The following is a 114236-nucleotide window of genomic DNA, read 5'->3' as shown; positions in this document are numbered from 1 at the left end:
GTACCCCGCCCGGTAGCTGTACTTCGTCGGGCTGGCGGCGTACCGCTGGTACTGCCTGGCCGCGTTGTACAGCTGCTTCTGCAGCCCCGCGTAGTCGGGGTGGCACCACCCGGTCCCGATGTCCGGGCAGTAGTAGCCGGCTGCCCGGTCGTACATCTTGGCCGTCGGGTTGCTGCTGGTGATGAAGCCCATCTCCTTCTGGAGCAGCACCAGGATGACCCGGGGGCTGACCCGGCAGGAGACCGCGACCTTGGCGATGATCTGCGCGGCGCTCTCCCGCGCCGCCCCCTGGTAGCCGGCGCACAGGCTGTCCGCGGGCTTCGCGGCCGTGTCCATCCGGAAGTCCTCGAGGCACGGGCTGGTGTCCAGCGCCGGGTCCGGGCAGGAGCTGGGGCTCTTGCTGATGAGGAAGCTCTGGATCTCGGCGGCGGTCATCGCCCGCCCGTCGAAGAAGACGGCGTCGGAGATGATGTTGCCCGGGTCGAACAGCCGGGTGTCGGCCGCGTCCGCCTGCTGGGCCGGGGTGCTGGTCGCGACCGGGCTCAGCAGCGACGCGGCGACGACGGTGAGGACGGCGAGGACGCGCAGGACGGGGCGCATCACGGGACCTCGACCGCCACTGCGTCCGCGACGCCCTGCGACGTCCCGGACTCGTAGGACAGGGTGGCCTGCCAGGTGCCCGGCGCCAGTCGCGCTCCGGGGACCGTCATCGCCGGGCACGAGGTGGAGGTCACGTTGTCGACGGCCGTCGCCGTGACCTCGACCGCGGTCCCGCCCTGGCTCAGGGTCAGCGTGCAGGTGCCGCCGGACTCGACGAGGCCCAGGACGATCCCGCCGGCCTCGACCGCCTTCAGGTCGGCGCTCCAGCCGTAGTAGGTGAGCTGGGGGGTCACCTCGGCGCTGCTGTCCTGCGTCGGCACCGGCGAGTCGGTGGCGACCTCGGTCGCCGGCTCGGTCGGCACGGGGGCCCCGCCGGTGCGATCCGGGCCCAGGCTGGCCAGTTCCTCGCTGTCCGTGACGGGTGGCGAGGTCGTGGCTGCTGCCGTGGGCGAGGCGTTCCCCGCGGTCGTGTCGCGGTCGTCGTCCGCGCGGGTCGTCAGCCAGAAGCCGGCCGCGACGGCGACGGCGACCGCGAACAGGAGGAACACGAGTGTGCGGCGGCGGCCGGACGGGCGTGAGCGGGAAGGCACAGCGACACCTCAGTGGTGTGGAGCGCAGCGCACCGGAAGACGGAGGACGGCTGAGCCGTCGCATCCGATGGCGGCTGAGCAGCGGGTCGGAACAGGTGGAGCGCGGATGCAGGAGACCAAGAACCGCCCGCCCGCGTCCAGTAACCGCCCGATCACGGCGCGTCGCGAACGACGCCACCTCCTCCGCGGTGCTCAGGCCGGGGCGCCCAGCAGGCGGATCCCCTCGATCCGGACGCCCAGGGTGGCCGTCACGCGCTCGGTGTCCGCCCGTCGCGGCAGTTCCTCCGGCGCCGGGGAGCTGACCAGCACCGTCGAGGCGCCGGCGGCCAGGGGGGCGAGCAGCCAGACCACCGGCCCGGCCTCGGCCGCGGTCGCGGCGTCGACGAGCACGCGGTCGTCGGGCCGGATGTCCAGCCGGGTGGCGAGCTCGCCGGCGGCGGCGACCAGGCCGCCGAGGTCCAGCGTCAGCCCGCCGGTCACCAGGCCGGGTGTCGAGGGGTCCGGCGACTGCCAGGGGGAGAAGAAGTCGCCCTGGGCGCGGACCTCCAGGGCGAAGTCGCGGGCTGCTCCCGCATAGCCGGTCATGCCCAGGCCCAGGGGGTGCAGGGACAGCCCGAGCAGCTCCGGTCCGCCCGTCGCCAGCGCTTCCTCCAGCGCAGGCAGCCTGCCCCGGTCCGCGAGGACCACGTCGGCGTCGGCGAGGCGGTCGTCGTCCTCCGCGGCGGTGTCCAGGACCGCCGCTCCGCAGCTCCACGCCGCCAGCAGCACCGCCGCGGTCTGCCAGTGGACGGGCAGCGCCACGGCCACGGTGCTGCCCGGCCCGATGTCGAACTCGTCCTGGAGCAGGTTCGCGGTCTTGGCCACCCAGTTGGCGAGGGTGGCGGCGGACAGCTCCACGCGGTCGCCGGTCGCGTCGTCGTAGGAGGTGAGCAGCGGGGCGGCGGCGTTGCGGCGGGCGACGGCGGCGAGCAGGTCGCCCGGCAGGGCCGCCTCCGGCCGCCCGGCGCCGGGCGGGATGGGTCGGGTGGTGGACACGGGACAAGAGTGGCAGGGAGAGTTGCGACGGATCGGTCCGCCCCGCGTGCTCCGGGCGACGGCGGGGCCGCGCGTCTACAGTCGTCACTCGATGACCGCCGCACCGAGCGCTGCCCTGATCCGGATCGACCACGCGGTGCTCCGCTCCACGCGCCGCGCGCTCGGGGGCACCCCGGCCGTCCCCGTCGCCCGGGGCATGTCGCACTTCGGGGAGCACGCGCTCGGCTGGCTGGCCCTCGGCGCGGCCGGCTGGGCCTCGGGCCGCCGGCGCGAGGAGTGGGCGGCCGGGATCGCCGGCGTCGTCGCCGCGCACGCGGCCGGTGTGGCGGTCAAGCGCGTGGTGCGCCGCGTGCGGCCCGCCCTGGAGGACGTCCCGGCGCTGGTGGGGACGCCGAGCCGGCTGTCCTTCCCGAGCGCGCACAGCTGCTCGACGGCCGCGGCGGCCGTCGGATTCGGCCCCTTGGTCGGCCGTCCCCCCATGGTGGTGGCGACCGGCGCGATGCTGGTCTCCCGGGTGCTCTTGGGGGTCCACTACCCCTCGGACGTGGTGTCCGGCGCCGTGCTCGGCGCGGGCGTGGCCACGGCCGTGCGGCGCCGCATGACCCGAGACCCAGGCAGGAAGGCGTGACCGTGCATCCCCAGTCGAGCCCCGCGCTGGCACCGGAGGCCACGACGGCACCGGGCCACGGCGAGTCCTCGTCCGCTCCGGAGCCGCCCCCCCGCCTCCCCGGCTTCCGGGGCAGCTTCGCCTGGGGCCTGGTGCGGGCACTGCGGCCCCGCCAGTGGGTCAAGAACGTGCTGGTGCTGGCCGCCCCGCTGGCCGCGGGGGAGATCTTCAACGCCGACGTCATGCGGCCGACCGCCGCCGCGTTCGTGCTCTTCTGCCTCGCCGCCTCCGCCGTCTACCTCGTCAACGACACCATCGACGTGGAGGAGGACCGCCGGCACCCGCGCAAGCGGTTCCGGCCGATCGCCGCCGGCATCGTGCCGCGCTGGCTGGCCCTCGCCCTGGCCGCCGTGCTGTTCACCGTCGCGCTGGTGGCCGCCGTGCTGCTCACCCGGCCCGAGCTGGCGTGGGTGCTGGCCAGCTACGTGGTCATCCAGCTGGCCTACTGCGTGTTCCTCAAGAACCAGCCGGTGATCGACCTCGCCGTCGTCGCCTCGGGCTTCCTGCTCCGTGGGATCGCCGGGGGTGTGGCGGCCGGGCTGATGCTCTCGCAGTGGTTTCTGCTCGTGGCCGCGTTCGGCTCGCTGTTCATGGTCGCCGGCAAGCGCTACTCCGAGCTCGTCCTGGTCGGCGACGCCGCCGCGACGCGCAAGACGCTCAAGGAGTACTCCGCCAGCTACCTGCGGTTCGTGTGGAGCCTCTCGGCCGGTGTGGCGGTCACCGCCTACAGCCTCTGGGCCTTCGAGATGGGGGAGACGCAGGACGGCATCCCGTGGTCGACCATCTCCATCGCCCCGTTCGTCATGGCCATCCTCAGGTACGCCGTGGACGTCGACAAGGGCTCCGCCGGCGCACCCGAGGAGATCGTCCTGCACGACCGCGTCCTGCTCTGCCTCGGTGTGCTGTGGGTGGTCACCATGGCGTTGGGAGTCTTCGATGTCTGACCAGACCCTGCTGAACGGCTGGGGGCGCACGGCCCCCACGCCGGCCGTGCTCACCCCCGTCCACGACGACGCCGAGGTGCGCGCGGTGCTCGCCGCGGCCGGCGGTCGTGGTGTCGTGGCCCGCGGGCTGGCCCGCAGCTACGGCGACGCGGCGCAGAACGCCGGTGGCCACGTGCTCGACATGACCGCGGCCTCCCGCGTGCTGTCCTTCGACCCGGAGACCGGTCTGGTCGACGTGGAGGCCGGCATCTCGCTGGACGAGCTGATGAACCGCTTCGTCCCGCAGGGCTTCTTCGTGCCCGTCACGCCCGGCACCCGCCTGGTCACCGTCGGCGGGGCGATCGGCGCGGACATCCACGGCAAGAACCACCACGTCGCCGGCAGCTTCTCCCAGCACGTCCGCTGGCTGGACCTGCTCACCGCCGACGGTCAGGTCCGCCGGGTCAGCCCCGAGGAGGACCCCGACCTGTTCTGGGCCACCGCCGGCGGCATGGGCCTGACCGGGGTCATCCTGCGCGCGCAGGTGCAGATGAAGCGGATCGAGACCTCCCGCTGCCTGGTCGACACCGACCGCACGCCCGACCTCGACTCGCTCATGACGCTGCTGAGCGAGACCGACCACCTCTACGAGTACTCGGTCGCCTGGATCGACACCCTCGCCAAGGGCAGGCGCATGGGGCGTTCGGTGGTCACCCGCGGGCGCTTCGCGACGCTCGACGAGCTGCCCGCCAAGCGCCGGGCCGACCCGCTGAAGTACCACGGGTCGATCAAGGTGTCGGTCCCCGACGTCTTCCCGCCCGGCCTGCTCAACCTGGCCACGGTCGCGGCGTTCAACGAGCTCTGGTACCGGAAGTCGCCGAAGCGCAAGCGCGACCAGCTGCAGAGCATCCCGACCTTCTTCCACCCGCTCGACGCCGTCGGTGGCTGGAACCGCATCTACGGACCGCGCGGGTTCGTCCAGTACCAGGTCACCGTGCCCTTCGGGCAGGAGGAGGCCATGCGCGAGGTGCTGGACCGGCTCAGCTCGTTCGGGACAGCGTCCTTCCTCGCCGTCCTCAAGCGGTTCGGCCCCGGCAATCCCGGCATGCTGTCCTACCCGTCGCCGGGCTGGACGCTGGCGCTGGACATCCCCGTGATGAAGGGGCTGGCCGGCCTGCTCGACTCCCTGGACGAGGTGGTCGTCGCCGCCGAGGGGCGGACCTACCTGGCCAAGGACTCCCGGGTGCGCCCGGAGACCTTCGCGCGGATGTACCCCCGGCTGGAGGAGTTCCGCGCCGTGCGCAAGCGGGTGGACCCCGACGGCGTGTTCACGTCCGACCTGGCCAGGAGGCTCTCGCTGTGATCGACGCCCTCGGATCCCCGGGCTCGCTGCTGCTCGTCGGCGGCACCTCCGACATCGCCGTGGCCACGGCCCGCCGGTACCTGGACGAGCGGCCGCTGCGCGTCGTCGTCGCGGCCCGGGACACCCCGCGCCGGGCCGCCGTCGCCGAGGAGCTGCGCGCCGCCGGCGCGGAGGTCGACGTCGTCGACTTCGACGCCGACGACGCGGACTCGCCCGGGCGCATGGTCGAGTCCGCCGCGGCCGGTGGCGACATCGACGTCGCGGTGGTCGCCTTCGGCCAGCTCGGCGACCAGGAGCAGCTCGCCACCGACCCGGACGCGGCCGGTGCGCTCGGCCGGGTCAACTACGTGGCCCCGGTCGTCGTCGGCACGGTCCTGGCCAACCGGATGCGGAGCCAGGGGCACGGGGCGATCGTCGTGCTGTCCTCGGTGGCCGGCGAACGGGCCCGGCGGTCCAACTACGTCTACGGCTCCACGAAGGCCGGCGTCGACGCGTTCTACTCGGGCCTGGCCGACTCGCTCGTGGGCACCGGGGTCTCCGTGCTCGTCGTCCGGCCGGGGTTCGTGCGGTCGAAGATGACCGAGGGGATGGCGGAGGCGCCGCTGTCGACCACGCCCGAGGCGGTGGCCGAGGCGATCGTCACCGGCGTCCGCAAGGGCCGGCACACCGTGTGGGTCCCCGGCGCGATGCGCTGGGTCATGAGCGGGCTGCGGCACACGCCGCGCGCGGTCTTCCGCCGGCTGCCCTTCTAGGAGACCCCTTTCCCCCCACACCTCGCACGCTCGGCGCGGGTCCCTGAAGGGGCGGCCGCCCGTCGGGGATGCCTCAGAGCGTGTCGGGCGCCAGCCGCTGCAGCTGCTGCGGGTCGATGTCGCGGTCGTGCAGGGGCAGCACGATCTCGGTCACGAGGTCGGTCAGCTCGGCGATGCGCAGGTTCAGCCGCCGCTCCTCCAGCAGGCCCTCGGCCAGCCGGGGCAGCGCCTCGTCCAGACGTCCGTGGGCCTCGTCCAGCCGCAGGTGCGCCTCGTCCAGGCGGGACCGCAGCGCGGCGTTCTCCACCTGCAGGTCGGCGATGCCCCGGTGCGCGGCCTCGAGGGACTCGAAGGCCAGCCGGATGTCGCGCAGCACCACCTCGTAGTCCGGGAAGAGGGCCTTCCGGAACGCCTTCGCCGGCGCCCGCACCAGCCGCTTCACCGCACCGGTCGCTGCCATGTCACCACCATCCTCGTCGTCGGGAGCGGGTCGGTGCCCGTCTCCCAGGGCGTGTGCTCGACCACCTCGTCGGCGTCGTGCAGCTCGTCGATCCGCAGCCCGTAGGGAGCCATCTCCGCGCGCAGGGTGTCCACCGGCACCGCCCGGTGCATCGGGACGCCGGTGCCCGGCTGCGGCAGCAGGCTGGAGCGGGGCACGTCCAGGTGCGCCTGCCCGCCGCTGCGCAGCAGCATCGACAGCCCGCGCAGCAGGATCGGGCGCCCGATGTCCCAGTAGTTGCCCAGCAGCCCCCGGGCGTAGACGACCAGCGGTTCCCGGCGGGCGCCCATCTCGGCCCCCAGTGCGATCACCCGGCGCAGGTCGTAGAGGTTGAGCACCCGGAACCGGGCGCCCGCACCCTGCTCCTCGGCCGCCTCGGCGGCCGCGCGCATCGGCCAGCGCACGTAGTCCAGCGCCTCCACGTCGAACCCCTGCCGGGCCAGCCACAGCGCGTCGTGACCGCGCCCGGTGCCGAGCTCCAGCACCCGGGCGCCGGCGGGTATCCGGGCGGCCAGCCACCGGGCGTAGTCCGACGGTGCGCTGCCGAGCGGCACGCGGGCGCCCTCGATGTCGTAGCGGTAGAAGTCCTCCCACATGGTCCGGTCCATGCCGTAGTCGGAGAACCAGCCCCAGAACCGGTCCTGCACGGAGCGGGGGATGTCGAACCGGTACGAGGGGTCGGGCACCTTCCAGCCCGGGCCGTAGTTGGCCTCGAGCATGAGCTCCGGGTCCCGGGGCGCGGGCTCGGGGCGGCCCTCCACGTCGATCGTGATCGTCGGGACGACCTGGTCGCGTCGCGCCTGCAGCCGGATCGCGAAGGTGTGCTGCCACCAGCCCTGCTCGTCGATGAACCCGGTGAACAGGTCGACGTAGGCGTCGGGCCGGCCCTCGTGGCTGAAGTGGACCTGCACGTGGCCGGCCGAGGCGCGGATCGCCTCGAACCCGGCGGCGCGCAGGATGCGACCCAGCTGGAAGGCTTCCCGGACCACGTCCGCCGGGTGGCTGTGCGGGCTCAGGTACCCGAGGTCGGCGTCGTCGTCGTGCGGCATGATCCGGCCGTCCCGGTAGGGGCCGAGCAGGGTGCCGCTCATGACGTAGACGGGCAGGTCGGGCCGGTGCTCGGCGAGCGCGGCCCGGATCCGGTCGAGGTTGTCCAGCAGGCGCTGCACCATGCCGGGGTCGTAGTCGGCCAGCGCGTGGCCGATCCGCCCGAACTTGTTGATGACCAGCCCGATGCCGTGGCGGTCGTCGAACCGGAGCGGCTGGTCGCTGTCGCCGAACCGCGCGTCGGCGGTCAGCACGTCGGGTCCGCCGTCGACCGGGCGCAGGCCGATGGTGCCGGTCCCGGTCAGGTACGGCCGCAGCGGCCGCGGCCACGGCAGCCGGCGGCGAGGCGGGTCCGCCGCGGGTTCGGGGTCGGTGGCCGAGACGCGGAACGACCAGATCCGCCGACCGCCGAGCAGCAGGTCGACGACGCGGTCCTCGTCCTGGCGCGAGGCGCGGAAGGAGAGACCGTCGTCGTCCAGGACCAGGTGGGACAGCAGGGGCCTGTCTCCTCTGTGGGGTGAGCGCCCGCGCACGGGGACCGCAACCATCGACGCCGGAAAAGGTCCGCCGAGGTTAACAGCCGGCGAACGGGCGGCGACCCCCCGCCGTCAGTTGATGCAGGAGGAGTCGGCGGCGGTCCGGGCCGGGGCGGCCTCCGGCTTCTCGGCGGCCGGCTGGGCGGTCACCGCCTGGCCGATGCCGTTGAAGTCCGAGCCGATCACCAGGTGGGTGGTGCCGGCCGGCACGTCCTCGTCGGCGGTGAGCTTCGCGCCCGGGACCGCGGTCGCCAGCTTCGTCGCCAGCGCCTTGCTGGCGGCGGCGTAGCGGATCTCGGTCCGGGTGTAGTCCATCGAGTCGGCGTTGCCGGTGCTGCCGACGACGTACCCGGCCCCGGTGAGCGAGTCGGCGGCGGTGCCCGCCAGCCCGGGGGTGCCCGAGCCGTTGAAGACCTCCACGGTGACCTCCGACGGCTCCGGCGCGGGAGGAGCCTCGCTGGTCGGGGCGGGCGTCGTCGCGGGCTTCGCCGGCTCCGCCGAGAGGTCGGCGAAGAAGGCGTGCAGGGTCTCCTCGTCCTCGAGCTGGACGATCGAGCGGCCCTGCTCGTCGCGCCCGTCGGGGGTGACGATGGGGATGGTCTGGAACTTGATGCTGCCGGCGGTGACCGACTGCATCTGCTGGGCGAGCTCGAGCAGCTCGAGGTCCCGGTCGACGGTGAGCGCCTTGGAGGCGGCCTCGGCGAGCTCGCGCTGCCGGCCGAGGTCCAGCATGACGTCCTCGGAGAGCATCTTGCGGAGCACCCCGCCGATGAACACCTGCTGGCGCACGATGCGGTCGAGGTCGACGCGGGGGAGCCCGTGGCGCTGGCGGACGAACTTGACGGCGTCGGCGCCCGAGATGACCTGTGGCCCGGCCGGGAAGACGGCGCCGGAGTACTTGCGGTCGTCGACCGGCGCGCACAGGTTGACCTCGACGCCGCCCACGACCTCGGTGAGGTTGAAGAAGCCGAGCAGGTCGACCTCGGCGTAGTGGTCGATCCGCAGGCCGGTCAGGCCGCTGATGGTCTGCACCAGCAGCTGCGCGCCCTGGCCCGACTTCTCCTCCTCCGAGGCGTCGTCGGGGGCGTTCTGCCGGCCGTAGGCGTAGGCCGCGTTGAGCTTGTCCTTCCCGTAGCCGGGGATCTCCACGTAGGAGTCGCGGGGGAAGGAGACGAACGAGGCGCGGGACCCGTCGGCCGGCACGTGGACCAGGATCATCGTGTCGGTGTTGAAGCCCTGGTCGCCGCCGGTGTGCAGCTCGGACTTGAGCTCGTCGGACAGGGTGGTGCGGCTGTCGTTGCCGACCAGCAGGAGGTTCATCGCCGAGCCGCCCCTGCCGTCGTTGCCGTTGCTCGGGATGGCGTCGGTGCGGTTGACCGCGGCGTCCGCGACCTGACCGAGGTACCAGCCCCAGCCGCTGGCGACCAGCAGGACGAGTGACAGCACGGTGGCCACCGCGCGTGCGCCGACGGCGGCGCGACGGGCGCCGGCACCCGTCCGCCCGGAGGTCTCGGCGCGCGAGGGGTCGCGATCGGCGCTACGGCGGGGCGGCCGGCCGGCGCGCGGGTCGAGGCTCGGCGGGAGCGGACGACCGTGACGGTCGTCGGGCTCGTTCCGGTCTCGGCTCACGGAGTTCCTCACTGCTGGCGGCTGCTCGTCGGTACGGGGGATGGTAGATCGGGCAGGCGCACCGATCGGTCGTCCGACACAGGAGTCGTCGCCCCAGCGGGCAGGTTCCGCCCACCTGGTCACGGGAGCCCTCGTTGGTCGCAGTGGTCACATCCGGGGTGGGAGGATCGGGCGCGCCAGCAATGGGTGAGCCCGCCGGTCCGGCCGGTGCCGGAGCGTCGTGGGGGAGACCGGGTGGCACGCGCAGCGTCGGGCGGGGACGACGGCCGGGCGCTCGTGGTGCCCTGGCGGCACGTGCCGCTGCTGGCGGTGGTCGCGGTGGCGGTGACCGGCGCGGTCCAGGCGGCGATCGCGGCCACGGACCTGCCGGCGAGCTCGAACGTCCCGGTGGCGGCGACCACGTGGGCGGTCGTGCTCGGCAGCGCCGTCGTCCTGGCCGGGGCGCTGTCCGGGCGGCTGCCGTCCTGGGTGCGCTCGGTACTCGTCGCGGCCGGCCTGACGGGGACGGCGACGGCCGTCCTCGCCCTGCCCCTGCACGGGACGGCGTACTACTTCGGCGGGCTGGTCAGCGACCAGCAGTTCCGCGTGCAGTACCTCACCCGGCTGACCGACAGCCCGGCGCTGAGCGACATGAACTACGCCGACCTCCCGCCCTTCTACCCGGCCGGCTGGTTCTGGCCGGCCGGACGGGTCGCCGCGGCAGCCGGGGTGGAGCCGTGGGTCGCCTACAAGCCGATCGCCGTCGCCACGGTGGCGCTGATGCCGGTCGTGGTGTGGTGCGTCTGGTCGCGGCTGGTCGGCGGGCGGACCGCGGTGGCGATCGGGGCGGTCACGCTGGTGGCCGGGGTGGGGCTGTCGGCGACCGAGCCGTACTCGTGGCCGGCCGCCGCACTGCTCCCGGCCGCCGCCGTGGCGTTCGCCCAGGTCGTGGGCGAGCCCCGGGCGGCGACCGGTCGGCTGCTGGCGGTCGGGGTGTTCGTCGGGGCGGCCGGCAGCTCGTACACGCTGTACGGCTTCTTCGCCGCGCTGCTGGTCGTCGTCCTCGCGGTTCTCGCGGTCGCGGCCGCCCGGGAGGACCGGGGGGCCGTGGGCCGCCGGGCGCTGCGGGACGCCGGCATCGTGGCGGCGATCGGACTGGTGGTGGCCCTGCCCGCCTGGGCGCCCTTCCTGCTGGAGGCCCTCCGCTCCGGCGTCGGGCCCAACGCCGCCGCCCGCTTCCTGCCCGCGGACTCCGCGCGGCTGCCCGATGTCCTGGGCGCCGACCCGTGGCGGCTGCTGCTCACGCTGGGCGTGCTCGGGCTGGTGGCCCGGGTCTGCGCGTCCTGGGGACGGCGCCCCGACGTCCTCGCCGCGCTGGGGGTCACGGTGGCGTGCGCGTACGCCTGGTACGCCGCCAGCACTCTCGCGCTCGCCGGGGGGACGACGCTGCTGGCCTTCCGCATGGAGAGCGTGCTGGTGCTCGGCCTGGCCACCGCCGGGGTCCTGGTCCTCGCCGAGCTGGCTCCCTCGGCCGCCGGGCAGGCCGCGCGCCGGAGATGGCCGGCCCGCCGGGTGGCCGTCGCCGGCGGTCTGCTCACCGCGCTGGCCGCCACCCAGGTGCTCACCGACCGCATCGGGGACCTCGACGAGCGGGTGGAGGCGGCCTGGACGACGCCCTACCCGAGCGGGGCGGACGCGCGGGGAGAGGCCGACCGGGAGCGGGAGGAGGGCTGGAGCGACGCGCTCGCCGCCGCGATCGGCCGGCAGACCGGCGGGCGGCCGCGCGACACGGTGGTGCTGACCACGAACTACTCGCTGCTGTCCTTCCACCCCTACCGCGGTTTCCAGCAGATCACCCGGCACTACGCCAATCCGCTGGCCGACTACGAGGAGCGGGCGGAGTTCGTGGCTGAGCTGGCCCGCAGCGGCAGCACGGCGGAGCTGCTCGCCCGGCTCGACGACGCCCCGTGGGCGCCGCCCACCGCCTTCGTGTTCCGGATCGAGGACGACGGCCTGCACCTGCGGATGAGCCGGGACACCTTCCCGGCCGCCCCCAACGTCGAGTTCTACGACGTCGTGTTCCCCGCCGAGCTCTTCGACGGACCGGAGTTCGACTCGGAGGTCGTCGGGGAGTACCTCGTCGCCGTCCGCCGGGCCTGAACCCGGCTGGATCCGCCGGCGCCGGCGGTCAGCCCACCCAGCCGGCGACCGTCTCGGTCGTGATGCGGCGCACGGGTTCCGCCAGCTCGGTCCGGGGCTCCCACGCGTAGAGGGAGACGGGGCGCTCGAGTGGCCGTCCGGTCAGGTAGACCGGCACCTGCTCCTGGTCCACGAGGGAGCGGGCCGGCGCGTAGGGGCCGCCGAGGTCCTCCTGGACGACGATGTCCCCGGCCTCGTCGGGGGCGGCGGGGGAGATCCGCCAGTCCGGCACGTCGGTGAGGCCGTCGCGCTGCACGGCCAGCGACTGGCAGGGGAAGACGAAGGCGACCGGCCAGTCGACCAGTGCGGGGGAGTCGGGGTCGACGACGTCCTGGAACGGGAGCGTCACCGGCACCCTCGGGACCGACACCGCCAGCGGGAGGTCGCCCTCGACGGCACCGTCCTGGGCGACGAGCCGGACCAGCTCCGCCTCCGGTGGCACCGCACCCGGGTCCAGCCGGCCGTCGCGCGCGGCCGGGGCGCCACCGATGTCGGGCACCCGGACGCTGCCGAGGACCTCCACGTCACCGCCGCGGGCGCGGCCGTACTCGGCCACCACGCTCGTGCCCGCCCGGCGGTGCCCGCTGGTGGTCACGACCAGCGGCCGGCGCTCCTCCCGGAGTGCGTCCGGGAGCTCGAACCACCCGGTGACCAGCCGGGCCGGCTCGTCGGTGTCCCGGGTGGCGGCCCAGCCCGGCAGGGCGACTCCGGCCATCGTGAGGTCCGGCCCGGCCGGGTTCCGGCCGTCGGCCACCGCGGCGAACCCGTCGAGCACCGGTTCGCCGCCGCTGCCGGCCACGGTCGCCGGGGGGAGCAGGCCCGCGGCCGGGTCGGGCTCGACCTGCAGCTCCTCGGCCAGCCCGCACGGTTCGCCGCCGAGGGTGGCGGCCGCGTCGGACGCCAGCGTGTAGGTGTCCTGCCGCGTACGGGTCGACTGGACGAAGCTGCCCAGCTGCAGCGCGACGGTGAGCACGATCAGTCCCACCGCCACGAGGCCGGGGGACGGCAGGTACCGGGCCAGCGGTACGCGCACGTCCTCGACGTCGCGCGCCCGCGCCCAGATCACGGCCGCGGCCGTCCCCGCGCTGACCAGCACGGCCAGGATGAGGAACATCGAGGAGATGCTCAGGCCGAGCACCTCGGGCGGGGTGTCGTTCCACGGCACGCCGAGGTCGGACAGGTAGGCGTACCGGTTCAGCCCGGCCCACGACTGCGCGCCGACGAGCAGCACGAGCGCGAGGGGCACCGCGGTCCGGGTGAGGGCGGCGGTGGGTATCCGCCCGCCGGCCGAGCCGGCGCGCAGCCGAGGGCCGAACAGGTGCACCGCCACCACGACGAGGGCGGTGCCGACCGGGACCAGCGCGCTGAAGTGCATCGTCCACTTCGTCGGCGTCGCCAGGAGGACCAGCAGGGAGAGGCCGAACGTGGCGGCGAGCCGCCCGGCCACGGAGCTGTCCGCGGTGTGCGGCCAGCGCGCCGAGACCCGCTGCCACAGGACGCCGAGGGCCGCGAGCACGGCCAGCAGCACCGGGACCCGCCGGCCGAGGGATCCCTGCAGGTCGCCGTTGGACAGCAGCAGGTACCAGCGCTCGGGCTCGTCCGACCACGGCACTGCGCCGGGCAGGGCGCCGCGGATCCGGTTGGCCTCGGCGAGGGCGGCCAGGTTCTGGTCGCCGAACACCAGCAGCAGGGCCGTCGCGGCCGACGCCGCGGCCGCGACGGTCAGGGCCGGCAGTCCGAGGGGCGAGGTGCGGGCGAGCCGGAGGATCGGCACCGCCGCGGCCAGGAAGGGCAGGAAGGCGACCGCGCCGGTGGGGGTGACCGCGAGCGTCGCCCCGGCCACCACCAGCCCGAGCAGCAGCTCGGCCGACCGGCCGCGCCGCACCCCGCGCTCGACCAGGACCATGACCGCGGCCAGCCCGGCGGCCACCCACGGCTCCGGTCGCAGTCCCAGGTTGGTGGGCAGCCACCACAGGGCGAAGGTGGCCGCGGCGATGGCGTAGGTCCACCGGTTCGCCGCGAAGCGCCCCAGCCGCGGCAGGAGTCCCCGGGCGATCAGCAGCCAGGTGGCGATCCCGAGCAGCGACGACGGCACCCGCAGCCAGAGGGTGCTCTGGCTGATCCCGGACCACAGGTCCAGGAGCTCGTAGTGCCAGCCGAACGGCGCCTCGGGGGCGTTGAACCAGCGGTACACGTTGCCGACGAAGCCGTTCTCGTCCCGGCTGCGGATGATGCCGGCGATGTAGCCGTCGTCCACGGTCATCGGCCCGATGACCGTCCACACCGCCAGGCCCAGCACGACGACGGCGTCGACTCCCCGCCGCACGACGCCGGCACCCGGGCGGCCCGTGGGAGCCGGTGGGTCCGTACCGGCGGGGGCGGTCCGCCGCTCCCGCCGGACGACGAGGACGACGGCGCCGGCCAGCGCGAGCACGGCCAGCACGCCGAGCACGTACTTCAGCGGGGTCGGGGAGGTCTGGAAGACCGTGTCGGCGGTGACCTCGACCGACAGCCCCGCGGGGTCCGCGACGTCGCTGAACACACCGGCGACCGCCGGACGCAGGTCGCCCGACTCGTCGGCCACGACCTCGCCGTCCAGGCGCAGCGTCGTCGCCTCCGCCGAGGAGGTGAGCTCCCACGTGCAGTCGCCGGACCCGGGGATCGGCTGCGCGACGAGGTCGGCGCCGGAGCGCACGACCAGGTCGTCCCCGTCGACCGCGACCCGCAGCCCCCCGGCGAGTCCGGCGTCGCCGGGAGGCCGGTCCAGGGGAGTGGTGGACAGCAGGACGGTGCCGTCGTCGGCCGCCCGTGCCGCGGCGCAGTCCCACTCGGCGCGCACCTCGACGGGGCGCTCCAGCATCAGGGGGATCGCGACCGCCGTCGCGTCCCCCGGGGCCGACGGCCAGCCGTAGACGGCCTCCGGCCGCTCCACCGGCGCGAGCACGAACGCGACGGAGGACAGCAGGGAGAGCGCCGCGAGCAGGATCAGGGGCAGACGGAGGTGCGCTGCCCGCCCCTGCGCCGGCCGGGCCGAGGACATGCGGCGAGGGTAGTCGCGGGCGATGTGCGCCCCGGGCGCCTCCGCCGGCCGGCCGGCGCGTCCCTGCGGAACCGCCAGCCCCGACTGCCCCTGGCATCACCGAGTGCGCCGGGGGCCTCGCCCTGGACGGTAGCCTCGACCAACGTGGCTGTCACCGCGTCGTCGAACGCCGCCTGGGCGGGTGCCAGGAAGGACCTCGTCGCCGGCTGGCGCTCCCGCGAGCTGTGGGCCCACCTGGGCTGGCAGGACATCCGCCAGCGGTACCGGCGCTCGGTCCTCGGCCCGATCTGGATCACGATCAGCATGGCGGTCACCGCCGTCGCGCTGGGCATCCTCTACGCCGGTCTGTTCGGCAACCCGCTCGAGGAGCAGCTGCCCTACATCCTGGTCGGCTTCATCGTCTGGGCGTTCATCTCCGGCTGCATCCTCGAGGGCGCCGACGTCTTCATCAAGAACGAGGGGCTGATCAAGCACCTGCCGGCCCCGATCTCGGTGCACGTCTACCGGCTGGTGTGGCGCCAGACGCTGCTGTTCGCGCACAACCTGATCGTCTACGCCGTCATGCTGATGATCTGGCCGCAGCCGCTGGACTGGTCGAGCCTGCTGGCGTTCCCCGCGTTCGCCCTGCTCGCCGTCAACGGGGCATGGATCGCGCTGCTCTTCGGCATGGCCAGCAGCCGGTTCCGCGACCTCAACCCCATCGTCGGCAGCGTCGTCCAGCTGACGTTCTTCCTCACGCCCATCGTGTGGATCTACGAGGACTTCCTCAACAGCCCCAACCCGGCCATCGCCGAACGGGCGCGCATCGCCGAGATCAACCCCGTCCTGCACTACATCGAGATCATCCGGCGGCCGATGCTCGGGCAGGAGACGGTCTGGCACCACTGGGCCGTCGTCGTGGGCATCACGCTCGTCGGCTGGGCGGTGACCCTGTGGGCGATGCGCCGCTACCGCACGCGCGTCCCCTACTGGGTCTGAGCCGCCCGCAGAGAGGAACAACCCACGTGGTCCGCATCGAGACCCGGCAGGCGAGCGTCGACTTCCCCATCTTCGACGCCAAGACCCGGTCGCTGAAGAAGGCCGTCCTGGGCATGGTCGGCGGCAACATCAGCTCCGACGACCGCAAGGTGCCCGTCATCCAGGCCCTGCACGACATCGACATCACGATCGAGGAGGGCGACCGCGTCGCCCTGGTCGGGCACAACGGGGCGGGCAAGTCGACGCTGCTGCGGCTGCTGTCGGGCATCTACGCACCGACCAGTGGGACGGCGCACATCGAGGGGCGGGTTGCGCCGGTCTTCGACCTCGGCGTCGGGATGGACCCGGAGATCTCCGGCTACGAGAACATCATGATCCGCGGCCTCTTCCTGGGCATGAGCCGGAAGCAGATGGAGTCGCGGATCGACGAGATCGCCGACTTCACCGAGCTGGGCGACTTCCTGGCGATGCCGCTGCGCACGTACTCCACGGGGATGCGGGTGCGGCTGGCGCTCGGCGTCGTGACCAGCATCGATCCGGAGATCCTGCTCTTCGACGAGGGCATCGGCGCCGTCGACGCCGCCTTCCTCGAGAAGGCGCGCGACCGCCTGGAGGAACTGGTCAAGCGGGCCGGTCTGCTGGTCTTCGCCTCCCACTCCGACGAGTTCCTCCGCCGGCTGTGCACCTCGGCCATCTGGATGGAGCACGGCCGGGTCAAGCAGCGCGGCAGCCTGCGCGAGGTCCTCACGGCCTACAAGGGCCGGGACCCCTGGCTCGACGACGCGGCGAGCCGCACGTGAGCGCCCCGGTCCCCGCCCCGGCCGCCGGCGCGGAGCAGACCGGACCGGTCGTCGCCGTCGTCGTCACCCACCGGCGCCCGGCGCTGCTGGCCGAGAGCCTGGCCGCCCTGGCCGGGCAGGACCGGCCGGTCGACTGCGTCGTGGTCGTGGACAACGGGGCGGACGAGGAGACCGCTGCCGTGGTCGCGGCGGCCGACGTCGCCACCGTCTACCTGCCCTCGCACCGCAACCTCGGGGGCGCCGGGGGCTTCGCGCTGGGCATCCTCACCGCCCTCGCGCAGGGGGCCGCGTGGGTCTGGTGCGCCGACGACGACGGACGTCCGGCCGACGAGACCGTCCTGGCCACGCTGCTCGAGTGCGCGCGCACCCACGACCTGGCCGAGGTCTCCCCGGCCGTCGTCGACAAGGCCGACCCGGACCGGCTGGCCTTCCCGCTGCGCCGGGGGCTGCGCTGGCGCCGCACGCGCGCCGACTTCGCGGGCATGGACCTGCTGCCCGGGTACGCCTCGCTGTTCAACGGCGCCCTGTTCCGGGCCGACGCGCTCGACGCCGTGGGGGTGCCGGACTACCGGCTCTTCCTGCGCGGGGACGAGACCGAGGTGCACCGCCGCCTGGTCCGGTCCGGTCTGCGGTTCGGCACCTGCCTGCGCGCCGCCTACCTGCACCCCGAGGGCACCGAGGAGTTCCGCCCCATCCTGGGCGGGCGGCTGTCGGCGCAGTACCCGGCCGACGAGACCAAGCGCTTCTTCACCTACCGCAACCGCGGGTACCTGATGGCGCAGCCGGGCATGCGCTGGCTGTTCCCGCTGGAGCTGGTGCGGTTCTCCTGGTTCTTCCTCGCCCGCGGCGACCTCGCGGGCCTGCGCACCTGGCTGGGCCTGGTCCGGCAGGGGCGCCGGGAGCGGTTCACCCGCCCCTGAGGGCGCCCCTCAGCCGTCGGGCAGCCCGAACGCGGTGCGCCACGCCTCCTGGGAGGTCAGCTCGTCGAAGGCCGCGCGGTACTGCTGCGAGAGCTCGGGGAAGCGGCGGCGGATCTCCCGGTTGAGCTCCAGTGAGCGCTTCCCGAGCCGCTTTGCCGTGGCCGGATCGCGGTGCCGGAACGTGACACCGCGGCCGTCGGCCGTGCCCACGGTGACGCTGTCCAGCCGGGAGAGCACGAACCACTGGGCGTCCTGGGCCGGCACCTGCAGCTGCGGCCGGTCGTCCGCCGGCCGGGCCGGCCGGACCGCCTGGCGGGCCGCACGCACCAGCGCCTTCGCGATGGCGACCTTGCCCACGGGCGGCTCGGCCATGCCCTCGACGACGACCGCGTCCATCTCCGGGTCCGGGACGTCGGTGGTCACCACCCGGCTGTCGGGGTACTGCTGCTGCAGCGCCCGCACGTCGGCCAGGGCCGTGGGCAGGGACGCGAACACCGTCGAGGGCCCGGCGAGGAAGTCCTCGTAGGCCTTGATGTGCAGCGCGACCGCCGAGTACTCGAGCTTCAGCAGGTGCTTGAGGTCGGCCTTGACCGCGCTGGCCGGGATGCCGCCGCCGTCGGTGTGCGGGCTGTGCAGCGCCGCCGCGATCAGCCGGTTCCGGGCGAAGAAGTAGGCCTGCCAGTCGCTGACGTCGTCCTTGTCGGTCCAGGCCAGGTGCCAGATCGCCGCGCCGGGGAGGGTGACCGTCCGGTAGCCGGCGGCCTTGGCGCGCAGCCCGTACTCGGCGTCGTCCCACTTGATGAACAGCGGGAGCGGCAGCCCGATCTTCTCCGGCACCTCGCGGGGGATCAGGCACATCCACCAGGCGTTGTAGTCGACGTCGACCCGGCGGTGCAGCTCCGGGGTCTCCCGCAACGACTCCTCGGCGAAGTCGTGCTGCATCTGCGCGTGCGCCGCCGGGCGGTACAGGAAGGCGTGCCGGTCGACGACCTCGCCCATCGTGTGCAACACGGAACGGTTCTGCAGGTGCAGCATCTGGCCACCGACGAGCATCGGGGCGGACGTGTACCGGCTGAACGTGAGCGCGCGGTGCAGGCTGTCGGCCTCGAGCTGCACGTCGTCGTCGAGGAACAGCAGGTGCGTGGCGTCGGTGTGCTCGAGCGTCTCGTGCATGGCGCGGGCGAAGCCGCCGCTGCCGCCGAGGTTGCCCTGCTCGACCAGGTGCAGCCGGTCACCCAGCGCGGCCGCCGTCTCGGCGAAGCCGGCGTCGTCGCGCACCTTCTTGTTGCCCTGGTCGGCGACGACGACGGCGGTCAACTCTCCGGAGACGACGGGGTCCGACGCGATGGTCGACATCGCCGCCACGCAGTCGGCCGGGCGGTTGAAGGTGCAGATGCCGACCGCCAGGCGGCCCTCGCGCTCGGGCGCCCGGCTGGCGTACCAGCCGGCCTGCACCAGGCCGAGGTCCTCGTCGGCGACGAGGTCGAACCAGTACCAGCCGCCGTCGACGAACGGCGTGAGGTCGAGCTCGAGCTCGACGGTGCCGTCCCCGGTGACCGGGACCGACCGCTCGTGCACGGCGGTGCCGTCGGCCTTGGAGCGGTGCACGTCCACCCGGCCCGTGCCGCGCAGCTCCAGCCGCAGCAGCACGCTGGGCAGCGTCGTCCAGCGCCGCCAGTAGCCCGCCGGGAAGGCGTTGAAGTACGTCGCGAACGAGACCTCCGAGCCGGCGCCCAGTGACCCACCGGCGCGGTCGGCCACCTGCAGCCGGTGCGCGGTCTCCTCGACGTAGAGCGTGCGCACCTTCGCCGGGTCCTCGGGGCGCGGCAGGAGGACCCGCTGCAGGAGGGTGCCGGCCGGGCCGGCGGCGTCGGTGGGTCCGGCGACGTCGGGTCGCGCGGTGGTCGTCGTCATCAGGGAGTCAGTCCTCCAGCCGGCCGTCGAGCGACCCGCCCTGGTCGAAGAAGGGCCGGATGCGGTTGTCGAACATGGTGAGGGCCGACCCGATCGCCATGTGCATGTCGAGGTACTTGTACGTGCCCAGCCGGCCGCCGAAGAGAACCCGCTTCTCCGCGGCCTCCTTCGCGGCCAGCTCCCGGTAGCGCTCCAGCTTGGCGCGGTCCTCGGGGGTGTTGATCGGGTAGTACGGCTCGTCGCCGCTCGTGGCGAACCGCGAGTACTCCCGCACCACGACGGTCTTGTCCGTGGGGTAGTCCCGCTCCGGGTGGAAGTGCCGGAACTCGTGGATCCGGGTCCAGGGCACGTCCTCGTCGGCGTAGTTCATCACCGACGTGCCCTGGAAGTCACCGATCGGCAGGACCTCGGTCTCGAAGTCCAGGGTGCGCCAGCCCAGCTCGCCGGCCTCGTAGTCGAAGTACTTGTCGATCGGGCCGGTGAACACCGTGGGCACGTCCGTGGGCAGCTGGTCCCGCACGTCGAAGTAGTCCGTGGAGAGCCGGACCTCGATGTTCGGGTGATCGGCCATCCGGGTCAGCCAGGCGGTGTACCCGTCCTTGGGCAGACCCTCGTAGGTGTCGTTGAAGTAGCGGTTGTCGAAGGTGTAGCGGACCGGGAGCCGGGCGATGATCGCGGCCGGCAGCTCGGTGGGATCGGTCTGCCACTGCTTCTTCGTGTAGCCGCGGATGAAGGCCTCGTAGAGCGGGCGCCCGATGAGGGAGATCGCCTTCTCCTCGAGGTTGGCGGCCTCGGCGGTGTCGATCTCGCCGGCCTGCTCGGCGACCAGCGCGCGGGCCTCGCCGGGGGAGAAGCTCCGGCCGAAGTACTGGCCGATGGTGGCCAGGTTCATCGGCAGCGAGTACGTCTGGCCCTGGTAGATGCTGAAGACGCGGTGCTGGTACTTCGTGAACTCGGTGAACTGGTTCACGTAGTTCCACACCCGCTCGTTCGAGGTGTGGAAGAGGTGGGCGCCGTAGACGTGCACCTCGATGCCGGTCTCCGGTTCGGGCGCGGAGTAGGCGTTGCCCCCGATGTGGTCGCGCCGGTCGATGACCAGCACCTTCCTGTCCAGCTGGGTGGCGACGCGCTCGGCCACGGTCAGGCCGAAGAACCCGGAGCCGACGACGACGAGTTCAGGTCCGGTGGAGGTCACGGGTGGTGACGATACCGGCCGGACGCGATTCGGCCGGGCGCGCCGGGGGGCGCCTCACCCCTTCCGGAGGGCCGCCACGAGCCAGTCGCCGACGCGCGTGGTCTCGAAATCGGGCCCCTCGAACAGCTCCACGGGGAAGCCGACCGACCAGGCGCTCCCGCGGTCGCCGCCCGCGTCGCGGTCGGTCGAGTCGAAGGTCACCTCCTCGTCCTCCACCTCGAGGGCGAAGACCGACGGCGCCCGCTCGTCGGCGCGCAGTCGCTCGACGACGTCGTCGGCCGGCAGCCCCTCGAGCGACTCGAGGAAGGACCGGCGCTCCGCGTACTCGCCCAGCGGGTTGGCGTAGAGCCCCCACCACTGCTGGTAGGCGTGGAAGGGCTGGGTCGCCAGCAGCGAGATGCGGTCGGTGAGGACGACGCCGGTCTCCTCCTGCCCCGCTGCGCGCGCCGAGTCGCGGATGGCGTCGGCCAGCTGGTTCACGGGCACGTCGCCGCCCTCCTCGTCCTCGGCGACCTCCCGCCCCTCGGTCGAGGCCAGTGCGGGGAGGCTGCCGTCGGGATACGGGTGGTTGTGGGCCAGCCGGCTCAGGTCGACGTCCCGGTTCATCCATTCGCGTGCGTGCGCCGAGAGGTTGAGGAACAGCAGCACGGTGAGCGCGGCGAAGGCGAGCCGGCGCAGCGGCAGCCTCGGCCAGGCGCCGACGGCGCGGGTGCGCAGGTCCGGGCCGACCGCCGCGAGCGTCAGCGTGGCCCCGGCGAGGAGGCAGAGCCCGAGCACCAGCAGGACCCGGTGGAACAGGACGCCGTTCGATGCCTGACCGGCCACCAGTTGCACGACGCCCAGCAGCAGCACGGCGACGCCGAGGGCCTGGAGGCCGCGGACCCGCGGGTGCCGCTCCCCGTCGAGCACCAGCAGCCCGACGGCCCCCACCAGCGCCACCCACAGCCAGGGGGAGGCGCTGATGGTCACCAGGTTGACGTAGGAGTCCTCCTCGACCCAGGTGGTCGCGGCCGCGGGCGGGAGCCCGGCGGCCACGTACTCGACCAGGAACCGGCCCAGCCACGGGGACACCAGCACGACGGAGGTGAGCCCGGCGACCGCGACCTCGCGCAGCCGGGAGGAGTCGCGCCGCCGCCACGCGACCAGGACGAGCACGCTGACGACGGCGACGAGCGCGTACAGGAGGTACAGCCACGCGGCCGCTGCCAGCGCCACCCCGAGCGCCAGGCCGCGGCGCCAGGAGAACGGGCCCCGGGCGCTCGCGAACCAGGTCAGCAGCGCGGGCAGCGGCAGGGCGACGAGCCACGCGTAGGGCTCGTACGCCCCGGAGAACATCAGCGTCTGGGCGCCCAGCCAGCCCGCCCCGACGGCCGGGAGCCCGACCACCGTCACCGCGACGAGCAGGGCCGTCAGCCGGGTGCCGCAGGTCAGCCGCCACAGTGCGAAGGCGACGACGACCACCAGGTACAGCGTGACGATCGAGGCCCACTTGTAGAGCCGCCACGCCTCGACGTCGGTGAGCTGCGCGACCAGGCCCTGGATCCAGAACCAGCCGGGGGAGTAGAACGCCGGGACGTCCCGGTAGGTGTAGTCCTGCAGCGCCAGGGAGTCGGCGAACCGGGTGACGTACTCCATGCGGAACGACTGGTCCCCACGCGGACCGGAGAAGAACCAGTCGGTCCCGTTCAGCGAGACGAGGGTCAGCGCGGGCAGCAGCGCGGCCACGACCGCTCCCGCCCAGTGGTGGGCGACCGGCGTGCGGCGGGTCAGCAACCAGGCGAGCAGCGGGGTGGACACCAGGACGAGGGCCGATGCCTGGTACTGGCTGCGCAGCTCGGCCGCCGGGGGCAGCAGCAGGTAGCCCACCAGGACGGCGAGCGGGACGAGGACCCACGGGAGGAGCACCTGCGGCCCGCCGGCCCGGCCGGCGGGCCGCGACGGGGAGGCGGCCGGCCCGGTCGGGGTCGTCCTCGGGGACACCTGCGTGTTCATCTCCGCCCTCGGTGGTCGTCGTGCGGGGGCGGGTCCGGGAGCCCCGCGGCTACGGTCCACTGCATACACGACCACCCACCCTCCCGAGGGGGAGAGCGGGCGGTCGCACCTGTCCGGTTCCCCCGCCCGTTACGTTCTTGTCATGCCATCCGTCCCTGCCGACCTCCCGCTGAGGGTGGTGGCGGTCACCTACTCGCCCGGCGCGGTCCTGCGCGGCTTCGTCGAGTCGATCGCGGGCGCCACCAGCCGCCCGGTGGAGATCGTCCTGGCGGACAACGGCTCGACCGACGGCGAACCGGAGCGCGCGGCTGCCGAGCACGGGAACGTCCGGGTGCTCAGCACCGGGGGCAACATCGGCTACGGCGCCGCGGCCAACGCCGGCCTGGCCGGGCGGACGAGCGGCTACGCGATCGTCGCCAACCCCGACCTGCACTTCGAGCCCGGCTCCATCGACGCGCTCCTCGAGGCGGCGGAGCGCTGGCCCCGGGCGGCGACCATCGGCCCGGCCATCAAGACGCCGGACGGCGACCTCTACCCCTCGGCCCGGGACCTGCCGCGGCTGTCCACCGGTGCCGGGCACGCGCTGCTCGGCTGGGCGTGGCCGGCCAACCCGTGGACGGCGCGCTACCGCCGCGAGCGGGAGGCGCCGCGCGAGCGGCCGGCCGGCTGGCTGTCGGGGTCCTGCCTGCTGATCAACCTCGAGGCGTTCTGGTCGGTGGGCGGCTTCGACCCGGGGTACTTCATGTACTTCGAGGACGTCGACCTCGCCGAACGGCTGGGCCGGCGCGGCTGGCTGCACGTCTACGTGCCCTCCGCCGTCGTCGTGCACGAGGGCGGGCACGCGACCCAGCGCGACCCGTACCGCATGCGCCGGGTGCACCACGCCAGCGCGCTGCGCTACATGTCCGGTCAGTACCCCGGCCGCTCGCACCTGCCGCTGCGCGGCGCGCTCCGGGCCGGGCTCGGTGCCCGGATGCTGCTCTCCTACGTCAGCGGCCGGGTGGCCGCCGGCGCCCGGTTCCAGCGCCGCGCCGCCGACCTCGACGTCCTCGGCGCGGGCCAGGGACGCCCGGCGACCGCGCCGGCCGACGGCCCCGGGGAGCGCTGAGGTGCGGCACGCGGTGATCATGGCCGGCGGTTCCGGCACCCGGCTGTGGCCGCTGTCCCGCGCCCAGCGCCCCAAGCAGCTGCTCGACGTCGTGGCCGATGACGACGGCGGTGCGCACAGCCTGCTGGCCGAGGCCTTCGCCCGGCTCGAGGCGGTGCTGCCGGCCGACCGGATCTGGGTGTGCACCGCGGCCCGCTATGCCGACATGGTGCGCGCGGCGCTGCCCCGGCTGCGCCCCGACCGGCTGGTGCTGGAGCCGACGGCCCGGGACACCGCCAACGCCGTCGGGCTCACCGCCGCGCTGGTCGCCGACGTCGACCCGGACGCGGAGCTCGCCGTCGTCAGCGCCGACCACGTCATCCGGCCGGTCGAGCGGTTCGTGACGGCGCTGACGACCGCCTACGACGTCCTCGGTGTGCGGCCGACGGCGCTGGTGACCCTCGGGGTCACCCCGACCTCGCCCGCGACCGGGTTCGGCTACGTGCAGAAGGGCGCGCCGACGGAGGTGCCCGGCGCGGCCGAGGCGGCCTCCTTCCGCGAGAAGCCCGACCGCGCGACCGCCGAGGCGTACCTGGCGTCCGGTGAGTACGTCTGGAACTCCGGCATGTTCGTCTGGCGGGCGCAGACCGTGCTCGACGCGCTCGCCGACCACCTCCCGGAGTCGGCGGAGGGCCTGGCCCGCATCGTGGCCGCGCCGGCCGGACCGGAGCGGGACGCGGTCCTGGCCGAGGTCTTCCCGACGCTGCCGAAGATCAGCGTCGACTACGCCGTCCTGGAGCCCGCGGCCGCCGAGCCGGGGCGGGTCGCCGTCGTCGACCTCGACGTCGAGTGGCTCGACATCGGGTCGTGGCCGGCGCTGGCCCACACCCTGGAGACCGACGACGACGGGAACGCCGGGCGGGGCCTGCGGGTGCTGCTGGACAGCTCCGGCAACGTCGTCCTCTCCGACGACCCGGACCACCTGGTGGTGCTGTTCGGCATCCGCGACTGCGTCGTGGTGCACACGGCGGACGTGACCATGGTCTGCCCGGTGGGCGACGCCGAGCGGGTCAAGCAGCTGCTCGCCGAGGTGGAGTCCCGGCACGGCGACCGGTTCAGCTGAGCCGGAGCCCGCTGGCGCCCCGCTGATCCCGGGTACCGTCGTGCCCCGCTGACCCACCCCGAGGCGAGCAGAGCCACCTCGTACCCCGGAGCGCGCCCTGAGCACCACCACGCCGGCCCGTACGCCGGGAACCGCCCCTGCCGTCGAGTCGGCCTTCCGGCCGGACTGGCCGCTCGACGTCCGGCGCACGCTGGCGGTGCACCTACGCGGGGCGGGTGACCCCACGCTGCGGTTCGAGGCCGACGGGACGTGGCGGGTGACCACCACGCCGGAGGGCGCGGCCACCGTCCGGATCACCGTGGTGGCCGGCGAGGTGCGCATCGCCGCCTGGGGGCCGGGCGCGGAGTGGGCCGGCCGGCGGGTACCCGCCTGGCTCGGCGCGGAGGACGACGCGGCCGCGCTGGACTGCGGCGGTCACCCCCTGCTCTCCCGGCTGCAGCGCACGACGCCGTGGCTGCGGCTGGGGCGCACCGAGCGGACGTGGGACTCCCTGGTGCCCGCCGTCCTGGAGCAGAAGGTCACCACGATCGAGGCGCACCGCGTGTGGCGGGCGCTGCTGCGGCTGGCGGGGGAGGCGGCGCCCGGACCCGCGCCGGAGGGCATGCGGGTGCCGCCGTCGCCCCGCCGGCTGCTCGACGTGACCGACTGGGAGTGGCACCGCTGCGGTCTGGACGGTGCCCGCCGCCGGGCGCTGCGGGCCGTCACGACGGTCGCCGCCCGCATGGAGCCGCCCGAGGCGGTCGACCCGGCGGACCTGCGGCGCCGGCTGACGACGGTCCCCGGCATCGGCCGGTGGACCGCGGCCGAGGTGGTGCAGCGGGTCTTCGGTTGCCCGGACACCGTCAGCTACGGGGACTTCCACCTGAAGAACCAGGTCGGTTTCGCGCTGACCGGCGCCGCCCGCACCGACGACGACACGATGATGGCGCTGCTCGCGCCCTGGACGGGGCAGCGGCACCGGGTGGTGCGGCTGCTGCTGGTCAACGGGGTGGCGCGGGCGCCGCGGTTCGGGCCCCGGAACGCGCCCTCCGACCACCGCCGGATCTGAGCACCGCTCAGCAGAACCGCCGCTCCGCGGCGAACGGGTCGATCGGGATGCGCAGCGAGGTGCGATCCGGCGCACCGACCACGTTCTCCCCGAAGCGTTGCCAGGTCAGCGGCTCGGTCGTCGCCTCCACCAGCTCGGCCAGGTCCCCGCACGCGAGCGCGGTACGCGAGGCCGCCACCAGCTCGACGGCGGGCAGGTCCTCGACCTGGCGCTCGGCCAGCTCGGGCGAGCCGTAGCGGGCCAGCAGGTACCAGGCCGGGTAGATCTTCTCGTGCCCCGGCCGCCCGGGCGGCCCGGCCTCGATGTGGCTGTTGACCGTGTCGGTGAGGCCCAGGCCGTCGAGGACGAACACGTCGAGGTCGGAGGCGTACCCGTAGAACCCGGCGTTCCCGACGGAGAAGACGACGCCACCCGACGAGGGCGCGAGCACCTCGAGCTCGGTGTCGGGTCGCACGGGCGTCACCTGGAGCACCACCAGGTCCTCGCCGTCGGCGGCGAGCTGGTTGACCCGGTCGACGTAGTCGGCCAGTCCGGTACCGCCGTGGTCCTCGAGCGTGACCGGATTCGCGACCCCCGCCAGGCCCGCGTAGAAGCCGCGTTCGTCGGCGATCATGCCGTCGGCGGAGACGCTCCCCGCGTAGTCGGTGCGCAGGATCGCCGCCGAGGCCAGCGCCCAGACCGCGGTCACGGTGAGGACGGCGGCGCCGGTCCAGGCGCGAGCCCGCACGAACGGCACTGCGGCGAACGGGCAGAGGAGGAGGAACAGGCTCGGCATCAGCAGCCGGGCGTGCATGAAGTCCCCGCCGACCCGCACCACGTAGAGCGCGTGCGCCACGGCCGCCAGGAGCACGGCGCCGACGAGCGACCACTCGCGGGCCCGCCACGCGAGCGAGGGCAGCAGGGCGACGAGCATCGCGACGAGGAGCAGGCCGGGGACCCAGAGCAGGTGCGGCGCCACGAGGTCCACCAGGTAGTCCGTGCCGCGTCCCCAGAGCGGGCGGCCGGACTCCTTCGCGACGGCGGTGTTGGGGACGAGCAGCCCGTAGAAGCCCATCCGGAAGACCTGGTAGGCGATCGGCAGCAGCCCGGCGGCGGCCAGTCCCAGCAGCCGCCGCCACCAGGGGCCGACGGCGGACACGGTGGTCCACAGCAGCAGGACCCCGGCGATGAGGGCGAAGTCGGGCCGGACGAGCGGGCCCACGCCGAGTAGCACGTAGAGCCACACCGGCCGGCCGGCGCACCGCCGCTCGCTCTGCATCCAGCGCACGAGCCCCCAGAAGGACGCGCCCAGCCAGGCGAAGGACATGCCCGTCTCCAGCCCCGAGGTGGTGAAGTCCCACGTCGGCGGCAGAGCCAGGAGGACGACAGCCCCGAAGGGGACGGACAGCGGTGCCGCCGTCCCGCCGAACAGGGCGCGTGCGCCGAGCATGGCGAGCAGGACCCCGGCCGCCGTCCCGACCAGGCCGAGCACCACGGAGATCCAGGCGACGCCGTCCCCCGGCACCAGCCACTCCGCCACGGTCAGGAGCGCGAGCCAGGCAGGACTCGTGGCCACCTCGGTCCGTTCACCGGCGGAGAAGACCGGGCCGTTGCCGGCGAGAAGGTTCTCGACCACGCGGAAGTTGATGAACGCGTCGTCCGACGTCCAGCGACGGGCCCAGCCGGCGCCCAGGATGCCCAGCAGGACCGCCGCGTAGAGGGCCTTCTCGAGGTTGCGCATGCGGCCCCGGGGCGTCGCGGTGGCCGGGACCTGCCCCGGTGGTCTCTCCGTGGGCTCGGGAGGGCGGTCCTGGGCGGTGCGGGGCACTGTGGCTCGTCCGTCCTGCGCTGGCTGCACGGTCGTCCCGGCGGCCACCGCCGGCGGCAACGGCCGGCTCGGGCGGTTCGCCTCCCAGCCTAGGCGCGGTCCGGCTCCGGGGCAGGGCGCCCGTCGGCTGCCGGCATGCCCACTGCCGGCCTCAGTGCGGCTCGGCGAGCAGGCCCAGCAGGTAGTCGCCGTAGCCGCTCTTGCCCAGCGGCCCGGCCGCGCGCTCCAGACCCTCGTCGTCCAGCCAGCCGTTGCGCCAGGCGACCTCCTCGATGCAGCCGATCTTGAGGCCCTGTCGTTCCTCGACCACCGAGACGAACTCCGTGGCCTGGCGCAGCGAGGCGAACGTGCCGGTGTCCAGCCAGGCGGTGCCGCGGTCGAGCACGGTGACGGTGAGCCGGTCCTCGCGCAGGTAGTGCTCGTTCACCGCGGTGATCTCCAGCTCGCCGCGGGCGCTCGGCGTGATGCCCCGGGCCACCTCGACGACGTCGCCGGCGTAGAAGTACAGCCCCGGGACGGCGTAGGAACTCTTGGGCGCGGCCGGCTTCTCCTCGATCGACAGCACCCGGCCGTCGGGGTCGAACTCCACGACGCCGTACTCCTGCGGGCTGGCGACGTGATAGGCGAACACGTGGCCACCGGCGGGCTCCGGCAGCCGCGCCAGGGCGGTCCCCAGGCCGGCGCCGTAGAAGATGTTGTCGCCCAGCACCAGCGCGGCGGCCTCGCCGTCGAGGAACTCCGCGCCGATCAGGAAGGCCTGCGCCAGGCCCTCGGGCCGCGGCTGGACCGCGTACTCGATGCGCATGCCCAGGCGGCTGCCGTCCCCCAGCAGCGAGCGGAACGCGTCGGAGTCACCGGGGGTGGTGATGATCAGCACCTCGCGGACGCCGGCCATCATCAGCGTCGACAGCGGGTAGTAGATCATCGGCTTGTCGTAGACCGGCATGAGCTGCTTGCTCACTGCCTGGGTGATGGGGAAGAGCCGGCTCCCCGTGCCCCCGGCCAGGATGATCCCGCGCATGAGCAGGCACGCTACCGACCGGAGCCGCCCCCGGTGGGCCGGAGGCCCAGCCACAGCCTCCCGACGAGTGAGGTGCCACCGGCCGTGGCGGCCGGCTCCCAGCGGGTGGCCCAGCCCTCCGCGTGCAGCTGCACGATCGCGGCCCCGAGCAGCGCCCCGAGGTTGACCGCGGTCGTGGTGGTCACCGCGTCGCTCAGGTGGACGTCGACGACGCCGTCGTCCTCCCCGCCGTAGCGCAGCACCACCGGGAACTCCGGCAGCGCCGCGCTGGCGGTCCGGAACGCGGCCGCCACCGCGTCGAGCTCACCGGCGCGCGGCACCAGGTCGCGGGCGGGGGCACGGGTGCCGACCACGTCCCGGGAGCCGTAGGGGAACAGGTCGTCGGCGGGCAGCCGCACCAGCGGCCGGGTGCCCTCGTCGGGGTCGGCCGGGGCCGGCGGCAGACCGCGGACCACCGCGACCGGCACGCCGTCGAGCTTGCCCTTGACCAGGTCGGCGGCCGAGGCGAGCTCGTCCACCAGGGCGATCCGGGTCGTCTCCAGCCGGTTGCCGTGGGCGTCGACGGCACCCCGGTGGTCCACGAGCGCCGCGATCCCGGCCGACCCGACGGCAACGTCGGTCAGCCCCTCGCGCCAGGTGCGGCCGAAGGTGTCGCTCACCACCACGGCGACGTCGACGCCGAGCAGGTCCGCGAGCCGGGACCGCAGGGCGCGTGCCGAGGCGTCGGAGTCCTCCGGGAGCAGGACCAGCGAGCCCTGGTCGACGTTGGACGCGTCGATGCCCGCCGCGGCGACCACCCAGCCGTGCGGGGTCTGCACGATCTTCAGCGGCCCGCGCCGGGCCACGACCCGCACGGTCTGGCCGTCGATCGCGGACTGCCGCGCGGCCTCGCGGTCGGCGCCGGGCTCCACCCGGACCAGCGCCCCCTCGACCTTGGAGACCACCTTCGAGGTCACGACCACGACGTCGCCGTCGGCCAGCCACGGGGCGCTCCCGGCGATCGCGGCGGCGAGGTCGTCGCCGGGTGCGAACTCCGGCAGCCCGCGCACCGGGAGGACCGCGATCCCCGCCGGCGGCTCAGACACCGGCGGCCTCCAGGGCAGCGCGGGCCAGCGCCGTCGTCGCCTCGGGGGAGGACATGAGCAGCGGGACCTGCCGGACGTCCACGCCGGGGACGTCGGCCCCGTCGCCGGGCTGCACCAGCCACGCGTCGACCAGCCCGCCGTCCGGGCGGGCGCCGTAGTGCCGGCCCACCCCCTCGGCGCTGACCTCGATGTCGAGGACGGGTAGGCAGCGGTCGGCCATCCCGCGCACGACCGCACCGCCCACGATCGGTGAGACGCCGGCGATGCGCCCCGGCGTGGCCAGGAGCGCCTCGCGCATGCCGGGGACGCCCAGGATCGTCCCGATCGAGACGACGGGGTTCGACGGCGCGAACAGGACGGCGTCGGCGCCGGCGAACGCCTCGGCGACCCCCGGGCCGGGGCGCGCCGCGTCCACACCGACCTGCACGAAGGCCGATGCCGCCAGCTCCGCCCGGTGCCGCACCCACCACTCCTGGAAGTGGATGGCGCGCGGACGCCCGTTCTCCGGGTCGGTCACGACGACGTGGGTCTCGACCCGCTGGTCGCTCATCGGCAGCACCGTGACGCCGGGCTGCCAGCGGTCGGCCAGCGCCGCGGTGACGGCCGACAGGGGGTAGCCGGCGTCGAGCATCCGGGTGCGGATGAGGTGCGTGGCCAGGTCGCGGTCACCGAGGCCGAACCAGTCGGGGTCCGCGCCGTAGGCGGCCAGTTCCTCCTTGACCGTCCAGCTCTCGCCCGTCCGGCCCCACCCGCGGTCCTCGTCGATGCCCCCGCCGAGGGTGTAGACGACGGTGTCGAGGTCCGGGCAGATGCGCAGCCCGTGCAGGGTCACGTCGTCGCCGGTGTTCACCACCGCGGTGATGTCCGCCTCGGGCGCGGCCGCCCGCACCCCCCTCAGGAATCGAGCCCCTCCGGTCCCACCAGCCAGCACCACGATCTGCACGAAACACATCGTGCCCGATAGGCAGTTGTGCACTGTTCCACGGGCGTGTCGGGGGAGCAGACGAGATGTGACGAAGGGGGCGTGACGGATGGGGCTCGTGTGGCGTGTCGCTTACACCGAGCAAAGTTGACGGCCGGGCAACGACACGCGTGTAATTCCGTCGACGTCATCGAGTGCTGAGCGGTTCGGGAACGTCTCGACAGCCGCGCACCGGGACGAGAGCGAGAGGGGAGCATCGTCATGGCCGAGGTCTCGTGGTTGAGCGATTACGTCAACGGGAGCGACCGGACGACCGACCGGTTCGGCGCGGGCGCCGGGCAGGGCCTGGCTGCCCCCTCGGGTACCGGGATCAGCGGGCTGCTGGGCATCGGCCTGGAGTCCGAGGCGCAGTCCTGGCAGGAGCGCGCCCTGTGCGCCGAGACGGACCCGGAGGCGTTCTTCCCCGAGAAGGGCGGCTCCACCCGTGAGGCCAAGAAGATCTGCACCGGCTGCGAGGTCAAGGCCGAGTGCCTCGAGTACGCGCTCTCCAACGACGAGCGCTTCGGCATCTGGGGCGGTCTCTCCGAGCGCGAGCGCCGTCGGCTGCGCCGCCGCGCCGTCTGAGGTCGCCCACCCCCTCCGCCGCAGCTCGATCCGCAGCCGCCGACGATCCCCGTCGGCGGCTGCGCTGTGTTCGGGGCAGCGCGCCCTGGTCGCCGTCGGTCGTGAGCCGGTGGTCCTGGCCCGCGGCTCAGGCGTCCGCCCGCAGCACGCTCGGCGTCCCGTCCGTCCGCGTGGTGGTGCGCTGGTCCTCCCAGCGCAGCTCGCCCTCGGCGGTCCGCCATCCGGCCCGCTCCTCGCCGGTGGCGACGACGGTGGCCGACACGTCGTAGCTCCGGCCGGTCCACCGCACGGGAGCTCCCGGGGAGCGCAGGAAGGTCGGGAACCGGCCGGACACGGAGAGCTGGTCGCCGTCGCGGACCACCTGCACGTCGGGTGCGGCCAGCTCGGCGTACTCGGTGCGCCCGGTCCGGCAGCCCGGACCGCCGGCCTCGGGCGGCGCGGACGTGGCCAGGCAGTTGGCGGTGGGCAGTCGCAGCCGCGCGACGGCGCGTCCCGCGTCGTCGACGGACAGCTCCAGCTCCGGGTAGGCGGCGGTGATGCCGACGGCGTGCTCCTCGAGGACGACACCGCCGAAGGCCAGCCGGGCGGCGATCCCGTCCGGCTCGCCGGAGGGCGGGGCGGGCGTGGCGGCGGGGGTGGCGCCGGTCGTGGCGTCGGCCGCCGGCTCCGGGGACCGGGCGGACGCCGCGAGGGCGGCCGCGAGTCCGACGAGCAGCAGGGCGACGACCGCGAGACCGGCGAGCACCGTGCCGGGGCGGGAGCCCGGCGGCGGGGGAGGGCTGCCCCCGGGGCCTGCGGGGACCACGGGCGGCGGCCCGAGCGGGGCCCAGACGTCGTCGCGCTCCTCGACGGCGTGGTCCCCGGTGCCCGGCGGGGAGGTCAGGAACTCGGCGAGGTCGTCCCGTGGCGGAGCGGCCGGCCGGGGCGGCGCCGCCGGGGCGGACGGCGTCCGGAGCCGGAGCACGGCCGCGCCGGTCGCGAGGACGAGCAGGATCCCCAGCACCGCGCCGAGCGCGATCCAGGGCGCGGCGGGAACGTCCATCGTGCCCAGCATCGCAGGACGGCCCTGGTGAGGTGCGGGTGCGGCGTCCTGCAGGGGCCCGCCGCGAGCGTGCGAGCGGCGGGGGGCAGGAGGTCCTTACGCGGTGGGGTCGATCTCCTCGGGGTCGCGGCCCAGCAGCACGGCCACCTGGTCGACCACCACGTCACGCACCAGGTCGGCGAGGTCCTCCCGGTCACCGGCCCGCAGCTCCAGCGGTCGCCGGTAGACGATGATCCGCGGCGGTACCTCGCGGCCGTCCTCCCGGTGGGCGGGCAGGACGCGGGCGAGCGGCACGCTGGCGTCGTCCAGGACGTCGGCGTCGAGCACCACGTCGTCGGGGCTGGTGTGGTCCACCCACGGCACGTCCTCGACGGCGAACTCCACGCCGGCGAGCTCGCGCTCCCACCGGCGCTCGAGCTCCTCGACCGCGTCGAGCACCAGGTCGTCGAACTGCTCGGCGCGGCTGCGCGCCAGCGGCACCTCGGCCGGCACCAGGCGGCCGCGCAGGCCCCGGCCGTGGCGGTCGCGGCGGGAGCGGGCGGGACGGCGCGAGGGACCGGTCATGACGGGGCGAAGCCTACGGCGCCCCGCGGGTGCGGCGACGCGATCACCGCGGCATCCGCCGCCAGACGGCGCGAGGGAGCAGCCGGAGGAGGAAGAAGACCGGCCGCAGCACGGCCGGGACCCACACCTCGCCCCGGCGCCCCCGCAGCCCCGCGACGACGGCGTCGGCCACCTGGTCCGGCGTGCTGGAGAACGGGGCCGGTGACATGCCCTCGGTCATCCGGCCGATCACGAAGCCGGGGCGGACGAGCAGCAGCCGCACGCCGGAGCCCGCCAGCGCGTCGGCCAGCCCGCTGGCGAACCCGTCCAGCCCCGCCTTCGCCGAGCCGTACACGTAGTTGGCCCGCCGCACCCGCACCCCGGCCACCGAGGAGAAGACGACGAGCGTGCCGCGGCCGGCGGCCCGCAGGCGGTCGGCCAGCAGGGTGAGCACGTGCACCTGGGCGGTGTAGTCGGTGTGCACGACGGCGACCGCGGCGGCCGGGTCGCGTTCGGCGAGGGCCTGGTCGCCCAGCACGCCGAAGGCCACCACCACCGTGCCCGGCACGCCGAAGCGCTCCTCGACCTCGGCGAGGACGGTCGCGTGACCTGCGAGGTCGTCGGCGTCGAAGGCGACCCGGCCGACGGTCGTGGCGCCCGCCCGGCGCAGCTCGTCCTCCTGCGCGTCCAGGTCGGCGGGCCGCCGTGCGGCCAGCACGAACGTGTCGCAGCCGAGTGCTGCGAGCCGGACGGCGACGGCCACGCCGATCTCGCTCCGGCCGCCCAGCACGAGGACCGGACCTGTGTCGATGCCCACGGGGTCATCGTGCAGGATGGGGTCACCGCGCCCGACATCCCGGTGTGCCTGCTGCGGCGGGCCCGCAGGCGGGTTTACTGTGCCTTGCGTGAGGAACCGGTGGTGAGGCAGTCCCGTCGCTGCTCGCGCAGCGGCTGCGCGCAACCGGCAGCGGCGACTCTGACCTACGTGTACGCGGAGTCGATGGCCGTTGTCGGGCCGTTGGCGACCTTCTCGGAGCCGCACAGCTACGACCTCTGCGAGTTCCACGCCGAGCGGCTGACCGTGCCCCGCGGCTGGGAGGTCGTCCGGCACGAGATCGATCTCGAGGACGTCGGGCCGACCGGTGACGACCTGCTCGCGCTGGCCGACGCCGTCCGCGAGGCCGCCCGGCCCGAGCCGGCGCGCGACCCGCTGGACGACGGCCGCGGCACCCGGCGCGGGCACCTGCGCGTCCTCCCCGACCTCAGCTAGCGCCTCGGCCCGGAGACGTGGCTGCCCCGTCCGGGGACTCGTCCCGAGCCTGCGAGGGGTGAGAAGGACGGGGTCCTTATAGGGTCGCGGTCGTGGACGACCTCTCATCGATCATCAAGGCCTACGACGTCCGCGGCGTGGTCCCCGACGAGTGGGACGAGGTCGTGGCACGCGCCATCGGCGCGGCCTTCGCCGAGTTCGTCCACGCCGACAGCGGCGCCACGTCGGTGGTCACCGCCCACGACATGCGGGACTCCTCGGTGCCTCTCTCGCGGGCCTTCGCCGAAGGTGTGATCAGCCGAGGGCTCGACGTCGTCGAGGCCGGGCTCGGCTCGACGGACATGCTGTACTTCGCCTCCGGGTCGCTGGGCATCCCGGGCGCGATGTTCACGGCCAGCCACAACCCGGCCAAGTACAACGGCATCAAGATGTGCCGCGCGGGCGCGGCGCCGATCGGGCAGGACTCCGGTCTGGCCGACATCCGCGCGTCCGCCGAGCGGGACGGCTACGACCGCGAGCCCGACCGGGTGGGCACGGTGAGCCAGCGCGACGTGCTGGCCGAGTACGCCGCCCACCTGCGCGGGCTGGTCGACCTCTCGGCGGTCCGGCCGCTGAAGGTCGTGGTGGACGCCGGCAACGGCATGGGCGGGCACACCGTGCCGGTGGTCCTGGCCGGCCTGCCCCTGGACGTCGTGCCGATGTACTTCGAGCTGGACGGCTCCTTCCCGAACCACGAGGCAAACCCGCTGGACCCGGCGAACCTCGTCGACCTGCAGGCCGCGGTCCGCGAGCACGGCGCCGACATCGGCCTGGCCTTCGACGGCGACGCCGACCGGGTCTTCGTCATCGACGAGCGCGGCGAGCCGGTGAGCCCCTCGGCGGTCACCGCGCTGGTCGCCGTCCGCGAGCTGGCCAAGGGTCGCGGGACGACGATCATCCACAACCTGATCACCTCGAAGGCCGTGCCCGAGATCGTGCGCGAGCACGGGGGCGAGCCGGTGCGCACGCGGGTCGGCCACTCGTTCATCAAGGCCGAGATGGCCCGCACCGACGCCGTGTTCGGCGGCGAGCACTCGGCGCACTACTACTTCCGCGACTTCTGGCGGGCCGACACCGGGATGCTGGCGGCCATGCACGTGCTCGCCGCGCTCGGCGAGCAGTCCGGCACGCTGTCCGAGCTGACCGCGGCCTACTCGCGCTACGCGGCCTCCGGGGAGATCAACTCCACGGTCGACGACGCGGCGGCGCGGATGGCCGACGTGCGCGCGGCGTTCGCCGACCAGGAGGGGGCGCGGATCGACGAGCTGGACGGTCTCACCGTCGAGCTGCCCGACGGCGCCTGGTTCAACCTGCGGGCGAGCAACACCGAGCCGCTGCTGCGGCTGAACGTGGAGGCGCCGGACGAGGCGCGGATGACCGAACTGCGGGATCAGGTACTGGGGATGGTGCGGGCATGACGAGCGACACGACGACCGGTGGACCGCTGGGGCTGGACCCCGAGCTGCTGTCCATCCTGGCCTGCCCCGACACCCACCACAGCCCGCTGACCGTCGACGAGGCGGCCGGCGAGCTGCTGTGCACCACCTGCGACCGGGCCTTCCCCGTGCGCGACGGCATCCCCGTCCTGCTCCTGGACGAGGCGCGTCGCCGGGGCGGTGGGGCGCGCGAGGGTGGCGGGGCGGGCCGAGAACACGGCGCATGATCCCGCCCGAGCTCGCCGAGGAGGTCCTCGACGACCTCGACGTCATGCGGGCCCGTGATCCGCGGAGCCTGCTGCCGGCGGTCGCGGGTGCCGGGGCGCAGGTGCGGGAGACCGCGCGCCTGACCCGGGAGACCGGGCTGGAGCGGATCACCGACGGCGGGCGGCCCCGCGGGCTGGTCATCGTCGCCCGCCGCGAGGGCGCCGTCGCCGCCTCGGTGCTGCGGGCGCTCCTCGGCCCGGCCAGTCCGGTGACCGTCGACGTCCTGCCGGGGCCGGCGCTGCCGGCGTGGACCGGGCCCAGCGACGTCGTCGTGGTCGCGACCCGCACCGGAGCCGGCGCGTACGCCGTCGGCCCGGCGTACGAGGCCGCCCGCCGCGGCATCTCGCTGCTGGGGATCGGAGGGGAGGACGCGCCGCTGCGCGCGGCCTGCTCGGTCGCCCGTGCGCCGTACGTGGCCCTGCCGGACTCCCGCGTGCAGCACACGACGCTGTGGTCGCTGCTGACGCCGATGCTCCTGCTCGCCTCCGACCTCGGTCTGCTGCCCGGCGACGTGGCCGATCCGGACGCGATCGCGGCAGCGCTCGACGCGACGGCGCAGGAGTGCGGTCCGGCGCGGGAGACCGTCGTCAACCCGGCCAAGACGCTCGCGGTGGAGCTGCTCGACTCGATGCCCGTCATCGCCGCGGAAGGGCCGCTGGCCGGAGCGGCGGCGACCCGCATCGCCGACCAGCTGGCCACGCTCGCCGGGCTGCCCGCGACCGACTTCCGGCTGCCCGACCAGCGGGTCGCGGCCTGCGCCGTCCTCGGTGGCCCGCTGGCGCCGCACGACGCCGACGACTTCTTCCGGGACCGGGCCGACGACGCCGGCCGGCGGCTCCGGCTGCTGACCATCCGGGACGCCCTGGCCGGTGGGCACGACGGTGCGGGGGAGCGCGAGCCCCGGTCGGCCGGTGAGGCGATGGAGGAGGTGCTGCGCACCGCCGCCAGGCACAACGTCCCCGTCAGCGGCCTCGCCGAGCAGGGGGAGGCGGCCTCGGGCCGGTTGCCGCGGCTGGCCCGGCAGCTCGCCGTCGCCGACTTCACCGCCGTCTACCTGGCCCTGGCGCTGGACACCGAGCGGGGACGCCGCCCGTGAGCGGGTCCGGCGCGTCAGCGTCGGCATCATGGGTAGAGCACGCGTGCTGACCGACGGAAAGGACCTCCCGTGGCGGGTGGACTCGTAGCCCTGCTGGACGACGTCGCGGTGCTGGCGCGAGCCGCCGCCGCGTCGATCGACGACATCGGGGCGGCCGCCGGACGGGCCAGCATCAAGGCCGCCGGCGTCGTCGTCGACGACACCGCGGTCACCCCGCAGTACGTGCACGGGCTCAACGCCGACCGCGAGCTGCCGATCATCCGGAAGATCGCGCTGGGGTCGCTGCGCAACAAGCTGCTGATCATCCTCCCGGCGATCCTGCTGCTCAGCCAGTTCCTGCCGTTCCTGCTCACACCGATCCTCATGATCGGCGGCGCCTACCTCTGCTACGAGGGCGCGGAGAAGATCTGGCACCGGTTCAGCGGCCACGCGGAGGAGCACGCGACCGTCGAGGACGCGCTCCCGGACGAGAAGACGATCGTCTCGGGGGCGGTGCGCACCGACTTCATCCTGTCCGCCGAGATCATGGTGATCAGCCTCAACGAGGTCGCCAGCGAGGGGTTCCTGTCCCGCGCGGCCATCCTCGTCGTCGTCGCGCTCGGCATCACCGTGCTGGTGTACGGCGTCGTCGGCCTCATCGTGAAGATGGACGACATCGGCCTGAGCCTCGCCCGGCGCTCCGGCTCGGGCCTGGCCGCCCTGGGACGCGGGCTGGTCAAAGGGATGCCGAAGCTGCTGAGCGCCCTGACCGTGGTCGGCACCGCCGCGATGCTCTGGGTCGGCGGGCACATCATCCTGGTGGGCACCGACGAGCTGGGGTTCCACCCGCTCTACGAGTTCGTGCACCACCTCGAGGAGGCGGCCCACGACGCGACCGGCGCCCTGGGCGGTGTCGTGGGCTGGCTGGTCAACACGCTGGGCAGCGCGCTGCTGGGGCTGCTCGTCGGCGCCCTGGTCGTCGTGGTGATGACCCTCACGTTCCACCGGCGCACGGCCGACGCCGGGAGTGGTGCCGGAGCGCACTGAGCAGGGGACAGTAGGGGCATGGACGCGGGGAAGACCGACCGGACGCTGCTCTCCCCGGCCCGGCGGCGCGCCGACCGTGCACGGCTGGACGGCGAGGTCGTCGACCTGCTCGTCATCGGCGGTGGTGTCACCGGTGCCGGCGCCGCGCTGGACGCGGCCAGCCGGGGGCTGTCGGTGGCGCTGCTGGAGGCGCGCGACTTCGCGGCGGGCACCTCCAGCCGCTCGAGCAAGCTCATCCACGGCGGGTTGCGCTACCTCGAGCAGTTCGCCTTCCCCCTGGTGCACGAGGCGCTGCACGAGCGCGCCCGGCTGGTGCAGACGATCGCGCCGCACCTGGTGCGGCCGCTGCCCTTCCTGCTGCCGTTGACCTCGCCGGTGTGGCAGCGCGCCTACTTCGGCGCCGGTGTCGCGCTCTACGACGTCCTGGGGGCGGCCTTCACGCGCAACCGGCCGATACCCCGGCACCGGCACCTCTCGCGCACCGCGACCCTGGAGGCGTTCCCGGGGCTGCGCCGCGACGCCGTGCGCGGCGCCATCCGCTACTGGGACGCGCAGGTGGACGACGCGCGGCACACGCTCGCCGTCGTCCGCACCGCCGCCGGGTACGGCGCCCGGGTGCTCTCCAGCGCCCGCGTCACCGGCCTGCTGCGCGACGGCGAGGGGCCGGGCGCGGCCGTCGTGGGGGTGCACGCCGCCGACCTCACCGACGGCTCGTCCTTCACCGTGCGGGCGCGCAGCGTCGTGGCGGCCACGGGGGTCTGGAGCGACGACATCGGCACCATGCTCGGGGACGCCGCGCCGGACCTCCGGGTGCGTGCCTCCAAGGGCGTGCACCTGGTGGTGCCGCGGTCGGCCATCGACGGGGGCTCGCTGGCCGCGGCGGGCGGGACCCAGGACGGGCTGATCCTGCGCACCCCGACCAGCGTGCTGTTCGTGATCCCGTGGGGCGAGGAGTGGATCGTCGGCACCACGGACACCCCGTGGAAGCTCGACCGCGACCACCCGGCGGCCAGCAGCGCCGACATCGGCTACCTGCTCGACCAGGTCAACCGGGTGCTCGTGCGGCCGGTCACCGCCGACCAGATCCTCGGCGTCTACGCCGGCCTGCGACCGCTGCTCGCCGGGGAGTCCGACGAGACCAGCCGGCTGTCCCGCGAGCACGCCGTCGTCGCCCCGGTGCCGGGCCTCGTCCTGGTGGCGGGCGGCAAGTACACGACCTACCGGGTCATGGCCGAGGACGCCGTCGACGCGGCGGTGGCCGGGCTGCCCGGCGTGCCGGCGTCCCGCACCGCGCACCTGCCGCTGGTCGGGGCGCACCGCTGGAGCGAGGTGCGCGACCGCGCCGCGGGGCTGGCGGCCGGCGCCGGGCTGCCCGAGGCGGCGGTCGAGCGGCTGCTGCACCGGCACGGCGACCGGACCCCGGACCTGCTGGCCCTCGCCGCGGACGACGCGGAGCTGGGGCAGCCGCTGCCCGGCGCTCCGGACTACCTCGCCGCCGAGGTCGTGCACGCGGTCACCGCCGAGGGCGCGCTGCACCTCGACGACGTGCTCACCCGGCGGACGCGGATCTCCATCGAGACGGCGCACCGCGGCGTGGACACCGCGCCCCGGGTCGCCGCGCTCATGGCCCGGGAACTCGGCTGGGACGAGGAGCGCACCGCCCGGGAGGTCGCGCACTACGCCGCACGCGTGGAGGCGGAACGGGAGTCGCAGCGGATGCCCGACGATCACACCGCCGACGCGGCGCGGCTGGGCGCCGCCGACGTGCGCGCCGGCGTGACCTCACCCCGACGGGGGAAGGCCGCGCACGAGGGGGGCATCGCTGTCCCGGCGGGAGGTCCGGGGGCCGGACCGGGGCGTTAGCCTGAGCCGATGTGGCAGCTTCAGAATGCGGTGCGTCACTACCCGTGGGGTTCGCACACCGTCATCCCTGAGCTGATCGGCGCACCCTCGCCCGCCGACCGCCCGCACGCGGAGCTGTGGATGGGCGCCCACCCGGACGAGCCCAGCGTGCGCTCCGACGGGGTGCCGCTGGACAAGGCCATCGCCACCGAACCGGTGCTCATGCTGGGCCCGGAGGTCCTCGACCGGTTCGGCGTCCGGCTGCCGTTCCTCATGAAGGTGCTCGCCGCCGAGAAGCCGGTGTCGCTGCAGGCGCACCCCACCACCGAGCAGGCCGAGGCGGGTTTCGCCGCCGAGGAGGCGGCCGGGGTGCCGCGCGACGACCCGACGCGCACCTTCCGGGACCCGTTCCACAAGCCCGAGATGCTGGTGGCACTCACCCCTGTCGAGGCTCTCTGCGGCTTCCGCCCCGTGGAGGAGTCCCTGCACTGCCTGGCCAAGCTGCAGGTCCCCGAGCTCAAGCCGACGATCGCCGCGCTGGCCCGCGGGGGCCTGCGGTCGGCCATCCCGCAGCTGCTGGCGCTGCTGCCGGAACAGCGTGAGGTGCTGGTCGGCGAGGTCGCCCGGGCGGCGGCGGGGTTCGTCGCGGCGCACGACCCGGAGTTCATCAACACCTACCGCTGGGCGGCCGCGCTGGCCGAGACCTACCCCGGCGATCCGGGCGTGGTCATCTCGCTGCTGTGCAACCACCTCCGGCTCGCCCCGGGTGAGGCGGTGTTCCTGCCGGCGGGGAACCTGCACGCCTATCTGTCCGGCGCCGGCGTCGAGGTCATGGCCAGCTCCGACAACGTGCTCCGGGGCGGGCTGACGGGCAAGCACGTGGACCTCGCGGCGCTGATCGAGGTGCTCGACTTCACCGACGGGCGCGTTCCGGTGCTGCACCCGGTGCTCGGTCCGGGCGGCCTGCGCTACCCGGTCCCGGTCGAGGAGTTCGACCTCACCCACTGCCGGCTCGGCGACCAGGTGGGCACGCTGACCACCCGTGGGCCGCAGCTCCTGCTGTGCACCGAGGGCACCGCCGTGCTCTCCTCGGCCGCGGAGGAGCTGACCCTGCCCCAGGGCGCCTCGGCGTTCGTGCCGGCGGGCACCCCCGTCTCCGCCCGCGGGCCCGCCGTCCTCTACCGGGTCACGACCAACCTCTCCTGAGGGCGGCGTTCCCCACGGGTGACGCCGCGTCCTGCGTGTCGCGGCACCGGCGGCGCGCGGCATCGGCCTACGTTCCGGGCGCCGTCGTCTCGCCCTGGGGGAACTCCGTGTCCGCTCGCCCGCTCGTCCGCACCCGCAGGCTCGCGCGGGCGGCGCTCGTCCCGCTGCTCGCGGTGGCCCTGCTGGGCGGCTGCGACGAGGCGGGCACGCCGGCCGCCACGTCGGAGGCCACCGCGGTCGACGAGGCCGAGCAGTCGCTGAGCGCGGCCGAGGCGGAGGCTGCCGCCGCGGCTGCCGAGGCCGCCCTCGCCGAGCAGGAGACGGCCGAGGCGGAGGTCGAGGCGGACGGGATCGCCGAGTCCGCCGGCGCGCTGAACGCCGAGTCGGCCGACGCCGTGGTCGGCACCGCCGCCCCGACCTCGGCCCTGGCCGCCCTCGCCGCGCTGGAGGTCAAGGGCCGGGCGCCGCGCACCGGGTACGACCGGGACCTGTTCGGCAACGGCTGGGTGGACACCGACCGCAACGGCTGCGACACCCGGAACGACGTGCTGGCCCGGGACCTGACCGCCGAGACCGTCAAGCCCGGCACCCGCGACTGCGTCGTCCTCACCGGCACGCTCGCCGACCCGTACTCGGGACGCACCATCGCCTTCCAGCGCGGCCAGGACACCAGCAGCGACGTCCAGATCGACCACGTGGTCGCGCTGTCGGACGCCTGGCAGAAGGGCGCCCAGCAGTGGGACACCGCGACGCGCACCCGGTTCGCCAACGACCCGCTGAACCTGCTCGCCGTCGACGGGCCGCTCAACATGCAGAAGGGCGACGGGGACGCCGCCACCTGGCTGCCGCCGGCGAAGTCCTTCCGCTGCGCCTACGTCGCCCGGCAGATCGCCGTGAAGGTCCGCTACGGCGCGTGGGTCACCCAGGCCGAGCGGAATGCCATGGCCACGGTGCTCAGTTCGTGCCCGGCCGAGCCGCTGCCCGGGGGAGTGGTCGCGGTACTGCCGCAGCGCCCGCCGGCGCCCGCCCCGGCTCCCGCGCCCGCCCCGGCGCCCGCGCCCGCCCCGGCGCCCGCGCCCGCCCCGGCTCCCGTGCCCGCCCCACGACCTGCGCCGGCTCCCGCCCCGTCGGCGTCCTACGCCAACTGCACCGAGGTCAAGGCCGCGGGAGCCGCGCCCATCCGGGTCGGTGACCCGGGCTGGCAGCAGAAGTTCGACCGGGACGGGGACGGCGTCGGCTGCGAGTCCTGACCCCCTCGGGTGGTCGGCGGGCGACGGGACGCCGGGGAGCGCCTATCCTGGGTGACGGCACGAGCCCCGCCGAAGCCTCGGCATGCTCGCTCTCCCCGGTACCGGGGATCGAAGCGACCCTGCATCCGACTGCATCGCCCGGCTCCCGTGCCGGGCACACCCTGGAGCCTTCATGACCGCCAGCACTGGCACCCGCACGCTGTCCACGCCGATCGGCGACGCCGACTACAAGGTCGCCGACCTCTCCCTCGCCGGCTTCGGCCGCAAGGAGATCCAGCTCGCCGAGCACGAGATGCCCGGCCTGATGGCGCTGCGCGCCGAGTACGGCGACGCCCAGCCGCTGGCCGGTGCGCGCATCGCCGGCTCGCTGCACATGACCGTGCAGACCGCCGTGCTCATCGAGACCCTGACCGCGCTGGGCGCCGACGTCCGCTGGGTCAGCTGCAACATCTTCTCCACCCAGGACCACGCCGCCGCGGCGATCGTCGTGGGCGAGGGCACCCCCGAGGAGCCCGCCGGCGTGCCGGTCTTCGCCTGGAAGGGCGAGACGCTCGAGGACTACTGGTGGTGCACCCAGCGCCTCTTCGAGTTCCGCGACGAGTCGGGCGAGGTCGTCGGCCCGAACATGGTCCTCGACGACGGCGGCGACGCCACCCTGCTCGTCCACCTGGGCACCCGCTTCGAGGCCGACGGGGTCGTCCCCGACACCACCGAGGCCGACTCCGAGGAGTACGCGGTCATCCTGGACACCCTCCGCAGCACGATCGCCGAGGACGGCTCCTACTGGACCCGCATCGGCCAGGGCATCAAGGGCGTCACCGAGGAGACCACCACCGGCGTCATGCGGCTCTACGAGCTCGCCCGCGACGGCCGGCTGCTCTTCCCGGCGATCAACGTCAACGACTCGGTGACCAAGAGCAAGTTCGACAACCTCTACGGCTGCCGCCACTCGCTCATCGACGGCCTCAACCGCGCCACCGACGTCATGATCGGCGGCAAGGTCGCCGTCGTCTGCGGCTACGGCGACGTCGGCAAGGGCTGCGCGGAGTCCCTCCGCGGCCAGGGTGCCCGCGTGATCGTCACCGAGATCGACCCGATCTGCGCCCTGCAGGCCGCCATGCACGGCTACGAGGTCACGACGCTGGACGAGGTGATCGGCAAGGCCGACATCATCATCACCACGACCGGCAACAAGGACATCATCTCGGCCGAGCAGCTGGCCTCGACCAAGCACCAGGCGATCATCGGGAACATCGGCCACTTCGACAACGAGATCGACATGGCCGGTCTGGCGAAGACCCCGGGCGTCGTCAAGACGAACATCAAGCCGCAGGTCGACGAGTGGCGGTTCGAGGACGGCCACACGATCATCGTGCTCTCCGAGGGCCGGCTGCTGAACCTGGGCAACGCCACCGGGCACCCCAGCTTCGTCATGAGCGCCTCGTTCTCCAACCAGACGCTGGCGCAGATCGAGCTGTGGAACAACCGGGCCGCCTACGAGGGCAAGACCCCCGGCGTCACCGTGCTCCCGAAGAAGCTCGACGAGCACGTCGCCCGGCTCCACCTCGACGCCCTCGGCGTCAAGCTGACCGAGCTGTCCAAGGTGCAGGCCGACTACATCGGCGTGCCGGTCGAGGGTCCCTACAAGAGCGACCACTACCGCTACTGAGCGCCCGCGGAAGGGCCGTCCAGGCACTCCCGCGCACGGTCCCGCACCCCATCCGCCCCACCCGGGCGGGTGGGGTGCGGGCGTGTTGGGCCCTGACCAGCGCAGAATGGGTCCCGTGCCACCCACCGCTCCGCAGAACGGGCCCAGCCGCGGCCGTGTCCTCGTCGTCGACGACGACGCCGCCCTCGCCGAGATGCTCGGGATCGTGCTGCGCCGGGAGGGGTACGAACCGGCCTTCGTCTCCGACGGCAACCGCGCCCTCGGCGTCTTCCAGCAGACCCGGCCCGACCTGGTCCTGCTGGACCTGATGCTGCCCGGCCGCAACGGCCTGCAGATCTGCCAGGACATCCGGACCCAGTCGACCGTGCCGATCGTGATGCTCACCGCCAAGGGCGACACCATCGACGTCGTCCAGGGCCTGGAGGCCGGCGCCGACGACTACGTCACCAAGCCGTTCAAGCCCGTCGAGCTGGTCGCCCGCGTGCGCGCGCAGCTGCGCCGGGGCGAGACCGGCCAGGCCGAGAGCCTCGCGATCGGGGACGTGCAGATCGACGTGCCGGCGCACCAGGTCACCCGGGACGGCGTGCCGGTCGCGCTGACCCCGCTGGAGTTCGACCTGCTGGTCGCGCTGGCCCGCAAGCCGCGTCAGGTCTTCACCCGGGAACTGCTGCTCGAGCAGGTGTGGGGCTACCGCCACGCCGCCGACACCCGGCTGGTCAACGTCCACGTCCAGCGGCTGCGCGCCAAGATCGAGAAGGACCCCGAGCGGCCCGAGGTGGTCCTCACCGTGCGCGGGGTCGGCTACAAGGCGGGCCCGCCCTGATCGAGCGCCCGGGGAGCGGCGTCGCCGCCTCGGGCGCCGGCTGGCCGACAATGGCTGCGTGACCGCCACCCGAACGCCCCCGGTGGCCACCGGCGCGCCCCCGCCGCCCGGGCCCGAGCGGCCCCGCGCCGACGAGCTGGCCCGGATCCGCCGGGGCCTGCGCCGGCGGGCCGGCCTGGCCCGGCGCCGCGCGCGGTGGCTCGCCCGCCGGAGCGCGAGCCGCGCCCTGCACGCCTGGCGTTCGTCGCTGCAGGTGCGCGTCGGCGCCATCACGATGGTCGTGGCGGGCACCGTCGTGGTCATCGTGAGCCTGGTGCTGTTCAGCCAGATCCGCGACCAGCTGCTGTCGGTCAAGCGGCAGGCCGCGATCGACCAGGCCCAGGCCGGCGTCCTCTACGCGCAGAGCGAGATCGCCGGCATCGCCACCGGCGACGCGTCCAGCGTGCGCGCCACGCTGGACCGGACGGTCAACGCCCTGCGGCAGCGCGGCGGCGCGGCCGGCGACTTCGACGTCGTCCTCACCTACCGGAGCGGGAGCCGGGAGGTGCCCGGTCCCAGCCGGCCGTTGATCTACCAGGCCCTGCCCGACGACCTGCGGGCCGACGTCGATGCCGGCAACCAGTCCTATCGGTACGACGAGATCCCCGACGACGCCGGGGAGCCCCGGGCCTCCCTGGTCGTGGGTGCACCGGTGCAGGGCGACACCGCGGGCACCGAGCAGATCGAGCTCTACTACGTCTTCCCGCTCACCCAGGAGGCCGAGAGCCTCGGCCTCATCCGCAGCACGGTGGTGATCAGCGGGTTCGCGCTCACCATGTTCGTCGTCGGCATCGGCGTCCTGGTGACCCGGCTGGTGGTCGACCCGGTCCGGCGCGCCGCCGGCACCGCCCAGCGGCTGGCCGAGGGCCAGCTCGAGGAACGCATGACCGTGCGCGGCGAGGACGACCTGGCCCGCCTGGCCACCAGCTTCAACGCGATGGCCGACAGCCTGCAGCGGCAGATCACCCAGCTGGAGGGGCTGTCCCAGCTGCAGCAGCGGTTCACCTCCGACGTGTCGCACGAGCTGCGGACGCCGCTGACGACGGTGCAGATGGCCGCCGACGTGCTGCACGACGCGCGCGGTGACTTCCCGGCGCACGTGGGCCGGTCCGCCGAGCTGCTGAAGGGCGAGCTGGACCGGTTCGAGGGACTGCTCACCGACCTGCTGGAGATCAGCCGCTACGACGCCGGGGCCGCCGTGCTCGAGGCGGAGTCGACGAACCTCGGGGCGCTGGTGGCGCGGGTCGCGGCCGGCATGTACTCCCTGGCCGAGCGCCACGGCTGCGAGCTGACCGTGGACCGGCCGGACCAGGACGTGATGGCCGAGGTCGACGCCCGCCGGGTGGAGCGCATCCTGCGCAACCTCGTCGGCAACGCGATCGAGCACGGGGCCGGCCGGCCCGTCGAGATCACCCTGGCCGCCAACCGCACCGCCGCCGCCGTCACGGTGCGCGACCACGGGGTCGGCCTCAGCCCGGCCGAGGCGCAGCACGTCTTCGACCGGTTCTGGCGGGCCGATCCCTCGCGGGTCCGCAGCGTCGGCGGCAGCGGGCTGGGGCTGTCCATCAGCCTCGAGGACGCCCGGCTGCACGGCGGGTGGCTGCAGGTCTGGGGGCAGCCAGGGTCCGGTGCCCAGTTCCGGCTGACCCTGCCGCTGACCGCCGGCGGGGAGCTGACCAGCTCGCCGCTGGCGCTGCGCCCGACGGTGGTCCGCCGCCCGGGGGACCCGGCATGACGCGCCGGGCGGTCCTGCCGGCGCTGGCCGCCGCGCTGCTGCTGGGGTCGACCTCGTGCTCCATCGTCCCGACCAGCTCACCGACGGTGCAGATCACCCAGGCGCCGGCCCGGCCGGTCCAGGACGTCGGCGTCCCGGTGCTGCCCCCGGCTTCGGGCGCGACGCCGGAGGAGGTCGTCCGCGGCTTCATCGACGCCGCGGCCAGCAGTGCGCCGGGGCGCCCCGTGGCCAAGGAGTACCTGACCCCCGAGGCGGCGGCCGCGTGGTCCGACGCCGGCGCGATCACGATCATCAGCCCGGGGTACGCGACCGTCGCCAGCGAGGCCGGCTCGGTGGAGGTGACCGCCGAACGCGTCGGGACCATCGACGAGCGCGGCATCTTCACCGTGGCCGGCACCGACGTGTTCTCCTACGACTTCCCGCTGGTCGAGGTCGACGGCGAGTGGCGGATCAGCGATCCGCCCGACGGTCTGGTCATCGTCGCGACCGACTTCCAGCGGCTCTACGACCCCGTCGACGCCTTCTTCCTGGACCCCACCCAGCGGCAGCTCGTCCCCGATCCGCGCTACCTGATCGGTGGCGAGGCGCAGCCCACGGCCCTGGTCAACCGGCTGATCGAGGGCCCGTCCGCGGCGCTCGCCCTCGGCGTGCGCAATCCGCTCTCCGGCGCCCGGCTGGTCCGCACGGTCACGGTCGAGGACCAGGTCGCGACGGTCGACCTCGACTTCGACGAGCTGGTCATCGACGCCAACACCCCCCTGCGCGAGCTGAGCGCCCAGCTGGTGTGGAGCCTGACCGGGCTCGACGGGCAGCGCATCCGCTCCGTGGTGATCACCCTCGACGGCGAGCCGCTGCCGCTGGACGACGTGCCGGTGGAGCAGACCACCGACGACTGGCCGGCGTTCGACCCGGACGCCACCCCGCTGGAGACCGTCGGGCACTACCTGGACGCCGGTGCGCTGCGCACCGCGGACGACGGCGCGCCCGCTCCGGGGCCGGCGGGCACCGGCCGGTACGGGCTGGCGTCGGCGGCGGTGTCGGCCGACGTCCGCAACGGCGAGCTGAGCTTCCTGGCCGGGGTGCGACCCGAGCCCGGGGGAGCGACCCTGCTGGCCGGGCCGTACGACGGCGAGCTCGCCCCCGTGCTCTCCGGGGCGACGCTGAGCGCTCCCACGGTGGCCGCGACCCGGCCCGAGGTGTGGGTCGTGCGCGACGGCACCGACATCGTCCGCGTGCCCGCCGGTGGCACTCCCCAGGCGGTCAACGCGCCGACGCTGGCCGGACTGGGGCGGGCGGAGGTCATCGAGCTCTCCCCGGACGGGGTGCGCCTGGCCGTCGTCGTGGACGGCCCCCTCGGTCGCCGCCTGCACGTGGGCACGGTGGTGCGCTCCGAGGAGGGCGGCGTCGCCATCCGCGACCTCCCCGGGGTGGCGCCCACCCTCTCGCCGGTGGTCGACGTGGCGTGGCGCTCGAACGGGCAGCTGTGGGTGCTGGCCGGCGATCCGGGGGAGGAGACGCCGTACTCGCTCGGCGTCGACGGCTGGGGGCTGACGGCGCAGGGGACGTCGGGCCTGCCGGACGAGCCCATCTCGCTGGGCGCCGCCCCGGGCCGCGATCCGCTGGTCGTCGCCGGCGGCCGGCTCTGGCAGTGGTCGCGCGGGACGTGGGGGACGCTGGTCCGCGGCCAGGAACCGCTGACCGGATCGGCGCCCTTCTACCCGCTCTGAGCCCGCCGGCCGCCGGCCCGGGGTCTTCGTCCACAGATCGGCCGCCAGGACACCGCCGCACCGTCGACGCGGCCACGCTGGACGGGTGGCCGGGTCGGCGTGGTCCGCGCTGGCCGATCTGGTGCTGCCGCGCACGTGTGCCGGCTGCGGGCTGCCCGGGCACCTGCTCTGCCGCGGCTGCGCCGCGCTGCTCGCCCGCCCGCACCTCGCCGCTCCCCGGCGCTTCCCCGAGGGCTTCCCGCCGACGGTGGCCGCCGGCGCCTACGACGGGCCGGTGCGGCCGGCGGTCCTGGCGTTCAAGGAACGGGGCCGGGCGGAGCTGGCCGGCCCGCTGGGAACGGCGCTGGCCCTCGCCGTCGCCGCCGTCGTGTCCGCCGTCCCCGGGCCGCCCCCGCGCCAGGTGCTGCTCGTCCCGGTGCCGAGCTCGGCGGCCGCACTGCGGGTCCGCGGCCGGGACCACGTCCGCGAGCTCACCGCGCGGGCGGTCTCCGAGCTCCGCGCCGCCGGCGTCCCCGCCGCGCAGGCCCGCCTGCTGTGCCGCCGGGGCCGGGTACGGGACTCCGCCGGGCTGTCCGCGGGCGAGCGACGGGCCAACCTCGCGGGGACCTTCGCGCTGCGCCCCGCGGAAGGCGTCGTCGACGGTGCGCTGGTCCTCGTCGACGACGTCGTGACCAGCGGAGCGACGCTCACCGAGGCGGCCGCGGTCCTCGCCGCGCGGGCGCGGCCGGGAGGTCCGCCGGTGCTCGGCGCCGTCGTCGCCGCCACCCCGCGGGAGCCGGTCCGGCCGCGGTCCGCGGGGTCTCCAGGCAGGTTCGGAGAGCCGGTCCGGCGGCCGCGCTGATCGACTGTCGGGACGATGGTGGAGCGACTAGCGTCGAAGCGACCCAACACCGGAAGTTCACCGGGAGGTCTCATGGAGATCGTCGTACGTGGTCGCAATGTCGAAGTTCCCGAGCACTACCGACAGCACGTCGAGGACAAGGTCGGGTCCACCGATCGCTTCGACGGCAAGCTGAAGATTCAGCGCATCGACGTGGAGCTCTTCCACGAGAAGAACCCCCGCCAGTCCGACCACTGCCAGCGCGTGGAGATCACCCTGCGCGGCAAGGGCCCCGTCGTCCGGGCCGAGGCCGCCGGACCGGACTTCTACGCCGCACTGGACCTCGCGGTCGGGAAGCTGGACAACCGCCTCCGCCGGGCTGCGGACCGCCGCCGGGTGCACCACGGCCGGCGGACGCCCGAGAGCGTCCGGTCGACCGCCGCCGCGCTGGACGCCGGGCATCCCGAGCTGTCCATCGAGAAGCAGCTCGAGCTCGACCGGGAGCTCGCGTCCGGGCAGCACGTCACCGAGCTGGACGAGCACCTGCCCGGCCGGATCGTGCGGGAGAAGCACCACCCCGCGACGCCCATGCACGTCGACCAGGCCCTCCACGAGATGGAGCTGGTCGGCCACGACTTCTACCTGTTCCAGTGCGCCGACACCGGACAGCCGACGGTCGTCTACCGCCGGCACGCCTACGACTACGGCCTCATCCGGCTGGCGCCGGTGGCCCAGGACGGCGCCGCGCCGAGCCCCGTCGCCGCGGCCGCGCCCGCCTGATCGACGGAGGAGGGCGCTCGCAGCGGGGCGCCCTCCTCCCGCTCAGTCCGCGGGCAGCCGGGAGAACAGCACGGCGTCGGTCCACGAGCCGTCCCGCTGGTCCAGGCAGGAGCGGATCACGCCCTCGCGGGTGAAGCCCGCCCGCAGCGCGACCGCCTGCGAGGCGGTGTTGCCCACGTCGGCGTAGAGGTGCACCCGGTGCGCACCCAGGCCGAGGGCCCAGCCGGCGAGAGCGTCCGCGGCCTCGGCGGCGTACCCGTGCCCGCGGGCCCAGGGCGCGATCCAGTAACCGATCTCCGGGCCCAGCCGGCCCGGCCGGAAAGTCAGGCCGACGGCGCCCATCAGCGCCCCGTCCGCCTCGACCACCGCCGGCATCCCCTGTCCCTCTGCCCGCTCGCCCGGCGCGACCTCCTCGACCCAGGCCCGCGCGTCCTCGGTCGTGTACGGCGAGGCGATCGCGGTGATCCAGCGCTGGATGCCGGGGTCCTGGCAGGCGCGGTGCACGGCCTCGGCGTCGTCGGGCCGGTAGGGGCGCAGCACGAGCCGGTCGGTGCGCACGACCTCGGTGAGGAGGTCGACGAGGGTCAGATCCACCGGAGCAGTCTCAGGCGTTGCCCAGCACCCGGTCGACCGATATCTCGAGAACGACCCGCGCCGGGTTCTCCCGGGGGGTGCGGTACCGCCGGGCGTAGCGCTCGACGGCGTCGGCCACCGACGCCGCGTCGTCCTTCACCACCGCCGTCCCCTCGAGGGTCAGCCAGCGGGCACCCTGCACCTGGCACACCGCGACGCGCGCCTGCCCGGCGCGGACGTGTCGCGCCTTCGCCGACGTGCCGGAGGTGATGACCCGGGCGGTGGCGGTGGCCTGGTCCCAGGTGACCCCGACCGGGACGACGTGCGGGCTGCCGTCGGCGCGCAGCGTGGTCAGCGTCGCCAGGTGCCGCTCGGTGAGGAACTCGAGCGTGGCGGGGGCGAGGTCTGCGGGATTCCTGGACACCCGCGGGAGGCTAGAGGACGCGAGCGGGCGGTTCGGACCTCGGACGGGCCGCGTTCCCAGGCGGGCCGCCTACGCTGGGGTCGTGGTGTTCCAGAAGATCCTCCGCGCCGGCGAGGGCAAGCAGGTCCGACGACTCTCCAAGATCGCGGACGCGGTCGAGTACCTGGCGGACGACTACGTCGACCTCAGCGACGCGGAGCTGCGCGCGAAGACCGACGAGTTCAAGGAGCGGTACGCCGGCGGGGAGTCCCTGGACGCGCTGCTGCCCGAGGCGTTCGCCGTCGTCCGGGAGGCGGCCACCCGCACGCTGGGCCAGCGGCACTTCCGGGTGCAGCTCATGGGCGGTGCGGCGCTGCACCTGGGCAACATCGCCGAGATGAAGACCGGTGAGGGCAAGACGCTCACCGGGGTGCTGGCGGCCTACCTCAACGCCCTGACCGGCGACGGCGTGCACATCATCACCGTCAACGACTACCTGGCCACCCGCGACGCCGAGTCCATGGGCCGGGTGCACCGGTTCCTCGGGCTCACCGTCGGCACCATCGTCTCGGGCCAGCCGCCGGCGACCCGGCGGGAGCAGTACGGCTGCGACATCACCTACGGCACGAACAACGAGTTCGGGTTCGACTACCTGCGCGACAACATGGCGTGGAGCAAGAACGACCTCGTGCAGCGCGGCCACCACTTCGCGATCGTCGACGAGGTCGACTCGATCCTCATCGACGAGGCGCGCACCCCGCTGATCATCAGCGGCCCGGCCGAGACCAGCGCCAAGTGGTACGGCGAGTTCGCCCGCATCGTGCCGATGATGAAGCGCGACGTGCACTACGAGGTCGAAGAGGGCAAGCGCACGGTCGCCGTCACCGAGGAGGGCGTCGAGTTCGTCGAGGACCAGCTCGGCATCGACAACCTCTACGAGGCGGTCAACACCCCGCTGATCGGCTACCTGAACAACGCGCTCAAGGCCAAGGAGCTGTTCAAGAAGGACCAGCAGTACATCGTCACCAACGGTGAGGTCCTCATCGTCGACGAGTTCACCGGGCGCGTGCTCTCGGGCCGCCGCTACAACGAGGGCATGCACCAGGCCATCGAGGCCAAGGAGCGCGTGAAGATCAAGGACGAGAACCAGACGCTCGCCACGATCACCCTCCAGAACTACTTCCGGCTCTACGAGAAGCTCTCCGGGATGACCGGTACGGCCCAGACCGAGGCCGCCGAGCTGCACCAGACCTACAAGCTGGGCGTCGTCCCGATCCCGACGAACCGGCCGATGATCCGCGAGGACCGCTCCGACGTCATCTACAAGACCGAGACGGCGAAGTTCGACGCCGTGGTCGACGACATCGCCGAGCGGCACGAGAACGGCCAGCCGGTCCTGGTCGGCACCGCGAGCGTCGAGAAGTCCGAGGTGCTGGCGAAGTACCTGCTCAAGCGCGGCATCCCGCACGAGGTGCTCAACGCCAAGAACCACGCCCGTGAGGCCGCGATCATCGCGATGGCCGGGCGGGCCGGCTCGGTCACCGTGGCCACCAACATGGCCGGCCGAGGCACCGACATCCAGCTCGGCGGCAACGCCGAGTTCATCGCCGACGAGGCGCTGCGGGCCCGCGGGCTGTCGCCCGCCGAGACGCCCGAGGAGTACGAGGCCGCCTGGGACGACGCCCTGGACGCCGCCAAGGCGCAGGTCAAGGCCGAGCACGAGCAGGTCGTGGAGGCCGGTGGCCTCTACGTGCTGGGTACCGAGCGGCACGAGAGCCGCCGCATCGACAACCAGCTGCGCGGCCGGTCCGGGCGGCAGGGCGACCCGGGGGAGTCGCGGTTCTACCTCTCCCTCGGTGATGACCTCATGCGCCGGTTCAACGGCCCGATGCTCGAGTCGATGATGACCACCCTGCGGGTGCCCGACGACCAGCCGATCGAGTCGAAGATGGTCAGCCGGGCGATCAAGTCCGCGCAGACCCAGGTCGAGCAGCAGAACTTCGAGGTCCGCAAGGACGTCCTCAAGTACGACGAGGTGCTCAACCGGCAGCGCACCGTCATCTACGACGAGCGGCGCAAGGTGCTCGAGGGCGCGGACCTGCACGAGCAGCTGCGCACGATGGTCGACGACGTCGTCGCCGCCTACGTCGACGGCGCGACCGAGACCGGCTACGCGGAGGACTGGGACCTCGAGCAGCTGTGGACCGGCCTCAAGGCGCTCTACCCCGTGGGCGTGACGATCGAGGACGTCGTCGAGCGGCTGGGCGACGGCGACCAGGCCGAGCTCTCCGCGCAGGCGCTCAAGACCGAGCTGCTCGAGGACGTGCACCGGGCGTACGAGGCGCGGGAGGCCGCGCTGGGCTCCGAGGTCATGCGGGAACTGGAGCGGCGGGTGCTGCTCAGCGTCATGGACCGCAAGTGGCGCGAGCACCTGTACGAGATGGACTACCTGCGGGCCGGCATCCACCTGCGCGCGATGGCCAACCGCGACCCGGTCGTGGAGTACCAGCGCGAGGGCTACGACATGTTCGTCGCGATGCTCGACGGCATCAAGGAGGAGTCGGTCGGCTTCCTGTTCAACCTCGAGGTGAAGACCAAGGAGGAGCAGGACGCCGAGGCCAAGGCCAAGCAGGACGAGGCGGAGGCCAAGGCGCTGGCCGCGGCCCAGGAGGGGACGGCACGGGTGCTGGCCCGCCAGGCCGCCGAGGCGAAGGCCGCCGCGGCCAGGACCGCCCAGGCGGCGCCTTCGGGTACCGCAGCCGCGCCGGCAGCTGCGCCGGCCGCCGCTCCGACGGCCCGGCGGTCCGGGACGGCTCGCCGGTCCGAGCCCGCGGCCGCGACGGCCGCCCCCGCGGCCCCGACGTCGTCCCCGTCCGGGACCGGCCCGGAACTGCAGGTCAAGGGCCTGGACGAGCCGCGCCGCGCGCCGGAGAACCTGACCTACTCCGCGCCGAACCTGGATGCCTCGACCAAGGAGGCCGGACGGGCCAAGGCGGCCAAGACGGCGACGGTGAGCGGCACCAAGGAAACCCCGCGCAACGCGCCCTGCCCGTGCGGCTCGGGCAAGAAGTACAAGCAGTGCCACGGGGCAGCCAGCAGCTGACCGGCTGACCCGACGACGCCCCGCCGACCACGCCGGTCGGCGGGGCGTCGTGCGTCTCCGGCCGTGGTCGGCTCAACCGATCTGCAGAGCCGTGCAGCGCCACCTGCCGTCGATGCCCTCGAGCCGGGCGGCCACCGCGTGCGCGCGTCCCGCCCGGCGGGCGACCGCGCTGACCTCGGCCACGCCGTCGACGGGCTCGCACACATGTACCGGGCCCACGAACAGCGGGGCGGTGCCCTCGGCGCACCAGCGAGGACGGCGGCCACCGGCCAGTGCAGCGAGGACCCCCGGTGACGTGAGCGCCTGCAGCTGAGCGACCGGCCGGCGGCCGGCGAGGACCTCGAGTGCCAGGGTGACCACCCGGCGGCCGGCGACCCCGGCGTCGGGGAGGTCCGCCCGGAGCGTCCAGGCCGGACCGAACTCGTCCTCCCGGCGGGCGGGCCCGGCGAGGCGGGGACGCGGGCCGGGCCGGTGCGGCGGCCTGGGGACGGCGACGCCCGGGAGCACCAGGCGCAGCGGAGGGCGCTGGTCCTGCAGCGGGGGCTGGGGTGTCGGCACGCGGACCAGCCGCAGGGCCGGCCGGACAGGTCGGGGCCGGTCGGCGGTCGGGGTGGACGGAGCCGGCGCAGCGGTGGCGGTCGGGTGGCCGGGGACGGTCATGAGGTCTCCAGGGTGGTCAGCGGTCAGGAACAGCGGGGAGCGCGGGCGGGCATCACGCAGGGGGCGGGTGCAGCACCTGCCCGGGGAGCAGCACGTCCGGATCGGGGCCGATCACCGCGGCGTTGGCGGTCCACCACGCGCGCGTGTCTCTGGCGACCTCGGCGTCGGTCGGGGTCCGGCCGAGGCGGTCGGACAGGCGTGCTGCGGCGACGTCCCACAGGCAGTCACCGCGCACCACCACGTGGTCCCCGGCTGCGGGCGTGGGGGGCCAGTCGGGCAGCGCCGGGACGGCGGGGGAGGCGGCGACCGTGGACGGTGCCGTCCCCGGACCGGGGTCGGTGTGCGAGGCCGCCGGCCAGTCGGGGACCACGCCGTGCGAGGTCGCCGGCCAGTCGGGAACGGGAGCCGGTGCCGCATCGGCCGCTGCTGCCGGCGCGGTGACGACCAGGAGCGTGGTGCCCGCCAGGGGAGCGGAGACGCCGAGTCCCACACCGAGGGCGAGGGCGGCGCCGCGACGGGCGCCGGCAGGCAGGACCACCCCGGTCAGCACGTCGGCGGCGGTGCCGAGCGCCCCCGGCCGCGCCGACACGGCGGTGAGCAGCAGGCCGACGGCTCCCCACGCCCAGACGCCCCAGGCGAGCAGGCCAGCGCCCGCCACCACCAGCGCGTCGGCGCCGGCGGAGTCGGCCGTGCGCTGGGCCCCGAGCACCGCGGCGGTCATCTGGGTGAGCGACGGCGTGAGCAGCGTCAGCGCCCAGGCGACAACCGCCATGGCCGTCGTCGTCCCCACCAGTCGCCGTATCGACATGTCGCCCCCCGCTCGTTGAGTGGTCATGAAAGCAAGCAAATGCATCCAAATGCAACCGAACGGCGCCATCTAGGCTGTCCGCGGAGGTGGGAGAGTGCGCTGGCAGCAGTTGTTCGCCGACCTGGAGGCCCGGTTCGAGGCCGAGCAGGTGGCGGCCGAGCGGGCGGAGACGTCATCCCGGTCGAGGCACGAGATCGGTGGTCTGCGCTTCGTCGACCGGGTGGGTGGGGCGATCGGATCACCCGTCGTCCTGCTCTGCCGGGGTGCGGGCCAGGTGTCGGGGGCGCTCAGCGAGGTGGGTCCCGACTGGTTGCTCCTCGACGACAGCGGCCGGGAGGTGCTGGTCGCGACGGCCGCGGTGCGGGCGGTCAGCGGGCTCGGACGGCAGACCGCGGCGGCGCGGGACGCCGGGTCGGTGGGGAGCCGGCTGGACCTGCGGCGCGCGCTGCGTGGCCTGGCCCGTGACCGGGCCACCGTCCAGCTGGTGCTCGACGACGGGACCGCGCTGCACGGGACGATCGACCGGGTGGGAGCGGACTACCTGGAGCTGGCCGAGCACCCGGCCGATCTGCACCGCCGAGCCGGTGCGGTGCAGGACGTGCGCACCGTGGTCATCGACGCCGTCGTGCTCGTCCGGACGGCGCACCCCGGGCTGGGCTGATCCACTCCGTGCTCCCCTGAGGCACGGGATGGCGACGGCTACTCGGCGTCGGCGCTCTCGGCCGGGATGGTGGTGCCGCGCGCCTCGGCGTACTTCTGCTGGATGAAGCGCTCGAGCTCGTCGACCTCGACCCGCCACTGCCCGCGGCCGCCGATCTGGATGGCGATGAGCTCCTTGCGGCGCACGAGGGCGTAGGCCTGCGACCACGAGACGTTGAGGATCTCGGCGACGTCGTCCAACGTCAGGAAGCGGGGCGTGGGCATGGGGTCCTCTCCATCCGGTGCAACCAGTCTGTCAGCCGCACCGGTGACCCCGGCCAGCTGTCCACACCCGAACGTGTGGATGACGGCAGCGGGCGAACGCACCCATGACGCATCATCTGCATCCCAATGCCGTCATGTCGCGTCGACAGCGGACGACGCGCCGCGTCGTGCGATCGGGGCGCAGGAGAGGTGAGCGCGCTGTGACCGCCGTCCGTCCCGCTCCGCCGCCCACGGCCGCGCTACCGCCGGGTGCGGCACCGCGCCGGGTCCGCGCGCCACGCTGGCTTGATCTCCGGCTGGTCCTCGGGGTGCTCCTGGTCCTCGGGTCGGTCCTGCTCGGTGCCCGCGTGGTGGGCGCCGCAGACGCCACGGTCCCGGTGTGGGCCGCCACGGGGGACCTGGCCGCCGGCACGGAGCTCGACGCGGACGACCTGGTCGCGGTCGACGTGCGCCTGGACGGCACCGCTGACGCCTATCTCTCCACGGCGACCCGCCCCGAGGGACGCACGCTGGCGCGGGCGGTGCGGTCCGGCGAGCTGATCCCGGGCTCCGCGCTGGACGAGCCGGCCGACCTGGTGCAGGTGGCGCTGCCGGTGCAGGCCGGGTTCGTGCCCCCGGGACTCCGACGGGGAGGGCTGGTCGACGTCTACGCCGTGGCCGACCCGGCCGTGGGCGCCACCACGGCCACCGGTGGGAGCGTGACCCCGGTGGTCGAGCGGGCGCCGGTGCAGGCCCTGTCGGGCCGGACCGACGGCGTCCTCTCGACTCCCACCACGACCGTCCAGGTGGTCGTGTCGGTGGCGCGCGACGAGGCCGCCGCGGTGCTCGCCGCGATCGGTGGTCGTCCCCTCGTCGTCGTGGTCCACGAGTCGGTGGAGGGTGGCTCCGACGGTGTCGGCCGGTCGCCGGCCGCGGGGCCGACCGGCTGATGGCCGTCCAGGTCTTCACCGCGGTCACCGGTGCCCCGTGGGAGTCGGCGCTGGTCGGCGCGCTCGACCGGTCCGACCACGGCGTCACCGTGGTCCGCCGGTGCGTGGACGTGTCGGAGCTGCTCGCTGCCGCGGCGACCGGGACCGGTCAGGCCGCGCTGCTCTCCGCAGAGCTGCGCCGGCTGGACGGCGATGCCGTGGCCCGGCTCACCGCGGCCGGCGTGGCGGTCGTGGGCCTGGTCGAACCGGGTGACGAGCGGGCGGCCGAGCGGCTCCGCCAGCTGGGCGTCCTCCACGTGCTCCCCGCCGACGCCGAGGCCGACGTCATCGCGCAGGCGCTGCGCGAGGCGGTCGCGGGCGCGTCCGGAGCCTTCCACGACGTGGCCGATCCGCGGGCTGCGCTCCCCGCACTGGGCGTGCCACCGCCCGCGGCGGAACGCCCGGTGGGCCGTGGCCGGCTGATCGCGGTATGGGGTCCGACCGGAGCCCCGGGGCGGACGACGGTCGCGGTGGGCCTGGCCGACGAGGCGGCGCGACTGGGTGTCTCCAGCCTGCTGGTCGACGCCGACGTCTACGGCGGGGTGGTCGCCCAGGTGCTGGGCCTGCTCGACGACTCCCCGGGACTGGCCGGCGCCGCGCGGCAGGCGAGCACCGGCACGCTGGACCCCGAGGCGCTGGTCCGGCTGGCCTGGACGGTACGACCGCAGCTGCGCGTGCTCACGGGGCTGGCCCGCGCGGACCGGTGGCCGGAGCTGCGCCCCCGGGCCGTCACGACGGTGCTGGAGGAGGCGCGGCGGCTGGCCGAGCTGACCGTCGTGGACTGCGGCTTCAGCCTCGAGGACGACGAGGAGCTGTCGTTCGACACCGCCGCACCGCGCCGCAACGGAGCGACGCTGGCCGTGCTGGACGCGGCCGACACCGTGCTGTGCGTCAGCGGCGCCGACCCGGTGGCACTGCAGCGCAGCGTGCGGGCGCTCGACGACCTGCGCGAGGTGCTCCCCGGTGTGGATCCGGTGCTCGTGGTGAACCAGGTCAGGCGTGGGCCGGTGCCGGGTGACCCGAGGCGGGAGATCGCCGCGGCGATGGAGCGCTTCTCCGGCCACGAGGTGGCGTTCTTCCTCCCCGCCGACCGTCGCGCGACCGACGCCGCGCTCGCCGCCGGGCGGACGCTGGCGGAGGTGGTCCCGGGATGCGCCCTGCGCGCGGAGCTGCGCACCATGGCCGCATCGCTCGCCGAGGTGCCGGAGTCGGCGTCGGATCGGCGCGGTCTGCGGAGGATCCGGCGGGCGGGCTGACCGCTGCTGTGTCGGGACGCCGGCCGCCCGTCGTAGCGTGAGTTCCCGCCCCCGACCCCCTGAGGAGCCCGATGGTCGAGCGGCTGAGCCCTCTGGACGCCTCCTTCCTGTACCTCGAGGAGGCCGCCACCCCCATGCACGTGGGGGGTCTGCTGGTGCTCGAGCCCCCGCCCGGGGGGATCGACGCGCTGGCCGCTCTGATCGAGGCCCGGCTGGCACTGGTGCCGCGCTATCGCCAGCGGGTCGCCGAGGTGCCCGGCCACCTGGCCGATCCGGTCTGGGTCGACGACCGGGACTTCGATCTCGCCCGCCACCTGCGGCGGTCCCGGCTGCCGCGGCCCGGCACGGAGGCCCAGCTGCTGGACCTGGTGTCGCGGCTGGCGTCCCGGCCGCTGGACCGCAACCGCCCGCTGTGGGAGGCCTATCTGATCGAGGGGTTGAGCGGCGGCCGCGTGGCGGTCATGACCAAGACGCACCCTGCCCTGGTGGACGGGCTCAGCGCGATCGACATCGGGCAGGTGCTCCTCGACGTCGACCCGGACGCCGTCGCGCCGGAGCCCGTCGCGTGGCAGCCCGCACCGACGCCGGGTGGCGCGGAGCTGGTCCTGCAGGCGCTGGACGAGTACGTCCGGCGCCCGTCCTCGCTGGTGGGAGCACGGCACGCGGTGACCGACCTCCGGTCCGCGGCGGTGCGCGCCGGGGGTGTGGCCGGTGGGCTGCTGCGCGCCGTGCGGTCGACGGTGCTGCCGGCTCCGCGCAGCCCGCTCAACGGGCCGGTCGGCCGGCAGCGGCGGGTGGTGGTCGCGCGGGCCGAGCTCGAGGACATGAAGCGGATCCGAAGCGTGCACGGCGGCACGGTCAACGACGTCCTGCTGGCCGTGGTCACCGGCGCCCTGCGGGAGTGGCTGCTCTCCCGCGGTGAGCCGGTCGTGGCCGGCACCACGGTCCGGGCGCTGGTGCCGGTGTCGCTGCAGGACGACGAGGCCGGATCGGCCAGCCGCGTGACCTCCCACCTGGTCGACCTCCCGGTGGGGGAGCCCAATCCGCGGGTCCGGCTGGCCCGGCTCGGCTACATGATGCGGGGTGTCGGCGGTCCCGGTCGGTCGATGACCGCGGACAGCCTCATCGCGCTGACCGGCTTCGCGCCGTCGACCCTGCACGCGGTGGGGGCGCGTGCGGCACGTGGCCTGTCCCGGCGGATGTTCAACCTGGTGATCACCAACGTGCCCGGCCCGCAGGTGCCGCTGTACGCCGCGGGCGGCCGGATGCTCGAGGTGTTCCCCGTGGTCCCGCTGGCGCGAGGGCAGGGGCTCTCGATCGGCATGACCAGCTACAACGGCACGGTCTTCTTCGGGTTCAACGCCGACCGGGACAGCGTGGGCGACGTCGACGTGCTCGCCGACATGATCGGGCAGCAGGTCGACGAGCTGCTGGGGACGGCCCGCTGACGCGCGCGGCCGTGGACCGGACCCCACCGCGAGGGACCGGCGGGCCGCAGGGGATACCGTCGCCGTTCCATCTACGACAGGAGGAGACCGGGGTGCGCGTGTACCTGCCGGCCACCACGTCCGTGCTGCGGACGCTGGTGGACGAGGGCCGGTTGGCCGGTCCGCACACGGCGTTCGCCGTCACTCCGCAGCTGCGCGAGTTCTACGAGCGCAGCGACGCCGAGGCTGACGAGGAGGAACTCGAGTACGCCGCGCTGCTGACTGCCGCGCGTGCCAGCCTCCGGCTGCTCGACATCGACCCCACCGCGGTCCGCCGCAGGGTGGTCCTCGCCGCGGACGTGCCCGACGACCAGGTCGTCGCGATGGACGACCCGCACGTGGAACGCGGTGCGGTGCGGGTGGGTGCGGACGTGCGGATGCGGGACGTCGCCAGCGCCCACATCGACGGCAGCGACGCGGAGGACGACGTCCGCGCCGCGGTCAACGTCGTCCTGGAGGCCGATCTGGGCAGCGAGGACGCGCAGTTCGTCGTCGACCAGGCCGAAGGGCACGAGCTCGCCTGGTACGCCACCCAGGAGATCGGCCCGGCGCTCGAACTGCTCTGAGGCGTTCACCCACCCGGCGCCGCTCCCGGGTCGTGGGCCGTCCGCGCGACCTGCACCCGCTGTGCGACGCCGTCCTCGACCAGCCAGCCGCTGCCGGGTCGCACGGGAAGGGGTAGCCGGGGCAGCCGGATGCCCAGCGTCTCGGCGTCGGCCGCCGAGGGGCAGAGCAGCAGTCCGGTGCGTGCGCGGCGCAGGGCGGCCACCGGTCCCTGGTAGTGGCTCGTCAGCTGTCCGGCGCTGCCCGCTGCCAGGAGCACCACCGCCCCGGTCCGCGGCAGGGCGGCCAGCCCGGCGTACTCGGGAACCGAGCCCAGGTCGTCGGCGAGGAGGACGCCGCGTCGTCGCTGCAGGCCCTCCGCCCAGCGGAGCAACGCCGACGGATCGGCCGGATCGAGCCAGGTCCGTGCCGCGGCATCTGCGGGAACGGCGTACGCGGGCGACAGCCGTGCGACCTCGCACCCGTCGGCGGCCAGCCGCCGGGCGAACGACTCCAGCGCGGCCGTCCGGCCGCTGCGGGCGGGCCCGACGACCAGCAGCCCGCCGCTGCGGTGGAGGTCGATCCCGAGCAGATCGCCGTCGTCGCCACCCGGGCCGATCGCCAGCCGCCACGTCCCGGCGGGGACGTCGGCCCTCCCCGCCCGTGGGACCGGGAGCACGGGAGCTGTGGGCAGCTCGACGATCCGCAGCGGCGCGACCGCTGGCGTGCCGGGCGGGACAGCGCTGCGCGGCGACGGTGGAGGGGGGAGCGCGAGCTGGCACTCCAGCGCGTCCTCGCCGAGCAGGGCACGCCCCGGCGGCCGGTGAGTGGGGACAGCGCGGCCCGGCACACCGGCGACGGCGTAGTCGGCGCGGTCGGGGAGGGGCAGCAGCAGGCGCATGCGTGTCGCGGCGGCCAAGCGTCCGCCGGGCAACGCCCGGTCGGCGGTCAGGACGCACGTCACTCCCACGGCGGCGCCGTCGCGGACCAGCCGCAGCAGCATGTCGGACCCACGTCCGGGGTCGGCCTCGTCCAGCAGGGCCCCGACGGCCTCGACCCCGTCGACCAGCACCAACAGCACGGGGGCGGCCCTTCCGGGCGGCGCGGTCCGCCGGGCCTCCACCTCCCGGTTGAGGCGGTCGAGCAGCCGGACGGTGCGGAACGGGTCGGCGCCGCTGACGGCGGTGCCGGTGTGCGGTAGCGCTGCTGCCTCGGCGCAGAGCCCTCCGCCTGCGGTCTCCAGCACGTGGAGGTGCAGTGCATCCGGGCCCAACCGTGCGGTCGCCGATCGCAGCACGGTGCGCAGGAGGGTCGTGCGGCCGCTGCGCGGCCCGCCCACCACCAGGACACCACCACCGACGGCGACATCGAGGTCGAGCGGTTCGCGGGCCTGCCGGTCGGGCCGGTCGACCAGGCCGATGGACAGGCGGGTGGGTGCCCGGTCCGCCGCGCCGTGCGGCACGGCAGCGTCGAGGTCGGCCGGGAGCAGTCGGTCGGGCAGTGGCGGTTGCCAGGGCCGGTGCGGGGTCGGCGCGTCACGGAGCTCGGCGGCACGGCGGAGGGCCTCGACCAGCTCGGAGAGATCGGTGGTCCCCGCGGCGGTCGGCTGCTCGGGCGGGACGGCCGCGAGCGGCCAGGACCAGCGACGCACCTCCGGCCCCTCGCCGGCGCGTGCGACCGGGAGGGCGACCCGGGCCACCTGGAAGAGGCGTGGATCGCCGCTGCCGGTCCGCAGGAACGCCCGCCCGGGGACGTGGACGGGCAGGTGGGCGGCGGCAGCCGAGCCGATCACGTCGCGGGAGTCGGCCTCGTCGGTGGTGCGGAGGCAGATGCGCAGCGTGCAGTTGGCGCGGATCTCGGGCGAGACGACCCCACCCGGACGCTGGGTGGCCAGCACGAGATGGATGCCCAGCGAGCGGCCCCGCTGCGCGATGCCGACCAGCCCGGGCACGAAGCCCGGCAGCTCCTCGACCAGCGTGGCGAACTCGTCGACCACGATGACCAGCCGGGCCAGTTCGACGGTGGGCGGCAGAGCCGCCAGGTCAGCGACGCCGTGCTCGGCGAGGAGGGACTCGCGCCGGGAGAGCTCCGCGGTCAGGGACCGCAGCGCCCGTGCGGTGGTCGACCCGTCCAGGTCGGTGAGCAGCCCCACGGTGTGCGGCAGGCGGGCCGCCTCGGCGAATGCCGCGCCGCCCTTGTAGTCGACCAGCAGGAAGGAACACCGCTCCGGCGGGTGGTTCAGCGCCAGACCGGCGATCAGCGACTGCAGCAGCTCGGACTTCCCCGAACCGGTGGTTCCGGCGACCAGGGCGTGCGGGCCCTCCCTGCACAGGTCGACGAGCACCGGGCCGTCCGCCGAGCGGCCCAGGCAGGTCCGCAGCGCAGCCCGGTCGTCGGGCCACTGCGCGTCGGCCGCGGACCCCGGCCGGAGGGCCCAGCCGGGCAGCTCCAGCAGCCGGACCTCGGTCGGGAGCGCCCCGCCCGTGCTCACCGGGACGAGGTCGGCCAGATCGCGGGCCAGCCCGCTCGCGAGTTCGACGGACATCCGATCGACCAGCACCGCGGTGCGGTCCGGGAAGCCGTCCTGGGCGAGGATGCCGGTGCTGGCGGTCTCCCCGACGAGCGTCAGGGAGGCGTCGACGGCCACCGGCAGCGCCCCTGGCTGCTCCGCGGTGGTGAGGAGCACGACACCGGTGCCGCGGGCTCCGTGCAGCACGGCGGCCGTCCGCCCCTCCACACGACGGTCCACCACGATCACCGGGACTCCGGCCGGGTCGGCGGTCCGGGCGGCCGCCAGCCCGGCCAGCCGAGCGCGCAGGAACCTCTCCCCGCCGGCCGGCGAGCCGTCCGCATCGGGGCCCACGTCGACAGCGCCGACCGCCAGGTGTGGCAACCACCTGGCCCACGTCCAGTCGGCGATGCGGTCCGGGCGGGTGAGGAGGACCAGCCGGAGGCCGTCCGGTGGGTGCAGCGCGGCCAGCTGAGCGAGGACCGCGCGGATCGCTCCGAGCGCCTGCGCGCGCGGGCCGATCACCGCCAGGCCGCCAGCGGCCGCCAGGTCGACCGGGACGGGGAGGTGCTCGGCCTCCTCCCGCTGCGGCCTGCCGTCCTCCTCACGACGGACGACCCGCACCGGGCCCGGCCCGCTGCCGACGCGGACCACGAGCGGGTCGGCCGTGCGGTGAGGCCGGCTCCACACCAGGCCGGTGCGGCGGCGGACCGCAGTGGCGATCGTCGCCGGGTCGGGATGCTCGTGTTCGGCGGCCCGGACGTCGGCGCTGATCGCGGCCTCCAGCTCGCGCCGGGCCACGGCCAGGTCCTCGCAGTAGGCGGCCCGCTCGCGGCGGGTGCTGCGCCGACCCGACCAGCGGTCCGATGCCCAGGTGCCCAGCGCCACGAGCGGGCTCAACAGTGCGAAGAAGAGGAACGTCGGCGTGCGCAGCAGCCAGGCCAGGAGGACGCCCCCGACGGCGGGCAGCAGGACCGCGACCCAGGCCAGCCGCCGCCGCGCTGCCTCCGCCGGCTGCCGCGGGAAGGCCACCTCGTGCTCGGTCGGGAACGCCCGGAGCCGCTGCGGGGGACGGATCAGGGTGCGCCCGCCGGCGTGCGGCTCCACGACAGCGGGAGGATCCGCGGCGTCGCTGATCGCGAGAGCCGTCGCCCCGAGTCGGAGCCAGGTGCCCCGAGGCCAGTGACGGAACCGGTCGTCGAGCCGGTCGTCGCCGAGCAGGCTGCCGTTGGTCGAGCCCAGGTCCCGGACCTCCACCGCACCCCTCCCCACCCGGATCTCCAGGTGTCGGCGCGAGATGTCGGGGTCGGGGATCGGCACGCCGCACCCGCCGGTCCGTCCCACCACGTGCACGCCGCGCCCGAGGGGCAGGCTGCGACCGGCATCCGGTCCGCCGACGACGCGTAGTTCCAGCGGGCTGGGGTCCGGCGCGGAGGATCCGGTGGATGGCCGCAGACCGAGGACGGCGCCGTGGCGGAGCGCCACGGAGCTCAGCGGCAGGTCGTCGTCGAGCCGCGTCGTCCCGGCCCAGAGCCCCGGGGTGGGCACGCCGAGCGTGCGGTGCAGGAGGGGGAGGACATCGGCGACGCGATGGTCGTCCGCGGCGGTGACCTCCACGTCGACCACGCCTTCGTCCCCCTGGACCGTCCAGCACCGGGACGCCCGCGTGGGCCGGCGGTCCGAGGACGGGGGTGTGGGCACCGGCGCATCGTGCCCGTGCCTCCACGGATCCCGCGCCCGTCCGGGCGCGGCTGTGGACAACGGGAGGCGTTGTGGACGAGCAGACCCCCGCTCGCGCCCGCCGACCTACCGTTCGCCCTCGCCGGGAGGGTCCCGGACGGAGAGGAGAACCGTGAAGGTCGACATCGCGACGCTCCAGTCGATGGCGGGGCAGTGCCGCGCCGAGGCCGGGGAGAGCACGGCGCGCACCGCCACCCTGTCGGGCAACATCAACACGTCGGTGCTCGACGGCTGGACCGACAGCCAGGCCGCCGTGCAGTTCACCGAGCTGTACGAGCAGTGGCGCCGCTCGGCGCAGGGGGTGAGCGACGCCCTCAACGGCATGGGCGGGCTGCTCACCAGTGTCGCCGGCTCCTACCAGCAGCACGAGGCCGACATGGCCGCCCGTATCGGAGCGCTGCTCTGAGGGCACGGCCGCGGTGGCCGGGGCGTCGGGACCGTCGGCCCGGACCTCCGCGGCCGCCCGGCCAGGGCTCTCGGCGTGCGAGCGCGAGGGTCCTCCGTAGGATCACGAGCCGTCAGACGGGCCACCGGTGGTCCGTGGTGGGCGGTGCTACCGGGTGCCCGGTCGGCCTGCGCGCTGCCACGTGCCGGTGCCCGCACGCGCGTCGAGGTCGGGAGCACGCACATGCAGTTCGGTCGGTACTACGAAGAGTTCGAGGTCGGCGCGGTCTACAAGCACTGGCCCGGGAAGACCGTCACCGAGTACGACGACCACCTCTTCTGCCTGATCACGATGAACCACCACCCGCTGCACATGGACGTGAACTACGCGGAGAACACCACCGACTTCGGCAAGAACGTCGTCGTCGGCAACTACATCTACTCGCTGCTGCTCGGCATGAGCGTCGCCGACGTGTCCGGCAAGGCCATCGCCAACCTCGAGGTCGAGTCGCTGCGGCACGTCGCGCCGACGTTCCACGGCGACACGATCTACGGCGAGACGACGGTCCTCGACAAGACCGAGTCCAAGTCCAAGGACGACCGCGGCGTCGTGTACGTCGAGACCATCGGCTACAAGCAGGACGGCACGATCGTCTGCGTCTTCCGCCGCAAGGTCATGGTGCCCAAGCGCTCCTACGGCGAGTCCCGTGGCGGCGAGCAGCCCGGCCGCCCGGAGCCCACGCCCCGCGGCTGAACCGCGCCGCGCTGCCGGCCGGGGAGGACCTCAGGCCGGCAGCGCACCCCACTGGCGCAGCGTCTCCAGCAGACGCGGCGTGCACGACAGGCCGTCCCGGGTGGCGGCGTCGGCGAACAGCGCGTCGGCGGCGTCGTCACCGGCCACCGGCTCGGCCGGCGGCCCGACCAGCGTGCACACGAAGTCGGTGACGTCGTAGACGACGCCGTCCCCGGGGATCGACAGCCGCCCCGCCACGGCGCCCGGGCGCACGGCCAGGCCGGTCTCCTCGCGCACCTCCCGGACGACGGCGTCCTCGAGCGTCTCGCCCGGCTCCACCCGCCCGCCGGGCACCGACCACAGCCCGGCCGACGGCGCGTGGCCGCGCCGGATCAGCAGCAGCCGGCCGGCCTCGTCCAGCACGACCGCCCCCACGCACCGCACCACCGGGAGCTCCGCAGCCATGACCGGCACGCTACGGGCCGCCCCCGCGCGCGGGCGCCGATCCCGGCCCGCACCCGGAGCACCGCTTGACGATTCCGGTCGGCCACAGGACGGTATTGCCCGATGAGCGTCTCGCCGGTCTGCCCCCGCTGCGGCGAGCAGTTGAAGGTCCGGCCGGGATCGGCGGCGCAGGCCTGGTGCCATCTGCACGGCGCCGTCACCCCGCTGCACCACACCGTGCTGGTGGCCCACGACGCCATCGCCGCCGTCACCGCCGACGCCCGGGTGCCCGCCTGGGTGCCCGACCCGATGCCGGCCGGCTGGGCGGTGACCGGGCTGGCGTGGGGCGGGGAGCCAGGCGCCCGCGCGATCGTCGTCGACACCGCCGGGCCCGCACCGCTGGGCGGCTCGGCCGAGCTGGTGCTGGTCGCCGAGGAGCCGGGCACGGGCGTGGGCTGCGGCTACGCCGGGCTGCCGGGACTGGATCCCGGGGACGTGATCTCCGGTCCGTCCTCGGTCGCCGTCGAGGCGGCCGGTCAGCGCGCCCCCCTGTGGGCCGTCCCGACCACCGACGACCGCGCCGCCTTCGTGGGCGAGGCCTACGGCGTCTGGCTGTGGCTGGTGACCTGGCCGATGAACGCCGCCTGGCTGCTGGCCGAGGAGCCACGGCTGCTGGACCTGCGGGAACGCATCTACCCCGACCTGCCACTGGGTCCGCCGAGCGAGCACCTGCTGCCCGGGAGCTGACCGGGTCGGGACGGACCGACCCGGCTCGGTTCATGATCGGCGCGTCGCGGGGGTGACCCCTGGGGTCTGTGTTACCCATGGGACGAACGCGTCCGCCCCACGTCCGGGCGGGTCTTCCCCTGCAGGCCGGCGCTCCCGCCGGCCTGCCCGTTTGAGCCCCCTCGGAGGTGGCGGTGAACCTGAAGAAGGTCCTCACCTGGCTCCTGGTCGCCTTCGTGGTCTGGTACGTCATCCAGAACCCCGAGGGGTCCGCGGAGATCGTGCGCAACGCCGGAACGGCCCTCGGGGACGCGGCGACGTCCCTCTCCGAGTTCGTCGGCTCCCTCGCCTGAGGACCCCCGTGACCGCGTCCCCGGTGCTGCCCGGCCGCGCCAGCAAGGACGCCGACAAGTACCTGCTCGCCGGCGAGCACGTCGTCCTGGCCACCCGGCGGCACTGGGCCGTGCTCATCGAGCCCACGCTGCGCTTCCTGCCGGTGTTCGCCGTCGGCGGGTGGTTCTTCCTCCTCGACCCGGACAACGCGTTCACCAGCGTGGTCGGGTTGGTCGTGGTGCTCGGGTCCCTCGTCTACTACGCGCTGCGCGTCGGCGAGTGGTGGATGCGGCACTTCATCGTCACGCGGCGGCGGGTGCTGCTGACCTCGGGCGTCATCGTCCGCACCGTCACGCTGCTGCCGCTGCGCCGGATCACCGACCTGACGTGGGAGGAGACCTTCTTCGGTCAGATCCTCGGCTACGGCAGCTTCCGGTTCGAGTCAGCCGGCCAGGACCAGGCGCTGCGGCACATCACCTTCATGCCCGACGCGAAGAAGGTCTACAAGGAGGTCAGCGGCCTGCTGTTCAGCGCCGACTGGGGGGGTGCGGCCAGCGGGGACGACGAGGGCAACCCCGATCCGCCGCCGGCCCCGCCGCCCGTGCGGCGGGACACCGAACCCATCCCGCCGCTGCCGCCGGGGCCCTGAGCCCGGCGGGCCGGAGCCCGGTGCGGCAGGCTGGACGCCGATGCTCATCGACCTGCACACCCACTCCTCGGTGTCCGACGGCACCGAGACGCCCGCCGAGCTGATGCTCACCGCGCGGGCGGCCGGGCTGGACGTCGTCGCGCTCACCGACCACGACACCACCGACGGGTGGGCGGCCGCCCGGGACGCCCGGCCCGCCGGCCTCACCGTCGTGCCGGGGATGGAGCTCTCCTGCCGCTGGTTTCCCGACGACCAGCCGCCGATCAGCGTGCACCTGCTCGCCTACCTGTTCGACCCGGACTCGCCGGCGCTGTCGGCCGAGCGGGCGCGGCTGCGCGAGGAGCGGCTGAGCCGGGGGGAGCGGATCGTCGAGGCGCTGGCCGCGGACGGCTACCCGGTGGTGTGGGCCGAGATCGTCGAGGCCTCGGCCGGCGGTGTCGTCGGCCGCCCGCACGTCGCCCGCGCGCTGGTGCGTGGCGGCGTCGTCGAGTCCGTCGACGCCGCCTTCGCCACGCTGCTGCACCACCGCAGCCCCTACTACGTCACCAAGGCCGACACCGACGTCCGGCAGGGCATCGCGCTGGTCCGGGCGGCCGGCGGGGTGCCGGTCTTCGCGCACGGCCTGGCGACCAAGCGCGGCCGGGTGGTCGGCGACGACGCGGTGGCGGCCATGGTCGAGGCGGGCCTGCTGGGCCTTGAGGTCGACCACCCCGACCACAGCGACGAGGAACGCCGACACCTGCGGGGCCTGGCCGCCGACCTCGGGCTGATCGTCACCGGCTCCAGCGATTACCACGGCACGAACAAGACGACGCCCATCGGCGTCTGCGCCACCGACCCCGCACAGTTCGAGGCCCTGGTGGCCGCCGGGACCGGCGCCGCGCCGTTCCGCGACTGACCGCGGACCGTCGGTCCCGCTCGCTACCGTGGCGGGCATGCGCAACCCCTCGGACGCCGGGCAGTCCGTGCTGCCGGGCATGCCGCGACGGCTGCTCAGGGCCTCACCCAAGTCGCTGGCCGACTTCTCGGACTGCCCGCGGCGCTACCGCCACGCCAACGTCGACCGGCCCAGCCCGCCGCGCGGTCCGCGGTTCGCCCACCACACGGTGGGGACGGCGCTGCACCAGGTGCTCACCCAGTGGTACGACCTGCCCGTCGAGCGCCGGACGCCCGCGTCGGCCCGGCAACTGCTGTACGCGGCCTGGTCGCCGGCCGGCTTCCGCGACGACGAGCAGTCCGACGCCTGGCGGGCCCGCGCGGCGGGCTGGCTCACCGACTTCGTCGCCGACCTCGACCCCGAGCTGGAGCCCCGGGCCCGGGAGCGCACGGTGAGCACGACCACCGAGCGCATGACGCTGTCGGGGCGGGTCGACCGCATCGACGAGCGGGGCGAGGAGCTCGTGGTCGTCGACTACAAGACCGGCCGCAACCCCAGCACCGACGACGAGGCGCGCGGTTCGCAGGCGCTGGCCCTCTACGTCCTCGCCGTCCGCCGCACGCTGCGCCGTCCCTGCTCCCGGGTGGAGCTGCACCACGTGCCGACCGGGACGGTCGCGGCGTTCGAGCACACCGAGCGGTCGCTGGCCAACCACGCCCGCCGCGCCGAGGACGTCGCCATCGACATCGGCGCCGCGTTGCAGGCGGTGGACGACGGGCAGGACCCTGACGTGGCCTTCCCGGTCGTGCCCGGTCGGCAGTGCGGCTGGTGCGACTTCCGGCCGGCCTGCCCGGCGGGCCAGGCCGCCACCCCGGCGCGGGAGCCGTGGAGCTTCCTCGCCGAGGACGGATGACCGTGCCGGCCCGCGGAGGGCGGCTGCACCGGTGGGCCACCGGTCTCGCGGTGCTGGTGGCGCTCGCCCTGGTGGTGCCCGTGGTGCAGGATTCCGGCGCCTGGGCGGTCGTGCTCCTGGGCGTGCCGGTCGTCCTGGCCCTGGCCGCGATGTGGTCCGCCGGGACGCGGTGGTCGGTGTGGGCGACGGGGGCGGCCGCCGTCCTGGTGCTCGTCTGGTCGCTGCTGCTCGCGCAGGGCATCGGCCTGTTCTTCCTGCCGGTCGCCGTCCTCCTGGGGTTCGCGGCCGTCGCGGAGACCAGAACCGTCAGGCGCTGAGCCGCTCCGCGCCCACCCGGTCGAAGCCGGCCCACACGATCGGCGAGCGCTGCGCCCGGCGCGGCAGCAGGAGCAGGGTCTGCCGGAACGCCCGCAGCGCGGGGGTGGCCGCGGCGTCGGTCAACCCGAGACCTGGCAGCGAGTACATCCGCCGGGCCCATACCGGCAGCAGCGCGACCGCCAGCGAGGCCAGTCCGCCCCACGCGGGCTGGGCCGGCGTCAGGTACCGGACCCACGTCGGCATCGGCGGCAGCACGACCAGCCGGCAGGCGTCGCGCGCGGCCGGGGTGGCGGAGAGCTCCGGTTGCATCCGGTCGAAGTAGGCCGCCAGTTCCGCGGTCGAGGCGGGCACGTCGGCCGGATCCACGCCCACCAGCGCCGCCGCGGTGACCTGCTCGGCGACGTAGCGGTCGGCGTCGTCGTCGGTCAGCGGCACGCCGGCACGGCGGGCGACCGACAGCAGGGAGTCGACCTCGCAGCAGTGCACCCACAGCAGCAGGTCGGGGTCGTCCACCCGGTAGCTGCGGCCGGTCGTCTCCTCGGTGCCGCCCAGGCGGCGGTGGATGCCGCGTACGCGGGCCACCGCCCGCACCGCCTCGGTCCGGGTGCCGAAGGTGAGCGTGTCGACGTAGGTGGCGGTGCGGATCAGCCGCGGCCAGGGCTCCTGCGTGAACCCCACGGAGTTCTGCGCGACGCCGTCCATGGCCACCGGGTGCAGCGCCTGCAGCAGCAGCGCGCGCAGGCCGCCGACGGAGAACGACGGGTCGGCGTGCACCCGCCAGGTCACGCTGTCCGGACCGAAGAACCCGAGCCGGTCCTCCTCGTCGGTCCAGTCCGTCCGCGACGGCAGCCGGCTCACGACGCGGTCGGAACGCTGGACCAGAAGTCGCAGAGGATCTCGATGGTCCGCGGCGGGTTCTCGACGGCGGGGGAGTGGATCGAGTTCCTGATGACCTCGTGCCGGGCGCCCAGCCGCTTCGCCATGTCCGCCTGCACGTGCGGCATCCACGCGTCGTCGGCCTCGCCGTGCGCGACGAGCACCGGCATGCCGGTGGCCTTCAGCTCCTCGACGCGGTCGGGCTCGGAGAGCATCGCGTCGGCCATGCCCCGGAGGCCGGCGCCGGAGTTGCGCAGGAAGCGGCGGGCGTAGAACTCCCGGGTGGGGGCCGGCACGGCCTGCGCCTTCGGGTCGGTCATGGACATCTGCTCCATGGTCGAGTGCACCAGCGCCACGCCACCGGCCTCCAGCAGCGGACCGAGGTGGTCCAGCAGCTCGGCGCGTCCGCCGGTGAGCTGGGCCGGGCCAGAGCCCAGCAGCGTGAACGACCGGAACAGCTCCGGCGCGGCCAGCACCGCCGCGCGGGTGACCAGGCCACCGAAGCTGTGCCCCAGCAGGTGCACCGGGCCGCCGGCCTCCGCGCCCAGCACGCGGGCGACGGCGACGACGTCCTCGGCGAGCTCGGCCACGGTGTAGCGGGCGGGGTCGTCGGGGCCCGGGGACTCGTACTGACCGCGCTGGTCGAGGGCCACGACCCGGTAGCCGGAGGCGGCCAGCGGCGCGAGCAGCGGCGCGAAGTCCTCCTTGCTGCCGGTGTAGCCCGCGACCATGAGGACGGTGCCCTCGGTGCCGGGGCCGGTGTCCAGGGCCGCGAGCGGCCCGGCGCCGCCGTCGAAGGTGCGGGCGGCGGCGTCGTGCGCGGCCAGCTGGCGCAGGTCGTCGGGAGCGATGGCGAGCGAGATCGGGGAGTCGGAACCGCCGGGCAGGACCATGCCTCCCAGTGAACCGCGATCCCGCCGCGCGTGTCGCGCCGGGGTCAGCGGTACCCGCGCACCTCGTCGGCCAGGCGGAGGACCACGACCGGGCCGAGGGCGGCCGCGACGCCGTCGGCCGGCACGTCCGGGGCCGGCAGGCGGCCGAGCTCGGCGCCGGTCAGCGGGTCCAGCCGCACGAAGCCCTCGGCCGTGGGCACGACCAGCTCCGCCGTCTCCGCCGGGGCGGCCGCCGGCAGCCCCTCCGCCGGGGTGGTCCAGCGGATACCGCCCGACGCCGGGTCGATCGCCGACAGCGTGGTCCCGGTCCGCACCAGCATCAGCCCCCCGGCGGAGGTCTGCCCGGCCGCGTCCCCGGGGGCGACCGGCAGGCTCGTCCGGAGCCCGCCACCGGCCGGCGCGAAGAGCCGCACCTCACCGGGGACTCGCACGCCGACGAGGTCGTCGGCGCCCAGCAGCGACGCCTCCGCACCCGCCGGCACCGGGACGTCGACCGTCCAGTGCTCGGACCCCTCGAAGCCGTCGTACAGCCGCAGCTGCACGGCGTCGGCGTCCGCGCAGCGCTGCAGGACGGCGACGCCTGCACTGCCGGCCACGGCATCCAGCCAGCGGCACCCCCCCGGCGCGCCCGCGCGCCACCGGACGTTGTTGCCGCGGGGTTCGAGGGTCACGACGCCGGTCGGGCTGCTGGCCAGGACGATCGACGCGGTGGAGCCCAGGGTGGCGTCGCCCCGCAGGTTCAGGCTGCGGGTCCAGGCCCGCACGCCGGTGCCCGCCTCCAGGCCGACCGCCTCGTCGCAGCGCCCGGCGGTGCGGAACACCGCGACCGCCACGCCGTCGGTGACCGTCAGGCCGCACAGCTGTGCGTTGCTCCGCGTGTAGTGCCAGGCCTCCTCGCCGGTCGCGGCGTCCAGGGCGCGCACGCCGTGATCCCAGCCGACGATCACCCGGCCGTCCTCGACGACGTCGGCGGGCACCGGGTCGCCCTCGGCCGACCATGTCTGCTCCACGGCACCGGCCGGCGTCCCCCGGAGGACGTCGGCCGGTGCGGAGGTGGTGCTGTCAGTGGCCGCCGCGTCGGAGTTCCGCCACAGCAGGGCCGCGACGGCGACGAGCGCCAGGGTGGCCGCGATCCACAGCCACACCCGCAGGGGCGGTCGGGACGGCCACCTCGGCATCAGGCGTCGGCGGCCGGCTCCGCGCCACCGCGGGCGGCGCCGCCACGACGGCGACGACGACGGCGCGGCCGGGCGTCACCGCTCTCGCCGCCCTGGGCCTGCGGCGCGCCGTCCGTGGCGGACCCGGCCGGGGCCGCGGACTCGCCGCCGCTGCCCGAGTCGCTCCCGCTGCGGGTGCGCCGGCGGGGCCGGCTCTTGCCGCCACCGGCCGGGCCCTCGCCACCGGCGGGGCGCTCGGTGTCGGAGCGGCGACGGGAGCCGCTGTCGGAGCCGCCCGCGGGGCGGTTGCGCTTGCCGGTCTCGCCGAGGTCCTCGAGGGTCTCGGCCTCCAGGCCCTCGCGGGTGCGCTGCGAGCGCGGCAGCCGGCCCTTCGCGCCCTCGGGCACGTCCAGGTCGGTGTAGACCCACGGCGAGGTGGAGTAGGTCTCCGGCGGGTCGTCGAAGCCCAGGTCCAGCGCCTTGTTGATCAGCTGCCAGCGCGGGATGTCGTCCCAGTCGACCAGCGTGACCGCGACACCGGTGCTGCCGGCCCGGCCGGTGCGGCCGATGCGGTGCACGTAGGTCTTCTCGTCCTCGGGGCACTGGTAGTTCACGACGTGACTCACGCCGGTGACGTCGATGCCTCGGGCGGCGACGTCGGTGGCGACCAGCACGTCGACCTTGCCGCTGCGGAAGGCCCGGAGCGCCTGCTCGCGCGCGCCCTGGCCGAGGTCGCCGTGGACCGCGGCCGCGGCGAACCCGCGGTCGACCAGCTCGTCGGCGACCTTCTGCGCGGTGCGCTTGGTGCGGCAGAAGACCATCACCAGGCCGCGGTCGCGCGACTGCAGCACCCGGGCGAGCAGCTCGGGCTTGTCCAGGTTGTGCGCCCGGTAGATGAACTGGGTGGTCTGCGGGACCGTCGAGCCCTCGTCGTTGCCGTGCGCCCGGATGTGCGTCGGCTGGGTCATGAACGTCCGCGACAGGGTCACGATCGGGCCGGGCATCGTGGCCGAGAACAGCATCGTCTGCCGCTTCTCGGGGACCATCGCGAGGATCCGCTCGATGTCGGGCAGGAAGCCCAGGTCGAGCATCTCGTCGGCCTCGTCCAGGACGAGCGCCTTGACCTTGCCGAGAATCAGGTCGCCGCGCTGGGCCAGGTCGAGCAGCCGCCCCGGCGTGCCGACGACGACCTCGACACCGTTGCGCAGCGCCTCGATCTGCGGCTCGAACGCCCGGCCGCCGTAGATGGCCTGGACGCGGATGCCGCGCTTGGTGCCGGCGGCGCCGAGGTCGCGGGCCACCTGCACGCACAGCTCACGGGTGGGGACGACGACCAGCGCCTGCGGGACGCCGTCGCCGCCCTCGGTCGGCGGGGTGACCCGCTGCAGCATCGGGACGCCGAAGCCGAGGGTCTTGCCGGTGCCGGTGCGCGCCTGGCCGATGAGGTCGTTGCCGGCCAGCGCGAGCGGGAGGGTCAGCTCCTGGATGGCGAAGGTGCGGGTGATCCCGGCCTCGGCCAGCGCGGCGACGATGTCGGGGTGCACGTCGAAGTCGCTGAACAGCGGGCTGTCGGGCGCCACCGGGGCGCCGCCCAGGGACTCGACGGTCTGCTCGAGCTGCTCGGGGTCGGGGGCGCCGGTCTCGGCGTGCTCCAGCTCGACGGCCGGGATGTCGGAGGTGGGGGTGTCGTTCTCGGTGGAGGTCAGCGGTCTCGCCTCTGGTCTGCCGGGGGAGAGGTCCCGGCGCGTTCGCGGCGTCGGACCTGTCCCGGGTCGGTTGTCGCGGGATCTGTTCCAGCGCCGACGCGGCCAGCATGACCGGGCGTCCCTGCGGGACCTGCCCGGGAGACGGCCCGGTGGGGCGTCGTCCGACGGTCGTCAGCGCACGAGTTCACGGTGAGCCGTGTGGCCCACCGGCGCCCATGGTAGCGCGGGGCACCGGTTAGCCTCTGCCCGCCGCACGCATGATGTGGTCTGCCCCACTCGTGGGGGGAGCGGCGCTGCACCCGCCCGAGCCGAGGAGACCCGCGTGAGCCAGCCCGAGCCCGGAGCCGTCGTCGACCTGCTGGGTGTGCTGGCCTACGCGGAGCTGACCGCCTTCGACCGGCTCGCCGAGGACGCCCGGCTGGCCCCCACGCTCGACGGCCGGGCCGCCCTGGCCCGCATGGCGGCGGCCGAGATCGGCCACCACGTCTGTCTCACCGAGCGGCTGACCGAGCTGGGCGCCGACCCGGCGGCGGCCATGGCGCCGTTCACCTCCGCGCTGGACACCTTCCACGAGAGCACCCGGCCGAGCACCTGGCTCGAGGGGCTGGTCAAGGCCTACGTCGGCGACGGGCTCGCCGCGGACTTCTACCGCGAGATCGCGGCCTTCCTGCCCGAACCCGACCGGGCGCTCGTGCTGGAGGTGCTCGACGACACCGGGCACGCCGACTTCGCCGTCCGCGAGGTGCGGGCCGCCATCGAGGCGGACCGCCGGCTCGCCGGCCGCCTGGCGCTCTGGGGACGGCGCCTCGTCGGCGAGGCCATCACCCGCTCGCAGGCGGTCATCGCCGAGCACGACGGGCTGGCCGAGCTGATCATCACCGGGACCGGTGACCTGGCCGGCGTCGGCCGGCTGATCGAACGGATCACCTCCGCGCACACCCAGCGCATGACCGCCCTCGGCCTGAATCCATGAGAAGGGGGCGCCTCCGCCGCAGCGGAGACGCCCCCTTCTCGTGTGCTCGGAGCTATGCGGTGCCGGCGATGAAACCGACCCTGCGCTGGTCGGCCTGCGCGATCTCGACGTAGGCGATGCGGTCGATCGGGACGACGATGCGCCGCCCCCGCTCGTCGACGAGCGTCAGCAGGCCGTCCTTGGTGGTGCCGGACATCGCTGCCGACACATCCGCAGCGATCTCGTCAGGGGTCTTGGGGCTGTCGATGACCAGCTCCCGGGGGGAGTGCTGGACGCCGATCTTGACTTCCACGTGGGCGATGCCTCCTCGGTTCGCGCGACTGACCCCAACGCTAGTCCAGCCGCGGGACGGGGGACGGCCGGAACCGGTGCGCCGACAGCGAACGCTCAGTCGAGGGGGTGGCCGCCGTCGATGCGCGGGACGCCGGAGATGCCCCGCCACGCCAGCGCCGACATGAGCGACACGGCCTCGTCGCGGGAGACGGTTCCCTTGCGGGGCAGCCACCAGCGGGCGCTGGTCTCGGCCAGACCGGTCAGGCCGGAGGCCAGCAGCAGCGCCCGCTCGGGGTCGGCGCCGGTGTCCGCGGCGATCACCTCGGCGATGGCCTCGACGCACCTGCCGATGCCGCGGTCGACGATCACCCGCACGTCGACGTCGTTGCGCAGGTCGGACTCGAACACCAGGCGGAAGGCCTCGCCGTCGGCGTCGATGAAGTCGAAGTAGGCGCCGACGGCCGCGTCCACCCGCGCCCGGTTGTTGTCGGTGGCGGCCATGGCCTCGGCGACGCGGTCGGCGAGCCCGGAGACCTGCTCCTCCAAGAGCGCCAGGTACAGCTCCCGCTTGCCGGGGAAGTGCTGGTAGAGGACCGGCTTGCTCACCCCGGCGCGGTCGGCGATGTCGTCCATGGCGGCCGCGTGGAAGCCCTGGGCGACGAACACGTCCTGGGCCGCGCGCAGCAGCTGGACGCGGCGGGCGCCCCGCGGGAGGCGGGCCGTGCGGCGGTTCGCCGCGGGCGCGGGGGATGGCGGATGCATGGCACGGGGATGCTACCGACGGGTTCGTGCCCGGCATCACACGCTCCACCGCTGGATTACCGTCGAGGTCGATGCCCGACATGCCCAGGTCCGACGTCGGCGGGGCGCCGTCCCTCGTGGACGCACCTGATTCGGCGACCCCCCTCCCGGAGGTGGGACACCTCCGGCCGCCGTGGCCGGGGCAGGAGCTCCCCGTAGGCGGCGGCGAGGTCTTCGTCCGGTGCACGCCGTGGACCGGACCCGTCGACGGCGAGCGGGCCGGCGCCCCCCGCGAGCGTGCGCTGTACGTGCACGGTCTGGGTGGCGCATCGACCAACTGGACCGACCTGGCGGGGCTGCTGGCCGTCCGCCTGGAGGGGTGGTCCATCGACCTCCCCGGGTTCGGGCACTCCCGGCCGCCGCCGCGGGGGCGGTACTCGATCCGCGGTCACGTCCGAGCCGTCGTCGACGTCCTGGAGCACATCCGCCGGCAGCCGGGCCAGGCCGAGGGCCGGCCGGTGCACCTGCTGGGCAACTCGCTCGGCGGCCTGGTCAGCCTGGTCGTCGCCGCTCGCCGGCCCGATCTGGTGGGGTCCCTGACGCTGATCTCGCCGGCGATGCCGGTCTACCGGGTGCCACCGGCCTTCAGCAAGGCGCTGCTGCTCCTGCTGCTGCCGGGATCGATGACCCTGGCCGAGCGCCGCCTGGCCGGTGTGACCCCCGAGCAGAACGTGCGGTCGATGATCCGGATGTGCTTCGGCCGGCCCGACCGGGTGCCGAGGGAGCGGGTCGAGCAGGCGGTCGAGGAGATGCGCATCCGCGCGGAGCAGCCGTGGGCCGACCGCGCGCTGGCCGGCAGCATGCGGGCACTGATCGTCTCCTATCTGCGCGTGGGCCGGGCCAACGCCTGGCGCCTGGCCGCGGCGCTGCAGCAGCCGGTGCTGGTCGTCTGGGGTGGCCGGGACCGGCTGGTCGATCCGGCGCTGGCCCCGAAGCTGGCGGCGGCGATCCCCGACGCGCGGCTGCGGGTGTTCGAGGACATCGGCCACGTGGCGATGCTCGAGGCGCCCGAGCCGACGGCGCGTGCCGTGCTCGGCATGCTCGAGACGCTGCCCGGCGGGTGAGCGTGCTCGAGGCGCGCTGTCCGGCGGTCGAGGACGCCGGATGTCTCCGGCTGCGGCCGACACGCCACGCAGCGTGAGACCCTGGGCCGGATCGTCGATCGGAAGGCCAGGGAGGTCGGGAGTGCCGGATCGCCGCACCGACGGCCGGACCGACCTCCGGGGTCGTCCGGGCCGCCCGCCGGCCCGGGGCCGCACCGGACCGCTGGTCGCCGCACCCGACCCCGGCAGGGCCCGCACACGGGTCTCGACCGACGGTCCCGTCCGCGGCTTCGTGCGCCGGTACGGCTGGCGCGCCTACGCCATCCCGCTGCTGACCCTGGCCACGCTCGCCGCCCTGGTCGACATCGCCCTCGACGGGCCCACGGAGGCCGGCACCGACCCCGTCGGAACCAGCAGCGTGGCCGGGGCGCCGACCCCGTCGGTCCTCCCGCTGCCCGACGACGGCCGCCCGTCCGACGCGCCCGCGCAGGGGGACGCCGAGCCGAGCCAGCTGCCGGCACCGGCGAACCCCGCGGCCTACGTGGAGCGGGGCGCCGGGACCGTCTCCGTCGTCGACGGGAGCTCGTCGGTGTACGGCACCGGACCGCTGCGGCGCTTCGTGGTCGAGATCGAGGACGGCATCGACGTCGACGGTCCGGGGTTCGCCGAGGCCGTCGAAGAGACGCTGGGCGACCCGCGCTCCTGGGGCAGCGGCGGCCGGATGTCCTTCCAGCGGGTCGGCGCCGCGGAGGCAGCGGCGGGCGAGTACGAGTTCCGCGTGTCGCTGGTCAGCCCGGGAAGCATGGAGATCTACTGCCCGGGCGTGGGCACCGGCGGTTACACGTCCTGCCGCTACGGCGAGCGCGCGGTCATCAACCTGGCCCGCTGGGCGACCGCCGTCCCGCACTACGACGGCGACCTCGCCACCTACCGGCGGTACGTCGTCAACCACGAGGTGGGCCACGCGCTGGGCAACGGGCACGAGCCCTGCCCGGCTGCCGGTCAGCTCGCCCCGGTCATGCAGCAGCAGACGCTCGGCCTCCAGGGCTGCACCAGGAACGCCTGGCCGTACCCCTAGGCGGGCGTCTCGTCGAGCGCGGGGAACGGCCCCTGTCGACGCGCCGTCAGAGGTGCCGAAGCCCGCGCTCGCGTAGGACCGCACGGACGGAGGCGATCGCCCCGTCCGGATCGTGCAGGTCCGCGGCGGTCAGGTGCACCACTCGCCAGCCCGCGGCCACCAGCGCGTTGAGCCGTCGCCGGTCATGGGCAGGCTGTCCCGGGCGGCCGTGCCGGGCGCCGTCGTACTCGACCGCCACGCGCTGGGCGGGGAAGGCGAGATCGACCCGGGCCACGAACCGGTCGTCCGCGTCCCGCACCACGAACTGCGGGACGGGAGCCAGGCCTTCCCCGCGCAGGAGGACCCGCAGCACCGTCCGTCCACAGGTCCATCGAGTGCGGGAAGGCCACCTCTCGTCTGCGCTCGGGCGGTGCCGAAGACCGCGGTCGACAGCGGGTCGCGCGCCGGCGGAGGACGGGTGCGTGCCGGGGGGAATCGGCGCGGCTGGCACGCTGTTGTGCCGCGTGAACGACGGCCTGCGTCCCGGGCCGCTGTCGACCGAACGAGGAGCGATCGTGTCCCTGCCACCCCTGGTGGAGCCCGCCGCCGACCTGTCCATCGACGAGGTCCGCCGCTACAGCCGCCACCTGATCATCCCCGACGTGGGCATGGACGGGCAGAAGCGGCTCAAGAACGCCAAGGTGCTCGCCGTCGGCGCCGGAGGCCTCGGCTCGCCGGTGCTCATGTACCTGGCCGCGGCCGGTGTGGGCACGCTGGGCATCGTCGAGTTCGACACCGTCGACGAGTCCAACCTGCAGCGCCAGATCATCCACGGGCAGTCCGACGTCGGCCGGTCCAAGGCGCAGAGCGCGCGTGACTCCATCAAGGAGATCAACCCGCTCATCGACGTCCGGCTGCACGAGACGCGGCTGGACAACGACAACGTCATGGAGATCTTCAGCCAGTACGACCTCATCGTCGACGGCACGGACAACTTCGCCACGCGCTACCTGGTCAACGACGCGTGCGTGCTGCTGAACAAGCCCTACGTGTGGGGCTCGATCTACCGCTTCGACGGTCAGGTGTCGGTCTTCTGGAACGACCACGGCCCGAACTACCGCGACCTGTACCCGGTCCCGCCGCCGCCCGGCATGGTGCCCAGCTGCGCCGAGGGCGGTGTGCTCGGCGTCCTCTGCGCCACCGTCGGTGCGATCCAGGCCACCGAGGCGGTCAAGCTCATCACCGGCATCGGCGACACGCTGCTGGGCCGGCTGATGGTCTACGACGCCCTGGAGATGACCTTCCGCGAGATCAAGGTGCGCAAGGACCCCGAGGGCGAGCCGATCACCGGGCTCATCGACTACGACAACTTCTGCGGCGTCGTCTCGGTCGAGGCCCAGGAGGCGGCGGCCGGTTCGACGATCACCGTCGACGAGCTCAAGGACATGATGGACGCCGGCAAGGACTTCGAGCTGATCGACGTCCGGGAGCCCAACGAGTACGAGATCGTCTCGATCCCCGGCGCGACGCTGATCCCCAAGGACGAGATCCTCTCCGGCCGGGCGCTGGCGACGCTGCCGCAGGACAAGCCGATCGTGCTGCACTGCAAGACCGGTGTCCGTTCCGCCGAGGCGCTCGCCGCGATCAAGGCGGCCGGCTTCAAGGACGCCGTCCACGTGCAGGGTGGCGTGACCTCCTGGGCCACGCGCATCGACAAGACGCTGCCCACCTACTAGGGCACACCGACGGCCCGGTCACTCCCGCGAGAGTGACCGGGCCGTCGTCGTACCTGCCGCAGCCGGGCGCCGACACGGCATGCCGAGTTCCGGGGATGTTCACCGAGGGCATGTTCACTGGCGGCATGGACCGGTACCCGCCCGTCGAGCTGCTCGCACTCTTCCAGCGCGCCCAGGCGGTGTTCACCGACCGGGTGGACGCCGTCGACCCCGACCAGTGGGAGGACGAGGCGCTGCCCGGCTGGACGGTCGCCGACCTGGTCGCGCACCTGGTGAGCGAGCAGCTGTGGGCCCCGCCGCTGCTGGCCGGCGAGCCCTACGCCGAGGGGCGGTTCCCGGACGACACGTCCGACCTGCTGGGCGAGGACCCCTTCACCGCCTGGGAGACCGCCGCGGACGGCTCCCTGGCGGCGTTCGCCGAGGACGACGCCATGACGCGCACCGTCCACCTCGAGCGCGGACCCACCCCGGCGGCCCAGTACGCCCTCGAGATGACCGCCGATCTCACCGTGCACGCCTGGGACCTCGCCCGGGCGACCGGTGAGGACACCGAGCTGGACGGCGACCTGGTGACCGCGGCGCTGGTGCTGGCCGAGCAGCTGCCCGCCGACGGCGTCCCCGGGTTCTTCGACCCGCCGCTGGACGTGCCGGCGGGGGCGGACGCCCAGACCCGGCTGCTGGCCCGGTTCGGTCGCAAGGAGGACTGAGGAGCACAGCCGTAGAACGGTTGCGCTGGTTCGGGAACTCGGTCGACCCCTGCGGGCACAGAGGGGTGTGGGCGACATCGACCAGCCCGACGACCGTGAGCTGTGGCAGCAGGCCGTCCACGGTGAACCGGAGGCCTTCGGCATCCTGTTCGACCGGCACGCGGAGCGGATCCGCAGCTACTGCGCCCGCCGGACCGGCTCGCTGGAGGCGGCCGACGACCTGGTGTCGGTCGTCTTCCTGGAAGCGTGGCGGCGGCGGTCCGACGTCGAACTGATCGCGGACAGCGCCCTGCCCTGGCTCTACGGCATCGCCAACCGCACCGTGCAGCGGCGCTGGCGGACGACCGCGCGGCACCGGCGGGCGATGGAGCGGCTGGCGGCCGCCGACCAGAGCGCTCCCGACCACGCCGACGACGTCGCGGGGCGACTCGACGACGAGCGGCAGCTGGCCCGGCTGCACGAGGCGATGCGCGGGCTGCGGCGCACCGACCAGGAGGTCCTCACCCTCTGCCTCTGGCAGGGGCTGGACTACGAGTCCGCGGCGCTGGCTCTGGACGTCCCGGTCGGCACCGTGCGGTCCCGGCTGTCCCGGGCTCGCGCGCGGCTGCGCGAGGCCGTCGACCCCTTCGCCCCTTCTCCCGGCGACCGGCCGGGATCCCTGCTCCGGATGGAGACCCCATGAGCCAGACCCTCACCCCCATGTCCCCCGAGCGGCATCAGGCGATCCGCGCGCTGCTCGTCAGCGAGGCGGGCCGGACGTCGGCTGTCCCGACGGCCGGGTTCGTGCGGCGGCCGGTGGTACGGCGGACCGGCTTCGCGCTCCTGGCCACGGCCGCCGCGGTCTCCGCGACGGTGCTGGCCACCGGCGACCCGTCCGCACCGCCGGACTACGGCAGCTGGACGGCGATGCCCGAGACCGGCCCCGGCCTCACGCCTCCGCCCAGCGGTGACATCGAGCTGTGGGCCTCGCAGTGCACCGACCTGACCGGTGCTGGTGTGGGCATCGAGGGCGTGGCACCCGACCCGGGCGCAGCCGCCGGGCGCGAGGTGCTGGTCGACCGCCGGGGCGACCTCACCTTCTGCCTGGACCTCTCGCCCGGCAGCGGCACGGAGACCGATCCGCTCGTGGCCCTCGCGGGCATCCGCGGGGACGGGGACGCCGTCCAGCAGACGTGGGGCACGGTCTACGACCGCCCGGTGCTGCTCCCGGATGGCCAGGACGTGCTGCTGATGGGTGGTCCGTCGCAGATGCAGCCCCCGAGCGCCGTCGAGTCGGCCTACGGCGCGGCCGGGCCGGACGTGACCGGCGTCGGACTGCGCCTGACCGACGGCACCCGCATCACGGCGACGGTGCAGTCGGGTCTGTGGGCCGCCTGGTGGCCCACCACCGTGACCACCGCCGGCCTGGCCGAACTGGTGGTCACGAGTGCGGACGGGGATCGGGTCGTCGACCCGGACTCGGTGTCCCTGGACTGGGATCGGGACTCGGCACCCGAGGACTGACCGCCTCCCGCGGGGCCGGGTTGCCATGATCTGCCGGTGGCTGCCCCCGACTCCCGGACCGCGCTCGACGTGGACGAGGCCGTCTTCGACGCCGTGGAACAGATCCCGCGCGGGCGGGTGAGCACCTACGGGGCCATCGGCCGCCTCGTCGGCGTCGGGCCGCGCCGGGTGGCCCGGGCGCTGAGCTCCGGCGGGGGAGCGGTGCCCTGGTTCCGGGTGGTGCGCGCCGACGGCACCGCCGCCGAGCCGGTGCGCGCGCGGCAGCTGGAGCTGCTCGCCCTCGAGGGAGTGCCGGTGCGCAACGGCCGGATCGACCTCTCCACCGTGGGCTGGCCGGACCGCGACACGGACGTCGTCCCCAGGGATGACGGGGGATCGAGCAAGATCGCCCACCGGGAGGACGCGCGAGGACGGTCCCGGACGATCGGATGAGAGGGTGCCGAACCTGACGCAGCAGCGCTCCGCCCCGCCCAGCCGACGACTCCGCGCGCTCCGCCGTGCCGCGGTCGCGCTGCTGGTGGTCGCCCTCCTCGCGCTGGGCGCCGCGTGGGCCGCCACGCCGGGCGTGGCCGACGCCCGCGACCGGGTGGACGCCCGGCTGGCCGCGTACGCCGGGACGCCGCTCGGCGAGGAGATCCCCCCGCGGGTCGCCGCGGCCCTGCTGGCCACCGAGGACAGCCACTTCGCCGACCACGTCGGCATCGACTGGCGCGGTGCGCTCCGGGCTCCGCTCGGCCTCGTCAGCGGTACCGACCGCGGGGGATCCACGCTGCACCAGCAGCTGGCCCGCGTCGTCTACGAGGACGGCGCCACCGACCCGCTGGCCAAGGCCCGCGCGGTCGTCCTGGCGCTGAAGATCGACCGGGCCTGGAGCAATCAGGACATCCTCCGGATGTACCTCGACGCCGCCTACTTCGGGCACGGGTTCTACGGCGTCGCTGCGGCGGCGCAGGGCTACTTCGGGCTGGCGCCGGCCGAGCTGGACTGGGCACAGGCGACGGTGCTCGTCGGCCTCGTCCAGGCGCCGAGCGCCTACGACCCGCTGGTCCACCCCGAGCTGGCGAAGGCCCGGCAGGCGCACGTGCTGGACCGGCTGGTCGACGTCGGCACGCTGGAGCGCGGGGACGCCGACCGGATCGCCGGGGCCTCGTGGCGGCTGGCCGGCTGACCCGCCCGGCAGCGGCGGGCCGTGGCAGGGTCGGCCGGTGCCGACCAGACCTCTCGACGACGGTGACCGGCTCCTGCTCCGCGTGGCGACCTGGCTGAACCTCGATTGGAGCGGTCCCCGGTTCACCGTCGCGCAGGTGGACGCCGATCCGCACCTGGCCGGGTACTACAGGGCGGCACCGGAGTTCGGGGTGGTGTCCACCGAGGGGGACGAGCCGACCGGCGTCGTCTGGGTGACCCGCTTCCCGCCGGAAGCCCCCGGCTACGGCTTCGTGCGGGCGGGCGTCCCGGAGCTCAGCGTGTGCATCCTGCCGGGGTACCGCGGCGCCGGACTCGGCGCGGCCCTGGTGGGTGCCGCGGTGGCGGAGGCGCGGCGCCGGTCGCTGCTGGCACTGAGCCTCAGCGTCGAGGAGGGCAACCCGGCGCGGCGGCTCTACGAGCGGTTCGGGTTCGTCCCCGCACCCCCACCCGCGGAACCCGGCACGCTGATCCTCGAGCTCCGGGATGTCGCGCGCTGACCGGTCGCATGTCGGGCGCGTGTCCGATTACCTCGTCCGGACCATTTCCGGCCGATTCCTATAGCTCCGCGACTCGCATGCCGACTACCGATCCATGAACGCGATCGCGTGCCGAGCGGTGGCCCAGGCCGGGCTCGTCGCAGCCACGGCGTCCCTCGACGACGAGGGCGCGTGGCCGTTGCTGCAGGTGGCCGGCTGGCTGACCACCGCGACGGACCTGATGCTCGAGGCCGGCCTGCGTGAGGCTGCTCTCGCCTGAACCGGAGCGCCGCTCCCGCCCGTCCCTGAACTGTCGGTCCGGCGTGCTTCCATCGAGAGGTGGCACAGGGGGGAGGGGCACCGGTCTACCGGCTGGTGCCGGGTGAGCGGCCGGCGCAGGCGGCGCCCCGCCTGGACCCGACGCAGCAGGCCGTCGTCGACCACCCGGCGGGGCCGTTGCTGGTCCTCGCCGGTCCGGGCACGGGGAAGACGACGACGATCGTCGAGGCGGTCGCCACCCGCATCGAGGCGGGCGTCGACCCCGAGCAGATCCTCGTCCTGACCTTCAGCCGCAAGGCCGCCGCGGAGCTGCGCACCCGCATCACCACCCGCGTCGCGCAGACGATCCGCGAGCCCCTGGCGCGCACCCTCCACTCCTACGCCTACGGCGTCCTCCGCCGGGCCGCGCTGCTGCGCGGGGAGGCCCCGCCGCGGCTGCTGACGTCGGCCGAGCAGGACGCCGTCGTCGCGGAGCTGCTGCGCGGCGACGTGGAGGAGGAGGGCGCGGTCCGCTGGCCGGCGGACCTGGCCCCGGCACTGGGCACCGCGGGGTTCCGCACCGAGCTGCGCGAGCTGCTGCTGCGGGCCACCGAGCGCGGGGTGGTCCCGGAGCAGCTGGCCGCGTGGGGCCGGGAGACCGGCCGCGAGCACTGGGTGCACGCGGCGGCGTTCCAGGAGCAGTACGAGGCGGTCACCGCCTTCTCCACCCTCGGTCGGGGGGACGCGTCCGGCTACGACCCGGCGGAGCTGGTCCGGCAGGCCATCGCCGAGCTCGACGGTGACGCCGAGCTGCTGCGCCAGGAGCGCGAACGCGCCCGCTGGCTGTTCGTGGACGAGTACCAGGACACCGACCCCGCGCAGGTGGAGCTGCTGGCGCTGCTCGCCGGGCGCGGCGGCAACGTCGTCGCCGTCGGCGACCCGGACCAGTCCATCTACGCCTTCCGCGGGGCCGAGCCGCGCGGCATCACCGAGTTCCCCGACCGGTTCCGGCACACCGACGGCCGCCCGGCGGCCCGCGTCTCGCTGGGGGTGTCCCGCCGGTCGGGCGCCGAGCTGCTCCGCATCAGCCGGCAGGTGGCCGACGGCCTGCCCGGCCCGTGGGAGCACCGCCGGCTGACGGCGGGAGGGACGGCCGATCCCGGCTCGGCCGAGGTGCACGTCTTCGGCTCCGCCGCGATCGAGGCCGCCTACCTCGCCGACCGGCTGCGGCGCGCCCACCTGCTCGACGGCATCCCGTGGTCGCAGATGGCCGTGATCGTCCGCACCGCCGTCGCACTGGGCCCGCTGCGCCGTGCCCTGGCATCGGCCGGCGTCCCGGTCGCGGTCTCGTCGGACGACGTGGCGCTGGCCGGGCAGCCGGCCGTCGCCCCGTTCCTCGGGGCACTCACCGCGCTGCTGCCGCGGCCGGCCACCGCTCCCGGCGACGGCATCGCCACCGGCCTGGACGAGCCGGCCGCCGAGGCGCTGCTGGCCTCCCCGCTGGGCGGCGCGACCGTGCTCGACCTGCGCCGGCTGCGCCGCGCCGTGCGGGTCGCGCTGGCCCGGCAGGGGGTGGACGCGGCCGAGCGGGGTGCCTCGCTGGCGTTGGCGCTGGAGGACGACGCACTGCTGGAGGCCCTGCCCGAGCACGTCGCCCGGCCGGCACGGCGGGTCGCCGACGTCCTGGCGGCCGGTCGGCTGGCGCTGGCCCAGGGCGGTACGGCCGAGGACGTGCTGTGGGCCATGTGGCAGAGCAGCGGACTGGCCGGGAAGTGGGCACGCGCGAGCGCCGCCGGCGGACCGCCCGGCGCCGTCGCCGACCGCGACCTGGACGCCGTCGTCTCCCTCTTCGACGCCGCCGCCGGCTTCGTGGACCGGCTGCCCTCGGCCGACGTCCGCGCCTTCGTGGCCCACCTGTCCGCCCAGGAGCTGCCCAGTGACACCGGCGCCGCCCGCGCGGCGGCCGGCGAGACCGTCCGGCTGCTCACCGCGCACGCCTCCAAGGGCCTGGAGTGGGACCTCGTCTGCGTCGCCGGGGTGCAGGAGGGCGTGTGGCCCAACCTGAGCGAGCGCTCCTCGCTGCTGGGCGCGGAGGTGCTGGTGGAGCGGGCCGCCGGCATCGACGGCGCGGTCGTCGACCGCCGCACGCTGGCGCTGGCCGAGGAGCGCCGGCTGTTCTACGTCGCCGTCACCCGCGCTCGCCGGAGGTTGCTGGTCAGCGCGGTGCAGGGCGCTCTCGACGGCGCCGACGCCGGAGCCACCGCCTCCCGTTTCCTCGACCTCGTGCAGCCGCCCCCCGAGGACGGACGCGCGCTCACCGAACTGCCCCGATCGCTGACGCTGCCGGCGCTGGTCGCCGAGCTGCGCCGCGCCGTCACCGATCCGGAGACCCCGGCACCCCGCCGGTCGGCCGCCGCCTCGGTGCTGCGCCGGCTCGCCGACGAGGGAGTGCCCGGAGCGTCGCCACGCCACTGGTGGGGTCTGGCCGCGCTCTCCGACGACGCCCCCCTGGTGCCCGAGGACGACGAGGTGCGCGTCCGCCCTTCGCACATCGAGACCTTCCAGCGCTGCCCGCTGCGCTGGGTGCTCGGCGCGGTCGGAGCCGAGGCCTCGCCGGACTCCGCCCGCACGGTGGGCACGGCGGTGCACGCCGTCGCCCAGCAGGTCGCCGAGGGCTTGCCTCCGGGGGACGCGCCCGCCGCGCTGGACGGCGAGCTCGACCAGCTCGACCTGGGGCCGGGCTGGGCCGACCAGCGGCAGCGGCAGGCGGCGCAGGACATGCTGGCCCGCTTCCTGCGCTGGCACGCGGCCAACGACCGCGAACTGGTCGGCGTGGAGGAGAACTTCGACGTGGCCGTCGGCCGGGCCCGTCTGCGCGGCCAGGTCGACCGGCTCGAGCGGGACGGCGACGGGCGGCTGGTCGTCGTCGACCTCAAGACCGGGAAGACGACGGCGAAGAACACCGAGGAGCACGGCCAGCTGGCCGCCTACCAGGTGGCGGTGGCCGCCGGTGGCTTCGGCGAGCACGGCGCCGTCCCCGGTGGAGCGGCGCTGCTGCAGGTGGGCACGGGGGCCAAGGCCAAGGAGCAGCACCAGCAGCCGTTGCCGGCCGACGTGCCGGTGACGACCACCTGGGCCGGTGAGCTGATCACCGAGGTCGGCGAGGGCATGGGCGCGGCCACCTTCGAGGTGCGCACCGGCAGCCACTGCTCGCGCTGCCCGGCCCGGCGCAGCTGCCCGATGCACGAGCGCGGCCGGCAGGTGACCGGATGACGCAGCTGTCCTTCGACGACCTGCTGACCGAGGCCGCCCAGGCACCCGCCGCGCCGCGCCGGCTGCTCAGCCCGGCCGAGGTCGCCGCCCGGTGCGGTCTCTCCTACGCGCCGTCGGCGGAGCAGGCCCGCGTCGTCGAGGCGCCCGCCGACCGACCGCTCGTGGTGGTCGCCGGCGCCGGGTCGGGCAAGACCGAGACGATGGCCGCCCGCGTCTCGTGGCTGGTGGCCAACCGGGTGGTGGCGCCCGAGGAGATCCTCGGGCTGACCTTCACGCGCAAGGCGGCCAGCGAGCTGAACGAGCGCGTCCACCTGCGGCTCGGTGCGCTGGCCCGCCATCCCGACACCGAGCCCGACCTGCGCGAGCGGCTCGCCGTCGCCCAGCCGACCGTCTCGACCTACCACGGCTACGCGGCGGCGCTGGTCGCCGAGCACGGCCTGCGGATCGGCGTGGAGCCCGGGGCCGGGGTGCTCGGCCCCGCGATGTGCTGGGGCCAGGCGGCCACCGTGGTGTCGGCGTGGACGGGCGACATGAGCGACGTCCCGCTCACCCCGCTGACCACGGTCGAGGACGTGCTGGCGCTGGCCGCCGAGATGGGCGAGCACGACGTCAGCCCGGCGGCCCTGCGCGCCTGGACCGCGAAGCTGGAGCAGCAGATTGCCGGCTACGCGGACGCGCCCAAGAAGCGGGGGCCGTACGCGGCGGTGACCGAGATGCTGGCCCGGCAGCGGGCGCGGGTGGCGCTGCTCCCGCTGGTCGAGGCGTTCGAGGCGCGCAAGCGGGCCATGGGCTCCATCGACTACGCCGACCAGGTGGCGCACGCCGCCCGCATAGCCGTGACCGCACCGGAGGTCGGCCGCCGGGAGCGCGTCCGCTGGAAGGTGGTGCTGCTCGACGAGTACCAGGACACCAGCGTCGGTCAGCTGCGCATGCTGGAGGCGCTCTTCGGCGGGAGCACCGGCCACGCCGTGCTCGCAGTCGGTGACCCGCGGCAGTCGATCTACGGCTGGCGGGGCGCGTCGGCCGGCACCATCGAGCGCTTCGACCGCACCTTCCCCGGCCGCGGGTCGAAGCGCGCGCAGCGGCTGACCCTGGCCACGAGCTGGCGGAACGACGACAGCGTGCTGGCCGTCGCGAACGCCGTCTCCGCGATGCTCCCGCCGCCCGAGCACCCGCTGCCCGACCTGGCCCCGGCCCCGACGGCCGGCCGGGGAGCGGTGACCGTGGGCCTCTACGCCACGATCGCCGAGGAGACCGCGGCGCTGGCGGACCGGTTGGCCCGTTGCTGGTCGAACGAGGACCCGCTCGTCGCCCGGCGGGACGGAAAGCGGCCGACGGTCGCGGTGCTGGCCCGCACCCGCAAGCAGCTGCCCGGCATCGCCGCCGCGCTGCGCGAGCGCGGTCTGCCCGTCGAGGTCGTGGGCCTGGGCGGGCTGCTCGAGGTGCCCGAGGTGTCCGACGTCGTCGCCACCCTCACCGTCCTGGTCGACCCGACCGCCGGCGACGCGCTCGGCCGGCTGCTCACCGGCGCCCGGTGGCGGATCGGCCCGCGCGACCTCGCCGCGTTGGAGGCCCGCGCCCGGGCGCTCGTGCACGCGCGCCGGCCACCGCGTCCGGACGGCGAGGGCGAGCAGCCGCGCGTCGAGGCGCCGGTCGAGCGGGGCAGCATCGTCGAGGCACTGGACGACCTCGGCGACGCGGGTCAGTACTCGCCCGAGGGCCACCGGCGGCTGCGCCGGCTGGGAGCGGAGCTCGCGCACCTGCGCAACCGGCTGGGGGAGTCGCTGCCCGATCTCGTCGACGAGGTCGCCCGCACCCTCGGACTGGAGACCGAGCTGGCCAGCGCGCCCGAGGCCAGCCCGGCCGGCGCGCGCGCCCACCTCGACGCCCTGCACGGCGTCGCCGCGCAGTTCACCGAGCTGGCCGAGCTGCCGTCGCTGCCGGCGTTCCTCGGTTACCTGCGCGACGCGGAGGAACGCGAGCGCGGCCTGGAGCCCGGCGAGGTGGCGGTCAACCCGGAGGCCGTGCAGCTGCTCACCGGGCACTCCGCCAAGGGCCTGGAGTGGGACGTCGTCGCGGTTCCCGGGATGACCGTCGACCAGTTCCCCGCGCGCAGCAACGCCAGCGACTCCTGGATCAAGGACCCGGGCGCGGTCCCCGCCGAGCTGCGGCTCACCGACCGCGCCGAGCTGCCCGCCCTGAAGCTCCCGGTGCCGGGCTCCGGCGACCAGGCCGCGGTGCGCGACGCCCTCGACCAGTACGTGCAGGACTGGAAGGACTTCGGGCGCGACGAGGAGATCCGGCTGGGCTACGTCGCGGTGACCCGCGCCCGGCACCTGCTGCTGTGCTCGGGCAGCTGGTGGCGCGACGGGGTCAACCCGTGCGGCCCGTCGGTGCTGCTGCACACCGCCAGGCAGGCCTGCGAGGACGGCGCCGGCGAGGTCGTGCAGTGGGCCCCCGCGCCCGACGAGGGCGCCACGAACCCGGCGCTGGAGGAGTGGCCGATCGGCGTCTGGCCGGCCGACCCGCTCACCGCCCGCCGGCGCCGGGCGCTGAGCGCGGCCGCCCAGCTGGTGGAGTCGGCGGCTCCCCATCCGCTGGACCCCGAGCGGTCGCTGGGCGACGACGACCCGCTGGTCGCCTCCTGGGTCCGGGACGCCGACCTGCTGCTGCGGGAGCGCGCCCGGCACGCCAGCCCGACGGTCGACGTGCCGCTGCCCTCGCACCTGTCGGTCTCCGCGCTGGTCACCCTGCGCCGCGACCCCGGTGAGCTGGCCCGCCGGCTCCGCCGGCCCATGCCGGCCGCGCCCGCCCCGCAGGCCCGCCGGGGCACCGCCTTCCACACCTGGCTCGAGGAGCGGTTCGGCGCCGCGCGCCTGGTCGACCTCGACGAGCTGCCCGGTTCCGGTGACGAGTTCGCCGCCCCCGACGCCCAGCTGGGGCTCCTGCAGGCGGCGTTCCTGGACAGCGAGTGGGCCGACCGCCAGCCGCTCGAGGTGGAGGTGCCCTTCGAGACACCGCTGGGCCCGCTGACCCTGCGCGGCCGCATCGATGCGGTCTTCCTGCGCGAGGACGGCGGCTACGAGGTCATCGACTGGAAGACCGGTCCGCCGCCGAAGGGCGCCGAGCTCGCCGCCGCGGGGGTCCAGCTGGCCGCCTACCGGCTGGGCTGGTCGCGGCTCACCGGCGTCCCGGTGGAGCAGGTCAGCGCCGGCTTCCACCACGTCGCCGAGGGGCTCACCGTCCGCCCGGTCGATCTGCTCGGGGAGCAGGCGCTCCTGGACCTGGTGACCGGCGCCGGCACCTGAGGCCGGCGGAAGTCGGTTGACCGGCCCGGGACAGTGAGCCCGTGCCCGTGACGATCCGCCCCCTCGCCGAGCCCGACATCGCCACCGTCGTCGACCTCTCGCTCCGGGCGTGGGCGCCGGTGTTCGACTCCTTCCGCCGCGCACTGGGCGAGGGCATCTACCGGAACCTCTATCCCGACTGGAGCGCCATGCAAGCGGCCGCCGTGGAGCGGGTCTGCCGGGACGACGCCATGCCGGCCTGGGTGGCCGACCACGAGGGCCGGGCGGTGGGTTTCGTCGCGATCGTGCACGACCGGCAGGAGGACGAACCCGACAGCAGCGAGATCGAGATGATCGCGGTCGACCCCGAGCACCAGCGCCGGGGGATCGCCGCCGACCTGATCGCCTTCGCGGAGGACCGCATGCGCGAGCACGGCGCCCGGCTGGCCGTCATCGGCACCGGCGGGGACCCGGGCCACGCCCCTGCCCGTGCGGCCTACGAGAAGGCCGGCTTCACCCCGCTGCCGCTGGTCCGCTACTACAAGCTGCTCTGAGCCAGGGTCAGCTCGAGGCGACCCGGTCCAGGATCGCGGCGGCCAGCTGCTCGGGTGCCTGCTCGGGGATCCAGTGCGTGACGCCCGGCAGGGCGACGAAGCGGTAGTCCCCGCTGACAAACTGCTCGCACGCCTCCGCGGCGGTCCGGCCGATCGCGACGTCCGCGTCGCTCCACACGTACGTCGTCGGCACCTCGACGGTGTCCACGCGGGTGTCCGAGCTCATCGCCCGGTACCAGTTGAGCGCCGCGGTCAGTGCGCCCGGAGCCGACAGCACCGCCACGTACCTGTCCACCGCCTCGGGGGAGACGCCGGTCTCGCCGTCGGCGCCCAGCAGCATCCGGCGCAGCCGGCGCGCGTCGTCGGCCAGCAGCACCTCCTCGGCCTTGCCCTGCTGCCAGAACAGCCGGATGTAGGCCGAACGCTCCTTCTGCTCCGGGTCGACCCGGAACGCCGCGGTGTACGCGGCCGGGTGCGGCACCGACACGGCGGTGAGCGACCGCACGCGGTCGGCGTGCCAGGCGGCCAGCGTCCACGCGACGTTGGCCCCCCAGTCGTGCCCGACCACGTCGGCCACGGGGATGGCCAGCGCCGTCATCAGGTCCGCCGTCACCTGGGCCAGGTTCTGCATGGCGTAGGCGTCCACGTCGGCCGGGCGCGCGCCGGGGGAGTAGCCCAGCTGGTCGGGGGCGTAGGTGCGCAGGCCCGCCTGGGTGAGCAGCGGGGTCACCGCCGCCCAGCACGCCGAGGTCTGCGGGAAGCCGTGCAGCAGCAGCACCGGCCGCCCGTCCTCGGGTCCGTCGACGCGGACGTCGAAGGTGAGGTCGCCGACGTCGGTGCGCAGCAGTTCTCCGGCCATGCCTGGACGCTAACGGTCGGCGGTCGGAGCCGCGTCGGCCCGGTCCCGCGGAAACGTCCGGGGTCCGCTTCCTCGTTGCACCCCACATGTCCCTGATCCGACGGCAGTTGCTCGCCGCGGCCGCGGCCGCGGGCGTCGGCGGGGCGGCCGGCGCCGGCGGCGTGCTCGCGCAGGAGGTGTGGCCGCTCCTCGGCCGCGAGGACCTGGTCCCCGGGCGGACCCCGGAGCTGGCGCTGCGTCCCCGGGCGTGGACGACGACGCCCGACCGGCTCACCTTCGCCGCCGTCGGCGACACCGGCACCGGCGGCCGGCAGGCCGTGGCGGTCGCGACCCGGATGGCGCGGCGGGGTCGCCCCCACATGGCAGGCCCTGGACCTGCTCGCGGTGAGCGCCGTGCTGGGTCTGGGCTACGGGGTTGTCTGCTACCGCGGGCTGCGCCGGCAGGCGACGATGACCCGGTCCCGGCCGAACGTGTGGATCGGGGCCGCGAACGCGCTGGTGGCCCTGTCGCTGCTGTCCTCGGTCCTGCTGGCCGTGGTCCTGCACGAACTGGGTTCGATGCAGGCGCCCCTCGCCGGACAGGAATGGACGGTGCTCGTGCTGTGGGGCGGCCTCCAGCTCGCCGCCGTCGCGGTCGCCGAGGCCGTCGAGCGCGGCGTCCTTCGCTGGCTCACCGCCCCGGAGCGGCGAGCGGCGGCCGGACACGGTCAGCGGCGGGTCCCGGCCCGCCACTACCGTCGGGGGTCGTGACCAGTCCGGAACGCGCGTTCGTCTCCGCCCACCTCGACGACCTGCACGGCGATCTCGACGCGTGGTTGCGCATCCCGTCGATCTCGGCCGACCCGGCGCACGCACCCGACGTCGCCGCCAGCGCCGAATGGCTGGCCGAGGCGCTGCGGCGTACCGGCTTCTCGACCGTGGAGATCTGGCCGACCCCGGGTGCGCCCGCGGTCTTCGCCGAGTGGCCCAGCGCCGACACCGGCGCCCCCGTCGCACTCGTCTACGGCCACCACGACGTGCAGCCGGTCGACCCGCCCGAGTTGTGGGAGCACCCGCCGTTCGAGCCCACCGTGGTCGAGGGACCCGACGGCCCCGAGCTGCACGCCCGCGGCGCGATCGACGACAAGGGCAATGTCGCCTTCCACCTCCTCGGCATCCGGGCCCACCTCGCGGCCACGGGCCGGAACACCCCCGCGGTCACCGTGAAGCTGCTGATCGAGGGCGAGGAGGAGTCCGGCTCGCCGCACTTCCCCGCGCTGCTCCAGGAGCGCCGCGACCGGCTGGGCTGCGACGTCGTCGTCGTCTCCGACACCGGCATGGCCGCTCCGGACGTCCCCAGCGCCGTCACCGCCATGCGCGGGCTCGCCGACGCGGAGATCACCCTGCGCGGCCCCGCGGTCGACCTGCACTCCGGCTCCTTCGGGGGTGCGGTCCCCAACCCGCTGCACGCGCTGGCCGGGCTGCTGGCGAAGCTGCACGACGACCAGGGCCGGGTCACGCTGCCCGGCTTCTACGACAAGGTGCGCCCGCTGACCGACCGCGAGCGTGCGCTGATGAGCCGGGTGCCGTTCGACGAGCAGGCCTGGCTGGCCGGCCCGGCCGCGTCGCGGGCCACCTCCGGCGAGGCCGGCTTCAGCACGCTGGAGCGCACCGGCGCCCGGCCGACCGCCGAGGTCAACGGCATGTGGGGCGGCTACACCGGCCCCGGGCACAAGACGATCATCCCCGCGGAGGCACACGCCAAGGTGACGTTCCGGCTGGTCTCCGACCAGCGCCCGGAGGACGTCGGCCCGCAGCTGCGCGCCTGGGTGGAGGCGAACGTGCCCGACGGCATCGTGGCCGAGGTGCACACGCCCCCCGGCGGCGTGTCGCCGTGCGCCAGCGACCTGGACTCCCCGGCCATGGACGCCCTGCTGCGCGCCATCGGGCAGGCCTTCGACACCGATCCGGCCGACGTGCTGTTCACCCGCGAGGGCGGCAGCGGTCCGGAGGCCGACCTGGTGGAGGTGCTCGGCGCGCCGCTGCTCTTCCTGGGCGCGGGGCTGCCCACCGACCGCATCCACTCGCCGAACGAGCGGGTGCTGCTGCCGATGCTGCACCGCGGCGCAGAGGCAGCGGCGCACCTCTGGCGGGAGCTGGCCGCGCTGCCGCGCTAGCAGCTAGCGGGTGCCGACGACGACGGTGGCGCCCCGCTCGTCGTCGGTGACCACCCGCGGGGCCAGCCCGGCCGCCGTGAGGACCGCGACGGCGACGGGCACCTGCACCTCGCCGGCCTCGAACAGCAGCGAGCCACCGGGCGCCAGCCACTCGCCGGTCCCCGCCACCACCCGCCGGGCGACGTCCAGCCCGTCGTCCCCGCCGTCGAGAGCCACCCGCGGCTCGTGGTCGCGGGCCTCGGGCGGCAGGAGTGCCAGTGCCGGCGTGGGCACGTAGGGGACGTTGGTGACCAGCACGTCCACCCGCCCGCGCAGCTCCGCGGGCAGCGCGGCGAACAGGTCGCCCTCGTGCACGCGAACGCCGGGCAGGTTCGCCCGGGCACAGCGCACCGCGGCCGGGTCGAGGTCGGCGGCGTGCAGCACGAGCCCGGGGGACCGGGCCAGCAGCGCCGCGCCGACGGCGCCCGAGCCGCAGCACAGATCGACGACGACGGCGCCCGGCCGGACCAGGGCGGCGGCCTCGTCCACCAGCAGCTCGGTGCGCCGGCGCGGCACGAAGACGCCCGGGTCGACGGCGATCCGCAGCCCGTCGAAGGCGGCCCACCCCAGCAGGTGCTCCAGCGGCTCGCCGGACACCCGCCGTCCCACCAGGTCGTCGAGCAGCGCCGGTGTCCCCGCGGCGGCCACGAGGAGCGCCGCCTCGTCCTCGGCGAACACGCAGCCGGCCGCGCGCAGTCGGTCGACCACCGCGGACGGCGCCGGTACGACGTCCACCTGGCCTCCCTCGAACGGTCCCCGGCACGCTACGCGCGCGGCTTAGGGTGGCGGGCGTGACCTCGTCCGGGCAGCCCACCCCGCCCCCGGGTTGGTACGCCGACCCCGACGGCACGCCGGGGATGGTCCGCTGGTGGAGCGGTTCCGCGTGGTCGGACGTCGCCACCCCGGCCGGCCCGGGCGTCGCCGTCCAGAGCTCGCCGGTGCTCGCCCCGCAACGCCCCGCTGCGCCGCAGCCCGCACCGTGGTCGGCCCCTGCTGAGCCCGGCCGCGGGCGACCCCGGCGCGCGGCGTGGATGGTGGCCGGGGTGCTCGGCGTCGTCGTCGCCGTGGTCCTGGCGCTCGTCCTCAGCGGTGGGGGAGGAGAGGACGACGCCGTCGCCGGGCGGAGCGCGCTGCCCCCGCCGACGAGCCAGCTGCCGTCGGGGCCGAGCTTCGCGCCGGGGACGGTCCGGATCGTCGACGAGTCGGCGGGGATCGCCTACCCCTACCTCGGGACGGGCTGGTCGGAGTACGACAGGGAGTTCGCCTACGAGACCACGACCGTCGCCGGTCAGTACTTCACGACCCAGGAGGAGACCCCGCTCGGGCAGTTCATCGCCCAGGTGACGTCCGGGCCGGTCGCGGAGGGCTTCGGCTGGTCGGGCCCCGGCAGCCTGCCCACGACCGTGGCGACCCTGGCCGACAGCGTGCGCGGCAACTACTACCCCGCCCCCAACGAGCGGCGCATCCTCCGCGACGAGCCGCTGACGGTGGACGGTCACGCCGCGCACGTCATCGAGTTCCAGCTCTCCTGGGACGTCGAGGGCTACGACGCGTCCGGGGAGCGGGCCGCGCTGCTGCTGATCGACGTGGGCCGCCCCGCGCCCGCGCTGCTCTACATCTCCATCCCGAACACCCACGCCGAGCTCTACGGCGTCATCGACCGGCTGATCGACTCCGTCGACGTGCTCTGAGGGGCATCCGGGATCAGGTGACCTGATCCTGGAGGGTCCTCCCTCAGCGCCCACGGTGAGGGAGGACGCCGCGCGGTGAGGGAGGACGACGAGGGCGCCCTCCGGACGGCGGAGCGTGGCCGCCCGCCGTTAGTGTCGAGGTGTGACGACTGCTGGTGCCGAACTGACCCTGCGGCACCCGGTGGAGCGGTTCACGCTCGACAACGGGTTGCGCGTGGTGCTCGCCCCCGACCGGAGCGTCCCCGTGGTCGCCGTCAGCGTCTTCTACGACGTCGGCATGCGCAACGAGCCCGAGGGCCGCACGGGGTTCGCCCACCTCTTCGAGCACCTGATGTTCCAGGGCTCGGCCAACGTCCCGAAGATGGCGCACGCCCGCCTGGTGCAAGCCGCCGGAGGCACCTTCAACGGCTCCACCCACCAGGACTACACCAACTACTTCGAGGCGCTCCCGGCCGAGGCGCTGGAGCGTGCGCTGTTCCTCGAGGCCGACCGCATGGCGGCACCGGCCATCACCGAGGAGAACCTCCGCAACCAGATCGACGTGGTCAAGGAGGAGATCCGGGTCAACGTCCTCAACCGGCCCTACGGCGCCTTCCCCTGGCTGCAGCTGCCGCAGGTGGCGTTCGAGAGCTTCGCCAACACCCACGACGGCTACGGGTCCTTCGTCGACCTGGAGTCCTCGACCGTCGACGACGCGACCGACTTCTTCTCCACCTACTACGCCCCGGGCAACGCCGTCCTCTGCATCGGCGGGGACCTCGACGTCGCCGAGACCGAGCGGCTGGTGCAGCGCTGGTTCGGCCCGATCGCCGCCCGGGAGGTGCCGCCCACCCCGCGCACCGGCGAGCCCTCGCCCACCTCGGTGCGCTCCGCCGTGGTCGAGGACCGGCTGGTCACCGCGCCCGCCGTCGCCCTCGGCTGGCGGGTGCCCGACCCCGTCGCCGACTTCGACTCCTACCTCGGCACGGTGCTGCTGGCCGAGCTGCTCAGCGAGGGCGACGCCTCCCGGCTGGAGCGCCGGCTGATCCACGACGACCGCATCGCCATCGCGCAGAGCAGCTACGTCGGCCTGTTCGGCGACCCCTTCGACGTCCGGGACGCCACCCTGCTCACCACCCAGGTCCACCACCCGACCGGTGTGCCGGTCGAGCGGGTCACCGCCGCCGTGCACGAGGAGATCGCGCGGGTCGCCGCCGACGGCGTCCCCGCCGACGAGCTGCGCCGCGTGCAGGCACGCACCGAGGCGCAGCTGCTGCGGCAGGCCGACTCGGTGCTCGGCCGCACGCTCGCCTTCGCCGCCGCGGAGCTGGTCCACGGCCGCGCCGAGCTGGCCGGCGAGCTCGCCGCGAGGCTGGCCGCCGTCACCCCCGACCAGGTGCAGGCCGCCGCTCGCGGCCTGGATCCCGGCACCGTCGCGGTGCTGGAGCTGCGACCGGCGGGAGGCCGGGCATGACCGCCACCCTGGACCACTCCCTGATCCCGCCGCTCGGTGACCCGCGGCCCCAGCCGGTCCCCGCCGCCTCCGAGACGACGCTGGACAACGGCCTGCGGCTGGTGGTCGTCCCGCGCCCCGGCGTGCCCCTGATCGAGCTGCGGCTGCGGGTGCCCTTCGCGGCGACGAGCGCCCGGTCCGCCGGTGCGCACACCGCACGGGCATCCGTCCTGTCCGGCGCCGTCCTGCTGGGCACGGCGTCGCACGACCAGACCGGCATCGCGGAGCTCCTGCAGAGCCACGGGGCCGAGATGTCGGTGTCCGCGGACAGCGACCGGCTGCTGTTCGGGACGACCCTGCTGCCCGGGGGTCTGCGTCCGGTCCTGGAGGTGCTCGCCGAGCTGCTCACCAGCGCGACGTATCCGGCCGACGGGGTCGAGGGGGAGCGCGACCGGCTGGCGGAGCGGATCACCATCGCCCGTTCGCAGCCGGCCGTGCTGGCCCGGGTGGCGCTGAGCGCTCGCCGCTACGCCGGTCATCCGTACTCCGTCACGCTCCCCGACGCGGCGCTGGTGTCGGGCGTCACCGGCTCGGCACTCCGCCGGCTGCACCGCGAGCGCGTGCTGCCCGCCGGCAGCACCCTGGTGCTCGTCGGCGACCTGGATCCCGCCGCCGCCACCGACGCGGTCGCCGACGCGCTGGCCGGCTGGACGGCTCCCGGGAGCGCCACGGAGTCCGCACCGGCCACCGCCCTGCACGCCCCGGTGCTGGAGCTGGTCGACCGGCCCGGAGCCGTGCAGTCCAACATCCGGCTGGGTGGTCCCGCGCCCCGGCGCACCGACCCCGACCTGGCCGCCGTCCGGCTCGCCGCGATGGTGTTCGGGGGGTACTTCTCCTCGCGCTTGGTCGAGAACATCCGGGAGCGTCGTGGCTACAGCTACAGCCCGCGCAGCGCGGTGGAGCACCAGGCCGCCGACGCGTCCTTCCTCGTCGAGGCCGACGTCGCCACCGAGGTGACCGGCCCGGCGCTCATGGAGACGCTGTACGAGCTGGGCCGCATGGCACTGACCCCGGTCACCGAGGCCGAGCTCGACGCGGCCCGCCGGTACGTCGTGGGCAGCATGGCCCTGTCGACGGCGACCCACGCCGGCCTGGCGAGCACGCTGTCCGCCCTGGTGGGTGCCGGGCTGCCCGTCGGGTGGCTGGCCGAGCACCAGCGGGCGCTCGAGGCGGTCACCGTCGAGCAGGTGCAGGAGGTGTCGCGCCGCTACCTCGCCCCCGGTGCACTCACCGCCGTCGTCGTCGGGGACGCAGGTCCCGTCGAGGCGCAGCTGGCCGTGCTGGGCCCGCTGACCGTTCGCCGGGAGCCCGGCGCATGACCGTCCCCCCGGGCGGCAGCACGCCGGCCGACAACCCGCCACCGCCGCAGGGGCGGGCCGCCGCGTGGCCGGACGGCACGACGCCGTCGACCGGCTCGGTGCCGGTGCTCTCCCGGGTGGCGCACGACCGGGCGCACCTGGCGCGTGCCCTGCCCGATCCCACCGGCGGCCGGCCGGTCCGGGTGCTCACGGTCGACGGGCAGCGCACCGTGCCCGTGCGTGAGACGCGGGAGGGCCCGCGGCTGATGTGGGACGAGCAGCCCGTGCTGCCCACGGGTGCGATCTTCCTCGGCGAGGCCGACGGGGTGCCCTACGCCGCCGTCCGGGGGGAGCGGGCCCTCACCGTGAGCGGGCAGCCGGTCGACAGCTGGACCGGCCTGCGCGACCTGGCCACCGTGCTGGACGACCTGGACGCCGGCCTGCTGGTCCAGGCCATCGGCATCGTCGAGTGGCACGAGCGCAACCGCTTCAGCCCGCTGACCGGTGCGGCGACGACCATCGAGCGGGCCGGCTGGGTGCAGCGCGACCCCACGACCGGAACCGACATCTTCCCGCGGACCGACCCCGCCGTGATCATGCTGGTCCACGACGGGGCCGGTCGCCTGGTGCTGGGCCGGCAGGCGATCTGGCCGCCGGGACGCTTCTCGATCCTGGCCGGATTCGTGGAGCCGGGAGAGTCCGCCGAGGCCGCGGTCGCCCGCGAGGTCGCCGAGGAGGTCGGGCTGACCGTCACCGACGTGCGCTACGTGGGCAGCCAGCCCTGGCCCTTCCCGCAGTCGCTCATGCTCGGTTTCGTCGCCCGGGCCGAGGAGGCGGGGGAGCTCGTCCTGGATCCCGAGGAGATCGAGGAGGCCCGCTGGTTCTCGCGTGACGAGCTGCTGGCCGGCGGGAAGCTCGCGGCCCTGCCGCCGGCGGTCTCGATCGCCCGGTACGTCATCGACCGCTGGCTCACCGGCGAGTTCGACGACTGAGCGACGGCGCCGTCAGGCCCAGCGGTCGCCGAGCACGAGAGCCGGGCGGTCGGGGTGGTCGGCCAGCACCACCGCGTCGGCGAGGCCGACCGGATCCACCTCGTCGTCGTAGCGGTCGAAGGCGGGCAGCGCCCAGGCCTGGTCGGCCGGCGTGCGCCGTCGGCGCGCGGCCGGGCCGACCCGCAGGTGGACCACGACGTCGAAGGGCAGCCCGATGCCCTGCAAGAGGGCGCCGGTGACCAGCAGGACGGCCTCGGGCGGCGCCGGCTGCCGCCGCGCGCGGACGGCGCGGTCCCGCTCCAGGTCCCACAGCACCGGGAGGTAGCGGCCCGATCCGCCGGGCCCCAGCGGGGCCAGCACCTCACGGGTCAGGGCTCCCGCGTCGAGCCAGTCGCTGTACCTCGCGTCGGGATCGGTGCGGCCGTGCTCCAGACGGAGCGAGGCCGGGCGGTAGAAGCCGTCGGCGCGGACCACGACGGCGCCCCGGCCGAGAGCCGGGAGACGCTCGGCGATCGCCTCGCCGAGGCTCTCGGGCCTGGCGAGCTCGGGGCCGTCGATGGCGACGCGCAGCGCGGCGGCGCCCGGTTCCGGTGGCCGGCCGGCCAGCAGCGTGGCGAGCCGGTCGGCCAGCGCGGCGGGGGTGAGCGGAACGGGTGAGGTCAGGACCGACCGTCCGCCGCGGCGACCGGGACGGCCGGCCCGGCAGCGACCGGTGGCGCCGGCGGTGCGTCGACCGGCAGCCCGTCGAGGACGGCTCGCGCCAGATCCGCGACCGGCCGACCCTGCGAGCGGGCATCCCGGCGCAGCGCCTCGAAGGCGGCGCGGACGCTGAGGCCCTGCCGTTCGGCGAGCACCCCGATGGCTCGCTCGGTGCTCACCCGGGCGGCGAGTGCGTGCTCGAGCTGGGACACGGTGCGCTCCAGCGCGGCGATCCGCAGGGCGGCCTCGTCCACCACGGGCGGCGTGGCTCCGGCGGCGACGGCACCGCGGGCGGAGCGGCGGGTGGAGCGATCGGGCTCGGGCAGCGAGCCGAACTCCTCGGAGATGAGGTCGGCCAGCGACATGCCCTCGACGACGTCGCCGACGGCGTGGCTGCCGGTGTCCGACCGGACGACCCAGCCCCCCGGCGTGCGGGTGAGCGCGACGGGCGCGGGACCGCGGTCGAGGGGCCGATGGGCCGGGTCACCCGACCCCGAGAGCGGGCGGGACTGCCCGTCCGAGGGGCGGGGACCGGGGATCATCGGCGGGTCACGCTCCTGCGGCCGCGGCGAGCTGCGCCTTGACCTGGTCGATGCTGGGGTTGGTCAGCGCGGTGCCGTCGGCGAAGATCAGCGTGGGGACCGTGCGGTTGCCACCGTTGGCGTTCATGACCAGGTCGGCCGCCGCCGGGTCGGCCTCGATGTCGACCTCGGCGAAGCCGATGCCCTCCATCTGCATGAGCTTCTTCAGGCGCACGCAGTAGCCGCACCACGTGGTGGTGTACATCGTCACGTCGGTGCCGGGGGTGGTGGTCATCGCGGTGGAGTCTCCCTGCTAGTCAGTGGCGGGTCCAGCCCCCGAGAGGGCGTACCGCTCGGCGTGTCGGGGTCAACGCGGCCGTCCTGGGGATGCTTCCCCGCGACGTCGGGCCGGCTGGGAGGATCGGCGCGTGACGCGAGCGAGGATCCGATGAGTGCGGCCACCCGATCGGGGTCCCGCGCGGAGGACGTCCTCGCCGGTCTGGACGAGGAGCAGCGGGCCGCGGCCCAGGCGGTGAACGGGCCCGTGTGCATCCTGGCCGGCGCGGGCACCGGCAAGACCCGCACGATCACCCACCGGATCGCCTACGGCGTGCACACCGGTGTCTACGTCCCCGAGCAGGTGCTCGCGGTGACGTTCACCGCGCGTGCGGCCGGCGAGCTGCGCACCCGGCTGGGCGCCCTCGACGTCGGCGGCGTGCAGGCGCGCACCTTCCACGCCGCCGCGATGCGGCAGCTGCGCTACTTCGCGCCACGCGTCCTGGGCGGCCCCATGCCACCGCTGATCGAGAACAAGCTGCGGGTGGTGGCGACCGCGGCGGCGCGCAACCGGCTCACCACCGACCGGACCAGCCTGCGCGACCTCGCCAGCGAGATCGAGTGGGCCAAGACCACCCTGGCGACGCCGGAGGACTACCCGGCGCGCGCCAAGGCGGCCGGTCGCGAGCCCCCGTTCGAGGCCGCCGCCGTCGCCGCGGTGTACGCCAGCTACGAGTCGGCCAAGGAACGCGACGGGGCACTGGACTTCGAGGACCTGCTGCTGGTCACCGCCTACGCGCTCGAGGGCCATCCCGACGTCGCCCGCACGGTCCGGGACCAGTACCGGCACTTCGTCGTCGACGAGTACCAGGACGTCAACCCGCTGCAGCAGCGGCTGCTGGACGCCTGGCTCGGCGGCCGCGCCGCGGTGTGCGTCGTCGGCGACCCGAACCAGACGATCTACTCCTTCACCGGCGCCGACCCCGACTACCTGCTCGGCTTCGCCGACCGCTATCCCGATGCCGAGGTCGTCAAGCTCGAGCGCGACTACCGCTCCACGCCCCAGGTGGTGGGCCTGGCCAACCGGCTGATCGGCATGGCCCCGCGGCGCAAGGGGCTCCCCGGCCTGCGCCTGCTGGGCCAGCGTGCCGACGGCGTGGAGCCCCGCTTCGTCGAGCACGCCGACGAGCCCGCCGAGGCAGCCGCCGTCGCGGCCCGCTGCAAGGCGCTGATCGACGAGGGGACGCCGGCCAGCGAGATCGCGGTGCTGTTCCGCATCAACGCGCAGTCCCAGGTGTACGAGTCGGCGCTGGCCGACGTGGGGGTCCCGTACGTCCTCCGCGGGGGTGAGCGGTTCTTCGAGCGGCCCGAGGTGCGGGAGGCCGTGCTGCTCCTGCGCGGCGCGGCCGCCGGTGGCAGCGAGCCGGGCATGCTCGTCCCCACCGTGCGCGACGTCCTCGCCTCCACGGGGTGGGTCGAGCACCGGCCGCCCGCCGGGGGAGCGGCCCGCGACCGCTGGCAGTCCCTCGCCGCGCTGGTCGACCTCGCCGTCGACCTGGTGGCGGAGGACCCGACGCTGGACCTCCCCGGCTTCGTCACGCACCTGGCCCAGCGGGCCGACGCGCAGCACGCGCCCACCGTGCAGGGCGTGACGCTGGCGTCGATGCACGCGGCCAAGGGCCTGGAGTGGGACGCCGTGTTCGTCGTCGGCCTGGTCGACGGGGTGCTCCCCATCGCCCAGTCGCTGTCGCGCCCCGAGGCGGTGGAGGAGGAACGGCGGCTGCTCTACGTCGCCATCACCCGTGCCCGCGAGCAGCTGACCCTCTCCTGGTCGCTGGCACGCAACCCCGGAGGGAAGCGGGCCCGGCCGCGGAGCCGTTTCCTCACCGGCCTGGCCCCCGACAGCGGACCCACCGCGCCACCGGCCCGCAAGGCCGCCAAGCGGCCCAAGGTCGTGCTGGAGGGCGAGGCCGGCGAGCTGTTCGAGCGGCTGCGCGCCTGGCGCAGCCAGGCGGCCCAGGCGGCCTCGGTGCCGGCCTACGTCGTGTTCACCGACGCGACCCTCCAGGCGATCGCCGAGACCCGGCCGGCGAACCTGCGGGAGCTGTCCGCGCTCCCCGGCATCGGCGCCCGCAAGCTCGAGCTGTACGGCGAGGACGTGCTCGCCGCCGTCGCGGGCTGAGGTCCGCGGCACCGCCGCCGACCTGATCGGTGGACGTGCCGATTAAATGGATTGACCCGGTCGGAGACGCCGCCCTAGTGTCCTGACCCACACGAGCTGCACCCAGCCCGAGCACGGCCGACCGGCCGCGCTCGCGACCCGGAAGGAGGGGTGGACGTGATCAGCACGACGTGGACCGACGCCCCCGCCGGGTTCTCCGGCCCGGGCCGCATCGGCGTGTCCCGGTACGCATGCTCCTCCGCCGTCCTCGGCGGCACCCCGGTCGTCATGGCGCCCATCGCAGCTCCGATCCAGGGGAGCGGTCTGCCCGTCGCCGCCCGCCTGCGTCCGATCGATGAGCGCGGCGTGAACCACAAGTCCTTCCTGCAGGCACTCGCCGTCGCCGGCGCCGCCTCGCTCAGCACGACCACCGACAACAACGGCACCACCCTCGGGATCCACCCCCCGGGGAGACCGCAGAGCTAACCGCTCGCCGGTCCTCCTCGAGGCCGCGGAACCCGAACCCGGGATCCGCGGCCTCTTCGTTTCTCCGCGGCACCCGGCCCCGACTTCGGTCGGCGGGCCACCGCCGGCCGTCTGACGACGAGCACGAGGAGGAGCGGCAGTGCCGCAGACGATCGAGCGCGCGACGTCCCACCGCCGGACCGGCCTGTCCGGGACCGGTGGCACGACGCCGCCGTACGGACCCCACCCACCCCGCCGGTGGCCGACGCCACCGCTGTCCCCGGCGCCGGTGCGGCGCCCCGTGCCGTGCCGCGAGGAGGACCCCGAGCTCTGGTTCGCCGAGAGCCCGACGGTCCTCGAGCAGGCCAAGGCGCTGTGCACCACGTGCCCGCTCCGGGACGCCTGCCTGGCCGGCGCCCTGGACCGGGGCGAGCCCTGGGGCGTCTGGGGCGGCGAGATCTTCGACCACGGGGTGGTCATCGCGCGCAAGCGGCCCCGCGGCCGTCCCCGCAAGGTGACCGCCGCATGAGCACCGCAGCGCAGTTGGCCCGCGCCGTCCCGGCGCAGGCACCCACATCCACACCCAGATCGACATCGAGAACCGAGGAACCGGTCATGCACATGTACGAGCACGCACTGGCCCAGAGCCGAATGCGCGAGATGCAGGAGGAGGCGCTGGTCGCCTCGCGCGCGCACCGGCTGTACCGGGCCCGCAAGGCGGCCCGCCGCGCGGAGCGGGCGGTGCGCCGCGCCGCCCGTCTCAGCGCATCGGTCTATTGAGATCGCGGTCCTCCGGACCGCACCGCGGCCAACGGCCGTCCCCCTGCTGCGCCGAGCGCGTCCGCCACGCCTGCGCGGAACCCTCCGGGCCCCACTCGGCGCGGCAGGGGGAGCCCGGCGTCAGCCGCTGAAGCCCGGCAGCCACTCCTCCAGCACGCTGCGGTAGCCGCCTTCGGCGTCCAGCTGGCACAGGACACCGATGGAACCGATCGTCACCCGGTGGATGAGCAGGTAGGCCGGCGGCAGGTTGAGCTGCCGGCCCAGCCGGCTCGCCTCGAGCCGGGGGTCGGCGACGCGAGCCGCCTGCTCCTGCATCCAGGCCCGGGTGAAGTGGAACCGGGGCTGCGCGATCGGATCGAGCATCGGTCGCAGGAAGTCGTGCACACCCTGGGCATCGATCTGCGCGCCGGGCAGGACGAAGCCCTCGGCCCGGAGATCGGCCAGGACCTCGTCCGCCTTGCCCTCCAGGGCCCAGCGCAGCAGCCGGCCGATGGGCTCGGGGTGGCCGTCGGGCAGCCGCGCCGTCGCCCCGAAGTCGATGACGCCCAGCCGCCCGTCGGGCAGCAGCCGGAAGTTGCCGGGGTGCGGATCGGCGTGCAGCAGCCCGGCCCGCTGGGGCGCGGAGAAGTGCAGCACCGCCATCAGCACACCCGCGCGGTCGCGCTGCTCCCGCGTGCCGGTGGCGATGATCCGCGACAGCGGCGTGCCCTCGAGCCACTCGGAGACGATCACCTTCGGCGCGCTCGCGACCACCCGGGGCACGACGATCTGCGGGTCGTCGGTGAAGGCGGCGGCGAAGCCGCGCTGGGCGTCGGCCTCCAGGCTGTAGTCCAGCTCCTCGACGACCCGCGCCTTGAGCTCGGCGATGAGCGGCTTGACGTCCATCCCCGGGAAGAGGACGGCGAACAGCCGGGCGAAGCGGCTGAGCTGGTTGAGGTCGGCCATCAGCGCGGTGGCCGCGCCCGGGTACTGGATCTTCACCGCGACGTCGCGGCCGTCGCGCCAGGTCGCCCGGTGCACCTGGCCGATGCTCGCCGCCGCGGCCGGCTGGTCCTCGAACTCCTTGAACCGCTCCCGCCACGTGCCGCCGAGCTGCTGGGCGAGCACCGCGTGCACGGTGCGCACCGGCATCGGCGGCGCCTCCTCCTGCAGCTTCACCAGCGCCTCGCGGTACGGGGCGGCCATCTCCTCGGGGACCGCCGCCTCGAAGACCGACAGCGTCTGCCCGAGCTTCATGGCCCCGCCCTTGAGCTGGCCCAGGACGGCGAACAGCTGCTCGGCGGTGCGCTGCTGCAACTCCGCGGAGACCGCGTCGGCCGACTGGCCGGACAGCCGCTTGCCCAGCCCGAGGGTGGCCCGACCCGCGGCCCCCAGGGGGAGGGAGGCCAGCCGCGCGGTCCGGGAGACCGAGCCCCGCGGCATCACCGGTCGGTCGTCGTCACTCACGCGTCCTCCTCGCTGGCGCTCGTCAGCCGCGTTCGTGGGAGTGCTCTGCCCGTCGGTGAGCTCGCGAGCTCGCTCACGTGTCCTCCTCGTCGGCGCCGTGCCCGGCCTCCGCGGCAGCGCGGAGGCGTCTCGGGCGAACCCGCGAGCGCGCTCACGGGTCATTGTCCCCTGCCCGGGGGTCCGCGCGCTGGCCGCAGCCGCACTCCGGGTGCGTCGTCCAGCGGCGCACCCGCGGAACCAGGTCGGGCGGAGCCAGCTCCAGGGTCGCATCCAGCGCGACCGGGGCGGCGCTGCCGTCCAGGTAGGCGAGCACCTGCACCGCGGCGGTCACCGCGGTGAGCAGGCAGGTGACCGTGGCGCCGCTGGGCGGCGGCTCGGCAGCGGTCAGCTGCGCAGCGAGGTACGGCCAGCGCGGATCCGCGTCGCGCCGGTGCAGGTCGGCGCAGCGCAGGCAGCTGGTGACCCCCGGCACCACGAGGGGCCCGACCACACCGGTGGCCCCGCGCACGGTGGCGACCAGGTGCGGCACGCCGGCCCGCGACCAGCCGGCAGCGGTGGGATCGGAGGCGGCCCACGGGCGGGCGAGCACGACGAGGTCCGGGACGGCGCCGTCGGTCAGGGGGCGGAGGTCGGTCAGCGGGCTGGCCCGCCGCACGGCGTCGGCGGCGGCCACGGGCCGGGGGCGCCCCTCGTCCGCGGCGGTGGCCCCACCGACGACGGCGTCCCCCGCGGCCACCAGGCCGGTGTCCCGGACGCTCACCCGGCCGACGCCGCTGGCCGCCAGGACCGCGGCCAGCGGCGTGCCGACCCGGGTGGCGCCGTCGACGACCACGACGGCGGCGCGCCGGGCACGCCAGCCGCCGGGCGGCGGCGTCTCCGCGGCGCGGCGGGCGACGGCGGCCGGCCCGGCGTCGGTGGCCAGCAGGTCGGCGGCGTCGACGTCCACCAGGAGCTCGGTGGCGCGCAGGCCGTCGAGGACGGCGGTCACCGCGTCGGCATCCAGGCCCTGGCGCGCCGCGTCGGCGAGCACCGCGCGCTGCACGCGTCGCCCGTCCAGGCTGCGCAGCAGCGCGGCCAGCCCGTCCGGGTGCGGGCTCACCAGCAGGCCGTCGGTCGAGTCCACGCCGCCGATCTGGAGGGAGTCGGCGCCGCAACGCAGCAACGGGACGGAGGAGGGGAGCAGGGGGCGGGCGGTGTCGCTCACCGGGGGAGCGTGACAGCGCCGGGGAACGTGCCGGACCCTCCGTCCACAGGCAGGCGCCCGGAACGACGACGGCGGCGCCCCCTGGGGGAGCGCCGCCGTGGTCGGCCGTGCAGAGCCCGGCTCAGGCCTTGCCGAGGATCCGGTTCATCTTGGTCCCGCACACCGGGCAGGTGCCCTGGGCCATGCGGCGACCGGACTCGCTGACCTTGACCTCGCCGTCGAAGTCGCGCTTCTCCTTGCACTTCACGCAGTAGCCGTTGTAGCTCTCAGCCACGGGGATCTCCTCGCCTCAGGGGCGCCTCGGCATGCGTGCCGGGCGTCGTTGCGCAGGCACGCTACCCGTGTCGGCGCGTCCCGATACCGGCGGCGGCCCTCGGCCGACCGCCGACTTCCCACACCCTGTGGACAACGTTGTGGAGCACGTGGGGAACCGTCGGCGTGTCCCTGTGTGCGGGCGGGGGGCGAGCGGGGGACAACGTCCCCCGGGTGTGCGACGCATGCCGCCCGACCTGCACGGACACCCTCCGGCGGGTTGTGGAACGTCCCGGTCGGGCCGAGTGGTGACCCAGTGCGTCCGTGCCGTGTCCACCGTCCGTGCGACCTGTACCCGAGAGGGTGTCTCCGGGCGGGCGCGCAGGCGGTGGAGTGGCTTACGGTTCCCCCGTGCACGGACCGCCCCCCGACGCCTCCGCACACCCCGAGTTCTCCGGCGTCCCGCCGCTGCCTCCGGGTGCGGACCGTGCCGTGCCCGTGGCGCGGGGCCGCGGGCGCGGGGACGGCGCTGCCGTACCGCTCGCCGGTGGGGACGCCGGGTCCGTCGTCGAGGTCCGTCGCAGCGCCCGCCGCCGGCGCACCGTCACCGCCTACCGGGAGAGCGGCCGCACCGTCGTGCTCATCCCGGCGGCGTTCAGCCCCGCCGAGGAACGCCGGTGGGTGGCCCAGATGGTCGCCAAGCTCCAGACCCGCGAGGAGCGGCGGCGCCGGTCGCTGGGGGGCGACGACGAGCTGATGATCCGGGCCCGCGCGCTCTCCGCCGCGCACCTGGACGGGCTCGCCGAGCCGGCGTCGGTGCGGTGGGTGGACAACCAGCAGCGGCGGTGGGGGTCGTGCACCCCGGCCGACCGCAGCATCCGGTTGTCCAGCCGCCTGCGCTCGATGCCCGAGTACGTCGTGGACTACGTGCTCGTCCACGAGCTGGTCCACCTGCTCGAACCCGGCCACGACGAGCGGTTCTGGGCTCTCGTGGCGCGCTACCCGCGGTCCGAGCGGGCGCGCGGCTTCCTCGAAGGCGTCGAGCTGGCGAACACCGCGGGCGCGGCCGGCGCCGACGAGGTGTCGGACGCCGACCTCGTCGACTGACGGAGGACCTCTTCCGCCCCGCGCCTCGAAGGCTCGGGGCGGTGGCCCGCGCGGGCCGCGCTCAGTCCTCCTCGGGCTTCTCCCGCTCGGCGTCGCCGTCGGTCAGCGCCTCGAGCTCGTCGTCCAGGCCCTGGCGGGAGACGAAGTCCATCGGCTCGTCGAGGTCGTCCGACGTCGGCAGCAGGTCGGGGTGGTTCCACAGCCGGTCGCGATCGGCGCCGCCGTGCTGCTGCGTCATGGCCGCCCACACGGTCGCGGCGTCGCGCAGCCGGCGCGGGCGCAGCTGGAGGCCCACGAGGGTCGCGAAGGTCTGCTCGGCCGGTCCGCCGGTAGCACGGCGACGGCGCATCGTCTCGGCGAGGGCGGAGTGGCCGGGCAGCCGGTCCTTCGCGGCCGCCGCGACGACGGTGTCGATCCAGCCCTCGACGAGGGCGAGCAGCGTCTCCAGCCGGCGCAGCGCCATCGCCTGCTCGGGCGTCTCCTCCGGCTCCAGCACCCCGCTGCCCAGCAGCCGCTGGATGCTCTCGGGATCGTTGGGGTCCAGGCCCTCGATGCCGCCGCCCGCCATGGCCTCGGAGATGCCGCGCTCGATGGCGTCGCGGTCGATGGTGATGCCGCGGGCGTAGGCGTGGACGGCGTCCTGCAGCTGCTGCCGCAGCCAGGGCACGTGCGCGAACAACCGCTGGGCCGCGGCCTCGCGGAGCGCGAGGAACAGCCGCACCTCGTCGGCCGGGCGGTCGAGCCCGGCGGCGAACGCGGCGACGTTCTGCGGCACGAGCACGCCGGTGCCGGGCGGGGCCAGCTGCAGGCCGACGTCGGTGCTGGTGAGCACCTCGTCGGCGAGCTTGCCCAGCGCCGACCCGACCTGGGCGCCGAACATCATCCCGCCCATCCGGCCCATGATCCCGGCGATGGGGCCGAAGCTCATGGCCGCCTCCTGCGGCAGCGCGCTGGTCATCGCCGCCACGACCTTCTCCGCGAGCGGATCGATCAGCTCGGCCCAGGCCGGCTGGGTCTGCTCCACCCACTCGACCCGCGACCACGCGGCCGTGCGCTCGACGCCCGACGGCAGCTCGGTCACCTGGTCCAGCCACAGGTCGGCCAGCCGCAGTGCCTCGGCCACGGCGGTGCGCTCGCCGTCGGAGGAGGGCTGGTGGCCGGCGGCCAGCTGGCTGATGGCGCTCTGCCGTGCGAGGTCCCAGTTGACCGGGCCGCCGGACCAGTTCATCAGCTTCTGCAGCTCGGCGAACAGCGGCATCTTGCCCAGCACGTCCTCGGGGGAGCCGCCGCCGGCGATGCCGCCGAACAGCGCACCCAGGCCGAACGGATCGCTCCCGCCCGGGTTGTCCCCGCCGCCGTCACGGCGATCGGGATCGCGGTCGGGGACACCGAAACCGAAGGGCACGTCGCTCATGCGTCCACGGTAGACGCGTGATCTTCCCCGAGGGGCCGGGAGCGCTCCGCTCACAGCGCACTCCCGGGCCGGAGAGCGGGGATCCGCTCTAAGCTCGCCCGTCGTGACCCGTCGCAACGCCGTCCTGAGCGCCGGTGGCGTGCTGCTGGTGATCTTCGGCCTGCTCGGCACGACGCTGCCGGTGCCGTACGTCGCCCAGGTACCCGGCCCCACCTACAACACGCTGGGCGAGATCGACGGCGAGCCGATCATCGCGATCGAGGGCCGTGAGCGGAACGACGTCGACGGCAACCTCAACCTGACAACGGTGGGCGTGGGGCGCCGCGGGCTGAGCCTGGTCCAGGCGGTCCGCGGGTGGTTCGACGACGAGATCGCCGTCGTGCCCGAGGAGTCGGTCTACCCGCCCGACCGCACGGTGGAGGAGACCCGCGAGGTCAACCGCCGGGCGTTCCTGACCTCCGAGCAGGCCGCGGAGTCCGTGGCGCTGGGACGTCTCGGTTTCCCGCGGAAGGTCGTCGTGCGGACCGTCCCGGAGGGCTCGCCGTCGGAGTCGCTGCTGCAGGAGGGGGACGCCATCGAGTCGGTCGACGGCCGCCCGACCCCGGACTTCGCCGCGCTGGACTCCGTCCTGTCCTCGATCCCGCCGGGGACGGTGGTGACGGTCGAGTACACGAGGCTGGGCACTCCGGGGAGCACGACGGTGACCACGCGCGCCGCCGAGGAGGGCGAGGGCTCCGCGCTCGGGGTCAGCGTGCTCGAGCAGCCCTCCGCGCCGTTCGACATCGACATCCAGGTGGAGGACGTCGGCGGCCCGTCGGCGGGGCTCATGCTGACCCTGGGCATCCTCGACCTCGTGGGCGGCGAGGACCTGACCGGAGGGGCCCTCGTCGCCGGCACCGGCACGATCGACGCGGACGGGAACGTCGGGCCCATCGGTGGCATCCCGCTGAAGATGGTCGCCGCCCGCGAGATCGGCGCCGATCTCTTCCTCGTCCCGGCGGGCAACTGCGCCGAGGCGCTCGCCGCCGAGGACCCCGGCTTCCCGCTGGCGGAGGTCGCGACGCTCGACGACGCACTCACCGCGCTGGAGGACCTGAGGGCCGGGCGCACCCCCGCCGGCTGCTGAGGCGGGGCGCCCGGGAACCCCGGCGTGCCTGGAGCGTTGTGCTGGGATGAGCAGGGGCGGCGCCGAGGGTCGGGCGCCTCCACCTCGTCGGTGGCCGTGGCTGTGGCCGCACCACCGGATCCGCACCTGACGACCCGTAACCGAAGGAGACCGCTCGTGGCCATGCGGCCCCCCGTGCCGGTGCCGACGCTGTCGCGCCGCGCGAAGCTGGTCCTCGGCGCCATCGCCGTGCTGCTCGTGCTGTTCACCGTGATCGGCTCGCTGACCAACGTCTACGTCGACTACCTGTGGTTCGACGAGACCGGCTACACCGAGGTCTTCTGGACCGAGCTGCAGAGCCGTGCCCTGCTCTTCGCCGTGGCAGCGGTGGCGACCGGTGGGCTGACCGCTCTGGCGATCTACCTCGCCTACCGGTTCCGCCCCACCTTCCGGCCGATGTCGCTGGAGCAGCAGAACCTCGAGCGCTACCGGCAGTCGCTGGAACCGCGCGCCGGCCTGGTGCTCACCGCCGCCGCCGTCGTCCTGGGACTCTTCGCGGGCTTCGCCGCGCAGGGCAGCTGGGAGACCTGGCTGACCTTCCGGAACAGCACCGACTTCGGCCAGGCCGACCCGCAGTTCGGCCTGGACCTGTCCTTCTTCGTGTTCGAGTACCCCTTCTACCGGCTCGTGCTGGGCTTCGGCTTCGCCATCGTGATCCTGGCGCTGATCGGCTCGCTGCTGACCCACTACGTGTTCGGCGGCCTGCGGCTGCAGACCCCCGGCCAGAAGCTGACCTCGGCGGCACGGGTGCAGATCTCGGTGCTGCTGGGGCTCTTCGTCGCGCTCAAGGCGGTCGCGTACTGGCTGGACCGCTACGGCCTGGTCTACTCCGACCGCGGTGACGTGTTCATCGGCGCCAGCTACACCGACGTCAACGCCCTGCTGGTGCCCAAGACGATCCTCGTGTTCGTGGCCGCGGTCTGCGCGATCGCCTTCTTCGCCAACGTGCTCGTCCGCAACCTCCTGCTGCCCGCGGCGGCCCTGGTGCTGCTGCTGGCGTCCAGCCTGGTCATCGGCGTGGCCTACCCGGCGATCGTGCAGCAGTTCGTGGTCAAGCCCAGCGCCAACGAGCGCGAGGCCCCCTACATCGAGCGGGCCATCGAGATGACCCGGCAGGCGTACGGCCTCGACGAGGTCGAGTACGTGAACTACGCGCAGGAGACGACGGGCGACGAGGTCGACCCCGAGGTGGCGCTCGCCGAGCTGCGGAACGACACCGAGACGATCCCCAACGCCCGGCTGCTGGACCCCAACGTGCTGACCGACACCTTCACCGCACGCCAGCAGATCCGGAACGTGTACGGCTTCCCCGAGAAGCTCGACATCGACCGCTACACCCTCGACGGCGAGACCGGCGACTACGTCGTCGCGGTCCGCGAGCTCAACAGCGCGGGGCTGTCGGAGAACCAGAGCACCTGGATCAACCGGCACACGGTCTACACCCACGGCAACGGCTTCGTCGCCGCCCCGGCGAACGAGGTGGTGGCCGGCACCGAGGGTGGCGAGCCGAACTTCACCACCCGTGACCTGCCCGTCCGCGGCGAGATCGTGCCGGACGAGTCGCGGATCTACTACGGCGAGCTGATCGAGGACTACTCGGTGGTCGGCGCCCCCGAGGGCGCCGAGCCCCGGGAGTTCGACCTGCCCGAGGGTGGCTCCGACGACCGCCAGATCAACAACACCTACGACGGCGAGGGCGGGGTGTCGGTCGGCAGCTTCTTCCGGCAGCTGACGTACGCCATCTACTACCGCGAACGCAACTTCCTGCTCTCCAGCGCGGTGAACGAGGAGTCGAAGGTGCTCTACGTCCGCGACCCGCGTGAGCGGGTCGAGAAGGTGGCACCCTTCCTCGAGGTCGACGGCGACCCGTACCCCGCGGTCGTCGACGGGCGGGTCGTGTGGATCGTCGACGGCTACACGACGTCGGACTCCTACCCCTACTCCGAGCAGATGGAGCTGGGCGAGGCCGCGGCCGACGCGCTCACCGGCACGGGCACGACCGCGCTGCCGAACGACACGTTCAACTACATCCGCAACTCGGTGAAGGCCACCGTGGACGCCTACGACGGCACGATCACGCTGTACGCCTGGGACCAGGAGGAGAACCCGGACCCGGTCCTGC

Annotated in this window: 107 protein-coding genes (2 of these 107 cut by a window edge); 67 read left to right on the top strand and 40 right to left on the bottom strand. The window is 74.7% G+C overall.

Annotated elements, in window-relative coordinates:
• The 3 genes from ACI793_RS12310 to ACI793_RS12300 all read right to left on the bottom strand — a co-directional run.
• Window positions 1–600, bottom strand: partial view of a hypothetical protein gene (locus tag ACI793_RS12310; RefSeq protein WP_456606655.1) — the start only. 1506 nt of this gene lie to the left of the window's left edge; 600 of the gene's 2106 nt are visible here — the first part of the coding sequence; it begins with the start codon at window positions 598–600; the stop codon falls past the left edge of the window.
• Window positions 600–1190 (bottom strand): hypothetical protein, encoded by a 591-nt coding sequence (locus ACI793_RS12305; RefSeq protein WP_456606654.1) that lies wholly within the window; start codon window positions 1188–1190, stop codon window positions 600–602. The genes ACI793_RS12310 and ACI793_RS12305 overlap by 1 nt, the downstream gene beginning before the upstream one ends.
• Window positions 1191–1382: 192 nt before the next feature.
• Window positions 1383–2225, bottom strand: a complete 843-nt coding sequence (locus ACI793_RS12300) for a TIGR03089 family protein (RefSeq protein WP_456606653.1) — start codon at window positions 2223–2225, stop codon at window positions 1383–1385.
• Window positions 2226–2316: 91 nt separating this feature from the next.
• On the opposite strand from ACI793_RS12300, the gene ACI793_RS12295 reads away from it, so the two are divergent.
• Genes ACI793_RS12295 through ACI793_RS12280 form a run of 4 tightly spaced genes read left to right on the top strand, consistent with a single transcriptional unit; the run spans window position 2317 to window position 5930 of the window.
• Window positions 2317–2853, top strand: coding sequence for a phosphatase PAP2 family protein (locus ACI793_RS12295; RefSeq protein ID WP_456606652.1), 537 nt, complete (start codon window positions 2317–2319; stop codon window positions 2851–2853).
• Window positions 2850–3836: a decaprenyl-phosphate phosphoribosyltransferase gene (locus ACI793_RS12290; protein WP_456606651.1), complete on the top strand. Its 987-nt coding sequence runs from the start codon at window positions 2850–2852 to the stop codon at window positions 3834–3836. Before ACI793_RS12295 ends, ACI793_RS12290 begins: the two co-directional genes overlap by 4 nt.
• Complete coding sequence (locus ACI793_RS12285; RefSeq protein WP_456606650.1) at window positions 3829–5178, top strand: FAD-binding protein; 1350 nt, start codon at window positions 3829–3831, stop codon at window positions 5176–5178. The genes ACI793_RS12290 and ACI793_RS12285 overlap by 8 nt, the downstream gene beginning before the upstream one ends.
• Window positions 5175–5930, top strand: a complete 756-nt coding sequence (locus ACI793_RS12280) for a decaprenylphospho-beta-D-erythro-pentofuranosid-2-ulose 2-reductase (RefSeq protein WP_456606649.1) — start codon at window positions 5175–5177, stop codon at window positions 5928–5930. The genes ACI793_RS12285 and ACI793_RS12280 overlap by 4 nt, the downstream gene beginning before the upstream one ends.
• A 73-nt stretch (window positions 5931–6003) precedes the next feature.
• Here the strand turns inward: ACI793_RS12280 and ACI793_RS12275 are convergent, their stop codons facing one another.
• From ACI793_RS12275 to ACI793_RS12265, 3 genes are all read right to left on the bottom strand, one after another.
• Entirely contained in the window at window positions 6004–6390 is a 387-nt protein-coding gene (locus ACI793_RS12275) for a DUF6752 domain-containing protein (protein ID WP_456606648.1), read from the bottom strand.
• Window positions 6369–8009 (bottom strand): class I SAM-dependent methyltransferase, encoded by a 1641-nt coding sequence (locus ACI793_RS12270; protein WP_456606647.1) that lies wholly within the window; start codon window positions 8007–8009, stop codon window positions 6369–6371. Before ACI793_RS12270 ends, ACI793_RS12275 begins: the two co-directional genes overlap by 22 nt.
• Before the next feature lie 75 nt (window positions 8010–8084).
• Window positions 8085–9467: an LCP family protein gene (locus ACI793_RS12265; RefSeq protein WP_456606646.1), complete on the bottom strand. Its 1383-nt coding sequence runs from the start codon at window positions 9465–9467 to the stop codon at window positions 8085–8087.
• A 408-nt stretch (window positions 9468–9875) separates the two neighbouring features.
• Between ACI793_RS12265 and ACI793_RS12260 the strand changes: the two genes are divergently transcribed.
• Entirely contained in the window at window positions 9876–11780 is a 1905-nt protein-coding gene (locus ACI793_RS12260) for an arabinofuranosyltransferase (RefSeq protein ID WP_456606645.1), read from the top strand.
• A gap of 28 nt (window positions 11781–11808) precedes the next feature.
• On the opposite strand, the gene ACI793_RS12255 is transcribed toward ACI793_RS12260, so the two are convergent.
• On the bottom strand, window positions 11809–14859 hold the full coding sequence (locus ACI793_RS12255; RefSeq protein ID WP_456606644.1) for an arabinosyltransferase domain-containing protein: 3051 nt from the start codon (window positions 14857–14859) through the stop codon (window positions 11809–11811).
• Between the two features lie 144 nt (window positions 14860–15003).
• On the opposite strand from ACI793_RS12255, the gene wzm reads away from it, so the two are divergent.
• The 3 genes from wzm to glfT1 are packed head-to-tail and all read left to right on the top strand — an operon-like array spanning window position 15004 to window position 17557.
• On the top strand, window positions 15004–15837 hold the full coding sequence (wzm, locus tag ACI793_RS12250; protein ID WP_456606643.1) for a galactan export ABC transporter permease subunit Wzm/RfbD: 834 nt from the start codon (window positions 15004–15006) through the stop codon (window positions 15835–15837).
• Window positions 15838–15863: 26 nt separating this feature from the next.
• A complete protein-coding gene (wzt, locus tag ACI793_RS12245; RefSeq protein ID WP_456606642.1) occupies window positions 15864–16637 on the top strand; it encodes a galactan export ABC transporter ATP-binding subunit Wzt/RfbE in 774 nt (257 codons plus the stop codon).
• Window positions 16634–17557: a galactofuranosyltransferase GlfT1 gene (gene glfT1, locus ACI793_RS12240; RefSeq protein WP_456606641.1), complete on the top strand. Its 924-nt coding sequence runs from the start codon at window positions 16634–16636 to the stop codon at window positions 17555–17557. The genes wzt and glfT1 overlap by 4 nt, the downstream gene beginning before the upstream one ends.
• 9 nt (window positions 17558–17566) lie before the next feature.
• Here the strand turns inward: glfT1 and ACI793_RS12235 are convergent, their stop codons facing one another.
• Genes ACI793_RS12235 through ACI793_RS12225 form a run of 3 tightly spaced genes read right to left on the bottom strand, consistent with a single transcriptional unit; the run spans window position 17567 to window position 22658 of the window.
• Window positions 17567–19471 carry a glycosyltransferase gene (locus tag ACI793_RS12235; protein ID WP_456606640.1) on the bottom strand — a complete coding sequence of 635 codons (1905 nt, stop codon included), beginning with the start codon at window positions 19469–19471 and terminating at the stop codon, window positions 17567–17569.
• A gap of 7 nt (window positions 19472–19478) precedes the next feature.
• Window positions 19479–20666, bottom strand: coding sequence for a UDP-galactopyranose mutase (gene glf / locus ACI793_RS12230; protein ID WP_456606639.1), 1188 nt, complete (start codon window positions 20664–20666; stop codon window positions 19479–19481).
• 54 nt (window positions 20667–20720) lie between these two features.
• Window positions 20721–22658, bottom strand: a complete 1938-nt coding sequence (locus ACI793_RS12225) for an arabinofuranosyltransferase (RefSeq protein ID WP_456606638.1) — start codon at window positions 22656–22658, stop codon at window positions 20721–20723.
• 142 nt (window positions 22659–22800) lie between these two features.
• Here ACI793_RS12225 and ACI793_RS12220 point away from each other — a divergent pair, with 142 nt between their 5' ends.
• From ACI793_RS12220 to ACI793_RS12210, 3 genes are all read left to right on the top strand, one after another.
• Window positions 22801–23766: a glycosyltransferase gene (locus tag ACI793_RS12220; protein ID WP_456606637.1), complete on the top strand. Its 966-nt coding sequence runs from the start codon at window positions 22801–22803 to the stop codon at window positions 23764–23766.
• A 1-nt stretch (window position 23767) separates the two neighbouring features.
• Entirely contained in the window at window positions 23768–24868 is a 1101-nt protein-coding gene (locus tag ACI793_RS12215; protein WP_456606636.1) for a mannose-1-phosphate guanylyltransferase, read from the top strand.
• Window positions 24869–25124: 256 nt separating this feature from the next.
• Entirely contained in the window at window positions 25125–25916 is a 792-nt protein-coding gene (locus ACI793_RS12210) for a DNA-3-methyladenine glycosylase family protein (protein WP_456606635.1), read from the top strand.
• A 7-nt stretch (window positions 25917–25923) separates the two neighbouring features.
• Here the strand turns inward: ACI793_RS12210 and ACI793_RS12205 are convergent, their stop codons facing one another.
• The 4 genes from ACI793_RS12205 to cofD all read right to left on the bottom strand — a co-directional run bounded on the left by ACI793_RS12205 (window position 25924) and on the right by cofD (window position 30781).
• Window positions 25924–27636 (bottom strand): hypothetical protein, encoded by a 1713-nt coding sequence (locus ACI793_RS12205; protein ID WP_456606634.1) that lies wholly within the window; start codon window positions 27634–27636, stop codon window positions 25924–25926.
• Window positions 27637–27874: 238 nt separating this feature from the next.
• A complete protein-coding gene (gene rfbA, locus ACI793_RS12200; RefSeq protein ID WP_456606633.1) occupies window positions 27875–28744 on the bottom strand; it encodes a glucose-1-phosphate thymidylyltransferase RfbA in 870 nt (289 codons plus the stop codon).
• Between the two features lie 11 nt (window positions 28745–28755).
• Window positions 28756–29829 (bottom strand): coenzyme F420-0:L-glutamate ligase, encoded by a 1074-nt coding sequence (locus ACI793_RS12195; protein WP_456606632.1) that lies wholly within the window; start codon window positions 29827–29829, stop codon window positions 28756–28758.
• Window positions 29822–30781 (bottom strand): 2-phospho-L-lactate transferase, encoded by a 960-nt coding sequence (gene cofD / locus ACI793_RS12190; protein WP_456606631.1) that lies wholly within the window; start codon window positions 30779–30781, stop codon window positions 29822–29824. Before cofD ends, ACI793_RS12195 begins: the two co-directional genes overlap by 8 nt.
• Window positions 30782–31120: 339 nt before the next feature.
• On the opposite strand from cofD, the gene ACI793_RS12185 reads away from it, so the two are divergent.
• On the top strand, window positions 31121–31375 hold the full coding sequence (locus tag ACI793_RS12185; RefSeq protein WP_311344033.1) for a WhiB family transcriptional regulator: 255 nt from the start codon (window positions 31121–31123) through the stop codon (window positions 31373–31375).
• 127 nt (window positions 31376–31502) lie between these two features.
• Here the strand turns inward: ACI793_RS12185 and ACI793_RS12180 are convergent, their stop codons facing one another.
• From ACI793_RS12180 to ACI793_RS12170, 3 genes are all read right to left on the bottom strand, one after another.
• Entirely contained in the window at window positions 31503–32417 is a 915-nt protein-coding gene (locus ACI793_RS12180; protein ID WP_456606630.1) for a hypothetical protein, read from the bottom strand.
• Between the two features lie 96 nt (window positions 32418–32513).
• Window positions 32514–32981 (bottom strand): metallopeptidase family protein, encoded by a 468-nt coding sequence (locus ACI793_RS12175; RefSeq protein WP_456606629.1) that lies wholly within the window; start codon window positions 32979–32981, stop codon window positions 32514–32516.
• A gap of 43 nt (window positions 32982–33024) precedes the next feature.
• Window positions 33025–33777 (bottom strand): SDR family NAD(P)-dependent oxidoreductase, encoded by a 753-nt coding sequence (locus ACI793_RS12170; protein ID WP_456606628.1) that lies wholly within the window; start codon window positions 33775–33777, stop codon window positions 33025–33027.
• A 102-nt stretch (window positions 33778–33879) separates the two neighbouring features.
• On the opposite strand from ACI793_RS12170, the gene ACI793_RS12165 reads away from it, so the two are divergent.
• The 14 genes from ACI793_RS12165 to hpf all read left to right on the top strand — a co-directional run bounded on the left by ACI793_RS12165 (window position 33880) and on the right by hpf (window position 49985).
• Window positions 33880–34230 (top strand): DUF3499 domain-containing protein, encoded by a 351-nt coding sequence (locus tag ACI793_RS12165; protein ID WP_456606627.1) that lies wholly within the window; start codon window positions 33880–33882, stop codon window positions 34228–34230.
• Window positions 34231–34322: 92 nt separating this feature from the next.
• Window positions 34323–35687 carry a phosphomannomutase/phosphoglucomutase gene (locus ACI793_RS12160; RefSeq protein WP_456606626.1) on the top strand — a complete coding sequence of 455 codons (1365 nt, stop codon included), beginning with the start codon at window positions 34323–34325 and terminating at the stop codon, window positions 35685–35687.
• Window positions 35684–35932, top strand: a complete 249-nt coding sequence (locus ACI793_RS12155; protein WP_456606625.1) for a Trm112 family protein — start codon at window positions 35684–35686, stop codon at window positions 35930–35932. The genes ACI793_RS12160 and ACI793_RS12155 overlap by 4 nt, the downstream gene beginning before the upstream one ends.
• On the top strand, window positions 35929–37068 hold the full coding sequence (locus ACI793_RS12150; protein ID WP_456606624.1) for an SIS domain-containing protein: 1140 nt from the start codon (window positions 35929–35931) through the stop codon (window positions 37066–37068). The genes ACI793_RS12155 and ACI793_RS12150 overlap by 4 nt, the downstream gene beginning before the upstream one ends.
• A gap of 69 nt (window positions 37069–37137) precedes the next feature.
• Complete coding sequence (locus tag ACI793_RS12145) at window positions 37138–38094, top strand: DUF808 domain-containing protein (protein ID WP_456606623.1); 957 nt, start codon at window positions 37138–37140, stop codon at window positions 38092–38094.
• Window positions 38095–38112: 18 nt separating this feature from the next.
• Window positions 38113–39957, top strand: a complete 1845-nt coding sequence (locus ACI793_RS12140; RefSeq protein WP_456606622.1) for a glycerol-3-phosphate dehydrogenase/oxidase — start codon at window positions 38113–38115, stop codon at window positions 39955–39957.
• 9 nt (window positions 39958–39966) lie between these two features.
• The gene (manA, locus tag ACI793_RS12135) at window positions 39967–41142 is read left to right on the top strand and encodes a mannose-6-phosphate isomerase, class I (protein WP_456606621.1); all 1176 of its coding nucleotides are present in this window, start codon (window positions 39967–39969) and stop codon (window positions 41140–41142) included.
• 107 nt (window positions 41143–41249) lie between these two features.
• Window positions 41250–42392, top strand: coding sequence for a GmrSD restriction endonuclease domain-containing protein (locus tag ACI793_RS12130; protein ID WP_456606620.1), 1143 nt, complete (start codon window positions 41250–41252; stop codon window positions 42390–42392).
• A gap of 172 nt (window positions 42393–42564) precedes the next feature.
• Entirely contained in the window at window positions 42565–44061 is a 1497-nt protein-coding gene (ahcY, locus tag ACI793_RS12125; RefSeq protein ID WP_456606619.1) for an adenosylhomocysteinase, read from the top strand.
• A 115-nt stretch (window positions 44062–44176) separates the two neighbouring features.
• Window positions 44177–44884, top strand: a complete 708-nt coding sequence (gene mtrA / locus ACI793_RS12120) for an MtrAB system response regulator MtrA (protein WP_456606618.1) — start codon at window positions 44177–44179, stop codon at window positions 44882–44884.
• Between the two features lie 58 nt (window positions 44885–44942).
• Entirely contained in the window at window positions 44943–46658 is a 1716-nt protein-coding gene (gene mtrB, locus ACI793_RS12115) for an MtrAB system histidine kinase MtrB (RefSeq protein ID WP_456606617.1), read from the top strand.
• Window positions 46655–48385 (top strand): LpqB family beta-propeller domain-containing protein, encoded by a 1731-nt coding sequence (locus ACI793_RS12110; protein ID WP_456606616.1) that lies wholly within the window; start codon window positions 46655–46657, stop codon window positions 48383–48385. Before mtrB ends, ACI793_RS12110 begins: the two co-directional genes overlap by 4 nt.
• Window positions 48386–48470: 85 nt before the next feature.
• On the top strand, window positions 48471–49226 hold the full coding sequence (locus ACI793_RS12105; protein WP_456606615.1) for a ComF family protein: 756 nt from the start codon (window positions 48471–48473) through the stop codon (window positions 49224–49226).
• Between the two features lie 72 nt (window positions 49227–49298).
• Window positions 49299–49985 carry a ribosome hibernation-promoting factor, HPF/YfiA family gene (gene hpf / locus ACI793_RS12100; protein ID WP_456606614.1) on the top strand — a complete coding sequence of 229 codons (687 nt, stop codon included), beginning with the start codon at window positions 49299–49301 and terminating at the stop codon, window positions 49983–49985.
• 42 nt (window positions 49986–50027) lie between these two features.
• Here the strand turns inward: hpf and ACI793_RS12095 are convergent, their stop codons facing one another.
• Both ACI793_RS12095 and ACI793_RS12090 read right to left on the bottom strand, forming a co-directional pair.
• Window positions 50028–50579, bottom strand: coding sequence for a GNAT family N-acetyltransferase (locus tag ACI793_RS12095; RefSeq protein WP_456606613.1), 552 nt, complete (start codon window positions 50577–50579; stop codon window positions 50028–50030).
• Window positions 50580–50589: 10 nt separating this feature from the next.
• Window positions 50590–50982 carry a pyridoxamine 5'-phosphate oxidase family protein gene (locus ACI793_RS12090; RefSeq protein WP_456606612.1) on the bottom strand — a complete coding sequence of 131 codons (393 nt, stop codon included), beginning with the start codon at window positions 50980–50982 and terminating at the stop codon, window positions 50590–50592.
• A gap of 82 nt (window positions 50983–51064) precedes the next feature.
• Between ACI793_RS12090 and secA the strand changes: the two genes are divergently transcribed.
• Complete coding sequence (secA, locus tag ACI793_RS12085) at window positions 51065–54064, top strand: preprotein translocase subunit SecA (protein ID WP_456606611.1); 3000 nt, start codon at window positions 51065–51067, stop codon at window positions 54062–54064.
• 72 nt (window positions 54065–54136) lie between these two features.
• Here secA and ACI793_RS12080 read toward each other — a convergent pair whose 3' ends face one another.
• Together ACI793_RS12080 and ACI793_RS12075 are read right to left on the bottom strand one after the other, a co-directional pair.
• Complete coding sequence (locus ACI793_RS12080) at window positions 54137–54724, bottom strand: Rv3235 family protein (protein ID WP_456606610.1); 588 nt, start codon at window positions 54722–54724, stop codon at window positions 54137–54139.
• Window positions 54725–54776: 52 nt separating this feature from the next.
• Entirely contained in the window at window positions 54777–55559 is a 783-nt protein-coding gene (locus ACI793_RS12075; protein ID WP_456606609.1) for a hypothetical protein, read from the bottom strand.
• Between the two features lie 67 nt (window positions 55560–55626).
• On the opposite strand from ACI793_RS12075, the gene ACI793_RS12070 reads away from it, so the two are divergent.
• Window positions 55627–56193 (top strand): hypothetical protein, encoded by a 567-nt coding sequence (locus ACI793_RS12070; RefSeq protein WP_456606608.1) that lies wholly within the window; start codon window positions 55627–55629, stop codon window positions 56191–56193.
• 38 nt (window positions 56194–56231) lie between these two features.
• On the opposite strand, the gene ACI793_RS12065 is transcribed toward ACI793_RS12070, so the two are convergent.
• Window positions 56232–56456, bottom strand: a complete 225-nt coding sequence (locus tag ACI793_RS12065; RefSeq protein WP_311343970.1) for a helix-turn-helix domain-containing protein — start codon at window positions 56454–56456, stop codon at window positions 56232–56234.
• Between the two features lie 200 nt (window positions 56457–56656).
• Between ACI793_RS12065 and ACI793_RS12060 the strand changes: the two genes are divergently transcribed.
• The 4 genes from ACI793_RS12060 (at window position 56657) to ACI793_RS12045 (ending at window position 60733) form a co-directional block, all read left to right on the top strand.
• On the top strand, window positions 56657–57385 hold the full coding sequence (locus ACI793_RS12060) for an SAF domain-containing protein (RefSeq protein ID WP_456606607.1): 729 nt from the start codon (window positions 56657–56659) through the stop codon (window positions 57383–57385).
• Entirely contained in the window at window positions 57385–58680 is a 1296-nt protein-coding gene (locus ACI793_RS12055) for an AAA family ATPase (protein ID WP_456606606.1), read from the top strand. Before ACI793_RS12060 ends, ACI793_RS12055 begins: the two co-directional genes overlap by 1 nt.
• Before the next feature lie 71 nt (window positions 58681–58751).
• Window positions 58752–60128: a WS/DGAT/MGAT family O-acyltransferase gene (locus tag ACI793_RS12050; protein WP_456606605.1), complete on the top strand. Its 1377-nt coding sequence runs from the start codon at window positions 58752–58754 to the stop codon at window positions 60126–60128.
• Window positions 60129–60220: 92 nt separating this feature from the next.
• Window positions 60221–60733 (top strand): DUF6912 family protein, encoded by a 513-nt coding sequence (locus ACI793_RS12045; protein ID WP_456606604.1) that lies wholly within the window; start codon window positions 60221–60223, stop codon window positions 60731–60733.
• Between the two features lie 5 nt (window positions 60734–60738).
• Here ACI793_RS12045 and ACI793_RS12040 read toward each other — a convergent pair whose 3' ends face one another.
• On the bottom strand, window positions 60739–64920 hold the full coding sequence (locus ACI793_RS12040) for an FtsK/SpoIIIE domain-containing protein (protein ID WP_456606603.1): 4182 nt from the start codon (window positions 64918–64920) through the stop codon (window positions 60739–60741).
• 151 nt (window positions 64921–65071) lie between these two features.
• Between ACI793_RS12040 and ACI793_RS12035 the strand changes: the two genes are divergently transcribed.
• Both ACI793_RS12035 and ACI793_RS12030 read left to right on the top strand, forming a co-directional pair.
• Window positions 65072–65365, top strand: coding sequence for a WXG100 family type VII secretion target (locus ACI793_RS12035; RefSeq protein WP_311343976.1), 294 nt, complete (start codon window positions 65072–65074; stop codon window positions 65363–65365).
• A 222-nt stretch (window positions 65366–65587) separates the two neighbouring features.
• Entirely contained in the window at window positions 65588–66097 is a 510-nt protein-coding gene (locus ACI793_RS12030) for a MaoC family dehydratase (protein ID WP_456606602.1), read from the top strand.
• A gap of 30 nt (window positions 66098–66127) precedes the next feature.
• Here the strand turns inward: ACI793_RS12030 and ACI793_RS12025 are convergent, their stop codons facing one another.
• On the bottom strand, window positions 66128–66541 hold the full coding sequence (locus ACI793_RS12025; RefSeq protein WP_456606601.1) for an NUDIX hydrolase: 414 nt from the start codon (window positions 66539–66541) through the stop codon (window positions 66128–66130).
• A 102-nt stretch (window positions 66542–66643) separates the two neighbouring features.
• Here ACI793_RS12025 and ACI793_RS12020 point away from each other — a divergent pair, with 102 nt between their 5' ends.
• From ACI793_RS12020 to ACI793_RS11995, 6 genes are all read left to right on the top strand, one after another.
• Window positions 66644–67267: a DUF6758 family protein gene (locus tag ACI793_RS12020; protein ID WP_456606600.1), complete on the top strand. Its 624-nt coding sequence runs from the start codon at window positions 66644–66646 to the stop codon at window positions 67265–67267.
• A 173-nt stretch (window positions 67268–67440) separates the two neighbouring features.
• On the top strand, window positions 67441–67599 hold the full coding sequence (locus tag ACI793_RS12015; RefSeq protein ID WP_311343980.1) for a hypothetical protein: 159 nt from the start codon (window positions 67441–67443) through the stop codon (window positions 67597–67599).
• An 8-nt stretch (window positions 67600–67607) separates the two neighbouring features.
• Window positions 67608–68228, top strand: coding sequence for a PH domain-containing protein (locus ACI793_RS12010; protein ID WP_456606599.1), 621 nt, complete (start codon window positions 67608–67610; stop codon window positions 68226–68228).
• A gap of 40 nt (window positions 68229–68268) precedes the next feature.
• The gene (locus tag ACI793_RS12005) at window positions 68269–69126 is read left to right on the top strand and encodes a PHP domain-containing protein (protein WP_456606598.1); all 858 of its coding nucleotides are present in this window, start codon (window positions 68269–68271) and stop codon (window positions 69124–69126) included.
• Between the two features lie 37 nt (window positions 69127–69163).
• Window positions 69164–70018: a RecB family exonuclease gene (locus ACI793_RS12000; protein WP_456606597.1), complete on the top strand. Its 855-nt coding sequence runs from the start codon at window positions 69164–69166 to the stop codon at window positions 70016–70018.
• Window positions 70015–70335 carry a hypothetical protein gene (locus ACI793_RS11995; RefSeq protein WP_456606596.1) on the top strand — a complete coding sequence of 107 codons (321 nt, stop codon included), beginning with the start codon at window positions 70015–70017 and terminating at the stop codon, window positions 70333–70335. The genes ACI793_RS12000 and ACI793_RS11995 overlap by 4 nt, the downstream gene beginning before the upstream one ends.
• Here the strand turns inward: ACI793_RS11995 and ACI793_RS11990 are convergent.
• From ACI793_RS11990 to ACI793_RS11975, 4 genes are read right to left on the bottom strand one after another with little or no spacing between them, the layout of a single operon-like run.
• Window positions 70325–71194 carry an oxygenase MpaB family protein gene (locus tag ACI793_RS11990; protein ID WP_456606595.1) on the bottom strand — a complete coding sequence of 290 codons (870 nt, stop codon included), beginning with the start codon at window positions 71192–71194 and terminating at the stop codon, window positions 70325–70327. The two genes, ACI793_RS11995 and ACI793_RS11990, sit on opposite strands and share 11 nt — an antisense overlap.
• The gene (locus tag ACI793_RS11985) at window positions 71191–72105 is read right to left on the bottom strand and encodes an alpha/beta fold hydrolase (protein ID WP_456606594.1); all 915 of its coding nucleotides are present in this window, start codon (window positions 72103–72105) and stop codon (window positions 71191–71193) included. The genes ACI793_RS11990 and ACI793_RS11985 overlap by 4 nt, the downstream gene beginning before the upstream one ends.
• Window positions 72106–72149: 44 nt before the next feature.
• The gene (locus tag ACI793_RS11980) at window positions 72150–73283 is read right to left on the bottom strand and encodes an outer membrane protein assembly factor BamB family protein (protein WP_456606593.1); all 1134 of its coding nucleotides are present in this window, start codon (window positions 73281–73283) and stop codon (window positions 72150–72152) included.
• A complete protein-coding gene (locus tag ACI793_RS11975; RefSeq protein ID WP_456606592.1) occupies window positions 73283–74842 on the bottom strand; it encodes a DEAD/DEAH box helicase in 1560 nt (519 codons plus the stop codon). The genes ACI793_RS11980 and ACI793_RS11975 overlap by 1 nt, the downstream gene beginning before the upstream one ends.
• Before the next feature lie 448 nt (window positions 74843–75290).
• Between ACI793_RS11975 and ACI793_RS11970 the strand changes: the two genes are divergently transcribed.
• Window positions 75291–75941 carry a ferritin-like fold-containing protein gene (locus tag ACI793_RS11970; RefSeq protein ID WP_456606591.1) on the top strand — a complete coding sequence of 217 codons (651 nt, stop codon included), beginning with the start codon at window positions 75291–75293 and terminating at the stop codon, window positions 75939–75941.
• Window positions 75942–75993: 52 nt separating this feature from the next.
• Here the strand turns inward: ACI793_RS11970 and ACI793_RS11965 are convergent, their stop codons facing one another.
• Window positions 75994–76233, bottom strand: coding sequence for a DUF3107 domain-containing protein (locus ACI793_RS11965; protein WP_456606590.1), 240 nt, complete (start codon window positions 76231–76233; stop codon window positions 75994–75996).
• Window positions 76234–76328: 95 nt separating this feature from the next.
• Window positions 76329–76976: a TetR/AcrR family transcriptional regulator gene (locus ACI793_RS11960; protein WP_456606589.1), complete on the bottom strand. Its 648-nt coding sequence runs from the start codon at window positions 76974–76976 to the stop codon at window positions 76329–76331.
• Between the two features lie 71 nt (window positions 76977–77047).
• Here ACI793_RS11960 and ACI793_RS11955 point away from each other — a divergent pair, with 71 nt between their 5' ends.
• The gene (locus ACI793_RS11955) at window positions 77048–78079 is read left to right on the top strand and encodes an alpha/beta fold hydrolase (RefSeq protein WP_456606588.1); all 1032 of its coding nucleotides are present in this window, start codon (window positions 77048–77050) and stop codon (window positions 78077–78079) included.
• Between the two features lie 121 nt (window positions 78080–78200).
• Window positions 78201–79136 (top strand): DUF3152 domain-containing protein, encoded by a 936-nt coding sequence (locus ACI793_RS11950; protein WP_456606587.1) that lies wholly within the window; start codon window positions 78201–78203, stop codon window positions 79134–79136.
• A 46-nt stretch (window positions 79137–79182) separates the two neighbouring features.
• Here the strand turns inward: ACI793_RS11950 and ACI793_RS11945 are convergent, their stop codons facing one another.
• Window positions 79183–79488, bottom strand: coding sequence for an endonuclease domain-containing protein (locus tag ACI793_RS11945; protein WP_456606586.1), 306 nt, complete (start codon window positions 79486–79488; stop codon window positions 79183–79185).
• Window positions 79489–79690: 202 nt separating this feature from the next.
• On the opposite strand from ACI793_RS11945, the gene moeZ reads away from it, so the two are divergent.
• From moeZ to ACI793_RS11890, 11 genes are all read left to right on the top strand, one after another.
• The gene (gene moeZ / locus ACI793_RS11940; protein WP_456606585.1) at window positions 79691–80851 is read left to right on the top strand and encodes an adenylyltransferase/sulfurtransferase MoeZ; all 1161 of its coding nucleotides are present in this window, start codon (window positions 79691–79693) and stop codon (window positions 80849–80851) included.
• 125 nt (window positions 80852–80976) lie between these two features.
• On the top strand, window positions 80977–81558 hold the full coding sequence (locus tag ACI793_RS11935; protein ID WP_456606584.1) for a TIGR03086 family metal-binding protein: 582 nt from the start codon (window positions 80977–80979) through the stop codon (window positions 81556–81558).
• A gap of 67 nt (window positions 81559–81625) precedes the next feature.
• Entirely contained in the window at window positions 81626–82240 is a 615-nt protein-coding gene (locus ACI793_RS11930; RefSeq protein ID WP_456606583.1) for an RNA polymerase sigma factor, read from the top strand.
• On the top strand, window positions 82237–83061 hold the full coding sequence (locus tag ACI793_RS11925) for a hypothetical protein (RefSeq protein ID WP_456606582.1): 825 nt from the start codon (window positions 82237–82239) through the stop codon (window positions 83059–83061). The genes ACI793_RS11930 and ACI793_RS11925 overlap by 4 nt, the downstream gene beginning before the upstream one ends.
• A 36-nt stretch (window positions 83062–83097) precedes the next feature.
• Entirely contained in the window at window positions 83098–83493 is a 396-nt protein-coding gene (locus ACI793_RS11920; protein ID WP_456606581.1) for an MGMT family protein, read from the top strand.
• 4 nt (window positions 83494–83497) lie between these two features.
• A complete protein-coding gene (locus ACI793_RS11915; protein ID WP_456606580.1) occupies window positions 83498–84229 on the top strand; it encodes a biosynthetic peptidoglycan transglycosylase in 732 nt (243 codons plus the stop codon).
• Window positions 84230–84266: 37 nt separating this feature from the next.
• A complete protein-coding gene (locus ACI793_RS11910; RefSeq protein WP_456606579.1) occupies window positions 84267–84746 on the top strand; it encodes a GNAT family N-acetyltransferase in 480 nt (159 codons plus the stop codon).
• A gap of 94 nt (window positions 84747–84840) precedes the next feature.
• The gene (locus ACI793_RS11905; RefSeq protein ID WP_456606578.1) at window positions 84841–85005 is read left to right on the top strand and encodes a hypothetical protein; all 165 of its coding nucleotides are present in this window, start codon (window positions 84841–84843) and stop codon (window positions 85003–85005) included.
• Between the two features lie 59 nt (window positions 85006–85064).
• A complete protein-coding gene (locus ACI793_RS11900; protein WP_456606577.1) occupies window positions 85065–88256 on the top strand; it encodes an ATP-dependent helicase in 3192 nt (1063 codons plus the stop codon).
• Complete coding sequence (locus ACI793_RS11895; protein WP_456606576.1) at window positions 88253–91564, top strand: ATP-dependent helicase; 3312 nt, start codon at window positions 88253–88255, stop codon at window positions 91562–91564. Before ACI793_RS11900 ends, ACI793_RS11895 begins: the two co-directional genes overlap by 4 nt.
• A 47-nt stretch (window positions 91565–91611) precedes the next feature.
• Complete coding sequence (locus ACI793_RS11890; RefSeq protein WP_456606575.1) at window positions 91612–92097, top strand: GNAT family N-acetyltransferase; 486 nt, start codon at window positions 91612–91614, stop codon at window positions 92095–92097.
• Window positions 92098–92104: 7 nt separating this feature from the next.
• Here the strand turns inward: ACI793_RS11890 and ACI793_RS11885 are convergent, their stop codons facing one another.
• Window positions 92105–92956, bottom strand: coding sequence for an alpha/beta fold hydrolase (locus tag ACI793_RS11885; protein ID WP_456606574.1), 852 nt, complete (start codon window positions 92954–92956; stop codon window positions 92105–92107).
• A gap of 384 nt (window positions 92957–93340) precedes the next feature.
• Between ACI793_RS11885 and ACI793_RS11880 the strand changes: the two genes are divergently transcribed.
• The gene (locus ACI793_RS11880) at window positions 93341–93706 is read left to right on the top strand and encodes a hypothetical protein (RefSeq protein WP_456606573.1); all 366 of its coding nucleotides are present in this window, start codon (window positions 93341–93343) and stop codon (window positions 93704–93706) included.
• Window positions 93703–95112 carry a M20/M25/M40 family metallo-hydrolase gene (locus ACI793_RS11875; protein WP_456606572.1) on the top strand — a complete coding sequence of 470 codons (1410 nt, stop codon included), beginning with the start codon at window positions 93703–93705 and terminating at the stop codon, window positions 95110–95112. The genes ACI793_RS11880 and ACI793_RS11875 overlap by 4 nt, the downstream gene beginning before the upstream one ends.
• Window positions 95113–95115: 3 nt before the next feature.
• Here ACI793_RS11875 and ACI793_RS11870 read toward each other — a convergent pair whose 3' ends face one another.
• Complete coding sequence (locus tag ACI793_RS11870; protein WP_456606571.1) at window positions 95116–95886, bottom strand: putative protein N(5)-glutamine methyltransferase; 771 nt, start codon at window positions 95884–95886, stop codon at window positions 95116–95118.
• 56 nt (window positions 95887–95942) lie between these two features.
• Here ACI793_RS11870 and ACI793_RS11865 point away from each other — a divergent pair, with 56 nt between their 5' ends.
• From ACI793_RS11865 to nudC, 4 genes are all read left to right on the top strand, one after another.
• Window positions 95943–96842 carry a DUF2510 domain-containing protein gene (locus tag ACI793_RS11865; RefSeq protein WP_456606570.1) on the top strand — a complete coding sequence of 300 codons (900 nt, stop codon included), beginning with the start codon at window positions 95943–95945 and terminating at the stop codon, window positions 96840–96842.
• Between the two features lie 142 nt (window positions 96843–96984).
• Complete coding sequence (locus tag ACI793_RS11860; RefSeq protein ID WP_456606569.1) at window positions 96985–98295, top strand: M16 family metallopeptidase; 1311 nt, start codon at window positions 96985–96987, stop codon at window positions 98293–98295.
• A complete protein-coding gene (locus ACI793_RS11855) occupies window positions 98292–99653 on the top strand; it encodes a M16 family metallopeptidase (protein ID WP_456606568.1) in 1362 nt (453 codons plus the stop codon). The genes ACI793_RS11860 and ACI793_RS11855 overlap by 4 nt, the downstream gene beginning before the upstream one ends.
• Window positions 99650–100624, top strand: a complete 975-nt coding sequence (nudC, locus tag ACI793_RS11850) for an NAD(+) diphosphatase (RefSeq protein WP_456606567.1) — start codon at window positions 99650–99652, stop codon at window positions 100622–100624. Before ACI793_RS11855 ends, nudC begins: the two co-directional genes overlap by 4 nt.
• A gap of 12 nt (window positions 100625–100636) precedes the next feature.
• Here the strand turns inward: nudC and ACI793_RS11845 are convergent, their stop codons facing one another.
• The 3 genes from ACI793_RS11845 to ACI793_RS11835 all read right to left on the bottom strand — a co-directional run bounded on the left by ACI793_RS11845 (window position 100637) and on the right by ACI793_RS11835 (window position 102139).
• A complete protein-coding gene (locus ACI793_RS11845; RefSeq protein WP_456606566.1) occupies window positions 100637–101098 on the bottom strand; it encodes a uridine kinase in 462 nt (153 codons plus the stop codon).
• Window positions 101099–101283: 185 nt separating this feature from the next.
• Window positions 101284–101865, bottom strand: a complete 582-nt coding sequence (locus ACI793_RS11840) for an ANTAR domain-containing protein (protein WP_456606565.1) — start codon at window positions 101863–101865, stop codon at window positions 101284–101286.
• A gap of 7 nt (window positions 101866–101872) precedes the next feature.
• Entirely contained in the window at window positions 101873–102139 is a 267-nt protein-coding gene (locus tag ACI793_RS11835; RefSeq protein WP_456606564.1) for a mycoredoxin, read from the bottom strand.
• Window positions 102140–102292: 153 nt separating this feature from the next.
• Here ACI793_RS11835 and ACI793_RS11830 point away from each other — a divergent pair, with 153 nt between their 5' ends.
• The 4 genes from ACI793_RS11830 to ACI793_RS11815 all read left to right on the top strand — a co-directional run bounded on the left by ACI793_RS11830 (window position 102293) and on the right by ACI793_RS11815 (window position 105526).
• Entirely contained in the window at window positions 102293–104302 is a 2010-nt protein-coding gene (locus ACI793_RS11830) for an ATP-dependent helicase (RefSeq protein ID WP_456606563.1), read from the top strand.
• A gap of 156 nt (window positions 104303–104458) precedes the next feature.
• Window positions 104459–104767, top strand: a complete 309-nt coding sequence (locus ACI793_RS11825; RefSeq protein ID WP_456606562.1) for a hypothetical protein — start codon at window positions 104459–104461, stop codon at window positions 104765–104767.
• Between the two features lie 139 nt (window positions 104768–104906).
• Window positions 104907–105275 (top strand): WhiB family transcriptional regulator, encoded by a 369-nt coding sequence (locus tag ACI793_RS11820; RefSeq protein WP_456606561.1) that lies wholly within the window; start codon window positions 104907–104909, stop codon window positions 105273–105275.
• Window positions 105272–105526 (top strand): hypothetical protein, encoded by a 255-nt coding sequence (locus tag ACI793_RS11815; protein ID WP_456606560.1) that lies wholly within the window; start codon window positions 105272–105274, stop codon window positions 105524–105526. The genes ACI793_RS11820 and ACI793_RS11815 overlap by 4 nt, the downstream gene beginning before the upstream one ends.
• A gap of 120 nt (window positions 105527–105646) precedes the next feature.
• Here the strand turns inward: ACI793_RS11815 and ACI793_RS11810 are convergent, their stop codons facing one another.
• The 3 genes from ACI793_RS11810 to ACI793_RS11800 all read right to left on the bottom strand — a co-directional run bounded on the left by ACI793_RS11810 (window position 105647) and on the right by ACI793_RS11800 (window position 108450).
• Window positions 105647–106972, bottom strand: coding sequence for an ABC1 kinase family protein (locus tag ACI793_RS11810; RefSeq protein ID WP_456606559.1), 1326 nt, complete (start codon window positions 106970–106972; stop codon window positions 105647–105649).
• Between the two features lie 151 nt (window positions 106973–107123).
• Window positions 107124–108176, bottom strand: coding sequence for a ThiF family adenylyltransferase (locus ACI793_RS11805; RefSeq protein ID WP_456606558.1), 1053 nt, complete (start codon window positions 108174–108176; stop codon window positions 107124–107126).
• Window positions 108177–108297: 121 nt separating this feature from the next.
• Window positions 108298–108450 (bottom strand): DUF5679 domain-containing protein, encoded by a 153-nt coding sequence (locus ACI793_RS11800; protein ID WP_012950213.1) that lies wholly within the window; start codon window positions 108448–108450, stop codon window positions 108298–108300.
• A gap of 389 nt (window positions 108451–108839) precedes the next feature.
• On the opposite strand from ACI793_RS11800, the gene ACI793_RS11795 reads away from it, so the two are divergent.
• Window positions 108840–109535, top strand: coding sequence for a M48 metallopeptidase family protein (locus ACI793_RS11795; protein ID WP_456606557.1), 696 nt, complete (start codon window positions 108840–108842; stop codon window positions 109533–109535).
• A 61-nt stretch (window positions 109536–109596) separates the two neighbouring features.
• On the opposite strand, the gene ACI793_RS11790 is transcribed toward ACI793_RS11795, so the two are convergent.
• A complete protein-coding gene (locus ACI793_RS11790; RefSeq protein WP_456606556.1) occupies window positions 109597–110949 on the bottom strand; it encodes a zinc-dependent metalloprotease in 1353 nt (450 codons plus the stop codon).
• A 103-nt stretch (window positions 110950–111052) separates the two neighbouring features.
• On the opposite strand from ACI793_RS11790, the gene ACI793_RS11785 reads away from it, so the two are divergent.
• Both ACI793_RS11785 and ACI793_RS11780 read left to right on the top strand, forming a co-directional pair.
• Entirely contained in the window at window positions 111053–112075 is a 1023-nt protein-coding gene (locus tag ACI793_RS11785) for a YlbL family protein (RefSeq protein ID WP_456606555.1), read from the top strand.
• Window positions 112076–112237: 162 nt separating this feature from the next.
• On the top strand, window positions 112238–114236 hold the 5' portion of the coding sequence (locus tag ACI793_RS11780) for a UPF0182 family membrane protein (protein ID WP_456606657.1). 965 nt of this gene lie beyond the right edge of the window; only the first 1999 of its 2964 coding nucleotides appear in the window; the start codon lies at window positions 112238–112240; the stop codon falls past the right edge of the window.

It is taken from the genome of Blastococcus sp. SYSU DS0617 (assembly GCF_054051075.1).
This window is presented reverse-complemented; position numbering and strand designations above follow the sequence as displayed.

Excerpts from the sequence above, each read along its gene's own strand:
- ACI793_RS12020 (WP_456606600.1), top strand. The coding sequence starts at position 66,644 with ATGAGCGTCTCGCCGGTCTGCCCCCGCTGCGGCGAGCAGTTGAAGGTC.
- ACI793_RS12055 (WP_456606606.1), top strand. The coding sequence starts at position 57,385 with ATGGCCGTCCAGGTCTTCACCGCGGTCACCGGTGCCCCGTGGGAGTCG.
- ACI793_RS12255 (WP_456606644.1), bottom strand. The coding sequence starts at position 14,859 with ATGTCCTCGGCCCGGCCGGCGCAGGGGCGGGCAGCGCACCTCCGTCTG.
- ACI793_RS11855 (WP_456606568.1), top strand. The coding sequence starts at position 98,292 with ATGACCGCCACCCTGGACCACTCCCTGATCCCGCCGCTCGGTGACCCG.
- ACI793_RS12155 (WP_456606625.1), top strand. The coding sequence starts at position 35,684 with ATGACGAGCGACACGACGACCGGTGGACCGCTGGGGCTGGACCCCGAG.
- ACI793_RS11790 (WP_456606556.1), bottom strand. The coding sequence starts at position 110,949 with ATGAGCGACGTGCCCTTCGGTTTCGGTGTCCCCGACCGCGATCCCGAT.
- ACI793_RS12150 (WP_456606624.1), top strand. The coding sequence starts at position 35,929 with ATGATCCCGCCCGAGCTCGCCGAGGAGGTCCTCGACGACCTCGACGTC.
- ACI793_RS12225 (WP_456606638.1), bottom strand. The coding sequence starts at position 22,658 with ATGAACACGCAGGTGTCCCCGAGGACGACCCCGACCGGGCCGGCCGCC.
- ACI793_RS12080 (WP_456606610.1), bottom strand. The coding sequence starts at position 54,724 with ATGACCGTCCCCGGCCACCCGACCGCCACCGCTGCGCCGGCTCCGTCC.
- ACI793_RS12205 (WP_456606634.1), bottom strand. The coding sequence starts at position 27,636 with ATGCGCAACCTCGAGAAGGCCCTCTACGCGGCGGTCCTGCTGGGCATC.
- ACI793_RS11955 (WP_456606588.1), top strand. The coding sequence starts at position 77,048 with ATGCCCGACATGCCCAGGTCCGACGTCGGCGGGGCGCCGTCCCTCGTG.
- ACI793_RS12275 (WP_456606648.1), bottom strand. The coding sequence starts at position 6,390 with ATGGCAGCGACCGGTGCGGTGAAGCGGCTGGTGCGGGCGCCGGCGAAG.
- ACI793_RS11885 (WP_456606574.1), bottom strand. The coding sequence starts at position 92,956 with ATGGCCGGAGAACTGCTGCGCACCGACGTCGGCGACCTCACCTTCGAC.
- ACI793_RS12005 (WP_456606598.1), top strand. The coding sequence starts at position 68,269 with ATGCTCATCGACCTGCACACCCACTCCTCGGTGTCCGACGGCACCGAG.
- ACI793_RS11995 (WP_456606596.1), top strand. The coding sequence starts at position 70,015 with ATGACCGTGCCGGCCCGCGGAGGGCGGCTGCACCGGTGGGCCACCGGT.
- nudC (WP_456606567.1), top strand. The coding sequence starts at position 99,650 with ATGACCGTCCCCCCGGGCGGCAGCACGCCGGCCGACAACCCGCCACCG.
- cofD (WP_456606631.1), bottom strand. The coding sequence starts at position 30,781 with ATGTGTTTCGTGCAGATCGTGGTGCTGGCTGGTGGGACCGGAGGGGCT.
- ACI793_RS11935 (WP_456606584.1), top strand. The coding sequence starts at position 80,977 with ATGGACCGGTACCCGCCCGTCGAGCTGCTCGCACTCTTCCAGCGCGCC.
- ACI793_RS12180 (WP_456606630.1), bottom strand. The coding sequence starts at position 32,417 with ATGGACGTTCCCGCCGCGCCCTGGATCGCGCTCGGCGCGGTGCTGGGG.
- ACI793_RS11905 (WP_456606578.1), top strand. The coding sequence starts at position 84,841 with ATGAACGCGATCGCGTGCCGAGCGGTGGCCCAGGCCGGGCTCGTCGCA.
- ACI793_RS12000 (WP_456606597.1), top strand. The coding sequence starts at position 69,164 with ATGCGCAACCCCTCGGACGCCGGGCAGTCCGTGCTGCCGGGCATGCCG.
- ACI793_RS11925 (WP_456606582.1), top strand. The coding sequence starts at position 82,237 with ATGAGCCAGACCCTCACCCCCATGTCCCCCGAGCGGCATCAGGCGATC.
- ACI793_RS12110 (WP_456606616.1), top strand. The coding sequence starts at position 46,655 with ATGACGCGCCGGGCGGTCCTGCCGGCGCTGGCCGCCGCGCTGCTGCTG.
- ACI793_RS12050 (WP_456606605.1), top strand. The coding sequence starts at position 58,752 with ATGGTCGAGCGGCTGAGCCCTCTGGACGCCTCCTTCCTGTACCTCGAG.
- ACI793_RS11895 (WP_456606576.1), top strand. The coding sequence starts at position 88,253 with ATGACGCAGCTGTCCTTCGACGACCTGCTGACCGAGGCCGCCCAGGCA.
- ACI793_RS11835 (WP_456606564.1), bottom strand. The coding sequence starts at position 102,139 with ATGACCACCACCCCCGGCACCGACGTGACGATGTACACCACCACGTGG.
- ACI793_RS12140 (WP_456606622.1), top strand. The coding sequence starts at position 38,113 with ATGGACGCGGGGAAGACCGACCGGACGCTGCTCTCCCCGGCCCGGCGG.
- ACI793_RS12235 (WP_456606640.1), bottom strand. The coding sequence starts at position 19,471 with ATGACGACGACCACCGCGCGACCCGACGTCGCCGGACCCACCGACGCC.
- manA (WP_456606621.1), top strand. The coding sequence starts at position 39,967 with ATGTGGCAGCTTCAGAATGCGGTGCGTCACTACCCGTGGGGTTCGCAC.
- ACI793_RS12075 (WP_456606609.1), bottom strand. The coding sequence starts at position 55,559 with ATGACCACTCAACGAGCGGGGGGCGACATGTCGATACGGCGACTGGTG.
- ACI793_RS11960 (WP_456606589.1), bottom strand. The coding sequence starts at position 76,976 with ATGCATCCGCCATCCCCCGCGCCCGCGGCGAACCGCCGCACGGCCCGC.
- hpf (WP_456606614.1), top strand. The coding sequence starts at position 49,299 with ATGGAGATCGTCGTACGTGGTCGCAATGTCGAAGTTCCCGAGCACTAC.
- ACI793_RS12295 (WP_456606652.1), top strand. The coding sequence starts at position 2,317 with ATGACCGCCGCACCGAGCGCTGCCCTGATCCGGATCGACCACGCGGTG.
- ACI793_RS11815 (WP_456606560.1), top strand. The coding sequence starts at position 105,272 with ATGAGCACCGCAGCGCAGTTGGCCCGCGCCGTCCCGGCGCAGGCACCC.
- ACI793_RS12030 (WP_456606602.1), top strand. The coding sequence starts at position 65,588 with ATGCAGTTCGGTCGGTACTACGAAGAGTTCGAGGTCGGCGCGGTCTAC.
- ACI793_RS12025 (WP_456606601.1), bottom strand. The coding sequence starts at position 66,541 with ATGGCTGCGGAGCTCCCGGTGGTGCGGTGCGTGGGGGCGGTCGTGCTG.
- ACI793_RS12285 (WP_456606650.1), top strand. The coding sequence starts at position 3,829 with ATGTCTGACCAGACCCTGCTGAACGGCTGGGGGCGCACGGCCCCCACG.
- ACI793_RS12065 (WP_311343970.1), bottom strand. The coding sequence starts at position 56,456 with ATGCCCACGCCCCGCTTCCTGACGTTGGACGACGTCGCCGAGATCCTC.
- ACI793_RS11980 (WP_456606593.1), bottom strand. The coding sequence starts at position 73,283 with ATGCCGAGGTGGCCGTCCCGACCGCCCCTGCGGGTGTGGCTGTGGATC.
- ACI793_RS12175 (WP_456606629.1), bottom strand. The coding sequence starts at position 32,981 with ATGACCGGTCCCTCGCGCCGTCCCGCCCGCTCCCGCCGCGACCGCCAC.
- ahcY (WP_456606619.1), top strand. The coding sequence starts at position 42,565 with ATGACCGCCAGCACTGGCACCCGCACGCTGTCCACGCCGATCGGCGAC.
- ACI793_RS11985 (WP_456606594.1), bottom strand. The coding sequence starts at position 72,105 with ATGGTCCTGCCCGGCGGTTCCGACTCCCCGATCTCGCTCGCCATCGCT.
- rfbA (WP_456606633.1), bottom strand. The coding sequence starts at position 28,744 with ATGCGCGGGATCATCCTGGCCGGGGGCACGGGGAGCCGGCTCTTCCCC.
- ACI793_RS11830 (WP_456606563.1), top strand. The coding sequence starts at position 102,293 with ATGAGTGCGGCCACCCGATCGGGGTCCCGCGCGGAGGACGTCCTCGCC.
- ACI793_RS11840 (WP_456606565.1), bottom strand. The coding sequence starts at position 101,865 with ATGATCCCCGGTCCCCGCCCCTCGGACGGGCAGTCCCGCCCGCTCTCG.
- ACI793_RS12220 (WP_456606637.1), top strand. The coding sequence starts at position 22,801 with ATGCCATCCGTCCCTGCCGACCTCCCGCTGAGGGTGGTGGCGGTCACC.